Below are 112,929 nucleotides of genomic sequence, written 5' to 3' on the forward strand. Positions count from 1 at the left end.
ATCAATTCGTGGCTGTAATTAATCCCGATCGTGCCTGAAATAACGCCCATGCCGAAGAACACGCCGATCTTCTCGAACAAAGTCAGACCAGTGGCGCGGGTCGTGTACCAGATCAGCCCATAGAGCGTGAGGAATTGTACTGGCGCCCAGGCTTTGGTCAGCCAGATGTACCAGTCCAGCACTTCATCTGGCGTATCCGGGTTGGCGTTTTCCAGATTGAGGCCCGTCAGCCGGTCAAGCACAGCAAAGGCCCACCAGGTTGAGAGCGGCACAAGCAAGACCCACCAGCCACCAGCGGCAGAGGTCGCCCAGATCAACGGAATCAGCAGATATGAAATCCAGAAAGGAAAGGCGGATTGCCAGCGGGACAGGGTGTCAGATGCAATCATCTTGAGGCTCCGAAACGTTGGCCGCACCGTAGACTGTGCACCAGGCTTTGCACAGCGGTCTAATGGCCGCGCCAGAGGTCAAAAGCCTTGCGCATAACCGTAGGGAGGTCGCTGGGCTTAAACTGATGTTTGTCCATGACTATCAGATCATTGGGAGCAGACCCGCTGGGTAGTTCTGTCGCCCAGATTCGCAGGATCAAGTGAAAATGGGTGAAGGTGTGCCGCACTTCGCCCGGTATCTCCTGCCATTGGGCTGGAAATGGAGGGCATTCTGGCGGTGTGTCAGACCAGTCCGAACCCGGCCAGCCCAGCATTCCACCCAGCAGACCCTTGTCGGGGCGGCGTTCCAGCAGCATCGCACCATCATTTCGTTGTGCGATGTAGACATGGCCTAACCGAGTGGGTTTGGGCTTTTTGGTTACCTTTCTGGGCAATTCCGCCTGTGTGTCTGCCGCCCGTGCCGAACAGGAAGAGCAGAGAGGGCAAATACCGCAGGCCGGTGACTTTGGTGTGCAGATCGTTGCGCCCAGATCCATAACTGCCTGAGCATAATCTCCGGGTCGGCGCGCTGGGGTCAGTGCGGCCGCCTTCACCTTCAGAGTGGGTTTTGACCCCGGCAATGGCGCGTGAATGTCATAGAACCGGGCCATGACGCGTTCGACATTGCCATCCAACACGGTTTCTGGACGATCAAATGCAATGGCAGCGATGGCTGCGGCAGTGTAGGGGCCGATGCCCGGTAATTTCAGTAGCGCATCGTAATTGTCGGGGAACCGCCCGTCATGTTCGAATGCCACAACGCGCGCGCATTTCAGAAGGTTGCGGGCGCGGGCGTAATAGCCCAGGCCAGCCCATTCGCCCATGACCTGACCGTCTTCTGCGGCTGCTAGTGAATTGACGGTCGGCCACCGAGAGGTAAATCGCACGAAGTAATCGTGGACCGCGGCAACTGTGGTTTGTTGCAACATCACTTCGGACAGCCAGACGCGATAGGGGTCGGGCATCACGCCGGCCAAACGATCCACAGGGCCGATCCGCCATGGCATCTCGCGCGCGTGGCGGTCATACCACCCCAACAGCGTATCGCTTACGTCAAATTCAGTACTGTCACGCAAGTTTTATCTATCTCCCTGTCGGGTTTCACTGGCGCCCGGGTTTCAGCCTATTACAATAGCGCCGCAGGAGTTGGAAACCAGATGCAACGCAGACGTTCCTCGACCCGCGGGTTCAAACGCACCGCTACTTTGCTGAACGACCGCATCAGGCAGGCCGGGGAAAGCCGTGGCTTTGCCGTTTCGCGCCTGTTGACCCATTGGGCTGAGATCGTAGGCCAGGACATCGCGTCGATCGCTCGGCCGGTTAATGTTGGATACGCCAAGGGTGGGTTCGGGGCGACGCTGACGGTGCTGACCACTGGACCACAGGCGCCGATGCTGGAGATGCAGAAAGAGCAACTTCGCGACAAGGTGAACGCGGTCTATGGCTACAACGCGATCAATCGGGTTCGCATCACCCAGACCGCGCCGACCGGATTTGCTGAGGGGCAGGCCAGTTTCGATCACAAGCCGAAGCGGGCGAAACCGCCGATTGCACCCGAAGTCGCCGCCGAGGCCGACAAAGTGTCGCGTGCAGTTCATGATGAAGATTTGCGTTCAGCCCTTGAACGTTTGGGCCGTAACGTTTTATCCAGACAGAAACGCTAAGAAAGGGCTGAGGAATGAGCCGGATTGCAACCGTAATATGTGCGGCTGTCGCCGTAGCCGCTGGCGGCTATTGGTTAACACAGTCGAGCAATACCACCCCCGCCAACCCGCTGATCGGTACCGCCGAGGCACAGGAGGCTGATCTGGACACGTCGACCATCGTCGAGATGGTGCAAGGCGCCGAAGACGCGCCGGTCGAGATCATCGAATATGCCTCGTACACCTGTCCGCATTGTGCAAATTTCCATCAGGGCGCGTACAAGCAGCTCAAGAAGGACTTCATCGATACGGGCAAGGTCAAATTTACATACCGTGAAGTATACTTTGACCGCTACGGCCTGTGGGCCTCAATGGTGGCGCGCTGTGCGGGCCCCGAGAAGTTCTTTGGTATCACCGATCTGATCTATGAAGGTCAGTCTGAATGGACTCGCGCCGGAGGCCCCGCTGAAATCGTTGACGAGTTGCGCAAGATCGGTCGTCTTGCGGGTCTCGACAATGATCAGCTTGACGCCTGTTTGCAGGACGGAACCAGTGCGCAGACTCTGGTGGCCTGGTATCAGGAAAATGCCGAGCGTGACGGGATCCAGGCAACACCGTCGTTCATTGTGAACGGCAAACAGATTGAAAACCAGTCTTACGAAGACTTCAAGAAGCTGATCGAAGACGAATTGGGCAGCTAATCCCCGTGTGGCCAGCCTGTTCCGGGCTGGCCATCCGCTTAAGGTGAGGGTGCCACGCGGGTCAGCATTTCCCTGAGCTTTTCATCCTGATCGATCTGTAGCCGGACCGGCAGGGTCAGGACTTTGCTGCGGAAGGTGGCGGGCAGTCGAACCGCGTCTTTCTCGGTTGTAACCAGCTGCGCACGCAGCGCTTTGGCTTCGTTTTCCAATCGGCTCATCAGGGCAGAGGTCAACGGTTGATGGTCATCCAGCGCCTCAGCTCGCAGCAGTCTTGCGCCTTGTTGGCGCAGTGTTTCAAAAAACTTTTCCGGATAGCCGATCCCGGCAAAGGCCAGAACAGGCGTGTCGCTCCAGTCCATGCCGGTTTGAAGGGCGCGCACCGCACCCATGGCATGGGGCAGTGTCAGGGCGTGACCCCATCGTTTTGCAAACAGGGATTGCGCTTCGGCGTTCCCGAGCGATAGCACAAGATCCGCCCGTTTCAATCCGATAGCCACAGGTTCTCGAAGTGACCCGGCAGGCAGGCAGAGGCCATTCCCAAACCCCCGGGCTGCGTCCACGACGATGATCGAGAAATCCTTGGCGACCGCGGGGTTCTGGTAACCGTCATCCAAGACAATCGCAGTCGCCCCCGCTGCCACGGCTGCCTGCACACCTGCGGCGCGATCCTTGGCAACCCAGACATCGGCGAACGCGGCAAGCAACAGGGGTTCATCACCCACCTGAGCCGCGGTGTGCTTGCGGGGGTCAACCTGCACCGGGCCTTCCACCGAGCCGCCATGACCACGTGTGACGACATGCGGCCGGTGCCAGATGCCTCTCAGATAGTCCAGTACCCAGATTACAGTGGGTGTCTTGCCGGTACCGCCTGCGTTCAGGTTTCCGACACAAATTACGGGAACGCCGGGTGAAACCCCTTGCCCCTTTGCCATTCGACGGGCCGTAGCCAAGGCATAGAGACGGCCCAGCGGGGCCAGCAGCCGGGCTCGCAGGTCCAGCTGGTCAGGGTCCGAATTCCAGAAGTCAGGTGCGCGCATCTTGGGCTCTCCGCTGGTCCAGTGTGTCCTGCACCATTTCGATCAACTGGTCCGCCTGAGGTGCGCCTTCGGTGACAATCTGCCATCCGGCCAGCGCCATGTCGGCAGTGCGGTCAGGAGCCAGCAACTCGACAACACCATCGCCCAGCTCGGTTGCAGACTTTATTGTCAGCGCGGCTTTGGCCTGATCCAGCCGGTCATAAAGGCTGCGGTACTTGCTGACATGGGGGCCATGGATCACCGCTGATCCCAGAGCGACCGCAGTCAGTGGATCATGCCCCCCCGCGTCGCGTTCCAGTGAGCTGCCCATGAAGGTGACCGCTGACACCCGATGCCACAGGCCCAGATCCTCGGCCCCGGCTGACAGGATCACCTGCGTGGTGTCCTCGATCGGGTGGCCGTCATCCCAGTTGGCGCATCTCAGGTCCATTGCCTCGAGGCGTTTGTATAGTGGCGCTGCCTCGGACATATCCGCAACATGCAAGATCAGGGCGAGACGTGGCAGCATCCGCAACGCTTGCCGATGCGCGCTGAGGACCGAAATGAACTCTTTATCCTGCACCCATGCCGCTAGCCAAACCGGGCGCCCGGCCAGCGTATGGTTGGTCTCGATCAACTCATCCTCGGGCCAGGGGCTAGGATTGGGGCTGATGTGCAGCGGAGGCGTGACCGAAATTTTTGCCGAGTTGACCCCCAATCGCCGAATCTGGCGAGCGGTCTCGTTGTCGGGGGCAATAATCGCCTTAAAGCAATCCAGAGTATATCGGGTGATATCCGGTAGCCAGCGCCCACCCCGTGCGGTGTTCACATCAACCGCAGCTTCCAGCAAGATCAGCAGAATATCTCGTTCCTGTGCGCGGGTGATGATGTTCGGCATCAGCCCGCCGCCAAACCAAAGCCCCATATCGGGGCGCCAGTGGTCCAGAAAAGCGCGCGCCGATCCGGTGTGTTCGGCCGGCAACTTCAGGATTGGTGTGCCGCAGTCTCCCCATTCTGACAGATCTGCCTCGGGTGGAGCGGTCAGCAGCAGTGACAGGCCGGGACGAACGGACAGCAGGCGGTGGCAGCAATCATCGACCGCGCGCAGCCGGTCCGGAGCACTGACATGCACCCAAAGTACTTCGCCTTCGGGGCGTGCTGTGTCCGAATGGCCCGAGCTTTGCGGTACACCCCAGGACAAAACCCGGTAGGCCGCGAGGCTGAGAGATCGCGGTTTGCTCATGCCAAAATTCCGGCTCCGTTCGGGTCAAGCCGGGCGTGAAGGCCTGCGTGCACCTCAACGCCCGCCGCTACGACGCCATTCAGACGCGGATGGGGGTTATTGAACCGCAGAGGCTGCCCCAGACGATCTGTGCATATCCCGCCCGCCTCGCGCAGGATCAGATCACCGGCGGCGATATCCCACTCCCAACTCGGTCGTAGCGTCAGCATCCCGTCAAACCGCCCTTGGGCGACCAGCGCCATCCGATAGGCCAGCGACGGGCGATAGACACGGCGAAAGTCCGGAGCGACCCCGGACAGCCAGTGGCGCGGATCAAGATTGGGTTTTGCGGCCAGAATCTCGGCCTCAGACAAGTGCACCTGCCCCGAAACATGAATATCTGCGCCGTTCAGCGTTGCACCATGCCCCTTTGCGGCGGCGTACAGCAGATCGCGCTGGGGCAGGTAGATGGCGGCCGCGGTAACCTCACCGTGTTCGGCCACGGCCAGCGAATGAGCCCAGGTACGAGATCCTTCGGCGAAGCTGCGTGTACCATCGATCGGGTCGATAACGAACACCCGTTCGCGGCTCAGGCGGTCGGGGGAATCTTCGGTCTCTTCACTCAGCCAGCCATAGTTCGGGCGGGCGGCCTGCAGATCGCGTTCAAGCATCGCGTTGACGGCCAGATCGGCCTCGGTCACCGGGCCTGCGCCTTCGGGCTTTTCCCAGCGCTGGGCTTGGGGTCCCGAATATCGCGTGGCGATCTTTCCGGCCTCGCGCGCAGCGTCGATCAGCAGAGACAGGTCAGTTGCCGGCAAGTGTCATCCCTTCGATCAACAGCGACGGCACAACGCGCGAAAGGTAAGGCCGCGCATCGTTTGCTGGAATGACCCGCATCAGCATGTCGCGTAGATTACCCGCAATGGTGCATTCGTTGACAGGATGCGTGATCTCACCGTTTTCCACCCAAAAGCCCGAGGCACCACGGGAATAATCACCGGTGTTCGGATTGATGGTCGACCCGATCATCGAGGTGATCAAAAGCCCGGTTCCCATGTCGCGCATTAAATCAGTGCGGGTTTTATCGCCCTGAGTCAGGCTGAGATTCCAGTTGCTGGGCGATGGTGGTCCTGAAACACCGCGTGCGGCATTCCCAGTGGAACTCATCCCCAATTTGCGGGCGCTGGACAGATCCAGTGTCCACCCGGTGAGCACGCCATCTTCAATGATTGCCCTGCGCCGGGTTGCTAATCCTTCGGCATCAAATGGGCGAGAGCCGGAAATGCGCGGGCGAGCTGGGTCTTCGATCAGCGACAGATGCGACGGTAAAACCTGTTGTCCGAGGCTTTCCTTCAGCCACGACGCTCCGCGCGCAATCGCAGCGCCGTTGCTGGCCGCCAGAAGATGGCCAATCAGAGATGAGGAGATGCGTTCGTCGAACACGACCGGGAAACTGCCGGTCTGCGGCTTGCGGGCGCCGACGATCTGGATCGCGCGCTCGCCAGCTGTGCGGCCAATTTCGGTGGGGTTGCGCAGGTCGGACTGAAAGGTGCGGCTGTCACCATCATAGTCACGCTCCATTCCGGTGCCTTCGCCCGAAATAGCAACGCATGAGGTTGACCGGCTGCTGCGTAAATAGCCACCGGAAAAGCCATTTGTGGCTGCAAGATGGACCCGGTGGGTGCCATAAGCGGCCGCCGCATCGGAAACCTGGGATACTCCGGAGACGTCCAATGCTGCTGCTTCGGCGGCCAGCGCATCCTGCATCAAAGCTTCGGCACTAGGCTCAGGCGTCGGGTCAAACAGCTCAAGCGCGTCTACGTCCCAGTCAGAGATCAACTGGTCAGGAGCCGCCAAACCGGTAAACGGGTCTTCGGGGGCTTCACGCGCCATGGCAACCGCCCGTTCTGCCATCGCCATGAGGGTCTCGGCGCGGCTGTCAGAACTGGAAACGATCGCCTGCTGTTTGCCAAGAAACACCCGCAGTCCCAGATCCGTTGCTTCCGAGCGCTCGGCATGTTCCAACGCACCACCGCGTACCTCGACAGACACGGATGAGCCATCAATAACAATGGCATCGGCTGCTTCGGCGCCGGCCACGCGGGCGGCATCCAAAAGTTCTTCGCTGATGTTTTGAGGTGTTCGGGTCATGAGGCCTCCGGTCTGGTTGTACTGGACCTAGCCTCGGACTGTCCGTCCCGCAAGGCCTGCAGCCCAATAGCGATATGTGCCTCAGGCAGGAAGGGCCGCAGATGCGGCCTTTCCCAATTTGTGTATCACTTGATCCGCTGACCGTTGGCCAGGATCTGTCCGTCCTCGGTGAACTCGATTTTCGAGTTCAATGTGTCCGGTTCTTCGCCGGGAACAGCCATCAGACCCATCATCATACGGGCACCAAGCGCATCGTTTTCCGAGACAAGGCCCATGCCGATCAACTTGTCGAGCAGGGCATTGGCACCAACAAGTTTCAGATTGGCAACGCCTGATGGGGCGGGCAGGCCATCAAACTCTTCGGTATTCGAATTGTCGAACGCGAAGTCACCATCTCCGGTCAACTCGGCCCCAACCAGTGATACAAGCAATTCGTTGATCTTCAGCGAATGCAGCTCGCCCGGGGCCACATCAGATGTCTCAAGCTCTTCTACCGCTTCGGGATCCATGAAATCGACCAGAACCTTGGCTGTGCCGGTAGTGTCCAGCGCAATTGTCGCCGGATCGCGGGGCAGGGTGCCTGCGGGGTCAATCATGCTCCACAATATGTCGGACATGGTGAAATCGGTCAGGTTCATGCCGAATCCGAAGGGTTGGATTTCTTCAGAAGCCTGAACAGGGAACTCAAACTTCAGCCCAGCATTGGCCATCGCCATTTCGATCGGGAACGGTAGATCGGCGGTTGTGACCGCCAATTTTGTGCCGTTTTGCGCAAGATCGTAAACAAGCCGCTGTGCATCAATGCTGCCGGTGAAGCTGCCACCTTCGGAACTGCTGCTGAGCGAGAACGGCTCACCTTCCGAAGTACCCGCCATTTCGGTGCTGCCCGAGGCATAAGTAAAGGTGCCTGATGCGGCAAACCCGGCCTTGTAGATGTCTTGTACGTTGGACACGTCGATTCCGGGTGGAATGATCGTGTCGCCGTCAAATTTTAGGTCACCCAACTTGCCGCTGATCCGGCCCGTATCTTCGCTTTCGGGTTCGTTAAAGGCGACATCATAAGACAGGCTACTAGCGGTAAACTGCTGGGCGATATCGCGCTTTTCGCCGATCTCCATCTGGGATGAGCCCGCAATCTCATTCATCTGGACATTCAAGGCCAGCATGTCATCTGTCACGGTCTCACCGTCAAATTCCAGCGAATCCAGTGCCAGGTTCAGGCTGTTTGCGCTGTAATCGTAAGTCATGTTTTCGGGGGTGCCCGACACAACCATTTCCAGAGCATCGTGCGAGTAAATCAGATCTGCCGAGAATGTCTCATCCTCAGCCTCACCCGAAATGCTCATCGGAAAGCTGGCCGGGAAGCCGATATTAACCGTGCCATCGCCATTCTCGGTCAGCGTCATCTCGGGGATGACCATATCGAACGTGCCTTCGGTGTCAGGTATCGCCATGGCCATTGTCATGTTCGAGATGGTTGTGACACTGCCCGATACGTTCTGCTCACCGGTTACGTCATACCCCATGCCGCCCAGATAGGCCTGCCAATCGGCCCATACGTCATTGGCGGTGACATCTGCAAACACGCCTTGTGTGGCAACAGCATAAGCCAGGGCCGCACCGCAGCCACGGCGAAGGAAAACAGTCATAAGAGAACCCTTCTTGATCAATTTGCGCGCATCGTCGTGCCTGTGGCGGCCAGCGTCAAGGGGTAAGGGGTGGACCAATTCCCCATTTGCGGGGTACCAGTTAACACAATTTCAAGCGCAGGGATTCAAACGATGCATATGCAAGGGAAAACCGTACTGATCACAGGGGCCAGCCGGGGCATTGGGGCCGAAGCCGGGCGCGTTTTTGCCGCAGCCGGTGCCAATGTGGCATTGGTCGCACGTAGCCGTGATCAGATCGGCGCACTGGCCGCAGCGCTAGGTGACAATGCAATCGCGCTGGCCTGCGATGTCAGTGATTTCGCGCAGGTCGAACAGACGGTTGCCGATTGCATCGACCGATTTGGCGGTTTGGACGTGCTGATCGGAAATGCTGGCGTGATTGACCCGATCTTTCATTTGTCGAATGCAGACACTCAGGCCTGGAGCCAGGCAATCGACATCAATCTGAAAGGTATTTTTTATGGGATGCGCGCGGCCTTGCCCATCATGCGGGCCGCAGGCGGTGGGACGGTATTGACCGTCTCGTCTGGTGCAGCGTCGAATCCGGTCGAAGCCTGGAGCCACTATTGTGCATCCAAGGCTGGGGCAAAGATGTTAACAGAATGCGTTCATCTGGAAGAGGCGCATCACGGCATCCGCGCCATGGGCCTGTCGCCAGGTACCGTGGCCACCGACATGCAGCGGGTGATCAAGGCCAGCGGTATCAACCCTGTCAGCCAACTGGATTGGGACGATCACATTCCCGCAGATTGGCCCGCACGGGCGCTGATGTGGATGTGTTCAACGGATGCGGATGAGTTTCTGGGAACCGAGATATCACTGCGCAATGAAGACATCCGCAAACGGGTTGGTCTGACGTGATCGAGCTGACGCAAGATGATGGGTTGTGGACGGTCACGTTGAACAACCCAGAAAAAGCCAATGCGCTTACCTCAGCGATGCTGGGCGAACTGGTCCGCATCGCAGAAGCGGCAACCGAAGCACGCGCATTGATCCTGACCGGCGCGGGCCGGGTATTCAGCGCAGGTGCAGACCTTGAGGAAGCGCGAGCGGGTCTTGCGACCTCAAATCTGTGGGAACAACTCTCGAGTGCGATTGCCGCGTTGCCCTGCCTGACGGTGGCAGCGCTTAACGGCACATTGGCAGGTGGGGCCAACGGTATGGTTCTGGCGTGTGATTTGCGTATTGCAGTCCAGTCGGCCAAGTTCTTCTATCCGGTCATGAAGTTGGGTTTTCTGCCTCAGCCCTCTGATCCTAAGCGGATGGCTGCACTGATCGGCCCGTCCAGAACCAAGATGATCTTGATGGCCGGGCAAAAGATTTCGGCCGTAGAAGCGTACAGCTTTGGGTTGGTCGATCGGGTGGTTGAGCCTGACCAGTTGATGCCCACTGCACACGAGCTGGTGGCTGACAGCCTGTCCGCAGACCCATCGATTGCTGCAGGCATTGCCGGATTGTGCCCATGAGGATGGCTGCGCTGCAATTGCGTGTGTCGAACCCGGATGTTCTGGCGGCGTTCTATCGTGATGTGCTGGGCATGTCTGTCCGGATCGAAGGTGCCATTCGTCGTGTGGGATATCCTGGGGAGGATGCCGATCTTCTACTAGTGCCAGGTGGCGGTGGTTACCACCATGACCGCGGACAACGCTACTGGAAGATCGGTATCACGCTGCCGGATGTTGATCTTGCCGTCGAGGCCCTGCGCCAGAAGGGCACTCCGGTCAGTGATCCGGGCCAGTTTCTGGATATCGGTTATATGTGTCATCTTAACGATCCCGAAGGTTTCACGATTGAGCTTCTGCAGCATGATTTCGAAGACAATCGGGCTGACAACACTGCCAGCCCAGATGCCCCATTTGCCAAGGCCTGTATCGGCCAGATCACATTGCGCACCGGAGATATCGCCGCCGAGGATGCATTTTGCCGTTCGTTGGGCATGTCACTGCTGTCGCTGCAGGATGTCGAACCATACGGGTTTGATCTGCATTTCTATGCCTTCACACGGGATGAACCACCCAGTTCTGATCTCTGGGCCGTTGAGAATCGTGAGTGGCTTTGGAAGCGGCCCTATACCACACTGGAGTTTCAGCACATCCCCAATGCCCGGTTTGCGCCGGTACCCGATTACCTTGGCATCGAAATCGAGGGTCTGGCCGAGCCGCAAACGGATGCATTTGGCGATCCGTGGCGTCCGGCCTGATCAACGCACGCGCCGTTTGCCCGGCACTTTTGAGCGAAATCCGGGTGGGCGTTTGCGGACCCAGTTCAGGAAATTGTTAAGTCTCGGGTGGGCGCGTAACGCTTCAATGGTGTTGAAATTGCGCGCCAATTCCGCCTCGGTCAGAGTTGCGTGCACCTCTTTGTGGCAGATCTGGTGCAACAAAACGGTGGGTCCGCCCTTGCCTCCTTTGAGCTTTGGGATCAGATGGTGCAGGCTGCCAACGCCTTCGGGGATCGGGCGGTCGCAGAGCGGGCAGATCGGATCGGAATTTGCCACGAGCTAACTTCGCGCTGAAGTGTGCGCAGGGCAAGAGGAACGTAATGGCGCAAACCATGGTCATCGGGGCAGGGCCGGCGGGGCTGATGGCCGCCGAACAACTTGCTGCTGCAGGGCATGAGGTTCTTGTGGCCGAAGCCAAGTCTTCGGTCGCGCGCAAATTTTTGATGGCGGGGAAATCTGGTCTGAACCTGACCAAAGACGAATCTTTTGACACGTTTATGGGCGCTTATGGGGGTGCCGAGGATTGGTTGCACCCGATGGTCCGCGCGTTTGACGCACAGGCGGTCATGGCTTGGGCCAGTGACCTGGGGCAGGAGATGTTCACAGGCTCAACGGGTCGCGTGTTTCCGAAGGTGATGAAGGCCTCGCCCTTGTTGCGGGCCTGGCTGGCGCGGCTGGATCAGACTGGTGTTGAGATCAGGACACGATGGCGCTGGCAGGGATGGCAAGACGGGGCGCTGGTGTTTGACACCCCAGCTGGTGAGCGGCTTTTCACACCCGATGCAACGGTTCTGGCATTGGGCGGCGCCAGTTGGGCGCGGCTGGGGGCGGATGGTGCGTGGGCTCCATGGCTTGCGGATAAAGGCGTCACCTTATCCCCGTTTGAACCTGCAAATGCAGCTCTGTCGGTCGACTGGAGTCAATACATGCAACCTCATTTCGGCTCGGCTCTAAAGTCGGTGCGCTGGATGGCTGGCGCGTTGGACAGCCGAGGCGAAGCCACAATTTCCGCCAGGGGCTTAGAGGGTGGAGGTCTTTATTCACTTACTCCCGCCCTGCGTGGTGGCGATCCTCTCTTCGTGGATTTGCTGCCCGATCTGGGCGAGAAGGATTTGCTGGCGCGCCTTGCGTCGAAGAATCCCAAAACCACATTATCTCAGTGGTTAAAAAAGACGTTACACCTGCCGCCACAGAAAATTGCGCTGTTTCACGAAATGAAAAAGCGGTGCGGTTTACCTAAGTTGGATGAAGCTTGCGCAATCAAGCGGTTGCCTGTGCTCAACGCGGACCTTCGCCCGATGGATGAGGCAATCTCGACCGCTGGCGGTGTCGGGCGCGGTGCCTTGGACCGTGGCTTGATGCTGTCCGCGTTACCGGGCGTATTTTGCGCGGGTGAGATGTTGGATTGGGAAGCCCCAACAGGGGGCTATTTGTTAACTGCGTGTCTGGCAACCGGACGTTGGGCCGGGCAGTCGGCGGTCGCCTGGCTGGAACGCTAGGCTTCAACCCGACCGGGCCAGCATAGCCAGACGGATCATGGCCCGCTCTACAAGCGCCATGGCAGGTGCAGTTTGACCTGCCGAACGCAAAGACAGGTCCGTATCAGTCAACACCGTCAAAGCGGTTTGCAATTTCGGCGCCCCCCATCCTTGCGCCTGTCGCAATATCCGATCGCGTCGCTTGCCATAGACCGGGGGGCGTAGCTTACCGATTCCTTGCGCAGCGCCACCCGGATCAGAAGCGCAGGCATACAGCGTCCGGAAGTGCCGCGTGGCACCGATACACAGGCTCACCCCATTGGTGCCCTGTGCCTGCAGCCGCCGGATCAGCGGGCCGATTTCCGGCGCGCGGCCTTCGGCAATCACGTTCAGAACGTCATCCAGCGCTGCCTCGGTTGATCGTGGTGCGCAGGCCTCGATGTCTTCGATGGTCAGCTCAGCCGAGTCGCCCTGCTTGTAAAGTGACAGCTTCTCAACAGTTTGGGTAAAATCTCCGGGGCTTAGCCCCAAAGCAAGTTCGCTGAGGGCCGACATCGAATCGCGCGGGATATTCTGCAATCCGGCCTGTGTCAGGATGCGTTCAACCTCGGCGCGCGAAGGCGGGTCGTCATAAATGCCGACTGCATAGGCCGCCGGGTTCGTTTCGAAAGCCTTGCGGATTTTCGAACTGGGTTTGAGCTGCCCGGCTGTCACAATGATCTGCGCATCGCCATAGCCCCAGTCTTCGAGTGCCGCCAGGATCGCAGGCGCGGCCACATCGGTGGAGTCTTCGACAAATACCGCGCGTGGGCCGGGGAAAAAACCGACTGCCTTGACCGCATCAAGCAACAGGGCAGGATCGCTGCGCAGGTCCGCACCGGGAATGCGGGTCAGGCGCATTTCCTCTTCGGCGCCGGGACCCAGCAAAGCGGCCAATACCTGTTGACGTTTCAGGGCAACGCGCATCACGTCTGCCCCATAGATCAGCAACCCGGCCTTGTCGGTGTCCGGCTTGGCGAAGTATCCTTCGGCCTCACGCGGGCTTAACTTCATGCGGGCAGACCTGGTGTTGCGTAAAGGCGATTCACGATCTGGTCCGACAGAATGACCATCAGGCGCTCTGTTGCGTCGCGTTCGTCGGCCAGAGTCGACACGGTTGAACCTGCGGCAGAATAGCCGACGAAATCGCTGACCGACCCCGAGGCAATGATTTGCCCCGTTGCGTTCGATTTCAAGGCATAGGTGGCGCTGCCGTCTATGGTATAGCGGTTGGTCTCGTTGGCGGTGGTGATCGAGGTCCTGCGCGTGTTTGTCGAAACCTTCACATCCAGCTTATACGCATTGCCCGAGGTGGCGCTGCGGCCCAGCTGACGTTCCAGATTCTGGACGAGCAGAAAGCTCTCGACAGTATTCGGAGCCGAGACCTCAACCTTGCCATTCAGCGCCGAGCCCGATCCGCCGGGTGCATAAACGGGCTCGAACCCGCAGGCGGCAAGCGCCAGTGGCATCAACAACAGGGTTCTGCGATTAAACGACGACATTGACGATCCGTCCCGGAACAACGATCACTTTTTTAGGTGTGGCGCCAGCCAGCGCCTTTTGCACAGCTTCGGTGCTGAGCGCGATTTTTTCAACCTCTGCCTTGTCCAAATCCTTGGCAACGCTGATTTCCGCGCGGCGCTTGCCATTGATCTGGATCGGCAGGGTCACGGTGTCATCGACCAACATAGCTTCATCAGCGACTGGCCATGGTGCAGTCGCTACCAGACCTTCACCGCCCAGCATCTGCCAGAGTTCCTCAGACAAGTGCGGGGTCATGGGAGACATCAGCTGTGCCAAGGTTTTAACCGCTTCGCGCTTGGTGGCGCTGCCTGCGTTGGATTTCGCCAGTGTGTTGGTGAACGCATAGAGCTTTGCGATCGAGGCGTTGAAACCAAAGGATTCAACACCGCCGGACACGTCGTGGATCGCCTTGTGCATTTCGCGCAGCAGGCTTTCGTCTGCTGCGTTGTCCGGCACATTCGACCCGGCAATTTCGGAGGCGATACGGTGTACACGGCTTAGGTGCTTGAAAGCGGCTTCCGCGCCCGAGGCCGTCCATTCGACGTCCCGCTCGGGCGGCGAATCGGATAACACGAACCAGCGCGCTGTGTCTGCCCCAAAGGCCGAGATGATGCTGACCGGGTCCACAACGTTCTTTTTCGATTTCGACATCTTGGCCGAGGGAATGATTTCGACCTCAGTGCCGTCGGTCAGTTTGCCGTCGGTCACGTCCTCGGGCAGATGATAGACCGGTCGGCCATTGCCATCGCGTGTTTGGTAAATTTCGTGAGTCACCATGCCTTGGGTGAACAGTGCATCGAATGGTTCGATTGCCTTTATCGGCAGGTGACCAGTGATGTTCATCGCCCGCGCGAAGAAACGCGAATAGAGCAGGTGTAGAATCGCGTGCTCAATCCCGCCGATATACTGGTCGACATTCATCCAGTATTCGGCTTCGGCAAGATCGGTGGGTGTTTCGGCACGCGGCGCGGTGAAACGAGCGAAATACCAAGACGAATCGACGAATGTGTCCATCGTGTCAGTTTCGCGCTTGGCTGGTGCGCCGCAGGATGGGCATGGCGTGTCGCGCCAACTCAGGTGGCGATCCAGCGGGTTGCCGGGAATCGAGAAGTCGATGGGTCTGCCGGCGCCATCGTCATAGGGCAACTGAATCGGCAGCTTCTCTTTCTTCTCAGGCACCGTCCCGCATTTTTCGCAGTGAACCACGGGAATCGGGCAACCCCAATAACGCTGGCGGCTGAGACCCCAGTCGCGCAGGCGATACTTGGTGACCCCCTCGCCCCAGCCGGCCTTTTCAGCGAAATCGACTGTGGTATTGATAGCCTCATCACCTGTGGCTTCACTAAGGCCCGCGAAGTGATTCACCCAGCGGACCTTTTCGGTCTTCGGGGGAACGAACGCGATTTTGTCGACCGGGGTGTCATCATCCAGCGCAAAGAACGTGTCGACCACGGGCAGGCCGTATTTGCGGCAGAAGTCGAGGTCGCGCTGGTCATGTGCCGGGCAGGCGAAGATCGCGCCGGTGCCATAATCCATCAGGATGAAGTTGGCGATCCAGACCGGCAGTTCCCAATTCGGGTCCAGGGGATGCTTGACCCGAATGCCGGTATCATAGCCCAGCTTCTCGGCGGTGTCGATGGCTTCTTCGGTTGTCCCACCTTTGCGGCATTCTGCCACGAATTCAGCTACTTCTGGACTTTCGGCTTCCAGTTGTTTTGCAATCGGATGATCCGGCGAGATACCGACGAAAGACGCACCCAGCAGTGTGTCGGGGCGTGTCGTATAGACGGTGATCGGCTCTCCACCATCGGTACGTTCGAATCCGAATTGCAAACCGCGCGACTTGCCGATCCAGTTTTCCTGCATCAGCCGAACTTTGGCGGGCCAGTTGTCCAATGTGTCCAGCGCGTCGAGCAATTCTTCGGAATAATCCGAGATTTTGAAGAACCATTGAGTCAGTTCGCGTCGTTCGACCAGTGCACCCGAGCGCCAGCCCCGCCCGTTTTCCACCTGCTCATTGGCCAGAACAGTCATGTCGACCGGGTCCCAATTCACCACGGCGTTCTTGCGGTAAACCAGCCCGGCCTCGAGCATATCGAGGAACAAAGCCTGTTGCTGGCCGTAATACTCCGGGTCGCATGTTGCAAATTCACGCGACCAATCGATCGACAGCCCCAAGGGCTTCATCTGTCCGCGCATGTCAGCGATGTTGCCATAGGTCCAGTCTTTGGGGTGGCCACCAATGGCCATCGCGGCATTTTCCGCCGGCATACCGAATGCGTCCCAGCCCATCGGGTGCAGCACGTTGTGCCCCGTCGCCAGCTTGTGCCGTGCGATCACATCACCCATCGTATAGTTACGCACATGCCCCATGTGGATTCGCCCGGAAGGGTAGGGGAACATCTCAAGCACATAGTATTTCGGCTTGTCCGCCTTGTGGTTGGCAGTGAAGATTCCGGCCTTGTCCCAGGCCTCTTGCCATTTTGCTTCGATTTCGGTGGCCGAGTAGCGAGACATCGTGCGGTCCTTCGTAAATGAAAACGCCGGGTAGGAACCCGGCGTGGTCATAATGTGATTTTCGGCAGGTTGCTAGAACTTGTTGTCCGCAATGCGCAGCTGACGCGCTCTGGACAGGATCGCGTCCTCGACCGCACGTGTGGTTGCCGCGCTGACCGGAGACCCACCGCTGGTCTGAAGCGCAACAGAGAGCGAACGTGCCTCCAGCGCGGGATCACTGATATGTACCGTCGCCCGATAAGACCGCCCGCCACCCGGAGGTGTACCGTAACCCGTTATGATAACGCCGGTGAACGGATCAACCTCCTGTATGGGTAGGAAGTTGAGAACATCCAGCGAGGCAGACCACAAATAGCGATTCACCTGAGTGACCTGTTCCGAGCTGTTCGGACCGAACACATCCCAGATCGTCGAACGATTCGGGTCGCTCAGTTCGCGCTCTTCGGTGTTGCCCCTGACGAGATTGGGATTACTCGTCGTAGAAGTGCTCCGATTCTGCCCGCACGCAGAAAGTGTTGCGGTCAGTATGATCAAACCCAAAAACGTCGGCAGGCGCATTGTAAGCAGGTCCTGTTTCACTGGTTGTGCATCGTTGAGGCATACTCCTAGCCAAGGACCCTTTCTGCAACAACCCTATTCTTTTGAAATGTAGGTACCCTTTGCGTCAGGGGGGGCAGAAAGTGACTGTGGCATCCTTGCACCAATCTGATCCGAATGACGCCTTTTCATTTATGCCGAGCTTGCGCCGAGGGGGCAAAAAGAGCGAAACGATGACCGTGCTGAGACATATGCCTTGGTATGTGTCGAGTAGATAACTCTTTTTTTGAAACCGAGGGAAACAAGATGAAAAAAGTTCTCTTCGCAACGACGGCGCTGATCGCGACCGCAGGCGTTGCAGCCGAAGCAGCTGAAGTGAATTTCAGCGGTTACGGTCGTTTTGGTATTGGCTACGTTGAAGACCGCACCGGTGACGTTGACACCGTTGCAGTCGTCACCGACGCCGACGTTACTGCTGAAACCGCGGAAGGCGTCGACACCGACGACACCATCCTGGTTTCGCGTTTCCGTCTGAACATCGACGGCATCGTTGAAACCGACGGTGGCGTTCGCTTCGAAGGCCGTGTTCGTCTGCAGGCAGACGAAGATGCCGGCAACGGCGAAGCAAATTCAGCTGGTCTGAACGGCGCTCGCTTCTCTGTCATTTACGGTGGTCTGCGTGTAGACGCGGGCAACGTGGCGGGTGCGTTTGACAACGGCATCAACTACTACGGTACAGAAGTTGGTCTGGAACTGTTTGCTGGTCAGTACTCTGGTGTTGACTATAGCTTCCTGGGCTATTCCAGCACGGGTTCCGGTGCTAACGCCGTGTACGTAAACTACTCGGTTGGTGATTTCTCGTTCGGCGCGTCTTACGACCAGCGTACGTTCGCAGAAACCGCTGCTGACGGTTCGGATACCGTTGATGCAGACCGTTGGGATATCGGCGCTGCCTATACCTTCAACAACTTCTCTGCAGAAATCATCTACGGTCAGACCAAATCGGTTGGCGATCTGGACAAGCAGAGCCTGACCGTTCTGGCCCTGGGCGCAGAATTCGGTGACTTCTCGGGTACTCTGTTCGTAGCGGACGATGACGTTGCTGCAGAATCTCGCAACGGTACCGCATACGGTCTGTCGGCTGCGTACAACCTGGGTACAGCGACTACCCTGCAGTTCGTATACGGCGACGGTTCGGCTGACGATGACCTTCGTCAGATCGCTGTTGGCGCCATCTACGACCTGGGCGGCGGTGCATCGCTGCGCGGTGGTATCGGCACCAACAAGCGCGGCGACGGCGAGAGCGTCACCCAAGCTGACTTCGGTGCTCAGTTCAACTTCTAAGTTGATCTGAACCGCAAGGTTTAAGGGCAGGTCTTCGGGCCTGCCCTTTTCTTTTGTGCCAACATGGTGTTTTGCTGCGGCAAACGCAGAATGAGGGACCCCATGTCGCTGCAAGATATCACCGACCGTATCACCAAAGCTGAATCCGCAGCCGGACGAGCCGAAGGATCGGTGCAATTGATTGCGGTGTCCAAGGTGCAACCCAACGATCGGGTCGAGGCCGTGCTGGAGCAGGGCCACAGGTGTTTCGGGGAAAACCGGGTGCAGGAAGCCGCTGGAAAGTGGCCCACCTTCCGAGAGCGCTTTCCGGACGTAGCCCTGCATCTGATAGGTCCATTGCAAACCAACAAGGCCCGGCAGGCGATCGAACTTTGCGATGCCATCCATTCAGTCGACCGGCCAAAATTGGCCAAGTCACTGGCGAGATTAGCGCAAGAGATGGGCACCTGTCCCGAGTTGTTCATTCAGATTAATACCGGTGAAGAGGATCAGAAGGCTGGTGTTTTTCCGGCGGATGCAGACACGTTCATAGCCGAGTGTCGCGGCCTCGATCTGCCGGTCCGGGGTTTGATGTGCATACCTCCGGTCGATGAGGAACCCGCATTGCATTTTGCGCTTCTGGCAAGAATTGCTGAGCGGAACGGGTTGGACGGGCTGTCGATGGGAATGAGCGGCGATTTCGAATCTGCCATTACGTTGGGCGCGACCCACGTCCGCGTTGGTTCTGCCATTTTTGGGGCGCGTGTCAGACCGCAGGAATGATCAGCCGTGTACCCGGCACAGCCTGCTGGGCAATCCACCGCAGATGGTCGCGCCGGAAGGCTATGCAGCCTTCGGTCGGATAACGTGGCCGCCGCCATTGATGCAGGAAAATGGCCGACCCTCTGCCTGGGGTTGCGTCGGGATAATTCCAGTCGGTTATCAGTATCAGATCGTATAGCGGATCAGCGCGACGCAAACTTTCATGGCTGTACCTATGGGGCGCGCGAACCAGATGGTTGTAGGCAACGTCTTTAACGTCGTCCGACCAGAAATCACGCGGCCCGATCGGCCGTGCCCAAGGCGCCGGACATGGCATTCGATCAGCACGAAAAAGCAGTCCCACGATGGTATGCACACCCGCCGGCGTCGCCCCGTCGCCTTCCTTCTTGCTCAGACTCACCCCTCCCTTGCCTATGGAACAAGGAAACACATGCCCCTGAAACCGAACACCATGCGGCGTCAGAACCAGATCGTTTGGGGTCACAGCAAATGGCCTGATTTTGCTGCTTTGGTCGCCAGATATGCGCGGTTGAAGTCGGTCTCGCCCACCTTCAACGGAACGCGTTCAGAAACGGCGATACCAGCTCGTTCCATCATCGCGATCTTTGCAGGATTGTTAGTCAGCAGACGCACTGAACTGAATCCCAGAGATTTCAGGATGTCCGAGCCGAGCCGAAAATCCCGTTCATCATCTTCGAACCCAAGCCGGTGATTGGCCTCGACAGTGTCAAAACCCTGATCCTGCAGGAAATAGGCCCGCATCTTATTGGCCAGCCCGATCCCGCGTCCTTCCTGATTCAGATAGAGCAGAACACCTGCGCCCTCGGCCCCCATCTGGGTGAGGGCTCCGCGCAGCTGAGGGCCGCAGTCACATTTCAGACTGCCCATTAGGTCGCCGGTGAAACAGGCTGAATGCAGCCGGGCAAGCACGGGTTTGTCACGATCAGGGCGGCCGATTTCGACGGCATAGTGCTCCTCTCCGCCGTCTTCGGGGCGGAATACATGCAGCCGACCGGCCTCGGACACCTCCATCGGCAGGCGCGCGGCGACGACCGGGTGCAGGGTGCTGCGATCAGTCAGATGAGGTGCCGCACGCGTATGGTCGATACAGGTCAGGCCATGTGTCGCGGCGAACGCGCGACCGTTTTCGATGGGGATCACCACAGCCGCAGGCAGCAGATGTGCCGATTTGGCCAGAGCAATTGCGATCCGGTGCAGATTTGCGCTCCCTTGCCGCTGTGTCATCAGCGGCCCTTTCATGGGTGCGTTCAAGTCATCAGATGGATCAGCTACAGCCTGAACCCAGCTGAGCCCTGCATCGGCCGGAATTACAACCCGAGCCAGATCGCCATCATAGACGCGCGCTTTCAGCGTTTCGGCGCGTCGAACGGTGATGGCCACAACGGGTTCGCCGCCCAAGGCGCGCAGATCGGCCAATCTTTGCGGGCTGAGTGTTTCCGAAGCCAGGGCCAATACATTGAACCCCAGGTCATCCGTCAGAGCCACCGGGACGCCCATACGAAGATCAGCCCGCGCTCGCGCCAGCAATTCGGTGATGTCAGGAGTGAGACTCATGCATGTTACCCTGTAACGATCAGACCTTTTCCTACCCCGATCAGTGGGAAATGTGAAACAATTCCTATGCGTCAGACACGAGGGCGTGAGACCAGTGCAGTAAATCTTGCTGATTGCATTCTTCGTACGCAAGTGATGGAAAAGGCTTAGGAGGACCGGACATGGCTCAGCTCAAGAAAATCCTGCTGGTGGATGATGACGAAGACCTGCGCGAGGCGCTCAGTGAGCAACTTGTGATGACCGAAGACTTCGACGTGTTCGAAGCGTTCGACGGCGCATCCGCGATGGAGCGTGCGCGCGAGGCGATCTACGATCTGGTCATTCTGGACGTCGGCCTGCCCGACACGGACGGGCGCGAGCTGTGCCGCCTGATGCGCAAACAGGGTGTCAAAAGCCCGGTTCTGATGCTGACCGGACATGACAGCGATGCCGATACCATCTTGGGTCTGGATGCCGGTGCGAATGACTATGTTAGCAAGCCTTTCAAATTCCCTGTCCTTCTGGCCCGTATTCGGGCCCAGTTGCGCCAGCACGAGCAATCCGAGGATGCGGTATTTGTTCTGGGGCCCTACACGTTCAAGCCCGCGATGAAGATGCTGATGACTGAGGATGACCGCAAGATCCGCCTGACTGAGAAAGAAACGAACATTCTCAAGTTCCTCTATCGATCAACAGACGGAGTTGTTGCACGTGATGTCCTGTTGCACGAGGTCTGGGGCTACAATGCCGGTGTCACGACGCACACGCTTGAAACCCATATCTATCGCCTGCGCCAGAAGATCGAACCCGATCCCTCGAATGCGCGCCTTTTGGTCACAGAATCGGGCGGATATCGCCTTGTTGCTTGACTAATGGTGGATTGACTTGGATCAAAGTGATACTCTTGAGGTATCTTTAGACTACTCCCAACCCGCGCATGTCCGGGTTATGACATGCACCTCCCTGTTGGACTGCCGGGCCTGATGGCCCGGCTTTTTTTTTGAGGAACGATAGGTGATAGATGTCAGCTTTGAGCCCAGAGCGACAGATGCTGCACTAGGCATGAGCGACCGCGAAGCGCAGATTGCTGACATTGGCGTTGGTCAGGACGGTCCCTAGCTGCCATTTGACCACATCGTCGGTGCTGCAGTGCAACTTCGCCAACGCGGACATTGGACTTTCTGGCAAACAGTGTCGTGGATGTTCAGATAGGTGAGTTACCAGCCTTCTCGTTAACGATCTCGAGTATCCTGTTTCTTTGGATTTTCCCTGACGGCCCCTTAGGAAGATCAAGCAAGATATGGACTTCATCGGGCGATTTGAAACGACCTAATTGGGCTTCGCAAATCTTGGACAGCTCCATGGGCGTCAATTTCGAACCTTCGCGAATTTTTACCGCTGCCTCGACGGTTTCGCCGTAGCTGTGACAGGGGCGGGCAAATGCCGCTGCTTCCACAACATCGGGGTGAGAGTAAAGCGCCTCGTCGATCTCGCGCGGGGCGATGTTTTCGCCGCCTTTGATGATCAATTCTTTCAGCCGACCGGTGACATATACATAACCGTCCTCATCCATGCGGGCGAGATCACCGGTGCGCAACCAGCCATCGTCGGTAAACGTATCTGTCGTTGCTTCAGGGTTTTTTAGGTATTCCAACATGACGTTTGGTCCGCGTATTACCAATTCGCCTTCCGTTTCGCGTGATACCGGCTGACAATGTGCGTCGAAGATTGCCGCCTCGTTGCCGAAAGCAATACCCGGGGAGCCAATTTTGCGAATACCGGGTGGCAATGGGTTGGACAATATTTGTGCTGCGGTCTCCGTAAGCCCCATGGTCTCAATGATCGGGATTTGGAACCGGTCTTCGAACGCGCGTTGCACGTCGGGTGCCAGTGCAGAAGATGCAGAACGCCCGAAACGCACCCGCTGGCGGGTTTGGGCATCCGGCTTGGTGTCAGAGTGCAGCAGGTGAGAAATAATGGTGGGCACGACTGAAAACCAGGTCGCCTCGACTTTACTCAGATTGTTCCAGAATCGGCTGACCGAAAACCGGTCACACATGGCCAATGACCCGCCTGACACAAGTGTTCCCATGACTGTCACGCACAGCCCGTTGATGTGGTAGATCGGCAAAACGCAAAACCCGCGATCAGCCTCGGACAGCTTGTGCGCTATTGTAGTCGTCCAGCCCCCGGCCAACAGGCTGGAATGCGTGTGGACCACGCCCTTGGGGCGTCCGGTCGTGCCGGACGTATACATCAACAGCGCATGATTATCGGAAGAGATGCTATGCAAATTGCCGTCGATGTTGGTGGCATCTGCCGCATGCAGCGGTGTTATCCTGGCAGGATCGGCTGTTCGTTCGAATAATTCCGTTTGTCTGGGGTGTACAAAGCTATAGCGTGCACCACTGTGTTCCAGCGCGTAGGCTACGGCGTTGTCACCCGCGACAAGGTTAATCATCGTGGCCCGAAATCCTCCGTAGAGAACGCCGAAAAGGACCTCCAGCGCTTCACGGCAATTGGGGTAGAGGATGGCGACACTTTCGCCTTTTGCCACACCCAAATCCGTTAGCATGACTGCGATGCGGTGGGCTGTTTCGCGCAAGTCACCCCAGCTCAGGTCCGGTGCCCCGTCAGGGAAAACGAAACCGGTTCCTCCCTGACTTGCCCTTTGGTTCAGCCAGTCGCGGACGGTCCCTTTGGGCGGTTCCATCATTGCCCGGCCTCCGACCAGTAGCTGCCGAATACTTCGTCCAGCCCAGGTTCGCGCGGCGATGTTTCACGCACGATTTTGGTGGTTTGGACGAAATGCCGCCAATGCAGGTTGGTGTCGATGGAATTCCCCCCCCAGCTGCCGCAGCCCATCGACAGGGAAAAGGGCAATCCGTTGGTAAAGCTGCCGCCAGTGGCAAAAGTATGCGCCTGATTTACGATGACCCGGCAGGTGGGCAGGTCACGACCCAACCCAACCGCACGCGAGTCGTCTTCGGTATGTATGCCAACTGAATGCCCCGCCCCCTGATGCGCCAAAATACGGGCGGCGGTGGCCTTGGCGTCTTCGAAATCTGCAGCGCGAAAGAGTGCTAGAACTCGGCTGAGTTTTTCCCCGGACAAAGGATGATCCGGGCCTATTCCGTCCGTTTCCACGGCCAGAAACTTGGTGCCGTCGGGTACTTTACCCGCCATCCCCAAAGCTTCGAGCATCTTGTCGGCATCTTGCGCAATAACTGAACGGTTGAGGTGACCGTCGGGCCAGAGCCGCGCGATGATGTCACTTGCACCGGAAGACGGCACCAATGCACCGCCCTCTGTAGCCATCGCTGCGACAAAGGCGTCATAGACCGCGTCCAGCACAACCACCGAATTCTCAGAGGAGCACGAAGTTGCGTTGTCAAAGGATTTTGAGGCGGCGATCTTGGCAGCGGCCGCTTGCAGATCAGCGGTCTCATCCACAATCACCGTAACGTTGCCCGCACCAACGGCAACCGCAGGGGTGCCACAAGATTGCGCGCGGTGAACATTGTTTTGACTGCCAGTGCAGATCACCCGATCAACTGTTTCCATCAGCCGCTGTGTCTTGGCCTTTGAACCGGGGGCCGGGATCATCTGAACCAGATCGCGATACAAACCCAGTTTGTCGAATTCTGTGTGAATGAACCCAATCAGCATCTCGCAGGATGCCACGCCCTTGGGGGAGGGCGCCACCACGATGGCGTTGCCGCCCTTTAGCGCATTGATGATGTTGTTCGCGGGCGTTGCAGCCGGGTTGGTCGACGGCACAACCGCGCCGATCACGCCGATGGGACGCGCTATTTCTGAAATGCCGGTTAATGGGTCATCGCTGATGATGCCGTAGGTCTTCGCATCTGCGATATCGCGCAACAGGCCAAGGGTCTTGCGGTGGTTCTTGGTAATCTTGTCGGGCACGTTGCCCAGGCCGGTGGTCTCAACCGCCATTTCTGCCAGTGCCCGATTGCGCGCCGGTTCCATGATGGCCCATCCCGCTGCAAGTGCTGCTTTGTCATAAAGCGCCTGACTGCCATCAGCTTCGAAAGCCGCCTGAGCTTTACGCGCACGTGCTACGATACGATCTAATTCAGCAATTTCAGGGGAAACCCCATCTTGAGCGTTCATCTTGGTCCTCGATTGTTTGATTGGGGCGGGCTTTCCCCGCCCCGTAAGGAACGACCGGATCAGAGACCGGCAAGCAATTCGTTCAGAGTCTGCTGGCGTTGCGCCCACATCTCGATCACTTCGTCGCGTGTCATGATGTGCATGGGCGATCCACCTGCTTCCATCTTCTTGGAGACACGTGAATTTGCGAACATCTCGGGCACAGTGGCGGCCAGTTTCTCGATCACCTCAGGCGGCGTTCCCTTGGGCACCATCACACCCCGGAAGTTGACAGACGAGTTATCCACTTCCAGTCCCTGTTCCATCATCGTTGGCACGCCCGGCAGGAAAGCGCTGCGCTCCAAGTCTGCCACACCAAGGATTTTGACGTTGCCCGCCTCTTGTGCGCGGAACGCATCGGACAGATTGTTGATACCGCCCATGACTTCACCGGCGATCACCGCTTTCATGGCCGCCGCTCCGCCGCCTTTGGTCGGGATATATGCCATCTTTGTTCCCGCGGCCTTGTCGATCTGCAGGGCAGCGATGTGGTGGCCAACAAAAAGTCCGGCGCCGGATACGGTCAGCTTGCCGGGATTTTCCTTGGCATAGGCGACGACATCCTCCATCGAGTTGAATTCACTGTCGGCGCCAACCACAAACACAGCCGGATCTGCGCCCCAGTTTGCGATGGGCTCAAAGCTATCGGTCGAATACTCCACACCACCCTTGATCGATTGGGCGATGAAATGCGGGACATTATAGGCTGCCAGCGTATAGCCGTCTGGATCAGCCTGTGTGGCGAACCAGTTCCAGCCTACGCGCCCACCGGCACCAGGCTTGTTGATGATGGCGATGGGCATACCCAACGCATCCTCATTCCCGGCGGTCATGGTGACGATCCGCGCCTGAAAATCAGTCGCGCCACCCGCACCGTAGCTAACCATCATCATAAGCGGCCGTTCCGGATATTCCTCAGGCACAGCTGCGCCGGTCAGGCTCATAAGGGCTAATGCTGCCCCAGCAATCACTCGTTTCATTTGCGTTTCCTCCCAGATTAGGTTCCGCCACGTCACTCGCGTGGTCAGAACAGAATTTCCTTTGGTGTGTAGACGTTCAGCAGCATGGCAAAGAGCCCGTACATCACCGCCACAAAGATCACCGTTATGATTCCTCGTTTGATCCAGCTTTTAGCCTCGCTGTGCGGGGCGGGATCGTAGATCGACAGCAGGATGAAAAAGGCGACGGATGTCGCGGTGTAGAAACCCAGCGACTTGGCCGCCCAGAAAACATAGATCAAAGTGATGATCAGACCGGGCAGCATGTTCAAGAACATGGTGCGTGTCACGCCGTTTCCAACCTTGGACAATCCCATCACCGCTTTGCCAAATGTCCAGCCGGCCAAAACCACAAAAACGGATGCGATAAGTCGCGGGAAAAGGAACGCCTCTGCCGGTTGCTGGGTGTAGCTGACCCAGGTCACCCAGAGACCTACTGCAAAAACCAGACCCGACCCAAATATGTGCTGTGAGCGGTTCATGCCTGCGCCTCCTCTTTGGTGGTGTAGCGACGGTGGCGCAATTCCATCCAGACCGAGTAAGCGATCGAAGCCAACACCACCGCGATCAGCAGCAGGTTCAACCCACCGGTCATGAAGTACGACGCCTTGCCGACAGTGGCGTCAGCGATCATTCCGCCTTGGATAAAGTTCGCCTCGGCAATCGGCCCGAGGATCAGGCCCAGAACCAAGGGGGCCGCCGAAAAGCCGAAACGCTCCAGAAAGAACATGCCAATGCCGAGACACGCCATCACATAGACGTCACCCATCGAGCCCTGCACCGAATAGGCACCAAAGACTGACAAGGCCAAAACGATGGCGGCCATAACTGATTGCGGCACCTGGGCGACACGCGCCGCAAGTCCAGCCACGTAAAGACCGAAGATGCACATCAGCACCTGCCCGATCAGCATGGAGTTGATGAAAGTCCAGGCGACATCGGGATGGTTGTCGAATAGGTCCGAGCCCGGGAAAATCCCATGGATCAACAATCCACCCAATAGAACGGCGGCTGTTGGGCTGCCCGGGATCGAAAGCGTCAGTAAGGGCACCAAGGATGGGCCGACCATCGCGTTATTGGCGGATTCCGCGGCGATCACGCCTTCGGAATGGCCAGTGCCGAACTTTTCTTTTTCCGATGAGAACTTCTTGGATTGATCATAGGCAACCAGCCCGGCGATCTGCCCGCCCACACCCGGGATCAGGCCAATGATCGAGCCGGTCAGCGTACCAATGGTCAAAGCCCGTGTCCGGCTAAACAGTTCCCGAAATGCGGCAAGGATCGAATGGCGTTGAACTTCGATCACCTCAGCACCATCCGTTTGGCGGCCTTTGGCAAACATCGTCAGGACCTGCGGAATCGCGAACAGACCGATCAGCGCAGCGATGATGTTGATGCCGCCGCCCAAAGCGGGATGAAAGATGAACCGCTGCGCGCCCATGATGTCATCGAACCCGATGGTGGCCAGCCACAACCCGATACACCCCGACAGCAGCCCCTTGACGACCGAAGCGGAATCCAGCGTCCCGATCACCGTCACGCCCAGAATTGCCAGCCAGAACAAGTGCGAGGGGCCAAAGGCCAGCGCCCATTGTGCCAGAACCGGGGTCAGAAAGATCAGCAACAGCACACCAAAGATGCCGCCTACGGCAGATGCCAGAAACGACAGTTGCAACGCGCGGGCACCTTCGCCCTTTTTGGCCATGGTGTGACCGTCCAGCGTCGTGGCGATATTCGCTGGAGCGCCGGGTATCTTGAGCAGAATGGCGCTAACTGCACCACCGGCCACGGTCGAGGTGTATGCAGCACCCAGCAAGATCAGTCCCTGAGCCGCCTCCAATTGGAAAGTAAACGGTATGAGGAGCGCAACGGCCATTGTAGGCGACAGTCCCGGCGTCGCGCCCAGGATCAGCCCGCCAATCGTGCCGCCAAGCAGCAGCAGAAACGACAGCGGTGTGAACACATCTCCGAAGTAATAAATGAATTCCATTCAGGGCCTCCCAACCCGTTGGTTCACACTTTTACTTTTGTTGACAAATCAGGGTAGGCGATGAAAATAGTATTGCAAATGTTTTCATAAATTCGACCAAATGGGAGGATATTATGGCTAATTTTCAAAAGGGTAAGGTGGATATAGTAGCGGTCGCAAAGGCCGCAAAAGTTTCACCATCCACAGTTTCGCGCACCTTTAATCACCCGGATCTGGTGAACCCTGCGACTCGCAAAAAGATAAACAGGGCTATTCAAAGACTGGGCTACATCCGAAATCGCGCGGCGCAAACGATGCATGGTAAACGATCGGGAACAATCGGTCTTGTGGTGCCCACAATCAACCATGCCATTTTCGCCGAAGTCATTCAGGCCTTTTCGGATTCGATCGATAGAGATGGGTTCAGCCTGTTGTTGGCATCGCACGGGTATGATCTTGACCGGGAATACGCGATGGTTCGCAAGCTGTTGGAACATCGTGTGGACGGCGTGGCGCTGGTTGGATTGGAACATTCAGAGGCCACTGCCCGTTTGATTGAACAGCAAAAAACACCGGCACTTGCGATTTGGAATTACGCAGAGGATTCCACCCTTCCTTGTGTTGGGGCGGACAACCGGTTAGCCGGGCGCCTTGCGGCAGAGCATCTTCTGAACCTGGGGCATCGGAACATTGGGCTGATCTTTCCCAAAACCGATGGTAACGACCGCGCGCAGCATCGACTTTCGGCGGTACATGAAGCGCTGTCTAAAATGGGCGTTTCCGTGCCAGATGAGCATGAATCGGAAGCCCCCTACAGTGTCTCTCAGGCTAAGCAGGCAGCAATAACTCTTTTGACGAAACGATCTCGACCTACTGGATTGCTTTGCGGAAATGACGTTATCGCGCAGGGCGCATTGTTTGCGGCGCAAAATCTTGGTTTGAAAGTTCCTGACAACCTGTCGATTATCGGCATCGGAGATTTCAAAGGGTCATCAGACATAGAACCCGGCCTCACAACCGTTCGTATCCCGGCTGAAGCAATCGGGAAGCTAGCAGGTGAAAGATTCACCGACTACATTACTTCAGACGAACCAGCACCCTTCAGAATCTGTTGTGAGCTGGAGTGCGTCGTTAGAGGAACAACAAGCCCGGCTTCGAATTCTTAGGCAACTAAGACATGCCTATTCTTGCACACAATAGGGAAACCTTCGACGTCTGTATAAATGCAGAGGCTATTTGCTTTGGCGTAATAGAGTAACTGGGCCTTTAGTGTAATGACTGCCCGGATTTGTCACTTAAGCCAAGTCGTGTTGCACGTGCAACGAAGGACTGCTTTTCGCTGCTGTCGCGAAGAGCACAAAGCAGACCTTGGCTCGCCGATGCCGAACGGCTGCTATGTCCCGCACAGCGGTCATTGGTGCAAGTACAGCGAACGTCAGGAAGGTCCCGCTTAACCGCCGTTGTTAAAACTAAGCGTTTCGGCGATCTTTTCTCGTGGTACCCGATGCTTTGGCACGCTAACCTTCGCCAACCGCGACAGAGGAAACTTGTGCCATGCCCTTTACCCTTGCTACCTGGAACATCAACTCGGTCCGTCTGCGCGAGCCTATCGTGCTGAAATTGCTGCAAGAAGAAGCACCGGATGTGTTGTGTTTGCAGGAATGCAAATCTCCGGTCGACAAGATCCCGACCGAAGGGTTCGCCGAACTGGGCTACAAACATATGATCGCGCGGGGGCAGAAGGGCTATAACGGGGTCGCAATCCTGTCGCGCCTTCCGCTAGAGGACGTGGGTGACAAAGATTTTGCGGGTCTAGGCCACGCGCGCCACATCGCGGGGCGGTTGGAGAATGGTGTGACCATTCACAACTTTTATGTTCCGGCGGGGGGCGATGTGCCTGATCGTGAGGTGAATGAGAAATTTGGACAGAAACTTGATTACCTCACCGAAATGCGTGACTGGTTTCACGCGGATAAGCCGGGAAAGTCTATTTTAGTGGGCGATCTGAACATCGCGCCGCGCGAAGATGATGTCTGGTCGCACAAGCAACTGCTCAAGGTTGTTTCGCATACACCGATCGAGGTTGAGCATCTTGCGGAAACGCAAGATGCGGGGGGTTGGGTGGATATTACCCGGCAGGACATTCCCGAAGGACAGCTTTATAGTTGGTGGTCTTACCGGGCGCGTGACTGGGATGCGGCCGACAAAGGGCGCCGGCTGGATCATGTCTGGGCCACGCCCGATATCTCGAATGCGGGCCATTCCAGCCGCGTTCTGCGTGACGCGCGTGGATGGGAAAAACCAAGTGATCACGCTCCGGTCTTTGCCACATTCGATGTTTGATTGATACAGATTCGCCGAACTCACCCCTTGGTTTCTGCGACACGCAGCGGCATATAGGGCGCAAATTCGAACCAGAGAGTAAAAACCATGGACCTTCTGAACGGCGCAGACAGCCCCGAAGCGACTGATCTGATCAAAGACGGGACCGAGGCCACCTTTATGGCCGACGTGATCGAAGCCTCGCAGGAGGCGCCGATCATTGTCGATTTCTGGGCACCCTGGTGCGGTCCGTGCAAGACATTGGGCCCCGCATTGGAAGAGGCCGTGACCGCCGCGAACGGTGCGGTCAAGATGGTCAAGATCAACGTCGACGAGGCCCAGATGATCGCAGGGCAATTGCAGGTCCAGTCGATCCCGACTGTTTATGCCTTTCACAAGGGCCAGCCGGTTGATGGTTTCCAAGGTGCGCTGCCGGGTTCCGAGATCAAGGCTTTCATTGATCGCGTGATCGAAGCGACTGGGGGTGAAAGCCCGGGCGGGCAACTGGATGACGCGGTGCAGGCCGCAGAAGATATGCTGGCCGAAGGTGCCGCAGTGGATGCGGCGCAGACCTTTGCCGCGATTCTGGGCGAAGACTCCAATCACGCGGGGGCATATGGCGGGCTGGTGCGCGCGCATATCGCGCTGGGTGATCTGGATCAGGCCGAGGCGATCCTGAATGGTGCCCCGGCAGACATCTCGACCTCAGCCGAAATCGAGGCAGCCCACGCGCAACTCGAACTGGCCAAACAGGCGGCGGATGCTGGTCCGGTGGGTGAGCTGACCGCAACGGTCGAGGCTGAACCAGACAACCATCAGGCGCGGTTTGATCTGGCGCAGGCGCTACATGCGAATGGTGATGTTGAAGAAGCTGTGGCGCAGTTGCTGGAGCTGTTTCGACGTGACCGCGAATGGGATGACGGTGCGGCCAAGACACAGCTTTTTACGATCTTTGACGCGCTCAAACCCAATGATCCAATCGTTCTGAACGGGCGCCGCAAGCTCAGCTCGATGATATTTGCCTAATTCCCGATCAGAACTAAACTCGGGTACATGATGCATCCTGCCGATTTACCGGAAACGGTATCCGTATTCCCTCTGCCCGGGGCGTTGCTGTTGCCGCGCTCCCGCCTGCCACTTCATATATTCGAGCCGCGCTATCTACAGATGCTGGATGATGCACTGAAAACGCAGGAGCGATTGATCGGTATGGTTCAGCCGAACACCTGTCAGGGCGATGAAACTAAGCTGCATCAGATTGGTTGTGCGGGGCGGGTGACACAGTTCTCGGAAACCGAAGATGGCCGTTATCTTGTTACGCTGACGGGAATCTCACGGTTCCGGGTCAGATCGGAATTGGACAGCTTTACCCCTTATCGGCGGATTACTGTGTCGTGGGACGGGTTTGATCGCGATTTGGGCAAGGCCGAGATCGACGATGGCTTTAATCGAAACAGGTTCCTGCAGTTGTTGGAACGGTTCTTCTCGTCCCGCCAGTTGTCGACAGACTGGGATACGATGAAAGACGCCGACGATGAGCTTCTGGTCAATTCCCTGTCGATGATGCTGGATTTTGAGCCGGAAGATAAACAAGCGTTGCTTGAAGCCCCTTGCCTGCGCACCCGGCGAGAAACGCTGGTTACACTGATTGAATTCGCCATGCGCGGCGGATCGAACGAGGAAAAACTGCAATGAGCGATCCCGAACACGCCTTTGAACGCCACATGCTTGAGGCGCTGATCTGTCCGCAGACCCATACGACCCTGCAATATGACGCTGACCGGCAGGAACTGGTGTCCCAGGCCGCCGCTCTGGCGTTTCCCATCCGCAACGGAATCCCGGTGATGTTGGTGGATGAGGCGCGCGCGTTGGATTAAATCGGGCGGCCCTGCAGCAGTTTGGGCAGATCCCCGGTCAAACCGGCCGCTTCACGTACGAAACCGCGGCGTAGACCGGGCAGCGATCCGACGATGCCCATGCCAATATCCCGGCTCATTCGAAGCAGTGGGTTGTCATTTGAAAACAGCCTGTTGAACACATCCGTCGCCATCGCAAGCGAGGCTGTGTCAAAGCGGCGCCATTTCTGATAGCGTTCCAGCACGAGCGATGATCCGATATCCTCGCCGCGTCGCCCTGCGAGTGTCAGAACCTCGGCCAAAGCACCCACATCACGCAGGCCTGCGTTCAGGCCTTGCCCCGCAATCGGGTGCATACCGTGTGCTGCGTCTCCGACTAAGGCGAGCCGATCCGCGATGAAGGAATTGGCGATGGTCAGGTTCAGCGGGTAGGTGAATCGGTCACCCTGCAGACGGATATCGCCAAGAAAATCGCCAAAACGTGGGCGCAGAACCTGTAGGTAGTCTGCCTCGGGCAGAGCGTTGATCTGCTTTGCCGTCTCAGTGCGTTCACTCCACACGATGGAGCTGCGGTTGCTGGTCAGCGGCAGTATCGCCAGCGGGCCGGGCGGCATAAAGAACTGATGGGCGATACCGTGATGCGGCAGCTCATGTTCAATGGCGCAGACCAGCGCGGTCTGGCCATAATCCCAGCCGGTTCGCCTGATCCCGGCGCGCTCGGCGGTGCCGCTGCGGCGGCCGTCGCAGCCGACCAGAAGGCCGCCGGTCAGGGTAGATCCGTCGTCCAGCGCCAGCGTCGTTCCGAATGCTGAAATGCCTTGAGACACCACTGTTTTGCCGCTGATTTCGGTGATGCCAGTCTCATCGGCCATGGCTTCCAGAAAAGCCCGCCGCAGGTGGCGGTCTTCGACCATATAGCCCATCGGGCCTTCCTCAATCTCGGCGTGATCGAAATGCATGAAGAACGGGGAGGGGCCCGCACCCGCGTGGCCATCCGTGACCTTGATCTCTAGCATTGGCTGGGCGTGCTCTTCGACACGTTTCCATACGCCAACAGCATCCAGCAGACGTTGCGAGGCCAGCGCTAGAGCATAGGCGCGCCCGTCAAAGGCTGCATTCTTACGCACCTTTTCGGCGAGCGCATCAATAACGGTGACCGAATGCCCGGTCTGAGCCAGCGCCAGCGCAAGGGCAGGACCATTCAGGCCGCCGCCAACAATCAGGATGTCGGATCTGTGTTCCATGTGCTGCAATATGCGCGCCCTTTCGGGATTGTCCATGTGCGGTCCTGTCGCTACCGTCCGGTCACGGACATACTCGGGAGGGCACCGGATGCAAGACTGGCTGACCATGACGGCATGTGATTTGGGCCGTGGCATCGGAATGGGACAAATTGATCCGGTTGAATTAACCGAAACCTACCTGAGCGCGATTGACGCCCACCCGCACCGGGATCGGATCTATGCCCGCGTCACCCATGATCGCGCTCGTGCCGAGGCGCTCGCAGCGCAAGACCGGGCCAAACTTGGCCTGCGTCGCTCCTTATTGGATGGCGTTCCGATCAGTTGGAAAGACCTATTCGATACTGCAGGCACTGGAACCGAGGCCGGTTCGGCCTTGCTGAAGGGCCGTGTGCCCGAGGCCGATGCTCAGGTGTTGCGGAACGCAACTGCGATGGGCACGGTCTGTCTGGGCAAAACCCATATGAGCGAACTGGCGTTTTCGGGCCTCGGTCTTAATCCGGTGACGGCTACGCCGCCTTGCGTGAATGACGAAGATGCCGTGCCCGGAGGATCATCCTCTGGGGCAGGGGCCTCTGTGGCCTGGGGGCTGGCAGCAGGCGGTATCGGATCGGACACAGGAGGGTCTGTGCGGATTCCTTCAGCGTGGAATGATCTGGTCGGGCTCAAAACCACGGCAGGGCGCGTTAGCCTTGAGGGTGTTGTTCCACTTTGCCTGAAATTTGATACGGTCGGGCCCTTAGCGCGGTCTGTTGAGGACGCTGCACATATGCTGGCTGCGCTTGAGGGCACAGCCCCGGCTGATCTGCGCGGAGCCTCTTTGAAGGGCCGCCGATTTGCTGATTTGCAGAATGTGGCCAAAGACGATCTGCGCGAGGAACCGGCCAAGGCCTATGACGACGTACTGGTATGCCTGAAAGAAGCGGGGGCCGAGATTGTCCCCCTTGAGGTGCCGGAACTGAACGACGCGATGAGTCTGTCGGGCGTACTTTATACAACCGAAGCCTATGGCCTGTGGCGCGATGTGATCGAAGCGAATCCCGAAGCGATGTATCCCGAAATCCTCGAACGGTTCCGCACGGGCAAGGCATACACCGGCCCGGATTACGTGGCCGCATGGTCGAAACTGATCGCATGCCGACAGGCCTGGGACGCGGCGACAGCCGGGTTTGACGCAGTGCTTGCACCTACAGCGCCCATTCTCCCCCCTAATCTCGACCGGCTAATGAATGATCATGAATATTATGTCACTGAAAATCTATTGGCCTTACGCAACACGCGGATCGGCAATCTGATGGGGCTGGCGGCGCTGACATTGCCCACTGGGACACCCGGTTGCGGGTTGATGATGTTGGGCTATCCGGGGTCGGAAGAGGCACTGCTACGACTGGGATCCGCGGTCGAAACCGCATTGACCTGAATGCCACAATCCCCTGATTCGGAACCTCTTTGTCTGGACGAAGCTCGGGTCGATCTGTAATCTGCCAGAAAACGGGGCGTAAAATGACCCCGATATTGAGGCAGTATTATGAGTTTCCCCGAGCGGTTTTCGAACCTTCCGGAATATGCATTCCCGCGTCTGCGCGCCCTGTTGGATCATCATCAACCGGGCGGCGACGTTATTCATATGACGATTGGCGAGCCTAAGCACGATTTCCCGCCTTGGGTGACCGATGTGATCATGGAAAACGCCGCCGGGTTTCAGGGCTATCCCCCGAACGAAGGTTCGCCCGAATTGCGTGAGGCGATCGCCGACTGGGTTAATCGCCGCTATGGCGTGTCGATGGATGCAGATGCGAATGTGATGGCGCTGAATGGCACCCGAGAGGGGCTGTACAACGCCGCCATGGCGTTGTGCCCCGAGCAGAAGAACGGGCAGCGGCCGATCATCCTGTGCCCGAATCCGTTTTATCAGGTCTATATGGTTGCTTCGATTTCGGTCGGCGCAGAGCCATACTTTGTGCCTGCAACCGCTGGGACGGACCATTTGCCGGATTATGCGGGCCTGCCCGAAGAGGTGCTGAATCGCACTGCGGTTGCCTACATCTGTTCACCTGCGAACCCTCAGGGGGCGGTCGCTTCGCGTGAATACTGGGCCGAATTGATCCAATTGGCCGAGAAATACGAATTCCGCATCTTTGCAGATGAATGCTATTCCGAAATTTACCGCGACGTGGCCCCGGTTGGTGCGCTGAGCGTTGCGCAGGAACTGGGTGCCGATCCCGAGCGGGTTACGTTGTTCAACTCCCTTTCCAAGCGATCAAATCTGGCCGGGTTGCGGTCAGGGCTGATCGCAGGCGGGCCTGAGACTATCAAACGGGTCAAGCTGTTGCGCAGCTATGCCGGGGCGCCTCTGCCTTCCCCATTGCAGGCCGCTGCCGCCAGAGTTTGGGCGGATGAGGCGCATGTGCAGGAGAACCGCGCGCTGTATCAGGAAAAATATGCCGTCGCGGATGAGGTCTTTGCTGGCGTGCAAGGCTACATGCCTCCTGAGGCCGGATTCTTCCTGTGGCTGCCAGTCGAAAACGGCGAAGAAGCTGCATTGAATCTTTGGCAGGAAACCGGTGTTCGGGTTCTGCCGGGTGCATATCTTTCTCAAGGTGATCCGGGGCAAAACCCGGGCGAGCAATTTATCCGGGTCGCGATGGTGGCTCCAAAAACAGAGATGAAGCGCGGGCTGATTACGCTCCGCGACTGCATCTATTCGTGAGGTACGAGGGTAAAATGGCATCATATAACGCGCGCAATCGTGACCCGCTGCTGGACAGCACCACGCAAGCCGCCATCGAACGGCGCAGCAAAGAGCTGATCGGGATCGCTCTGATCCTGTTGGGGCTCGCAGCCGCCGCGATGGTTTGGTCCTATACGCCCGATGATCCGAACTGGATGGTGTCGACCGATGCGCCGGTGCAGAATTGGATGGGGCGCGTAGGGGCCTCAATCGCTGCGCCGTTGTTCATGATTGTTGGGTGGGGCAGCCTGGGTGTTGCGCTGGTGTTGGCCACTTGGGGCGTTCGGTTTGCTGGTCATTTGGGGGAAGATCGTGCCATCGCCCGTTTGATTTTTGCACCGATCTGGATCGCCGTGTTGGCAGTTTATGCTGCTACGCTGGTGCCGGGCGCCGAATGGCGGGCAACGCATAGCTATGGTTTGGGTGGTCTGTTTGGCGATACGGTAATGGGCGCGCTTTTGACGTTGTTGCCGATATCTTCGCATTTCCTGGTCAAGTTGATGTCGCTTGCGATGGCAGCTGGGTTGCTGGCGTTGGGCGTATTTGTGCTGGGTTTTACCAAAGCGGATGTGCGTCATGGCTTTCGTGCCTTCTTGCTGGGGCTGGTTATGGCTTACGATCTGCTGATGAATGCGTTGGGCCGTGGCGCGTCTGCGACTGCGCAGGCGGCGCGCGATCGAAAGGCGCAATGGGTCGATCGTAAAGCAGAACGCGCGGTGCCGGTGCAGGCGGATTTTGACGATGATCTGGCGTATGCTGACCCATTATTCGAAGACCTTGAGCCTGAAGTTCAGGAACCCCCGGCAAAGACTGGTCTTCTGGCGCGGATGCCATCGCTGATCCGCCGTCCCGAGCCAATGCCCGAGCCTGAGCTGGTTGAGACTGTGGCTGTCGAAGGGTACTACGACATGCCGGGCGAGGACCGTATCCGGTCCAAGATTTCCGCTGCCGTGCGCAATCGTAAAGTCGCGGCAGGAGAATTGACGCCCGAACCTGATCCCGACCTGCCATTGACGAAAGGGCGGGGTAGGGGCCCAGATCCGCTTATACTTGAATCCGGCGCGGCTGGTGAATTGCCGCCAGAACCTCCGGTGACCTCTGCGGGTTTGCCACCCGAACCGCCGATGACGGCTGGTTCTGAGGCTTCTTATCTGGATCAGTCTGACTATGTTGCTGAACCGGACTATGAAGACGAGGCAGTGTTCGAGGTTACCCCGGAACCTGCGCCTCAACCGCGACAGGCGGTAAAGATTCCGGTGGCTGAACCGCGCAAACCGGTTGTAGCTCAGCCAGTGCGCCGTGCCCCTCAGCCGTCGCGCAGGGCACAAGCTGAAGCGCAACCGACACTTTCATTCGAAGAGCGGCATTCCGATTTCGAGCTGCCACCGCTGGGATTGTTGTCCAACCCGGCCAGCATTCAGCGCCATCACCTGAGTGATGAGGCGCTGGAGGAAAACGCGCGGATGCTGGAGAACGTCCTGGATGACTATGGCGTCAAGGGCGAGATCGTAAGTGTTCGCCCCGGTCCGGTTGTCACCATGTACGAACTGGAGCCTGCACCGGGATTGAAAGCCAGCCGTGTGATCGGTCTGGCAGACGATATCGCGCGCTCGATGGCAGCGTTGTCGGCGCGGGTGTCGACCCTGCCGGGTCGTTCGGTGATTGGTATCGAACTGCCGAACGAAAACCGCGAGATGGTGGTGCTGCGTGAAATCTTGGCCAGCCGTGATTTCGGTGATGGCAACCACGCGTTGCCGCTTGCGCTAGGCAAGGATATCGGCGGTGAGTCCGTTGTGGCAAACCTTGCCAAGATGCCTCACCTGTTGATCGCTGGTACGACTGGTTCCGGTAAGTCGGTGGCGATCAACACGATGATCCTGTCGCTGCTTTACAAGCTGACGCCGGATGAATGCCGCCTGATCATGATCGATCCGAAAATGTTGGAACTGTCAGTTTATGACGGCATCCCGCATCTGCTGTCACCCGTTGTGACCGACCCGAAAAAGGCGGTCGTTGCCCTGAAATGGGTCGTCGGTGAGATGGAAGATCGTTATCGCAAAATGTCCAAGATGGGCGTGCGAAACATTGCGGGCTACAATGGCCGTGTGAAGGACGCGCTGGCCAAAGGCGAGTTGTTCAGCCGCACAGTCCAGACCGGATTCGATGACGAAACCGGTGAACCGATGTTCGAGACCGAGGAATTCGCACCCGAGGCGATGCCCTATATCGTTGTCATCGTCGATGAAATGGCCGACCTGATGATGGTCGCGGGCAAGGAGATCGAAGCCTGCATTCAGCGTCTGGCACAAATGGCACGGGCTTCGGGCATTCACCTGATCATGGCCACACAGCGCCCTTCGGTCGACGTGATTACCGGGACGATCAAGGCGAACTTCCCGACTCGGATTTCGTTCCAGGTGACCTCGAAAGTCGATAGCCGGACAATCCTTGGTGAAATGGGCGCAGAACAACTGCTGGGGCAGGGCGACATGCTCTATATGGCTGGTGGCGCCAAGATCACCCGTTGCCATGGCCCATTTGTCTCAGATGAAGAGGTCGAGGAAATCGTCAACCACCTGAAACAATTCGGTCCGCCGGAATATGTAGGTACCGTTCTGGACGGCCCGTCCGATGATAAGGCCGACAATATCGACGCTGTTCTGGGATTGAACACAGGTGGCAACACCAATGGAGAGGACGCGCTTTATGATCAGGCTGTGGCGATCGTGATCAAGGATCGCAAATGCTCGACCTCCTACATCCAGCGAAAACTTGCCATTGGCTACAACAAAGCTGCGCGGCTTGTTGAGCAGATGGAGGACGAAGGCGTTGTTTCCGGGGCAAATCACGTGGGTAAACGTGAAATCCTCGTCCCCGAGCAATAGGATATTTAATAACAAGGGCAGAGCGCTTATCTGGGTCTTATGAAACAGATTGCTTTTGCCCTTGCTCTGACACTGGCCGCACCCGCCGCTTGGGCCGCGGATAAGTTGCCACTGTCGCAGATTTCCAACTATCTGAACCAGTTGAAGACGGTTCAGACCACATTCACGCAGGTCAATGATGACGGCTCGCTGAGTACCGGTAAGCTGTGGCTACAGCGGCCCGGAAAAATGCGGTTCGAATATGATCCGCCAAACAGCGCCGTTGTTCTGGCGCGGTCCGGGACGGTACAGATCTTTGACCCAAAGTCCAATCAGCCGCCCGAGCAGTACCCGTTGAAACGTACTCCGCTATCTCTGGTATTGGCGCGGAATGTCAATCTTGGACAAGCCAATATGGTCGTGGGTCACAATTTTGACGGCACAGCTACGATTGTCACAGCCCAGGACCCCAAAAACCCGGAAAGCGGCCGGATTGAGCTGATGTTCACATCCAATCCGGTTGAGCTGCGTAAATGGGTGATCCACGACAATGCGGGCAGTCAGACGACCGTGCTACTGGGGCCACTGACCGAGGCCGGGCGCCTCGATTCCAGTGTGTTCTCCAGCAAAACCCGTCTCGGGTCAGACAATCGCTGACCCGATCGTTTCAGTAACGGCAGTTGGACAATTGTGCCTGATATAGCTGCGCGCGGGCGTCCACATCGCTGGCCACGTTCAGTAACCACGATTTGCTGTTATAGCTGCCGCGCGCGTAACCCGTATGCCCTTCGTGATAAGCCAGATACTGGTTGCGCGTATCGCTGGGATGGATTCCGTTGCGCTCGTAGCTTTTGTTCATGTACCAGCCGATGAAATCCGAAGCATCGCGGATACGATCCCGCTTGGCCCGGCGTTTGCCGGTTTCGCGCTGATATTGCTCCCAAGTGCCATCAAGAGCCTGGCCGTATCCGTAGGCGCTGCTTTGGCGTCCCATTGGAATAACACCCAGCACATATTTGTGTGGCGTGCGCGCATCGTGGCGGTACCGGCTTTCCTGATAGATCGTTGCCATCTGGACATGTATGGGAACGCCCCATTTGCGCTCGGTGCTCTTGAAGGCCTTGATATAATCGGGTTTTTCACGCGCAATGCTGCACGCGTCATTCAGTCTGCTCGGTGGTTGCTTGGACCCACCACCACAGGATGCCAAAAGCAGCACCCCGAAGAGTACGAAAAGAATTCTGCTCATGTGCCTCGTGCCTTTTTTCTTTATTCTAACGCAGATTGAGCTCTGAGGAAATCACAATCGTTACAGAATAATAGCGAGAATTATCGGCAATGTGACGACCGACAGCACGGTCGAGACCATGACCATGCCCGCAACCGCGTCAGAATCCGCGTCGAACCGTTCTGCCAGCAGGTACGAGGTGACGGCGACAGGGGTGCACATCTGCAAAACCAATACCCCGAATGCCACTGGGCCCAGCCCGAACCCGAGGGCGAGAACCCAGCCCAATCCAAAACAAACAACCAGTTTCAGAAAGGACAGCCATATCGCCTGTTGCAATTTCTGCGTGGTTAGCCGTGCAATCGCTACACCCAGGGTGATCAGCATCATCGGGATCGCCATCTGGCCCAGCAATTCCAGTGTGTTGGTCAGAAACAGAGGCGTCTTCCACCCGCGCCACAGAAATAACGCTCCAAGCAGCGTCGCCCAGACCATTGGCTCTCGTAAAACCTTGCCAAAAGCGCCTTTCCCTGCAACCAGATAGATCCCGTAGGTAAAGGAAAACAGGGCGGTCACAGCCAGAAAGATCACTGCATAGCCCAGCCCGACCTGCCCAAAGGCAAAGATGCATAACGGCAGGCCCAGATTGCCGGTATTGCCAAATATCAGCGGCGCCAGATAGGTCCGCTGCTCCATCCCGGTGACGCGAACGAAGACCCAGAACCCAACTGCAAGCGCGACTTGCGACGCGATTGCAGCGAAGGTGAACCGCGTCAGATCGCCTCCCGGAATGTTGGTTTGCATCAGAGCGACAAAGATCAGACTTGGTACAGCTATCGTCACTGCTAGGCGGGTGACAAATTGCAGCCGATACTCGAATCCGAGCTTGACCCAGGCAAATCCGATGCCTGCCAACAGGAATACCGGGGCCACAATTTCGAACACTGTCAGTAGTAAGTTCACAGACTGTTTCCCAGAATTTCAGCTCAATGATTGGCATTTCTGCCCAAAAAGATGTAGTAAGTTCTTTGGGGGCCGAAACAATGTTAAAGACACAAGCCAAGTACCGCCTGGGACAGGTGGTTCGACATAAAAGACACCCTTTTCGAGGGGTGATTTTTGATGTCGATCCGGAATTTTCGAATTCTGAAGAATGGTATCAGGCGATCCCCGAAGACAGCCGCCCGCTGAAAGATCAGCCGTTCTATCATCTGCTGGCCGAGAATGATCAGTCCTTCTATGTTGCTTATGTTTCAGAACAAAATCTAGTTGCGGACCAATCGGGTGAGCCCGTTGATCACCCTGATATCCCCAATATGTTTGGCCCATTTCAGGACGGCTCCTACCCGCTGCATTTCCAGTTGAACTGAGTACCTCTGCTGCGCCAGCGCGTATCAGTACCCCAGGGCGCAACCGTCTTTGCGAGGATCGCTAGCACCTTCCAGAACACCTGTTTCGCAGATTCGAATAGCCTGCGCTCCACCGAGGGGCGTTTCTGAGTGTTGGATAGTATGACCCATTTCGGTCAATTGTTGTCGTATATCAGCAGAATAGCCGCGCTCGAGTTTCAGGATGCCTCCATCCGAAAACGCACGCGGAGCATCCACCGCTTCTTGCAATTCGAGACCAAAATCCGTCAGATTCGACACCAGCCGGGCATGGCCGGTTGGTTGATAGGCACCTCCCATCACACCGAATGGCATCATGATCCGCCCATTGCTGCGCAACATGCCGGGAATGATTGTGTGCATCGGTCGTTTCCCGCCTGCCAGCTCATTCGGGTGGCCGGGTTCAAGGTTGAAGCCTGCGCCACGGTTCTGCAGCAAAATACCGAACTTTTCCGAAGCGATGCCCGAACCAAAGCCGTGGTAAATTGAGTAAATCAGCGACACAGCCATGCGGTCCCTGTCGACCACTGTGATGTAAACGGTGTCCTTGTGAACCGTTTCGGTCAGCGGACCTGCGGCAGGCATGGCACGAGAGGGGTCGATAAGCGCGGCCAGACCGGCCGCCGTTTCTGGGGCAAGAAAATGCGTCATCCGCGTGCTGTAATCCGGATCGGCGATGAAACGGTTGCGTGCATCATAGGCCAGTTTGCTGGCTTCCGCTTCGATATGCACCCGCTCGGCGCCCCTCGGATCCATTGCGGCCAGATCGAAATGCTTCAGGATATTCAGTAAAAGGATCGCAGTTGCGCCCTGGCCATTTGGCGGGTGTTCGACCAGCTCGATGCCGCCGTAATCTCCGCCGACGGGTAGCGTTTCATTACTCTGCGTGGTCTCAAAATCTCGGGCTGTTTGCACCCCTCCCAGCTGCGACAAGGCTGCAAGCATGTCTTCGGCGATCTCACCGGTATAAAACGCCTCCGGCCCGTATTGCGCCACACGGCGCAGGGCCTCCGCCTGACCTGGCGCGCGAAAAATCTGGCCGGTTTGCAAAGGTTTGCCATCGATAAGGTAGTGATCTCGGGCTGCACCCTTCAAAGTTGTAGCACTGTTTTTCCAGTCAAAGGCGACACGTGGTGCTACCGGAACGCCCGCCTCTGCATAGTGGATGGCGGGTTGCAGAATTGTCTCGAGACCCAGCCGTCCTTCGGTTTTGGCCAGTCGGCAAAACGCTTCTACTGCGCCGGGGATTGTCACGGCGTCGGGGCTGGTCAAGGGAACAGTCGTTAAGCCGCGATCTCTTAGAACCTGTGCATTGGCAACCGCTGCTGCGCGCCCTGAACCATTCAGCGCGCGGACGGTCTGTTCTCCGGCGCGGTTGTATAGAGCAAAACAATCGCCGCCCAAGCCGGTCATCTGGGGTTCGCAAATGCCAAGAAGCACCGCGCCTGCAATCGCCGCGTCCATGGCGTTGCCGCCCCGTTGCAGAATGTCCAGCGCAACCTTGGCCGCCAACGGATGGGACGTCGCGCACATTCCCCCGGTCGCCAGAACTTCAGAGCGGCCAGCCTTGTGAAAATCGCGCATAGTCCATTCCTTCTGCAAACATGCAGACACTAAGCCTATGCCGAAAATTGTCCAATGCCATCTGGGGAGGGAGATCCTCGGCGCCGCTCATTGGGTGGGGGCTGTGACGCTAAGCGCCGAGGGAAGCTATCTGAGCTACCCCTTTTTTATGGGCTTTGTTTGCGGCGCGACAATGTTTCGATCTGGGCGTTATTGTGGCCATTTGATGCCTCTTAGGGTGCCTCATCAAAGTCGAATCGCAGGCAAAGCCGGTTCCCCCCATCTCTTCGTTCATACTGTATGTTGCTGGTTAGCTGACGAATCAAGTGCCATCCAAAACCACCCTCGGGAAGGTCCTGCAGAGGTGCATCCACAGGTGCCGGAGGACCGTCAGGCAACCGCAGGTTGGGCATTGGCTTGCCAGTGTCGGTGATTTGGATCACCAACTTGTCTTTGCACAGACAGCAATCAATCTGAATGTCAGCGGGGGCAATGCCAGCATACGCATGTTTGACCACATTGTTGATCGCCTCGGCGAGCGCAATTTTGACATCGTCAGCCTTGCTGACCGGCAGACCATAAGCGGCCAGTCGGGCGCTTAGTGTGACGATGCCAGCACTGGCCTGGGCTTGGGTGGCGGGAAAGCTCAGATCCAGACAGTCTTGTTTGCATTTGGAACACACGGCGATCCACTCCTGCCGGTCGTTAATCCGCGCCAGCGTTCATCGCGTCATCCAGCGATGCGAACAACCGGAATACCGTGTCCATACGCGTGAGACGGAACACTTTCTCAACGATCGGGCGCAACCCGGCCAGATCCAACCGGCGCCCGCCCTCCAGCTGTTTCATTGAGGCGACAATGGCCCCCAGGCCACTGGAATCAATGAACTCCACCGCCGACAGATCCAGAACAACCCGTTTTGCAGGGGTTTGAGTTTCTGCACGCATGTCGTCTTTGAATTGAATCGCCATCGCGGCATCAATTCGGTCGCAATGAACAGATATGATCTGCGTCTCGCCGGTCATGTCGCTGCTAAGCCCCATGTTTGACCGCCCTTCACATAGCAATTTGATGGTAGAAATACGCTAGACGGTAATTCTTACCATTCGGTATCCATGTTCGGGAAAGCACAAGGAGAATTCGGATGACTGAGGTTGTGATCGCAGGTGCCGCGCGCACACCAATGGGTGGGTTTCAAGGGATGTTCGGCGGCGTCGCCGCAGCAGAACTGGGCGGTGCTGCTATTAGGGCTGCGCTAAAGGGTGCAGGCGCTGATACCGTTGATGAGGTTCTGATGGGCTGTGTCCTCCCTGCCGGTCAGGGACAAGCCCCCGCGCGGCAGGCTGGATTTGCTGCCGGTTTGGGAGAGGACGTGCCCGCCACAACGCTCAACAAAATGTGCGGTTCCGGCATGAAGGCTGCGATGATTTCGTTTGATCAGATCGCGTTGGGCCATACCCAGATCATGGTTGCCGGTGGGATGGAGAGTATGACCAACGCACCCTACCTTCTGCCCAAGATGCGCGGTGGTGCCCGGATCGGTCACGGGCAGGTCGTCGATCACATGTTTCTGGACGGGCTTGAGGATGCATATGACAAAGGCCGGCTTATGGGCACATTCGCCGAAGACTGTGCTGAATCCTACCAGTTCACGCGTGAGGCTCAGGATGAATACGCACTGCAATCGCTTTCGAATGCTCTGTCCGCGCAGGAAAGTGAGGCCTTTGATCATGAGATTGCCCCGGTCACGATCCAAACCCGCAAGGGAGAGCTCGTGCTGGATGCAGATGAGCAGCCAAAATCTGCACGACCCGACAAAATACCCACGCTGAAGCCAGCCTTTCGCAAGGGCGGGACAGTAACAGCGGCCAATTCATCTTCGATCTCGGATGGTGCCGCTGCATTGGTTCTGGCTTCGGCGGAAACCGCCAAACAGCAAAACCTGAAAGTGCGTGCACAAATTCTTGGTCATGCCAGCCACGCACAAGCGCCCGGATTGTTCACCACTGCTCCGGTTCCGGCCGCGCAGAAATTGTTGGATCGCATCGGTTGGAAAAAAGAGGATGTCGATCTGTGGGAGGTCAACGAAGCCTTCGCAGTTGTGCCGATGGCTTTCATGCACGAAATGGGCTTGTCGCGCGACATCGTGAACGTGAATGGCGGGGCATGTGCTTTGGGTCACCCGATTGGCGCCTCTGGTGCCCGGATCATGGTCACGCTGCTGAACGCGCTGGAAAAACGCAACCTCAAGCGCGGCATCGCAGCGATCTGCATCGGAGGCGGAGAGGGGACGGCCATCGCAATAGAACGCGTTTGACGCTTCACCTATTTGCACATATTTCGGGTTGAGCGGGGGTGACCCCGCTTCCCTTAAAAGCAAAGCCCCGCGACATGACAGCCGACTACGATACACTCGCCAAAACCATTGCGGCCCTGACCGAAGGTGAAACCGACCAGATTGCGCTGATGGCCACCGTCGCGTGCGAAGTGCATCATTCCGATGATCGGTTCAACTGGACAGGGTTCTACCGCGTGACGGACCCCGGATTGCTGAAAATCGGGCCCTACCAAGGCGGACATGGCTGCCTCGTGATCCCCTTTGAACGCGGCGTCTGTGGTGCTGCGGCCCGGACTGGTCAGGTGCAATTGGTTGCAGATGTCGATGCGTTCCCCGGTCATATCGCCTGTGCATCTTCGACCCGATCCGAGTTGGTTCTGCCTGTCCGAGATGCGCATGGAAACGTAGTCGCAGTGTTTGACATCGACAGCGATCAGCCGGATGCCTTTGCCAAGGAAGATGCAGTTGCTCTTGACGCCATCCTTGTGGATGTGTTCGCGCGTTAGGGGGCTGGCGCTAATTGCAATAGTGCCCCGAGATCGCGCGAGATGATCAGATAGCAAATCCCTGCCTGACACGCAGTGATTGTATAAAGCCACGCCGAAAATCCGCGCTTGCGTGTCTTATGTCCAAAGATCCAGCGCCCCAGCAGCGCGGCCAGACTGCCGCCTAATGCTGCCAGCCATAATAAACGCCGTTCAGGAACGCGCCGCTTTCTGCGACGTGCGCGCAGCTTGTCCCAACCAAAGATCAGCAATGTCAGAGCGTTGATGGCCCAGAGATAAATAACCGCAATCCACATGCGCCGTGCATAACCAACATGAGTAGCACACCCAAGTGAAAAAATGCTTGGAAATTTCATCAATTTAGGGCACCGTGAAAAAGTAACGTATATTTTCACGTCGACTCGGAGTACAGTTTGAACTCTCAGGCCCCTCACAGCGCATCACTCGGTGCCGACCTGCGCGCGCTGCGCAAGGCGCGCGGGCTGACGCTGACCGAAATCGCCAATCGATTGGATCGGTCCGTTGGCTGGCTCAGCCAGGTTGAGCGGGACATGTCCGAGCCGTCGATTTCGGATCTACGCCAGATTGCTGAGTGTCTGGGCGTACCGATGTCGATGCTGTTTGCCCATTCTGCCGCACCGGCGGAAGAACAGGGATATGTCGTGCGGGCCGGATCACGTCGCCCGATGGGCTCTGGCGAGGAAGGCTTGATTGAAGAATTGCTTTCACCCGACCTGACCGACGATTTTGAGATGGTGCATTCGACATTCGAACCGCACTCGCAGATGCAAACATCGGCAAACCGACCAACACAGGAAGTTGGCTATATGGTTTCAGGCCGCCTGGAACTGACGATCGGCACGCGCAGCTTTCAGGTCGGCCCAGGCGACAGTTTTCGGATCAAGCACGAACCCTACAGATGGGCCAATCCCTTTGATGAGCCCGCCGTGGCCATCTGGGTCATCGCCCCGCCGGTGTACTGATGAGTTTTGAGGCCTGGACCATATTCGCGCTGTTCTGGGTGGTGTTCGTGACCACCCCGGGACCGAATGCGGTCAACTGCATCTCAAACGGGATGAGCTTGCCGTTCCCCAAGGCCATGCTGGGTGTGCTGGCCATTCTGACACAGGCAAGTGCGTTCCTGATCCTCTCGGCCGTGGGGATCACGACGCTGATTGCCGCTTCGCCAACAGCTTTCTTTATCGCCAAGCTTATTGGGGCCGGGTTTCTGATCTGGATGGGCATTCGCGGTTGGATGAACGCAGCGAAACCAGCACCGGCGTCAGAGCGCCCGGCGCGGCACGTTTATTTCCACGCGCTGGCCGTCGCCACGATCAACCCCAAAAGCGTCGCCGGATACCTTGCGGCGTTTTCGCAGTTTGTGCAGCCGGATGTACCCATCTGGCAGCAGATGGCCGTGATCATGCCGACGGCTCTGGTCATCACGACGCTCAGCTACACGGGGTTCACGATGCTGGGTGCGCTGATGGGCAAGGCCGCACTGGGGGCAGTGTTCAATATCTGGGTACGCCGCGTGATGGCGACCTGTTTCATCATCTATGGCGTTTTGCTGGGGGTCAGCTCTACGCCTACAGCGAGAGGATAAAGACATGCATACCGGTTCCTGCCTCTGCGGCGCGGTCGCATTTATTGTAGACGGAGACCTCACGCCACCAAGTGCCTGCCATTGCGGGCAGTGTCGCAAGCAGTCGGGTCACCTGTGGGCCTCGACCGTCACACATCAGGACAATCTCAGCTTTACCAGCAGCGAAACGCTGGAATGGTATCGCGCCTCAGACATCGCCAAGCGCGGATTTTGCCGCGCCTGTGGCTCGTTCCTTTTCTGGCAGCACAATGATGAGGACACGATCGCGATTTCCGTGGGCTCATTGGATGAGCCGACCGGGTTGAAACTCGCCCAACACATATTTGTCGCCGACAAGGGCGACTATTACGACATCAAAGACGATCTGCCCCAGCGGGCACACTAACAGGGAACCAAACACATGAGTGATTTTCCAACCAAGGCCCGTGTGGTCATCATCGGCGGTGGCGTTGTCGGCTGCTCGTCGCTTTATCATCTGGCCAAGAAGGGCTGGACGGATTGTGTTCTGCTGGAAAAGAACGAACTGACCGCAGGCTCGACATGGCACGCTGCTGGTAACGTTCCGACCTTCTCGAATTCATGGGCGATCATGAACATGCAGCGCTATTCGACCGAGCTGTATTCGCGTTTGGCCGATGAAGTCGACTATCCAATGAACTACCATGTTTCAGGCTCGATCCGTCTTGCGCACAGCAAAGAACGGATGCAGGAGTTTGAGCACGCCATGTCCATGGGTCGCTATCAAGGCATCCCGATGGAGATGTGGACCCCAGAAGAAGCCAAAGAACGCTATCCCTTCCTTGAGACCCATGATCTAGAAGGTGTTCTATATGATCCGACCGATGGTGATATTGACCCCTCACAGCTGACACAGGCTCTGGCCAAGGGCGCGCGTGATCTGGGCCAGAAGATTATCCGGTTTTGTCCGGCAACCAAAGTAACTCAGCATGATGACGGCACTTGGACGGTGCATACCGAAAAGGGTGATATCGCTTGTGACTATGTGGTCAATGCCGCCGGATACTATGCCCAGCGCGTAGGGGAATGGTTCAAACCTTTTGGCGGACGTACTGTGCCGGCGATGGTGATGAGCCACCAGTACCTGTTGACCGATGAAATCCCTGAGATCGAGGCCTGGTCGAAAGAAAGCGGCGGTAAGCTGCCACTGCTGCGCGATGTCGATATCTCATACTATCTGCGGCAGGAGAAAAACGGCTTCAATCTCGGCCCCTATGAGCCCAACTGCAAGGGGCACTGGATGACCGAAGAGGACCCGATGCCCGAGGATTTCAGCTTCCAGCTTTGGAACGACGATCTGGATCGCATCGAGGATATCGTCACCGACGCGATGGAGCGGGTGCCGCTGATGGCAACTTCGGGTGTTGGTCGCGTCATCAACGGCCCGATCCCTTACGCGCCGGATGGTCTGCCGTTGATTGGCCCGATGCCGGGTGTGATAAACGCTTTCGAGGCCCACACTTTCACCTTCGGCATCGCCCAAGGTGGCGGCGCAGGCAAAGTGCTGGCCGAATGGATCGTGGATGGTCACACCGAATGGGATATGTGGGCGGTCGATCCACGTCGTTACACCGATTACACCGATCAGGATTACTGCAACCAGAAGGGGATGGAGGTCTATGGCAACGAATATGCCATGCACTTCCCCCATCATGAATGGCCCGCCGCACGTGACAAGAAGGTCTCGCCCGTGCACGCCAAGGTCAAGGAGCTGGGCGGCGTCATGGGGGCCTATAATGGCTGGGAACGCGCCAATTGGTTCGCGCAACCCGGTGACGATACCTCACCGGAAGCCACCCATACCTGGGGGCGTTCGGGTCCATGGGAACAAAGGGTCAAAGAAGAATGCGAAAACGTGCGTGATCACTGCGGCGTGCTGAATCTGCCGGGTTTCTCACGGTTCTGGATTCAAGGTGACGGCGCGGATGACTGGCTGCGCGGGTTCTGCACCGGAGGCATTCCCAAAGCCGGACGCATGAACCTGATCTATGTTTCGGATGAAAGAGGGCGCATTCTGACCGAGCTGTCCTGTATCCGCTTGGCCGAAAACAACTTCGTGCTCATCACGGCGGCCACTGCGCAATGGCATGACGGCGATCTGATCCGTAATTCAGTGCCTCAGGGCGTAACCATTCGTGAAACTACAACCGAGCGTGACACGCTGATCGTGACCGGGCCAATGTCGCGCAATGTGCTGTCCGGCATCACGGATGCAGATTTGCAGCAAGGCTGGCTGACACATCAGTTCGCCACCGTCGCCGGGCAGGATGCCTTCCTGATCCGTGTATCTTTTGCGGGTGAACTGGGCTGGGAAATCCATGCCGAAAATGATGCGATGCCTGCCATCTATGATGCGGTGTTGGCCGCCGGGGCGAAACCCTTTGGCATGTATGCGCTGAACTCACTGCGGATCGAGAAAGGCTATCGCGCTTGGAAGGGCGATCTGAGCACGGATTATTCTCTGCTCGAAGGTGGTCTGGGGCGCTTTGTCAAACTTGATAAGCCGCAGGATTTTGTCGGCAAAGCGGCCATTCAGAATGAAAAGCAACAAGGTGTGAAAAAGTCCTTTGTCACTTTGATCGTGGACGCGGGCGAAGTTGATGCGCCTTACATGTCCTGCATCTGGAACGGTGATGTGATTGTAGGTGAAACCACCTCGGGTGCGTGGGGGTATCGCATCGGTGCCTCGGTTGCATTGGGCATGGTGCGTGCAGATCTGGCTGCGCCGGGAACCGAGCTAGAGGTTGAAATCTACGGCCAGAAATGCCGTGCTGTTGTACAGGAGGATCAACCGCTCTGGGATCCTGCGAATGAGCGGCTCAGGGCCTGACGACCGGTGAAGAAAGGCACGTAGATGACCCGGCAGATGCAAGGCGTATATCTGACCTGCCATGGAGGGCCCGAGGCGTTGGAATGGCGTGAAGACATCCCCGTTCCAACCCCCGGTGCGGGGCAGGTTCTGGTACGCGTCGCCGCTGCTGGGGTAAACAATACCGACATCAATACACGGATCGGCTGGTATTCGTCGGATGTTACCGAGGCGACTGATGCGGTGGATCAGCAGGTCGAAGCTGGTGGATGGGGAGGTGCGCTGCACTTTCCCCGCATACAGGGCGGCGATCTTTGTGGAATTGTTGAAACGGTTGGCCGGGGCGTGTCGTTCAAGCCTGGTCAACGGGTGACTTGCCCGATCAACCTGCCGCGCCCGGGTCCCGGCAACCCACAGGGTTTTGTTGCACTGGGTTCAGAAACTGACGGGGCCTTTGCCCAGTTTTGTCTGATCGAAAGTAATGATCTGTATGACGTGACTGACTCGCCTCTGTCCGACGTCGAAATTGCCGCCATTCCCTGCGCGTTTGGGACGGCTGAAAACCTGCTGACCCGTGCCGGTGTATCGGCGGGACATAAAGTGCTTATCACCGGGGCTTCGGGCGGCGTCGGCCTTGCGGCAGTCCAGCTTGCCACGCTGCGAAGCGCCGAGGTCTGGGGCGTGACCAGCGCCGCCAAGGCGGATGTCGTCAAGGCACAAGGCGCGATCGGGACGTTTGACCGCGACGCGGCATTGCCGGAAGATACGTTCGATGTCGTTATTGATGTGGTCGGGGGTCCGGCCTGGTCAGGCCTGATACTCGCAATAAAACCCGGAGGCGACTATGCCGTATCCGGCGCTATCGCGGGGCCCATCATCAGCGCGGATTTGCGGGACATTTATCTGCGAGACATCACTATCCATGGATGCACATACCAGTCTCCGGACGTTTTTGGCCGTCTTGTCGCAATGATGAATGCAGGGCGGATCAAACCTCTGGTCTCAAAAACTTACCCATTGCGCGACATTGTTCAGGCGCAAGAGGATTTTCTTTCCAAGACTTTGCCCGGAAAGTTGGTTCTGGTGCCGTGAAAGGGAAAATGTATGGCTGATATTACGCTTTTGGATGGTTCGATCGGGCAGGAACTGGTGAAACTGAGTGGTGACACGCCGACACCGCTTTGGTCAACACGCGTGATGATCGACAAACCCGAACTGGTGGCTGAGGTACACGCGGCCTATTTTTGCAGCGGTGCGACTGTCGCCACCACCAACACCTATGCCATTCACCGCTCGCGACTGGTCCGCGAGGGGATCGAAGATCAGATGCCTGTTTTGGTCGATGCTGCCCTCACTCAAGCCGAGCGGGCCTGTAGGGGCACGCATAGGCGTATTGCCGGTTCCCTCGGGCCGCTGCTGGCGTCCTATCGGCCCGACCTGAACCCTGACCCGGTTGAAGCGGCAGAGAAATTCGCCGAGCTGGTTCAGATGATGGTGGGCCGGGTAGATCTGTTCCTGATCGAAACGGTGTCTTCGGTACAGGAAGCCGAAGGCGCACTGCGCGGGACCCAGAACTGTGGTAAACCCGTCTGGCTCGCCCTGTCGGTCATGGACGATGACGGCACCCGCCTGCGTTCGGGCGAAGCGCTGGAAAACATTGCTCCGCTTGTTGCGCATTATGCGCCCGATGCGGTGCTGATCAATTGCTCACGCCCCGAAGCGATCCCGGCGGCCTTGGATATCATCGCGACGTTGGAACGCCCGTTCGGGGCCTATGCCAACGGATTTACAGGCATCAAAGACGGCTTTCTGAAGGACGCCCCAACAGTTGATGCCTTAGAAAGCCGCCATGATCTGAACCCTGATGCTTATGCGCGGTACGCGATGGGTTGGGTGGCGCAAGGGGCCACAATCGTTGGTGGTTGCTGCGAAGTCGGACCGGATCACATCAAAACCCTCGCTGACAGTTTATATGCGGCCGGGTACAAAATCGTCTGAGAGGGCCCCAGATGCCTGCCCGGATCAAATCTGAACAGCAACAGGATCGCAGCCAGCACCAATTTGATGTTCTGGTTGCTCCGGGTTTCGTATTGCTTGAACTGGCCTCGCTGGTTGAGGTGTTGCGCCTGGCGAACCGTGTGTGCGCGCACCCTCCGTTCACATTCACATATCGGTCTCGCAAAGGGGGGCCGGTAGAAAGCAGCAGCGGCGCGACAGTTTCAACCGAAGCCATACCGGCGCAACCAAATGCGGATTATCTGTTTGTGATCGGAAACTCTGACCCGGATCAGCCAGAGCTTTCTCTGGGGCGTGTCGTTTCGGATTATACGTTTCGGGGTGCACAGGTCTTTTTGCTGGCGGAAGCGGCCAGTAGATACATTGATGAAAACGGCGCCAACCATTTGGCAACCCATTGGGAAAACGCATCATTCTTACGCGAACGCGGTGCTCGGTTTGAGGCTAGGCTTTCGATAGCAACCGAACAGGGTTCGGTCGTGACCTGTGCGGGAATGGGGGCAACGACAGATGTCGCGCTGGCTGTGATCGGGAGGCACATCTCAGGCGCGGCCAAGATGACGGTTGCCGACATCATGTTGCATGAGAACATACGGGATTTCTCATCCATGCAGCCCTTTTCCGGTGCCCGAACCACAGCGACAGGGGATGAGAAACTGGATCAGTGTATCAAGTTGATGCAGGCAAACATCGAGGACCCTTTGCCGATCAATAAAATCGTCGAATTGCTGCACGTTTCGAACCGTTCGCTCGAACGGAAATTCAAGGCAATTTTCGGAACCACGCCGAATGGGTTTTACCGGGAAATGCGACTGGCCAAAGCCAACAACCTGCTGCTGAACACGACGATGAGTGTGCGTGAAATCGGCTTAGTTTGCGGATTTCCGAATGGATTCTCGTCCGTCTACAAAAGCTTTTTTGGTATCACTCCATTTGTTCTGCGGCGAAAAAAACGCGGTGTTCAAAATAGATGATTTTCATCATTGAGTTGACGCTTTTGACGCTTTTTTTGTCGATCTTTCATGGCATTTTGCAACAAACCTGAGACAGCGGAGACATCAGGATGGTTGATCTTCCCACCAAGGCCCGTGTGGTCATTATCGGCGGCGGCGTCATCGGATGCTCGGTCGCGTATCATCTGACCAAGAAAGGTTGGGCCGATGTTGTCCTGTTGGAACGCAAACAACTGACCAGCGGTACCACATGGCACGCAGCGGGGCTGATCGCGCAGCTACGAGCGACCGCGAACATGACCAAACTGGCCAAGTACAGCCAAGAGCTTTATGGCGCGCTTGAGGAAGAGACCGGCGTTGCAACGGGGTTCAAGCGCTGCGGGTCGATCACTGTGGCACTGACCGAAGAGCGCAAGGAAGAGATTTATCGCCAGGCAGCTATGGCGCGTGCCTTTGGTGTTGAGGTTGAAGAAATCGACAATGACCGGGTTCAGGCGCTGTACCCCCATTTGAACCTCGATGGGGTTAAGGGTGCGGTGTACCTGCCGCTTGACGGGCAGGGTGATCCTGCAAACATCGCGCTGGCTTTGGCCAAAGGTGCGCGCCAACGCGGAGGCATCGTCAAAGAGCGGGTCAAGGTCACCGATATCGTCAAACAGGGCCGCAAGGTTACCGGTGTGGACTGGATTTCCGATGATGGCAGCAACTCGGGCCATATCGAATGCGATATGGTGGTGAATTGCGCCGGGATGTGGGGGCATGAGGTTGGCAGAATGGCGGGCGTGAACGTGCCGCTTCATGCCTGCGAGCATTTTTACATTGTGACCGAAGGGATCGATGGTCTGACACAATTACCGGTCCTGCGTGTCCCGGATGAATGTGCCTATTACAAGGAAGACGCGGGTAAGATCTTGTTGGGTGCGTTCGAACCTAATGCCAAACCCTGGGCAATGAACGGCATTCCGGACAGTTTTGAATTTGATCAGCTGCCTGAAGATTTCGATCATTTCGAACCGATCCTCGAAGCAGCCTGCAACCGGATGCCAATGTTGGCAGAGGCCGGGATTCACACGTTCTTCAATGGGCCTGAATCCTTTACACCGGATGACGCCTATCATCTGGGCCTCGCGCCGGAGATGGACAATGTGTGGGTCGCGGCAGGGTTCAACTCGATCGGCATCCAGTCGGCGGGTGGTGCTGGCATGGCGCTTGCAGAGTGGATGGATACGGGCGAGAAACCATTCGATCTAGGCGATGTTGATGTCAGCCGGATGCAGCCGTTCCAGGGCAACAAACAGTACCTGTTCGAACGCTCGAAAGAGACGCTGGGCCTGCTGTATGCCGACCACTACCCCTATCGTCAGAAGGCCACCGCGCGTGGCGTCCGCCGGACGCCGTTCCATCATCACCTGCTGGAAAAAGGTGCAGTCATGGGCGAGCTGGCCGGATGGGAACGTGCCAATTGGTTCGCGGCTGAGGGGCAGGAGCGCGAATACCAATACAGCTGGAAGCGGCAGAACTGGTTTGAAAACTCGGCCGCTGAACACCGTGCTGTACGCGATAACGTGGGCATGTACGACATGTCGTCCTTCGGCAAGATTCGTGTCGAAGGGCCGGATGCCGAGGCGTTCATGAACTACGTTGGCGGTGGAGATTACTCGGTTCCCAATGGCAAGATCGTCTATACCCAGTTCCTGAACCGCGCTGGTGGGATCGAGGCTGATGTCACTGTCACGCGCCTGTCCGAGACCGCTTATCTGGTTGTCACGCCAGCCGCCACGCGTTTGGCTGATCAGACCTGGATGCGGCGCAATACGGGCGACTTCCGCGTCGTGATCACCGACGTGACCGCCGGAGAAGGCGTGCTGGCTGTCATGGGCCCAAATTCCCGCGCGCTGCTGGAAAAGGTTTCTCCCAACAATTTTTCAAATACGACAAACCCGTTCGGCACAGCACAAGAGATCGAGATCGGAATGGGCCTCGCCCGTGCCCACCGCGTGACCTACGTGGGTGAACTTGGGTGGGAGATCTATGTGTCCTCGGACATGGCGGATCATGTGTTTGAGACATTGCATGATGCTGGTCAGGATATGGGCCTGAAGCTCTGCGGTATGCACATGATGGACAGTTGTCGGATCGAAAAGGGCTTTCGCCATTTCGGTCACGATATCACCTGCGAAGATCACGTGGTCGATGCCGGGCTGGGCTTTGCGGTCAAAGTCGATAAGGGCTGCGACTTCATTGGGCGCGAGGCGGTGATTGCACGTAAAGCAAGCGGGCCTAAGAACCGTCTGGTGCAGTTCAAGCTGACCGATCCCGAACCGCTGCTGTTCCATAATGAGCCGATTGTGCGCGATGGGGAATATGTGGGTTATCTGAGCTCGGGCAGCTATGGTCACACGCTGGGCGGTGCTATCGGTTTGGGTTATGTGCCCTGCGAAGGTGAAAGAGCCGCAGATGTGCTGGCTTCGACCTACGAGATCGACGTTTGCGGCGTGAAGGTGAAAGCCGAAGCATCGCTGAAGCCGATGTACGATCCGAAGTCCGAGCGCGTCAAAGTATAATCAAATTGACGGGGCGCTGCGGCGCCCCGGCTCATTTCTTTGGTCTGTCTGGAACTGATGCGACCTATCAAAAATTCTGATGACCAGCTTCACAGTTTTAGCGGTTCCCAAGCCTGTCTGATTTGCCGTAGAGAAATACAGTATCAGTCGGAGACCTGCCGTGGCAGACACCCCATTACCGCCCAATACCACGGATACCCCCAAAGGGCTGGCGCTGGCCGTCACAGCCTATGTCCTGTGGGGTTTTCTGCCGCTTTACATGAAAGCAATTGCCCATATGGGCCCTGTCGAGGTCGTTGCACATCGGGTCATCTGGTCGGTGCCGGTGGCCGGACTGCTGCTGATTGTGCTTGGTAGGACCGGTGATCTGAAGTCCGCACTGCAAAATCCCAAAATGCTGGGTATGGCTGCGCTGACCGCCGCGCTGATTTCGGTGAACTGGGCGATTTACGTCTGGGCGATCTCGTCCGGTCATGCGCTGGATGCGGCGTTGGGGTATTACATCAATCCACTGTTTAGTATTGCGCTGGGCGCGATATTGCTGCGCGAACCCCTAACGCGGACACAACTGGTTGCAGTCGGACTGGCCGCGCTGGGCGTGTTTGTGCTGGTGTATCAGGCTGGAAGCCTGCCCTGGGCTGCATTGGGCCTGATGGTTAGCTGGGGATTTTATGCTTTCTTCAAACGCTCACTTCCGATCGGGCCCAATCAGGGTTTTTTGCTTGAAGTTCTGATCCTGCTGATTCCGGCTTTGACCTATGTAACCTGGCTCGGAGCGAACGGAACCGGGCATTTTGGAGGGGTCGCATCGGACACGCTGATGCTTGCGGGTGCCGGTATAGTAACCGCTGTGCCATTGCTGATTTACGCCAATGGGGCCAAGCTGGTGCGTCTGTCCACCATGGGCATCCTGCAATACATTGCGCCCACGATGATCTTTGTCACTGCAATCACCCTGTTTGGTGAGCGCATTGATCAGGCCAGAATGATTGCATTCCCGCTGATCTGGGCCGGCTTGGTGGTGTATTCGATTCCCATGATCCGGAAGATGAGGTCTCAGGCCTGATGAATAAGCTGGGCGAGTTTTTTCGCCCAGATTTCATAGGCCTTTGGGCTCGGGTGATATCCGTCCGGGGCGGCTAGGGCCGGATCATCGGGAAAATCCAACGACAGATGCCTTGCCTGCGGGAATCCCGCGATAGCATTTTTCAGGCCCTGATCCAGACGGGCGGCCTGTTGCCCAAGTACCCAGGCCAATGGTTGCGGCAGTGCAGGGAATCGCTCCATTTGCGGAACCCCTGTCACGATCACTTTCTTCGCCCTTATCGGGCCGGTCAGCAGGGTCAGCAACTCTTTCTGCTGGTATTCGAAACGAGACCGGTTCACGGCGCGGGTTACGTCGTTTACGCCGAGTGCCGTTACCACCACATCAAACTGTTCTTGCAACGCGTGCAGCCGATGGATCGTATCTTTAGTGGTATGCCCGGTGGTCGCCTCCAGCCGCCATTCAACGGTGTAGTGCTTTGCCAGCTGGCTGACCAACTGACCCGCCAGAGCTTGGTTTTGTGTCCCGGCGCCCACACCTGCGGCCGAGCTGTCTCCGGCAATCAGCAACCGCAGACGCGGGCCGCGCCCGTCGCGACCGACACGGGGTCCAGCTGGCTCTGGCAGGAGTTGCGCGTTGCGTCGAACCACGAGCCCTTGCAGGACGAGTATGGGCAAGAGAGGAATTCTCAGAATCTGATCCGTACCGATCAGAGAAGGCATCGTCATCTCAACGCGTCTTTGAATTTTAGAAAACGGGCATCTTTCATGACCCTTGCCATCATTGCCTCGCGCAATGCTCCGACCGTTTTGTAGGGGCGCATGACCACCTCGAACTCCTGGATCAGCCCGTCTGGGTTCAGAGTGATCAGATCGACGCCAACCGCGTCCAGCTCACCGACTTTGCATTGAAACTCCAATGCCCAGTCGTTGCCGTCGCCCATAATCCGGCGATACCGAAAATCTGAGAATACCTGACCCACATGCCCCAGAACGGCGGCAACCGGATCACGCCCGGTCCAGGTGCTGTAATAGGTGGGTGGTGAAAACCGCACATCCTCGGCCAGCAATTCAAGGATCAGGTTTTCATCGCCCTTTGCGACAACTTCCTGCATTCGTTTGATTGTTGGGTGCATTCTTTATTCCTTCTCGTGGCCAAAGAGTTGCTGAACCCTTTCGTTCAGGCAAGGACGACGTTGCGGGAGGTCACACGCTGAGATAGGCAGGCCCGCATGAGCGAGACCTATGATCCCCCCAAAACGCCTCTGGACGTTCTGTACGAAGACACGCAATTGATTGTGGTGAACAAGCCCGCTGGTCTGCTGTCGGTACCGGGGCGGGGCGCGCATCTGGCTGATTGCCTTTTGGTCCGCGTACAAGCTGCGTTTCCACAGGCTCTGCTGGTGCATCGGCTGGATCGGGATACGTCCGGTGTGATGGTTTTCGCGCAAACGCCACATTCGCAGCGGCATCTGGGTTTGCAGTTCGAGAATCGACAAACCCGCAAAACCTATGTTGCCCGCGTCTGGGGAAGGGTTGAGCCGAAGACAGGAACGGTCGATCTGCCGCTGATCGTCGACTGGCCCAATCGTCCGCGCCAGATGGTCTGCCACGAAACCGGCAAACCTGCGGTCACCGACTGGCGCGTCGTCAAGAATGAGGGCAAGACCACACGTGTACGTCTGTTTCCCAAGACCGGGCGATCGCATCAGCTGCGCGTTCATATGCTGGCGCTGGGGCATCCGATTCTAGGCGATCCGTTTTATGCGGACGGCGCTGCGCGGGATTTCCCACGATTGATGCTGCATTCCGAGGAACTGCGGCTGAAGAACCCCGAGGGCGGCGTTTCGATGAAATTCCGCGCCTCAGCCGAGTTCTGAGTTTAGGCGTTACTGATCCAGAGCATTTTCAAGTTGCCCAAAGAAAACCGCCTGGTCCGTTTGACGTGGCGTCTGGTTTGCCCTTCACGTGCGGCAGCAAGCTCGCGTTCGATCTCGAACCCGCGCAATGCGTGATCTTGGGACCAGCGATCCAGTTTCAGGGTCATCATGACGTGATTGTCGAGATAAGGCATGAGCAGTCTCCTTGCGTGGAATTGCCCCATCATCGCCCAATACTCCTGACACCACCCTGTCAGGGGGGTGTGCTAAGCTGACAGCAGACCGCAAGGAGATCCTAATGCGTCGCTCGACCCGATTGTTCGAAATCATTCAGATTTTGCGTGCCTCAGAGACACCCGTTACAGCGGAAATGCTGGCTGCCAAGCTCGAGGTTTCGGTGCGAACCGTCTATCGCGATATCGCTGCATTGCAGGCCCAGCGTACACCGATCGAAGGCGAAGCGGGGGTCGGGTATCTGATGCGACGCGGGTATGATTTGCCGCCGTTGAATTTCGATGCTGAAGAGGTCGAGGCCCTGTGGGTTGGCCTTTCCATGCTCGCCCGCACAGGTGACAGCACGCTACAGCAGGCGGCCGATCGGGTATGTCGGAAAATCGAGGCCCTGCGTGCGCCAGCCGATTGGCTACAGGTTGCGCCATGGGGGGCTCCGATGGATGACCCAGAGAAAGGCTGTGTGCCGGTCGTAAACTATCGCAAAGCCATCCGCGCCGAACGCAAGATACGTATCACTTACGTGAATTCGAAGGGTGAGCGCACCGAGCGAACGGTGCGGCCCGTCGCCCTGATCTATCACATAGAATGCACAATGCTGGCCGCATGGTGTGAGTTAAGAAACGGGTTTCGCCACTTCCGTACAGATAGGATATGGGCCTGCGAACTGACGGAGGATCACTTTTGCGGGCAAGGGGAGCCGCTGCGCGCAATCTGGCAGGAGCAGAATTCTTGGGATAACTCTGCTGGGACGGCCTGAATGGCGGGTATTTGCCTATTTCACTCAATTGTTGCTTGAGGCCCTTTGTTCTCACCATGTTATACTAAGCAGAACGAAGCAAACCCGGTGAACGGGTACGTGAGCAGAAGGTGATTCCATGACGATTTCCAAATGTGTACTGACAGTCGGAATGTGTTCGGCCCTGGTTTTGGGTGCGTGTACCGATCCAGGGACCCTAACGGTGCAGAATGATCCCAATCAGAACGCCAAGCAAGGTGCGTTGCTGGGTGGTTTGATCGGCGCTGGTGTGGGTGCGATTGCAAATGATTCAGATCCGCTTTTGGGCGCACTGGCCGGTGGTGCCATTGGGGCTGCAGGCGGTGGTGTGATCGGTAACCAGCTTGATCGACAGGCGGCTGAGTTGCGGCAACAACTGGCAAATGACGGTATCACGATCGTCAATGCGGGTGATCGTCTGATCGTCACGGTTCCGAATGACATTACCTTTGACACCGACAGTTCTACCGTACGTCCGGCCTTGCGTACTGATCTGGTGAAGGTGGGGCAGAACCTGGTCAACTACCCAAACTCGAACGTCCAGATCATCGGCCACACCGATAGTGATGGCGAGGCGTCTTACAACCTCGGTCTGTCAGAGCGCCGTGCGAATGCGGTGGCCGATATTCTACAGGCCAACGGCGTCAGCTATGCGCGCATCACCACCGTCGGGCAGGGTGAGAACAACCCCATCGCGTCAAACCTGACACCGGAAGGAAAAGCTCAGAACCGGCGGGTCGAGATCGTGGTCGTTCCCAGTGGTAACGCCTGATCACGCGTTTCGCGCACATTGACTGCGCGTCACCGGGGCTTTGGTTCGGAACATTCCCGGGCTATTCAAGGGGAAGCACCATAGCGGAGTTTCCCCATGTCCGAACCGATCCTTCTTGGTATTTCTGGCTCACTCCGGCGAGAAGCGACCAATCGCAAACTGCTGCGTGAGGCCGCCCGCCTGTTCGAACCCGAAACGTTCATCGAGGCCGATTTGAACCTCCCCCTCTATGACGGTGATCTTGAGACCGGTGCGGGCATTCCCGATGCGGTGCAGCTTCTGGCGGATCAAATCGCACAGGCTGATGCGATTATCATCTCGACCCCGGAATACAACAAAGGGCCGTCGGGGGTTCTGAAAAACGCTTTGGATTGGGTCAGCCGGACCACCGGCCATCCGTGGATGGACAAGCCGGTTGCCGTCATGTCCGCCACCGGAGGACGCGCCGGCGGCGAGCGGGCGCAGATGATCCTGCGCTCTTTCATGGTCCCCTTTCAGCCGCGCATCCTGCAAGGCCCCGAGATTCACCTGGCCGATAGTTCGAATGAATTCGATGCAGATGGCAGGCTGTCCAGTGACCGTTACGAAAACACGTTGCGCCGTCTGATGCAGAAGCTGCGGGCCGAGGCAGGGTCCTAGACGGGTCGTCGGGCACCGGCCATGTCGCGATCAGAGTGAGGCTTCGGGCAGGAAATCCTGAGGAATACTATTCTGCCCCTCCAGCATCAGATCTGCCATGACCTCGGCCACTTTTGGCGCCATGCCAAATCCGATCTTGAAACCGCCGTTTGCGATGAACTGTCCTTTGTGCAGAGGATGCGCGCCCAGCATCGGTGCGCGGCTTTTGCTGCGGGGGCGGACACCGGCCCAGCGTTCAATGACCTCGGCCCCGTGCAACACCGGCACAGCGCGCATGGCCCGCTCCAGCACATCGTCCAGCGTGGCATCCGTGCTGGACGGGTCCTCATATTCGCGTTCCGAGGTCGAGCCGATCGCCAGCGTTCCATCCGCGTGCGGCACAATGTGGATGGAGTCGGCGAACAATTGCGGGACATTACCCGCATCAAAGCGCAGCAACGCGGCTTGACCCTTCACGCCATTGCCGACAGTCTTGCCAAGCGCCGCGCTGAGCTCTTGCAGGCCAGCAAGCCCGGTGGCGTGAACGACGCGTCCTTTGTCAGGCGCTTCGGTCACAACCTCAACCCCCATCACCGCAAGCGCAGCAACCAGCGCGGCGCAGGCGCGTCTCGGGGTCATTCGAGCGCTCAGCGTATCGTGAATGACAAACCCTGTGGGGCTGGGCGGGCACCACGCGCCGATCTCTTCCACGGCTCTGACGCTCCAGTCAGCGTGTCTTTGCCAGAGTTCTTCGGCGGTCCGTTCGCGTGCTCTGGCCAGTTCCAGAGCTCGGGCGTCTGCAATGGGTTGCAGCCGCCCGAGCCGCGCGTAACCGGGTGACACCCCACCTGTCGCCTCGACCTGCGCCCAGAATGGTTTAGCCATGATCAGGCTTTCGAATTGAAACGCTTTCTTGGTGTTCCAGTTTTCTGGCACATGCGGAGCCAGCGCACCGACGAGACCACCGCTGGAGCCTGCGCCGGGGCCAAAGGGGTCGACGATCTGAACCTTAGCGCCGCGTCTTGCGCAGGTCCAAGCGATTGACAGGCCGAAAATCCCTGCGCCGCGCACCGTTACATCGACCATTGCCAAACCTCATATCCTTGTTCAGTGTCGCGCCGCTTAGCTACAGGATTCTCCGATGGCAGACCAGCGCGCCGAACTCACGTGGACCGCGGACCAGATCCCGGTCTCGGACCGGTTTGATGATCCGTATTACTCGTTGCAAAACGGGTTGGAAGAAACACGGCATGTGTTTCTTACCGGGAATGATCTTCCTGTGCGCTTTGTACCGGGATTTCATATTGCTGAGCTTGGCTTTGGCACCGGTCTGAACCTGTTGACCGTCTGGTCGGCCTGGGAGTCGTCAGGGCAGGCAACCCCGCTGCGCTTCACTAGTTTTGAGGCCTATCCGATGGCGCCCGACGATATGGCACGCGCTTTGGCGGCTTTCCCGGAACTGTCGGCTTGGGCGGTTCGATTTTTGAATGCCTGGACCGGTCAGAAATGCGTGTTGGACACGTTGCATCTTGAGGTCATTACCGGAGATGCCCGCCAGACCTTGCCCGCCTGGGATGGCGCGGCAGATGCCTGGTTTCTGGATGGTTTCTCACCCGCTAAAAACCCCGAGTTGTGGGGTGCGGATCTAATGCAGCAGGTTGCCGATCACACAGTCCAAGGTGGCACTGCGGCAACTTACACCGCCGCCGGTTTCGTGCGTCGCGGGATGTCCGATGCAGGGTTTGACGTGACGCGTGGCCCCGGCTTTGGCCACAAACGGCATATGACACGGGCGGTGAAGACATGAGCCAGAAGAACAACGTCAACGCTGGCATTGCACTGATGGTCGGGGCGACGATCGTGTTCGCGTTGCAGGACGGAATATCACGCCATCTGGCGGGCACTTACAACACCTACATGGTTGTGATGATCCGGTACTGGTTCTTTGCCGCCTTCGTGATTGCTGTGGCGGCGAGATCAACTGGAGGGGTGCGAGCAGCGGCGCAGACCAACCAGCTTGGGCTGCAGATCTTTCGCGGTCTTTTGCTGGCTGCTGAAATCTGTGTTGCTGTCTTCAGCTTCACCATCCTTGGCCTGATTGAAAGTCAGGCAGTGTTCATCTGTTATCCCCTGCTGATCGCCGCCCTCAGCGGGCCGGTTCTGGGTGAGAAGGTCGGCTGGCGCCGCTGGGCCGCCATCGGGGTCGGCTGCATCGGCGTACTGATCATCCTTCAACCCGGTGCCGGCGTGTTTAACCCTTGGGCCGTGATCCCGCTGATCTCGGCATTTATGTTCGCCGTTTATGGCCTGTTAACCCGATACGCGGCCCGACGTGACAGCACCGCGACCAGCTTTTTCTGGACCGGTGTGGCCGGTGCGGTCGCGATGACTTGTGTTGGCGTGTGGTTCTGGGAACCTATGGCCAGTGCCGACTGGCTTTGGATGGGGTTACTTTGCATCACAGGCGCGTTGGGGCATTGGCTGCTGATCAAATGCTATGAGATGGCCGAGGCCAGCGCAGTGCAGCCCTTCGCCTATTTCCACCTGATGTGGAGCGCAATTCTGGGTATTACAATCTTCCACGAAACACTGCGCCCAGCGGTCATTCTGGGTGCAGCTATTGTTATTGCCGCAGGCCTGTTCACCCTATGGCGCGAAAGACGCAAGGGTTGAGCCGGTCAATTCCTGCGAAAATGGCACCGGCAGCGCTGGCTGGCCTAACCGAGCGCGATAGACTGGCAGGCTTTCGGCGACACGCATCACATAATTGCGCGTTTCCTTGAACGGGATAGTCTCGATCCAGTCGATCACGTCCACTTGGCCCTGACGCGGGTCGCCATAACGTTCCATCCACGAAATCGGACGCCGTGGCCCTGCGTTGTATCCCGCTGCCATCATCACGACGTTTCCGTTGAAGTCTTCGGCCAGCGTCGCAAGATAATTTGCTCCCAGCTTTGCATTATACTGCCAGTCTGATGTCAATCGTGTGGTTTTGTGGCCGCCCAGGATGCCAAGATCCTGTGCCACCAGCTTGGCGGTGGCCGGCATCACTTGCATCAATCCGCGCGCACCGGCACCGCTGATAACTACCGGATCAAATTCGCTTTCCCGCCGGGCGATCGCCAATGTCATCTCTTTCGCCATAGGCAGACCCATATCGGCAACCGGATGCACTGGATAATAAGCAGCGGGCAGAACGGTGCCGGTGGTAGCCGCGCGTTTGGCAATCATCACCGCCAGATGCGGTTCATTGAGTTCAAGGACCAGATCACCCAACTGCGCGGCCTGAGTCTGATCGAGACCTTCGACCAGATGGGTCAGGAACCGTTCCGACAGATTGCCTTCACCCGCCCGCAGCAACAACAAACCGGCATCCAGCACGCTGGAGTCAGCAAAGGCAGCCTGTTTCCAGTGTGGCGCGCGGCGTGGTTTGGCCAGTTCACCATCAAAAGGGCGCCCGATCTGTTCTGCCGCCAGCAATCCATAGAACGAGGTCTGATGGTTCGCCCCTTCCGCATAGGCCTCATGCGCCTTGTCCGCATTACCTTGCGCCGCATGGGCACGGCCCAACCAATACCCTCCGCGTCCTTTCGAGATCGGTGACTGCACAGCCTCCGAGAAGTTCTGGAAATGCCGCACTGCTGTGGCCGGATCATTCAGTTTGCGCAGGGCCAGAAAACCAGAAAGCCATTCCAGATCGGCATACCCATATCCCATCTCAGGGGTCATGTGATGATTGGCAGCAATCGCATAGGCGCGTTCTGCGTCACCGGCACGCATCTCAAGCCGCGCCAGCCTGCGCCGGCCTTCCGCCCATTTGTCAGGTTCACCCAGCGAATTTGGACCAATTGAACGTGCCAGCATCAGATCAATGGCGCTGTCGTCCAGTTCTTTACGGTCCCGCCACACGAAACGGTCAAAGGCAAGACCAGGATCCTTAGCCAACGGCTTGGGTACGGCGGCGACCTTGCCGTCCACACCGTTCTCGCGTTTTTGCAGCGCAATACGAGCCTCGGCCAGTTTGCGATGGTCCGGATCGACAAGGGGCAGCATCTGTCCCGCGCTGACCAGATGCCCGTCCCACAGCATCCGGTCCAACCGGGCCTCGTGATGCGGTTTCAGTTGTTTGCCAAAATTCTCCAGGTAATCCTTTTGCAGGCCCGACCCCATTGGCATTGTCCGCCACGCGGTTACGATGTCTGCTTCGGCTTCTCCATTGCGGCCTTGGCTTTTCAGGGCCGTGGCATAATTCAACGCGCCTTCGGCAGTTTGCGGAGGCATCCCCTTGTAGAATTTCAGAACCCGGCTTGGGTCGGCCCCGGTGAACGATGGTTCACTCTTTCGGCGCAGCCAGGCCAGGCCAGGCCAATCCGGGCGCCGCTCCAGAAAAACAAGCACGTCTCCCGAGCTGCCAAATCCTTCGCGCAGCCAGTGCCAGACGATGATGTCCCGCGCCACCGATCCGCGCTGACCGGCCACGCGCAGCGCCGCGTTCCAGTCCCCTTTGCGCATTTCATAAAGCCCTGCGCGCAAATCTTGCGCCGCATTCGCCCGTGCGACTTGCGGCTGTAGCACCAATGCCAGAATCATCGCGATTCCAAGCGACAGAATTCGTCTCATCCCTTGCATTCCCCAACAAACCAAGGATACAGCCATGCAGGATAAACCTTGCGCCGCCGGGATCAACTCACAAACCCTCAATCGTGACGGACCGGTGCGTAAAAAACACCTAAGGAGCGTTCCATGTTCAAAGGCTCGATGCCAGCCCTGGTCACCCCGTTCAGTAACGGCGCGTTGGACCTGGAGACGCTCAAACACCTGGTGGAATGGCAAATTCAGCAAGGCTCAACCGGTCTGGTTCCGGTGGGCACGACTGGCGAAAGCCCGACACTCAGCCATAATGAGCATGAGACGGTCATTGCCGAAGTGGTGAAAGCTGCTGCGGGCCGTGTGCCGGTGATTGCCGGGGCTGGTTCCAACAACACGGTCGAGGCTATCCGATTCGTGCAGTTCGCGCAGGAAATTGGTGCGGATGCAGCGCTGGTCGTGACGCCCTACTACAACAAGCCAACCCAGAAAGGCTTGCTGACGCATTTCCAAACACTGCATGACTGCGCCGATATCCCGATCATCATCTATAACATCCCCGGCCGCTCGATCATCGACATGACGCCAGCAACGATGGGCGAACTGGCGAAGCTGCCGCGAATCGTAGGCGTCAAGGACGCGACCGGAGATCTGGCGCGCGTCAGTCAACAGCGAGCAAGCTGCGGTGCAGATTTCTGCCAGATGTCCGGTGAAGATGCGACCGCGCTGGGCTTCAACGCGCATGGGGGTGTCGGCTGTATTTCGGTCACGGCGAACGTCGCACCGAAACTCTGCGCTGAGTTCCAGCAGGCAACGCTGGCTGGCGATTACGCAAAAGCCCTGGACTATCAGGATCGTCTGATGCCTCTGCACGAGGCGATCTTTATCGAACCCGGACTGGTTGGCGCAAAATATGCACTCAGCAAACTCGGCTTGTGCAGCACTGAAGTGCGCTCGCCGCTGACCGAGCTGGAAGACAGCACCAAAGCAGCCATCGATGCGGCTATGGCTCATGCGGGACTGATCTGAATCTAGCTCAAGCATCCCAAGAAGGGCGGCCTCGATCTATAAGCGCCGCCCTTTTGCATTGGAACCCAGGCTTTACTTGGCCAGAAGGTATTCTGTGGGGAGGGCCTGCCGCGGTGGGGGCAGGGCCCCTTCACCGCTTCCCGTAATACAGCCCCACCACGTGTTCGGCCTGTGCGAAGAACAACCAGCGCGAGGTTGCAATACCTGCCAGATGCGACAGCACGGCCATCAGGGCAAAGAAATGGCTGAACGGGATCAGCAACAGGACAACGGGCAGGAAGAATGCCAGCACAAACGAGATCACCCGAAGCTTTTCGGCGTGCTTGCGGCCAACCACGTGGACGAATTCGCGCAGCAGATAGTTTGTTCCTGTGTGTGGCGGCTCGAATGCCCGCACAGATCCGCGTGCACCCAAACCCGTAGCTGTGCCAAGATCGGTGCCCGAGGCCGCAAAAGCCCGATCTCCCTGCCGCCAGTACAAAATCTGCACCAGCGCCGCGATCAGCAACAACGGTAACGCAACGCGCGTCTGACCTGCCAGCAGGGCACCGCCTGCTAGACTGAAGCTGAGAAACATGGCGGGCGTCAGTTTCATGTTCCAGCGCGGGATCGTTTTAAGCTGCGTGTAGATCATTGATGTCGTGAACACAGTTGCAAGTGAGAGCAGTGATCCGAGAACACCCAGGATTTCCCACCGCTGCCCGAGAAAGATGATGCCAATCGCGTAGAGTCCCATAGCGATCAGCGCAAGAACGGCGCACCAGCCTTCACGGCTGAGCCAGCTTGATCTCCATTGGGTGAATGCCTTGAGGGCGCGCTCGGGGTGGCCAAGGTGGAATGTCGATGCCATTAGCCCACCTACAGACAGACCATACGCTATCGCGAAGAACACAAACGCGACCCATCCTGAAACGTCGGGCAACCCGAGACCAAGGAAGAATAGCAGACCAAAACCGAGGCCGGACAGGGTGGTAAAGACGATAACGGAAGGGGCTGGGTGCATCAGAGCTTCTCCAGGGTTTTGTCGAGCCAGCCGAGAAAACCCTTGGGTTCTTCGGCGACCGGGGTCAACAGAGGGGCCAGAATGTCGATCTGCTCCTCAATTTGATCCTTGGGTCGGGGCGGCAGGTATTTGTTCACGGGTTTGGTGCCCATTTCCGGCATCAGGTCCATACCGTCGCGTTCGGCAACCAGCTTGCTGACATGGCTGTCCGGATCGCCCAGATCGCCAAAATGGCGCGCACCAGCGGGGCAAGTGCGGACGCAGGATGGAACGCGATCCACCTCGGGCAGGTTCTCATTGTAAATGCGATCGACGCAAAGCGTGCATTTTTTCATCACGCCTTCGGCCTGATCCAACTCGCGTGCGCCATAGGGGCAGGACCACGCGCACAACCCGCAACCGATACAGTCACTTTCGTTGACCAGGACAATGCCGTCCTCAACCCGCTTGTAGCTGGCACCGGTCGGGCAGACGGTGACGCAGGGCGCATCCTCGCAATGCAGGCAGGATTTGGGGAAGTGGATCAGTTGCGCGTGGCCTTCGGCAGGCTGTACCTCATAGGAATGCACCCGGTTCAGGAAGGTCCCCGATGGGTTGGCACCGTATGCATCCTGATCCGACAGCGGGGCACCGTAGTTTTCGGTGTTCCAGCCTTTGCACGAGATCACACAGGCATGGCAGCCGACACAGGTGTCCAGGTCGATGACCAGGCCCATCTTGCGGTCAGTGGATTGGGGAAGTTGGGTCATGACTGCCTTGCCTCGGTTTTGTTGCTGTGGGCGGGCTGGGGCTCTGCCCCAGACCCCGAGGTATTTCGGGCCAGATGAAGAATGGATCGCGTCATTTGCCCACCTTCCATGCCAAGTCCTTTGGGCCGGTGCCGACAGGAGATTTGATCGGAGCGAACTCGGGTTGGCTCTCGGCGTCGTCTGGGGGGGCGGCTTTTTCAATCTTTACCTTCAGATCGAACCATGCGGCCTGACCGGTGATCGGGTCAGAGTTGGCCCACCGAAGGCCGTCGCCCTTTGGCGGCAGCAATTCGTGGATCAGGTGGTTCAGCAGGAAGCCTTTGGTCGCCTCGGGCGCGTCGTCTTGCAGCGCCCATGCGCCTTTGCGCTTACCGATGGCGTTCCAGGTCCAGACCGTGTTTTCGTTTAACGCAGCCATTTCCATGACCGGCACCGTGATCTCACCATGCGGAGAGGTGACCTTGGCCCAATCGCCGTCTTCCAGCCCATGTTCGCGCATCAGCTTTGTCGGGACATAGAGCGGGTTGCGCCCATGCAGCTGGCGCAGCCACGCATTCTGGGTGCCCCAGCTGTGATACATTGCCATCGGGCGTTGCGTCAGGGCATTGACGGTGAAGCCTTCGTTGCCGGTTTGATCAGTTTCATACCAGATGGGCAGTGGGTCCATCGTGTCTTTGATGCGCTGGCGCAGATGTTCAGGCGGTTGCCGCTCGCCATGGCCTTCGGCGGCCAGTTGGAACTTCCGCATCGGCTCAGAGTAAAGCTGGAACAGATAAGGCTGCGGACTGTCATAGATCCCCATGCCCACCGCCCAGTCCTGATAGGCGGTGTTCCAGGGTTTGTAGTAATCCGCGCCTTCGGGAATATGGGCCACGTAGAAGCCGCCGTTTTCGATGTAGCGGTTCAACTGGTCAGGATTGACCTCGCCACGGCCTTCCTTGTCGCCATTTTCGCCGCGGAACCCGGCGAGGGGTCCGATACCAGGCTTGCGCTCGTGGTTGACAATGTAGTCAGCGTAATCTGTCCACTTGGCGCTGCCGTCTTCATTGGTAAAGCCGGGCAGGCCCATGCGATTGGCCAGATCAACCAGCACCGACTGGAACCCGCGCACGTCGCGGTCAGGTTCGATCACAGGCCAGCGAATTGCGTCTGCCGCCGCATCCGCCTCGCAGATCGGGCGATCCAGCAGCGAGATGCAATCGTGACGCTCCAGATAGGTGGTGTCGGGCAGGATCAGGTCGGCATAAGCCACCATTTCCGAGCTATAGGCGTCGGAATAGATGATATGCGGGATCACATACTCGCCGTTCTCATCCTTGTCCGTCAGCATCTCCATGACACCTTTGGTGTTCATGGATGAGTTCCAGGACATGTTGGCCATGTACATGAACAGCGTGTCGATTTTGTAGGGATCACCGGCGTGGGCGTTCGAGATCACCATATGCATCAACCCGTGGCTGGACATCGGGTTTTCCCAGGTGAACGCCTTGTCGATCCTCGCTGGGCTGCCATCTTCCTTGAGTGCCAGATGCTCGGGGCCGCGCACAAAACCCAGATGAGGTCCATCCAGCGGTGTGTTGGGCGTTACCTTGCAGTGTGGGGCTGGATGAGCCTCGACCGGTTTTGGATAGGGCGGTTTGAAGCGGAAGCCACCGGGCACTTCGACCGTACCCAGGATGATCTGCAGCACGTGAAGCGCCCGGCAGGTCTGGAAGCCGTTGGCATGGGCCGACACACCGCGCATCGAGTGCATCGCGACCGGGCGACCGATCATCTTGCTGTGCTTTTCGCCGCGGAAATCGGTCCATTCGTGATCTAGCTCGAATGCCTCATCAAAGGCCACGCGGGCAATTTCGGCGGCAATCGCCCGGATACGCTTGGCCGGGATGCCGCATTTGTCGGCAATGGCCTCGGGCGCGTATTCATCGCCCAGATACCGCTCGGCCATCTGGTGGAAGACGGGGCGATGGGTAATGCCATCTTTCTCATAGGTTGCAGATAGATCAGGGCGGACGCCCGGTTTGTCAAACGCGGTCAGCTTGCCGGTCTTGCGGTCAATGACCAAAGGCTTACCATCACCGTCTTTCAGAAACAGACCTTTTTCCGGGCCTTCTGAGGCGTTGATCAGTACTGGCGCGTTGGTATAGCGGCTGAGATAATCCAGATCAATTTTGCCAGCCTTCATCAGCACGTGGATCAGCGACAAGATGAACAGTCCATCGGTGCCGGGGGTGATTCCGACCCAATCGTCAGCGACGGCGTTGTAACCGCTGCGGATGGGGTTGATCCCGATCACTCGGGCGCCGCGTGCCTTGATTTTTCCGATGCCCATCTTGATCGGGTTCGAGTCATGATCTTCTGCCACGCCGAACAGCATGAAAAGCTTGGTGTGATCCCAATCGGGCTGGCCAAATTCCCAGAACGCGCCGCCCATCGTATAGATGCCACCCGCCGCCATGTTGACCGAACAGAACCCGCCATGTGCGGCGTAATTGCAGGTGCCGAAATTTTGTGCCCAGAAGCTGGTGAAGCTCTGGCTTTGGTCGCGGCCGGTAAAGAAAGCCAGTTTCTCGGGGTTGTCTTCGCGGATGGGTTTAAGCCAGCCGACGGCGATCTCCAGTGCTTCATCCCAGCTGATCTCTTCGAATTCTCCCGACCCACGGGGGCCAACTCGTTTGAGTGGTGCGCGCAGTCGTGACGGGGCATTCACCTGCATAATCCCTGCGCTGCCCTTGGCGCAAAGAACTCCCTTGTTCACTGGATGGTCCCTGTTGCCCTCGATATAGGCGACCTTTCCATCCTTCATGTGCACGTTGATACCGCACCGACACGCGCACATGTAGCACGTGGTTCGGCGAACTTCGTCTGACACGGGTGGGGATAGGTTGAGGTTCGGTTGTTGGTTCACGCTGTCTCTCCCTGCGGCGCAATGCCTTGGTACCTGTACGTGTTGAACACACTGGGGCGTAAAACCGCCGGGCTCAACCATTCAGGGGAAGAGAGCGCAACCGCCCCCTTCCTCTGTTTTGGAATGCGAGGATCGGTTGAATCCGGTCCGTCTTATGTTTGTGGCAGCAATCAAACCTGCTGCGGACGCATGTCGTTGGCGTCGATACCTGCAACCGCGACCGGCTTTTTCATCGCGTCGCGACGGAAAGGCTCACCCAGTTCCTGATTGATCAATGCTTCGATCAGAGTGGTGATGCCGTTCTTTTGGTCTTCAACCGCCTGGCTCAGCGCCGCGGTCAGCTCGTCCATGGTCCGAGCCACAACGCCTTTCAGGCCGCAGGCCTGCGCGATACCGGCATAAGAGACCTTGGTGTCCAGCTCGGTGCCGACGAAGTTGTCATCGAACCACAGGGTCGAGTTGCGCTTTTCCGCGCCCCACTGATAGTTGCGGAAGACAACCTGAGTGACGGCAGGCCATTCTTCGCGACCAATGGCGGTCAGTTCGGTGACCGCGATGCCAAAGGCACCGTCGCCCGAGAAACCAACAACCGGAACATCCGGGCAACCGATTTTAGCTCCGATTACCGACGGCAGGCCGTAACCACAGGGACCGAACAGACCGGGCGCCAGATATTTGCGGCCTTCTTCGAACGACGGATAGGCGTTGCCGATGGCACAGTTGTTGCCGATGTCGGAAGAGATGATCGCTTCTTTCGGCAGAGCGGACTGGATGGCGCGCCATGCTTTGCGCGGGCTCAGCCAGTCGGGCTTGTCGGCACGGGCGCGTTCGTTCCAGGAGGTGCCCGGATCGTCCTGCTCGTGATCCATCGAGGTCAGTTCCTGCGCCCAACGCGACTTGGTTTCCGCGATTTTCGCTTTGCGCGCGTCGCGGCCTTCGTCGCCAGCCGTACCAGAAAGCTGTTCCAGAATGTTTGTGGCAACAGTGGCTGCATCACCGACGATACCAACAGATACTTTCTTGGTCAGACCGATGCGGTCGGGATTGATATCGACTTGAATGATCTTTGCATCTGCAGGCCAGTACTCCATACCGTAACCCGGCAGGGTCGAGAAGGGGTTCAGGCGGGTGCCGAGACACAGAACGACGTCCGCTTCCTGGATCAGCTGCATACCGGCTTTCGAGCCGTTATAGCCCAGCGGGCCAGCGAACAGCGGATGCGAGCCGGGGAAGGCGTCGTTGTGCTGGTAGCCAACGCAAACCGGAGCGTCCAGACGCTCGGCCAGTGCTTTAGACGCTTCGATGCCGCCTTTGGACAGAACCGTGCCAGCACCGTTCAGGATAACGGGGTTCTTTGCGCTCGAAAGCAGAGCGGCAGCCTCGGCCACGGCCGATGCGCCACCCGAAGGCAGTTCGAACTCAACGACTGCAGGCAGGTCAATGTCGATCACCTGAGTGAAGAAATCGCGCGGGACGTTGATCTGTGCAGGAGCGGATGCACGCTTGGCGTTCATGATCACGCGGCTCAGAACCTCGGCCATACGGCTGGGGTCGCGCACTTCTTCCTGATAGCAAACGCAGTCCGCGAACATGCGCATCTGCTCCATCTCCTGGAAGCCACCCTGACCCATGGTCTTGTTGGCGGCCTGCGGGGTGACCAGCAGCAGCGGCGTGTGGTTCCAGTAAGCGGTTTTGACTGCGGTGACAAAGTTGGTGATGCCGGGGCCATTCTGGGCGATCATCATCGACATTTTGCCGGTTGCGCGGGTGTAGCCATCGGCCATCATTCCGCCCGAACCTTCGTGCGCGCAATCCCAAAAATTGATACCGGCTTTCTCAAAAATATCAGAGATAGGCATCATGGCCGAGCCGATGATTCCGAACGCATGTTCGATGCCATGCATCTGCAGGGTTTTTACAAAGGCTTCTTCGGTGGTCATCTTCATCTGCGTAATCTCCGGTCATAGATGGATGGAACGGGTTTTTGCACCCGGTTTTCTGCTCGGTTTTGGCGCACGGGTGTCCGCGGCGTTAGGGCCAGAACGGGTAGCGGTTTAGGTCCAGTGCGCGTCAGGACCGGCGGATCGCTTCAGCAATCTGTTGGATTCCCGGTCCAATCCGCTCGGACGAGATCGAAGAGTATCCCAGCCGGTAATAGTTTTGCGGCCGGTTCCGACCTGAAAAGAAAAGCTCGCCGGGTTCGATATGGACGCTTTGGTGACGCAGATCTAGGGCAAGCTTCGTCGTCTTGATGCGAGGGGGGGCCTGCATCCAGATCGATGATCCGCCAAGCATACCGCGCCCCGCCACTGCCAGCCCATGTTGACCGATCGCCTCTTCGATTGCTTCGCGGCGGCGCTGCAGCGTTTTGGACATACGCCTGATCTGAGCATCGTAGTGGCCCAGAGACAGAAAGTAGGCTGCCGTACGTTGCATGTGCCCGGGTGGATGGCGCAGCACCAGCGACCGCAATGCCCGCGCCTCGCGGATGAAAGGCGCGGATCCGACCATGTAGCCCAGCCGCAGACCCGGAAACAGTGATTTTGAGAAACTGCCCACATAGATCACGCGCCCGTCCCGATCCATTGACCTCAGCGCCGGCGACGGAGCGCCCAGAAAGGACATCTCGAACTCATAATCATCCTCGACGATCATGGCGTCCAACTCCCGGGCACGGCGCAACAGGGCATGACGGCGATCGACCGGCATGGTTGCCGTGGTCGGTGACTGATGGCTGGGGGTGGTGAAAATCACGTCGGTGTCGTCTGGGATCGCATCAGGAGGCAACCCGTCCCTGTCGACTTTCATATAGGACAGCTTGCATTCGGAATGGATCAGAAGATCACGCAAAGCGTAATAGCAGGGGTCTTCGATTGCAGCCCTCCGGTTTCGGTTCAGCAAGATGCGCGAGGCCAGCCAAAGCGCGTTCTGAGCGCCCAGAGTGATCAGGATTTCCTCTGGTCGGGCCACGATACCGCGGCGAGGAAGAGTGTGGCGGGCGATGAACTCGACCAGCAGCGGGTCGTCCTGATCGACATAATCTCCGGTCAGAGAATCGAAATCCTTGTGCCCAAGAGCCCGGACCGCACAGAGGCGCCAGTTTGCGTGGTCGAACAATTTCCTGTCGACCTGTCCATAGATGAACGGATAGCGGAACTCGCGCCAGTTGCTGGGTTTCACCAACATGTCACCGTCTGAGAACCGGCGCGCGCAGGCACGATTCCAATCGACAATCTCCGTATCGCGGCGAACCGGTGTGTATGTGGGCGGCACCGGAGCGTTTTCGGAAACATAATACCCCGACCGACCCTTGGCCGTGAGGTAATCGTTTGCCAACAGCTCGGTATAGGCAAGGGTGACGGTTATTCGGCTGACCCCCAAATGGGCAGCAAGTTTGCGGGATGAGGGCAGTTTTTCACCCACATGGAAGCGCCCGGACAGGATGCCTTCGGCGATCAGCTGTTGAAGCTGCGCCTGCAACGTGCCCTGCCCATTTCGTTCCAGAAAGAACGTGTCGACCGAAATACTCATGGCATCGTTATAGGTTGGACCTAAGGCCGAGGCAATCTGGACTTATGGTGCGCCGGGCGTGAGTTGAATCATCACATGCGTGCTTGACGAGGGAAGAGGAATAAACTAAATAACCAGAAATCTAGTTTAATGGAGATTAAAAATGTGGGAAGAAGCCGCTGCTGGCTTTTCAGCCATGGGGTCCGAGGCCCGGCTGAAAGTCCTTAAGACGCTGGTTCGCGCTGGCGAAGCGGGGCTCACCGTCGGCGAAGTTCAGTCCCGAACGGGCATCGCGCCCTCAACGCTGGCACATCACCTGCGGTTTCTGGCTGCCGGTGGTGTCGTCGAGCAAGAAAAAATCGGGCGCAGCACGATCAACCGGGCCTGTTTTGACGAATTGAGAAATCTGGCGCAGTTCATCCTCAGTGAATGCTGTGCAGACGAAGTAGGAAAGGCCGCAAACGATGGCTGAGCTGACACAGAACCCCAAACCCCTGGTCAGAAACCTGCGCGACCTGATCGTGACGCCCTGGGCTCTGATCGTGGCCATTCTGACCCTAGTCGCGATTCTCGACCCCGGCAACTGGACCGAAATCGTGACATTTGCGGGCAAAGCGCTTGCACATACGGGACAATACATCCTGTTCGCGGTGCTGCTGCTGTCCTACCTCAAGGCCACCGGGGCCGAAGTGATGGTCGCCCGCGCGTTTGAAGGGCGCGAGACGCGGATGATCCTTCTGGCCGCATTGTTTGGCGGGCTGGCACCGTTCTGTTCTTGCGAAGTCATTCCGTTCATTGCGGGCTTACTTGCGCTGGGGGCTCCTTTATCGGCGGTAATGGCGTTTTGGCTCAGTTCTCCGCTGATTGATCCGCCGACATTGCTGATCACAGCTGGCGCGTTGGGCTGGCCATTCGCCATCGGGAAAGCGGTGGCTGCCGTTGCTCTGGGACTGTTCGGAGGGTTCGCTGTACGTGCCCTAATGCGGGGCGGTGCCTTCGTGCAGCCGTTGTGTGAATACAAACCTGCCGGGTGCTGTGGAAACGAACCAAAGAAAGACGAAACGCCCGTCTGGCAATTCTGGAAGGAATCGGAACGCCGCACCCGTTTTCGCACCGAGTTTGTGCACAACGGCTTGTTTCTGCTGAAATGGCTGGCTTTCGCATACGTGCTCGAAGCGCTGCTGGTCAGCTATGTCCCGGCGGACCTGATCGCCAGAGTCGTTGGTGGTGAAGGCGTCGTGCCCATCGTTGTGGCCGCTTTGGTTGGAATGCCTGCCTATCTGAACTCATACGTCGCACCGCCGCTGCTTGCGGGTCTGATGGAACAGGGCATGAGCGCAGGGGCCGCAATGTCGTTCATGGTGGCGGGTGCCGTCAGTTCGATCCCGGCGATGGCGGCCGTATGGTCGCTGGTCAAGCCGCAGGTCTTTGCAACCTATCTGGGATTGGGCATCAGTGGCGCCATCTTTGCGGGCATCGTGTTCCAGATGATCTAAATGATAACCGCCTGGTGCCTTCACTGGGCGGTTTTTCACGTTAGCCAGCACCGCAGTTTCGCGGCAGCTTAAAGCGATATCGGGGTTCTCCGCTTTCGACGAAGACCCGCTTTTCAACACAGGCTTCGGTGCCAACAGTCCGTGCGATCGGGCCTTCCGTTGTCGTAATCGACACCGCCGAGCCGTCCGGCAAGCGCACCGACGCGACGACGCCGTGTTTAAGATCGCCATTGATCGGCGTCGCTGACAGGACCGCCACGGTCAAAAACGAATGATGTTCATGCGTGCCATCGTCGTTCAGCAGCAGCAACCCGGCGAAGACTGCAATCAAGGTCACGACACCGGTGATGAGCAGCCACCAGGATTTCAGAAACACGTAGATCGATACGGCGCGGTGTGGTTCGAAAAATGTGGACAGAATGCTAAGCATCAGGTTCCCCGAAAAATGGGGCCCCGGCTATTTGAGGCCGGGGCCATCGGCGTCTCAGGGGCGCAGATCGTCTTCGTCTTCTTCGGTGCCGCCATCTTTGGGCAGGTTGAAGAAGCTATCAGCATCGACGATGGGTTCGTCATCTTCTTTCTCGCTACCGTCATCGGACAACGAGAACGTCTCCAGACCTTCAATCGCGGTCGGGATCTTCGGCGCCGAGTCCATTTCGAGCGACTGTTCGGTCGACACCAGTTTGCGGCGCTCGTCATCGCTCATCACGCCACCTTCGGCGGCTTTCTTGGCCGCGGCCTTCTGCACGATGGTATCCAGTTCAGACTGCTTGCACAGACCCAGCGCCACCGGATCGATCGGCTGCATGTTGGAAATGTTCCAGTGGGTACGCTCACGAATCGACTGGATGGTCGGCTTGGTTGTGCCGACCAGTTTGGCGATCTGACCATCGCTGAGTTCGGGGTGAAACTTCACCAGCCACAGGATCGAATTGGGACGGTCCTGCCGCTTGGACAGCGGGGTATAACGCGGACCACGGCGTTTCTCTTCGCCCGACGCGGCCGGGTTGAATTTTAGCTTCAGCTTGTGCAGGGGATTGCCCTGCGCCGCGTCAATCTCTTCCTGGGTCAGCTGGTTGTTGGCAATCGGGTCAAAGCCTTTCACGCCGGCGGCCACATCGCCATCTGCGATGCCCTGCACTTCAAGCTCGTGCATACCTACGAAATCCGCGATCTGCTTGAAGCTGATCGTGGTGTTGTCCACCAACCATACAGCGGTTGCTTTGGCCATAAGCGGTTTTGCCATCAGCCCGTCTCCTATAAATACATCTGTCCCGTCGCCGGAATGCGGCGGCCCCGAGGCTTTGGGGCAGGTTTCCGTTGTCGGGGAACTTGGGGTGTATATAGTCGCGCAAAGGCAAGAAGGGAAGAGGCGAATGCGCTGGGTGGTATTGTGGATTTTCAGCGCGATGACGGCGTTGGCTGATGGCGAGCAGGCGGGAGAATTCGACTATTACGTCCTGTCGCTCAGCTGGTCACCCAACTGGTGCGCCCGCGAGGGGGATGCCCGTGAATCGGACCAATGCCACACCCGTCATGATCATGGTTGGATATTGCATGGGCTGTGGCCGCAATATCATAAAGGCTGGCCCTCCTACTGTCGTACGTCCGAGGCCCAGCCATCACGCCGTATGACGCGGGAAATGGAGGATATTCAGGGGTCATCCGGCCTGGCCTGGCATCAATGGAAAAAGCACGGAACCTGTTCGGGCCTCAGTGCGCCAGAGTATTATGCGCTATCGCGGAAGGCCTATGAAGATGTCACACGACCTGAGGTCTTTCGCAAGCTGGACGCATCGGTCAAGTTGCCTGCCTCAGTGGTGGAAGAGGCCTTTCTCAAGGCCAACCCCACACTTGAACCAGATATGATCACAATCACCTGCAAACAGGGCTATATCGAAGAGGTCCGCCTGTGCCTGTCCCGCGACCTTGATCCCGTTCCCTGCGGCCGTGATGTGATCCGTGACTGTGTTGCCAAAGACGCGCTGTTCGATCCGATTCGTTAGAGCGTTTTGTTCTGGCATTCGCGCGCATATTCCAGCGCTTTGGCGGTGCCCTTCAGATCAATCGCCATGACGGTTTGACCTTCCGGGTTGAATACCGTCATTGTCTTGTTCTGAGCAATTGAAGTGACAAAATTTCGGTCGGTAAAGAACACGGTCGCACCCGGCACCCGATCCTGTTTGAACCCGATGGCGGTGGCATCAAAACTCTTACCATCCAGTTCAAACCGGATCTGATAGCTTTGCCCTGGCTTAATGTCTCCCCAGGCCTTGTTGTAGACGGTGAAATATCCGCGATTATCCAATGCATCATAGCCCAGTCGCACAACCGTGAGGTCCTGATACACCGTCTGGATCAGGCATCCGTTGCCGAGAGCAGGGTCCATCATGATGTTCCAACCCTCGACAAAACCTTTGTCGATGAGTTCCTGCGAAAAGGCAGCGGTGGCGGTGAAGGCGGCGAAGGTTAGGGCGAGAAGGCGGGTCATGTGTAAGTTCTTTTACAAGTGTTCAGCAATGTATCAATCTTACGATTTGCATGGCTGATAATGAGAAGTATTCGAGCATGCCGCAAGTTTGGCAAAGCCTTGACAAGCTATTAATCTAAAAAATACTTTAATACAAATTTACACCTAAAGTTGGCCCAACTTTCAATTTAATCTTGGGCATAGCCTGATGAGTAACGCAGGCAATTTGAATGTAAGTAAGCAAGCGGATCATAGTGTGATGTAAGTGATCTGTACCGGTTAGGGTAATGAATGTTGGATTTTAGTTTCGAGAGTTTTCTTCTGATTTGCGAGTTTAATTGGCCAGCTAGTAAGCTTTCCAACGCCAGAATTTTGAGTCAGGCTTAAACGTGCAGGGTCGTAGAATATACCAGTGCGGCGCGATTTTGATCCTGTTGGCGGGCTTGGGGTACCTACTCCAATCGGTGTTCTCTCTGACCGGCGGATTGCTGGTCTACACACTCGATGATCCGTACATACACCTCGCGGTGGCAGAAGAAATCCTTCGGGGGAACTTTGGCGTCAATCCCAATGAGCCAGCTTCGCCGTCCTCATCCATCCTTTATCCGGTTCTGCTGTCGGCTCTTATGGCGATTGGGTTCGGGGACATGGCGCCACTACTGCTCAATATTATTGGGGCCTGCGTTACGGCATGGATTGTTGCTGGCGTGTTTTGGTCAACCACTGTTGTCCCTAAGTCAAGACTTCAGGTTGCCTTTGCGATTTTTTTGTTGCCGCTATTGCTGCTGGCCCTGAACTTAATCGCATTGCCCATGGTGGGTATGGAGCATACGCTACATGTGTTGGCCAGCGTGTGTGTCGTGCTGGCCATGTATCAACTGGACCGGGGGCAATCACCCTCAGCATTGCTTTTGTCGTGTATTTTGTGGGCGCCATTGCTCAGGTTCGAGGGGTTGGCAATTGCGTTGCCTGCACTTGTGGCACTCCTCATCGCTCGTCGCTTTGGTGCATTCACTGTTCTGACCTTCGCCCTGATTGCTGCCTTTTCTGCTTATGTTCTTATTATGCAGAGTTTCGGACTTCCGGCACTCCCCAGTTCTGTTCTCGTAAAATCCTCAATAAGTGAAGCTGCATATGATCGCGGTAGCTTTGAAGCCATCTCACGACTTGTGTACTCGACTCTGGACAGCCTGAGAAATCCGCGCGGTGTTCAGATTGGCCTTGCTCTGGGACTTTTGATCATGTCGCTGTCTTATCAGCGCCCTGCAAACGGTGGGCATTGGTTGACCGTTGGCGTCGCTTCGACCGCAATCGCGGGCCACATCGTTATGGGTCAATATGGCTGGTTTTCGCGTTATGAAGTATACGTGCTTGCCATATCTATAGTGGCACTGCTTCTTGTATGGGGCGAAGCGTTACTGTCAGTCCGGAAACGCTCATTTTTCAAGTTTGCGAGTATAGCGGTTTTCCTAGCGGTCATCGCAGGACCGTACGCATTTACAACACTTCGTACGCCTCATGCATCCGAGAATATCTTCGCTCAGCAGTATCAGATGCATAGATTTGCGACGGACTATTTTCCGAGGCCAGTGGCTGTTAACGATCTGGGCTATGTGTCATATGAAAATGACGTTCACGTTTTGGATTTGTGGGGGCTTGGTTCGGAAGTAGCGAGGAAGATGAATGCCGGTGGTGAGCGCAGCGCCGACGCCTTGATAGCCCTGACAACGGAAGAAGGTTCGGTCTACGCAATGATCTATGGCGATTGGTTCGCTGGTGATATCCCCAACACATGGTGCCAGATGGCGACGCTTCATACCCCGCAGGTCACTGCAGCGCTTGGAGAGGTCGATTTCTATTTGATCGACAGCGAATATGAACCTGAATTTCTACAGGCCTTGCAGTCATTCGCGGAATCGTTGCCAAAGGTATCTTCGCTTTCGATTCAATCGTGCGAAGGCACAGTGGATTTGAATTCGGATTGACCAGTTTTTTGTTCAAACGACGAGATTTAATCTGGTGTTAAATGAAGTGTATTCTCCGACCAGGAAAATCCCCAGTCGCCACGAGGATACGACCTCATTGTGATCATGAAAACTTTTTACAATTCCTTCCGCGCTCTCAGCGCCGCCGTAATCGTCCCGTCGTCGAGATAATCCAGTTCTCCGCCAATCGGTACGCCCTGCGCCAGCGAGGTCAGGCGGACCTGCCCCTCCAACTGATCGGCGATGTAATGCGCGGTGGTCTGGCCATCGACGGTGGCGTTCAGCGCCAGAATGACTTCTGTGATCTCCTCGGCCACCACACGATCCTTGAGGCGGGGAATGCGCAACTCATCCGGACCAACACCATCCAACGCCGACAAAGTTCCGCCCAGAACGTGATAGCGGCCTTTGAAGACCCCGGCGCGTTCCATCGCCCAGAGGTCGGCGACGTCCTCGACCACGCAGAGTTCTCCGATCGCACGGACCTCATCATTGCAGATGTCGCAGATATCGGTGGTGCCCACGTTGCCGCAGTTCAGGCATTCACGGGCGGTGATAGCGACCTGCTGCATGGTGTCTGAAAGCGGTGTCAGCAGCAGGGCACGTTTACGGATCAGGTGCAACACCGCACGGCGCGCCGAGCGAGGGCCGAGGCCCGGCAGCTTGGCCATCAGGTCGATCAGATTATCGATATCGCTGTTCGAACTCACCACGCGGCTCCTGCAAATGAGCCGGGCAATCACGCCCGGCCGTTGATCCGTCAGGAGGGTGTATCAGAACGGCAGCTTGATGTCTGCGGGCAGGCCCATGCTTTCGGTCAGTTTAGCCATTTCCGACTGCGAACGTTCCTGCGCCTTGGTCTGCGCGTCCTTGATCGCGGCGAGGATGAGATCTTCGACCACTTCCTTGTCGTCACCATTGAAGATCGAAGGGTCGATATCAAGACCTTTCAACTCACCTTTGGCGGTCGCGGTGGCCTTTACCAGTCCGGCACCGGATTCACCCACAACCATCAGGTTGTTCAGCTCTTCCTGCATCTCGGTCATCTTGGCCTGCAAATCCTGCGCGGATTTCATCATCTTGGCCATATCGCCCAGACCGCCTAGTCCTTTGAGCATCGGTAATCTCCTGTCACTTGTGTTGAGGTCTAAATACGGAGGGCAGCCGCGCTGCACAAGAGGTCAGAGGTCTTCCGCCCATCGTCAAGGCTGCTTGGGAACCTCGGCGTCTGCCGAGTGCCTGTGGCGGGCGCGGAAGAAATTAGTTGATTTGCGACTAGGCCCGCAGGATCACTCCTCCTCGAACGGATCCCATTCGTCATCGACTTCGGGGAGGGCTTCGGTTTCGACCTGCGCAGCGCGCTGTTCAGCTGTTTCGATACTCTTGATCCGAGCCTTCGGGAAATGGCTTAGAACCGCTTGCACCAGTGGATGCTTTTCTGCCTCGGCCTTTAGTGCCAGATCAGCAGCATCCCGAATTTCCGCAATTGTCGGGGTATCCCCTTCGGAGACAATCGATACAGCCCACCGATTACCCGTCCATCTCTGCAGCGACGCACCCAGTCGCTGTGACAGATCGGTCGGTGCATTGTCGGTCGGGGTAAACTCAATTCGGCCCGGCTGATAGGATACGAGGCGTACGCCGTTTTCCACCTCGACTAACAGTTTTACATCGCGGTTGGTTCTGATCAGTTCAACCACATGTTCAAATGTCGGATATCGCGCGAGCGCTGCCTGCACGTCCTGAGCCAGTGCGGCACTCGGCCCGCCCGCGTTTCCACCGATGGTCGAAGAGGCATATGTGGGTCGGCCCGCAGCCTGTGGAGCGGGGCTTGCCTGACCCGTCACTCCGGTCCCCGGGCCCGGCCCGCCATTGGGAGGCAGAGGTAGATCCTGCAGGCGCTTGATCAATTCCTCAGGGCTGGGCAAATCGGCCACATGGGTCAGGCGGATCACGGCCATTTCAGCAGCCATCATGGCGTTGGGCGCGGCAGAGACCTCTTCCAGCGCTTTCAGCAGCATTTGCCACATACGTGTCAGAACACGCATGGGCAGCGCATCGGCCATCTGTTGGCCTCGGGCGCGCTCGTCTGGTGAAACGGTGGGATCTTCGGCAGCATCGGGGGTGATTTTAACCACCGAAACCCAATGGGTGATCTCAGCCAGATCGCGGAGAACTGCCAGAGGATCAGCGCCCTCTGCATATTGCCCACTAAGCTCGGTCAAGGCACCGGCGGCATCACCGCGCAGGATCAAATCCATCAGGTCCAACACCCGGCCCCGATCGGCTAATCCAAGCATGGCGCGCACCTGATCAGCGCTGGTTTCGCCCGCACCGTGCGAAATGGCCTGATCCAGCAGCGAGGTTGCATCGCGCGCAGAGCCTTCGGCGGCGCGGGTGATCAGCGCCAGTGCGTCATCAGCGATTTGCGCATTCTCGGACCCTGCGATTTTGCGCAATAGGCCGATCATATCCTCGGGTTCGATTCTGCGCAGATCAAACCGCTGGCAGCGCGACAGGACGGTCACCGGGACCTTACGAATCTCGGTGGTCGCGAAGATGAATTTTACATGTTCGGGCGGTTCCTCAAGTGTCTTGAGCAGCGCGTTGAAGGCGCTGGTCGAGAGCATGTGAACCTCGTCGATGATGTAGATTTTATAGCGAGCCGAGGCCGCACGGTAGCGCACCGAGTCTATGATTTCACGGATATCGTTCACGCCAGTACGGCTGGCGGCGTCCATTTCCATCACGTCGACATGACGGCCTTCCATGATAGCCGTGCAGTGTTCGCATTGTCCGCAGGGTTCAGTTGTTGGGCTGCCGTTGCCATCGGGACCAATGCAGTTCATTCCTTTGGCAATGATCCGGGCGGTTGTCGTCTTTCCGGTTCCACGGATACCGGTCATGATAAAGGCCTGCGCGATCCGATCCGCCTCGAACGCGTTTTTCAGCGTGCGCACCATCGCGTCCTGACCGACCAGATCGGCAAAGGTTTCGGGGCGGTATTTGCGGGCAAGAACCTGGTAGGCGGGGCTGGGCGTATCGGTCATGTCTGCTCTATCGGATTCGGATTATGCCGCAGCGTAGAGGCCCCCGTTGCCCGCGTCCACCGCAAGCCGGGACGATTTTCATTTTGGAAAGTGCGGATATGCGGTTAAAATCCCCATATTCTATTTTTAGGACCGGTTTCTTGTTGGTTGATGATTGGCGGGGGGATTATGTCGCAACTGGTGATTTACGCGTTACAGGTTGGCGGGGGCACTCTGGCCCTGTCCTCGATGCCGGGACGAGGCGGTGCTTATGCAGAAGACCTGGATCTGATCGCGGAATGGAAACCCGGTATCGTGATCTCGATGACGACAGAGGTTGAGATGATTCAGGATGGTGCGCGGAATTTTGGTGCTGACATACAGGGCCGTGCCAGCCGATGGGTGCATCTGCCAATCGAGGATTTTGGTGTGCCTCAAACAGAGGCATTGGATGTTTGGACTGATGTAAGTGCAACCGCGCGTCAGGCGCTTTCCGGGGGTGGTCGTGTGTTGGCGCATTGCCGTGGCGGCTGTGGCCGCTCGGGTATGGTGGTGCTGCGCCTGATGGTGGAATGCGGCGAAAGGCCAGAGGATGCCTTGAAGCGGTTGCGCGCCCTTCGCCCCTGCGCGGTTGAAACCGATGCCCAGATGTCATGGGCGGTTGAACCGGCACGTATTCAGGTTACCTAATACCCTATATGCAGGCCTGCGGCGAAAGCCTTACGTCGCTGTGTTGCGTAAGCACAGATGCCTCAAGCATCGCGCAGGGCGGTGTTGCCAGCACGCTCGAGGGCAGACTGACGGGTTCGGTGCCGAACATCATGTTGGCGTAGTCATCCAGCAGATCGGCCGCGATTTCTGGGTCGGTGCCGCAGAATACACGTATCTGATTGGATTGGGCCCGAAAGCGGGCGACGCAGCCTTCGGGGCAATGGGACAGCTCGCTGCTGCCTTCGACCTGAAACCCGGACGTTGTTACCCGCCCTGCGGTCGATATGGCCTGCGTCAGTGCCCGTGCCATCTGCGCCAGTGCTGGGCAGGGCGCGCCGGTGCGCTGGCATACGGTTGCAGTGAACTCGTGCGTATTTGACTTCCAGATCATATTGCGCCCTCCGCGCGATGGGCCGGGGGTGTGGCACAGGCAGGTCGGAACAGCGCATTTGCACGGTCAGAGCCTTCCCGGACACCCCGCCCGAGTTTCAGTTTTGCATCCGATGGCAGGTCTCCTGACTTGCGGGTCATCGCTTTGCCGACCTTCCCAGCCTTCAAGGCCAGTGGTATCTCGACATCGCTCACCGCTTACAGTTGCGGGGGCAGTCTCGGACTAGGGTCTTTCCGGTTTCAACCGGACAGAACCGCACCGTGTTCCCTTTTCATCCCGGCCCGGTTGGGCGCGGAAACCATCTTGCTTTCGCTAGCGGTTGCACAGCGCCTGAGTCAAGCAGATTGAGCGGGGCGGGTTACGTTTGGTCCAGCCACGTCAACCTTGACTTGGCGCAACGCGAGTGAACTGATTGGTTCAGATAGTTTCGGAGAACCAAATGTTGGACACGCATCGCGCGGTAGTGACCGAAGATTTCCGGTTTCCTTCCGGACCCGCGCAGCTGTCGGCGCGGCTCTATCTTCCAGTGGCAGATCCGGAAACGGTTGTGGTGATGAACAGCGCGACCGGGGTACCAAAGGACTACTACCAGCATTTTGCGCGGTGGCTTGCAGAAGAACATGGTTTGGCCTGTTTGACCTATGATTACAGGGATTTCGGCTGCTCACTGACGGGTTCACAGAAACGGTCCAATGCCACCATGGCCGAATGGGCGTTAATCGATATTCCTGCCGCCCGGGCCGAGATAAGACGGCGGTTTCCGAAGGCAAAGCTCTGGAGTATTGGCCATTCGCTGGGCGGTATGTTTGGTCCGGTGCAGCCCGATATTGAACAGATCGACCGGATGATCTGTGTCTGTTCCGGGTTGGTGACGTTAAGGGATCATCCCTGGCCATATCGCGCTTTGGCCGCGCTGTTCTGGTATGGTCATGCGCCTTTGGCGGTACAAGCGCTTGGGTATCTGCCCGGAAAGGTGGTGGGTTTTGGGTCCGACCTGCCCGCTCAGGTCTATTGGCAATGGCGCAATTGGTGCACTGCTCCTGAAAGCTATGTGCCCGATATCGGGATCAGTCTGCCCGAGAACCGATGGGCTGGCACTGGCAAACAGGTTGATCTGTTTGCTTTCGAGGATGACCAGATGGTGCCTGCAAATGCGGTCTGGCGGCTTGCTGATCTCTATGGTTCCGGCGCTCGGCGGCATCTGCTTGCACCGAGTGAGTTCGGGTTGTCCGACATCGGCCATATTGGCGCCTTTGCACGTAGGAATGCCGCTGTCTGGCCCCGGTTGATCGCCTGAAATGACGTGGCACCGACCGACGGTGCCACGCCGGGTTACAGTCCCTTGCGGGTCTTTTTTTCATGCATCACGTTGCGCACCATTTTCCCGAATGCCTTGTCGCGTGCGCGTGCCTGCGCCACCGATGCCGAGTTGCGCTGGTCCTCGCGTCGCAGCTTGCGCCAGCGCTCCAGCCGGGCTGGATCAAGTGCGCCAATACCGATTGCCGCCTGTACCGCGCATCCAGGCTCAGTGTCGTGCTGACAATCCGAAAAGCGGCAATTCTGGCTGAGTTCTGAGATGTCCGAAAACACCTCGTCCACCCCTTCTTGCGCGTCCAGCAGGCGCAAAGCCCGCATTCCCGGAGTGTCGATCAGCCAGCCGCCGTTTCGCATGTGATGCAAAGCGCGCGCTGTTGTCGTGTGCCTGCCGCGCGCGTCATCTTCCCGAATGCCTGCGGTGGCCTGATCCCGTCCGGTCATCCCGTTGGCCAGTGTCGTTTTGCCCACGCCAGACGATCCGACCAGTGCGCTGGTCTGACCCTTGGGGCACCACGAAAGAACCTGTTCGACATCTGTGTGATCCATCGCGTTCACGGCCAGAACCGTTAGGAACGGGGCAAGCGACTGTGCCGTGTCGACATAGGAGCCCGTGTCGTCGCAGGCGTCCGCCTTGGTTAGAATGATGACGGGGTAACAGCCCGCCTGATGGGCCAGCGCAAGATAGCGCTCAAGCCGGGGCGGATTGAAATCTGCATTACAGGAGCTGACGATGTACAGCACGTCGACATTTGCCGCGATCAGTTGCGCCGTGGCGCCTGTGCCCGCAGCCCGACGCTGCAGCAGGCTGCGTCGATCCAGCACGCGGCATATGTGTTTGGTGTCATCGGTCAGGACCCAATCTCCGACGGCAAAGGTGCCGGTCGATTGATCGGGGCTCAGCAGTGGGACTTCGCCATCAGGACCAAACCCGATCAGCCGATCCCGATGAACTGCTGCGATGCGAAACGGTAAACATGATGGATCAGCCGCGTGTTGAGCGGCAAAGTGAGGGGACCATCCTAGGTCCGATAAGGAAAGAAACATTTGTCTGCCTGAGATTTGAAACAGCAATACCGTCGGATGGCGATCGCGCATCCGTTGGTGATGTGTTCAGGCAATCAGGTGATCTGAGAGGATCAGAACCGATCTGCCCGAAGGGTCATTGCTACAATCATAAACGCCCTCCAGCGGTTGATGGGTTCAAAGTGAGAGGTTGGACATCGACCCAAGCGGGGCTCGTTGTGGCTGCTTCCTTCCGGATCTGACCAGGTTGGCGAGGCGCTCGCCCGCGCCAACCTCTCGCCGCTGATATAGGCGTGGCAGATGAAAATGGCAACCCGTCACAGAGTCAGTTGGACGCGCAGGAACCCATCGGAGTTTGGGGGCAGCAGGCGCGGATGGTATTCCGCCAGTTCCTCAAGATACTTTTGCGCTCCGGGTCCTGTGGTCAGGATCGCGTTGACCCCCTGTGTTCGGGAGAAAGAAAAGGGTCGCGGAGCATGTTCCAGCGGATCGACAGGTAAAGCGCCTGCCACATAATCATGCAGTATGTCGAGAATGCGCAATGGCGGCAGCGCGATCAGCTCAGGCTGCTGTGAAATCGGAAAGTGACCTCCGCCGCTGATGCGGTAGTTGTTGAGCGTGACCACAAACCTCTGGTCAGGTGTGACCGGTCGCCCGTTGAAATTCAGGTCACGAATGCGGGAATACGACGGGTCGTTCAACCGCCCGGCGGGATCGAAACGTGGCGGTTGCGACAGATCAATCCGACAGGTCACGCCGTGCAGGACGTCGAAATTGTGCCCGGTGCGCAGCGGGTTAGCAAGGGCGACGGGTCCGTGCGACGAAAGCTGGTTGAACAGCCCGGCGGACATTTCAAGCCAGTCCAAAAGTTGCGACCCGGTGGCCGGCACGGCACGCAACTCGTTGGGAAAGACGCTCAGGTCGGCGATATGGCGCACCGAGATCTCTCCTGCTGGTATGTTGGTATAGTAGTTGTTTCCAGCACGGCCGCCGAATTTCGCCGGGGCCGCAGCTGACAGGATAGGCAAATCCGCCCAGATCGTACCGGCAAGATGCGGTCGCAGCGCCGCAGCCTGAGCTGCCGCGATCAGAGCCAGCCCCCGGTCCGGCGCGCAATACGAGAAATAGCTATGCAGCGGGCGCGTGATCGAACCAACTGGTCGGGCGATCTGGGCTCGTGTTGCAGTGTGAGCACGGGCGAAAACGCGTTTCATTGCCGGGCATTCGGGCGTTGCCGGTTCTGCATTCCGGATTGCGCGTGCCTCGACATGGCTTGCGGCCACACGCCACCGGTCTTCGGGGGTCTGCTCCAGGGTCAGATCTATGATCCCCAGGTGAGAACCAGCCCAGCCCTGCATGACCACGGGTGTGCCGTGAACCAGCCCCCGATCACTGTCAACAAACTGCAAACCGTCATGCGCCCTGTCGGGCAGAGTCAGATGGGTGTGGCCGGCAACGATTGCGTCGATCTCTGTCATCTGTGCAAGAGGGATGATCGCGTTCTCCATCCCCGGTTCAGCTTCTGACGGACCCAGCCCTGTATGTGCAAGCGCCACAATCAGGTCGCAACCTTGTCGACGCAACTCGCTCGCGGTGCTCCGCGCTGCGGTCAGGATGTCGGTTACCACGACCCTGTTCTGTAACATATGCGCCTCCCACCGGGTGGTTTGGGGCGGCAAAACCGAAAAAATACCGATGCGGATCGGGATTTGGTGACCATTTACTGAGACCGTCCGCTGCAGGATTGCATGGGACACCCATCCCTGATTGGCCTCGGTGCTTTGCATATTGCTGCAAATCATCGGGCAGGTGGTCTGATGCGCGATGCGATTTACCAAGTCCAACCCAAATCCGAAATCGTGATTGCCCAACCCAATCGCATCGTAGTTCAACGCATTGAAAGCTTGGGGCAGGGGATGGTCGTCGGGCACTGTTTCGGCCGCCCAGCTGCCAAGCGGCGTACCCTGCAGGCTGTCACCATTGTCGAACAGCAAAACAAGTGATCCGTCGCGCGTGGCTTGTTTCCGCGCGTCATGGATCAGACTGGCCGTGCGGGTAAAGCCCACTGTGGGTTCAGGGCGATCCGAATAGTAGTCATATGACGTCAGATGCATATGCAGGTCGGATGTCGCCAGGATCCGAACCTGTGTGCCGAGCCTGCGATCATGCTTTTTGGGCGAAAATTCCTTGGGTATCAATACATCAACTTTTGGCTGTTTAATTAACAGTGGTTTCACCATGGGGTGGATTTAGTGCAATTTCTGGGGCATCGCTGCGGTTATTCCACGGCAGGACAAAAAAATGTTTGGCGAATACCCGTTGCACCGTCTGTAAAGACGTGGCAGCCCTTGCCCAGTACTCAGGATCGGCAGGCATGAAACGCGCAGAACAGGTGACATTTGGTGGCTCGGGGTTGGATCGGGCGGGTTTGCTGCGCAGCGATGCTGACAAGTTGGCACAGGCTTATCGTGATCCTTCGGCGCTCTGCGCGCTGCTATGGCGCGGTAAGCTGCTGGTTCGGGGCGAGGCGTTGGATCGGCTTGCCCTGCTTCCCATGAACAACAAGGTTCTCGAACAAGGCCCGGGTGGCGTGGTCGAGACGCCAGTTTTTCTTGGCAAGACGGATGAGGGCGCGCCGCTTTTTGCTATGGATATCTCGGACTGGTCGGCTGAAGGGCTGGATATGTCTGGCGTCGGGGATTTTGTAGACCGTAGTGAGCAACAGCATCCCGACCTGCCCGAAGGTTATGTCTTTGCCGAGCTGCGCCGGATCATGACGCGGCTCAGCCCGCGAGATGCAGAACTGGCCGCGTCAGCCAAGGCGGTGATTGGCTGGCACGAAACGCACCGCTTTTGCGCCCGCTGCGGCGCGCGCAGTGAGATGTCTCAGGGCGGATGGCAACGCAGTTGCCCTGCGTGCGGTGGGCAGCACTTCCCGCGTACAGATCCGGTAGTCATCATGCTGATAACGCATGGAAACTCTGTTCTGATGGGGCGATCCCCCGGCTGGCCCGAGGGGATGTATTCGCTGCTGGCCGGCTTTGTCGAACCCGGCGAGACGCTTGAAGCGGCGGTTCGGCGTGAGGTGATGGAAGAGGCGGGTGTGCCCGTGGGTGAGGTGCGCTACCTCGCCAGTCAACCATGGCCCTTTCCCGCATCACTGATGTTCGGGTGCGCAGGCGAGGCGTTGTCACGCGATATCCACATCGATCCGGTCGAGATCGAAGATGCGATGTGGATCACCCGAACCGAGATGATGCAGGCTTTTGCCGGAGAACACCCCAAGTTATTGCCAGCCCGAAAAGGTGCGATTGCGCATTTTTTGTTGCAGCATTGGCTTGCAGACACATTGGACTGACTAGAAACTGGACCCAATCAAGGGCAGAGAAAAGCGATCATGCAGTTTTCAGCGCAGGAAGATATCGAAGTTCCAATCGCCACGGTTTTCACCATGGTCTCGGATTTCGAACGCTTTGAACGCATGGCAATGCGACGTGGAATTGACGTAAGGCGCGCTTCAGGCTCGGCTTTACCGCAGGCGGGCATCACCTGGGAGACCGAATTCAGGATACGTGGCAAGCCACGCCAGATCACCATCGAGATGATCGAGTTCGACCAACCTTTACTGATGCGGTTTCAATCCAGCAGCAAGGGTATGAACGGCGAAACGGTAGTCGAGTTTCTGGCGCTTTCGCAACGCCGGACACGTCTGCGAATTGAGACGTCTCTGGGTGCGAAAACGCTGCCTGCGCGCCTTTTGCTTCAATCTCTGAAATTGGGACAATCCCGGTTCCGGCGGCAATTCCAAACACGCCTGAGCGAATTCGCGCGAGAGCTGGAAGAACGGCATCTTCATGGCGTCTGAGGTCAGTAAATAATATGGATAAGCCAATCATACGAGCGGCCGTCGAAGCGGATGCCGAAGGCATTGCCGGTGTGCTGAAAGCACTTGTAGCCGCTGGAAAGCGGCACAAACCCAGCGATGCCTTGTTTGCTCTGTCACACTACATCAGTGATCCCGAGCGTATCCGGTGCAGTATTGCATTGGCGCCTGATGGTGAAGTTCTGGGTTTTCAATCGTTGAAGCTTGCAACCGAAAACAACCCGTATGAGGTTGCAGTCGGGTGGGGCATCATCGGGACGCATATTAAGCCGACTGCTGCGCGACACGGTGTGGCGCGCGCACTGTTTGAATCGACGCTTGCTGCTGCTCAGCAAAAGGGATTGCCTGCCATTGACGCGACGATAGGGGCCAACAATCCTGAAGGGCTTGGGTATTACGAGGCCATGGGGTTTCGAGAATACCGGCGGATGGAAGGTGCGGTATGCAAGGTCTTTCGTGTCTCCGAAGACTGAAATCGCCCGGTAGGCTGCGCATGATTGGACTGTCTTTCTGAATGTCACAGATCATCATTCTCCACGGACCGTCCAGCAGTGGCAAAACCACTCTGGCCCGCGCTCTTCAAAAGAAAGCCGAGGTGCCGTTCTGGCACATCTCAATCGATCATCTGCGGGATTCAGGCGTGTTGCCGATGCAGCGCTTCCAGAGCGGGGATTTCGAATGGATGGTCGAGCGGACTAGGGTCTTTGATGGGCTCCACGCCTCTCTTGCGGCATATGCAAACGCGGGCAACAACCTGATCGTTGAGCACATTCTTGATACGCCGGGATGGCTCGAAACACTGAAGCGTGATCTGGTGAACCACGATGTCTTGTTTGTCGCGGTGCATTGCCCGACCAATCTGCTGATCCAGAGAGAGCGTGCGCGCGGCGATCGCCCGCCCGGAAGTGCTGTGAAGGATCAGCAGACAATTCACCAGGGCAGAATGTATGATCTCGAGGTCAGCTCGCCGGCTGGCGTTGAAATCAATGCCGATCTCATTCTCGACGCATGGCGCAGTGGTGTGCGCCGATCAGATTTCGCGCGCCGGGGCTAGCTGATCCTGACCGTTACCCACGGGGTTGCGCGGCCGGATAGACGCCAAGCACCTCAACATTGGTGGTGAAGTGTTCGAGTTCTTCCATCGCCAGTTGCACGTTGCGGTCCTCCGGGTGACCAACGATATCGGCATAGAACTGGGTCGCGGTGAATGAGCCGTCCACCATATAGCTTTCAAGCTTGGTCATGTTGATGCCGTTGGTGGCAAACCCGCCCATCGCCTTATACAGCGCCGCCGGAATGTTGCGGACCTGAAAGACGAAACTGGTGATCATGCCGTGATCACCGCGCTGCGATTCGTCGGCCTCTCGCGACATCACCAGAAAGCGAGTGGTGTTGTCACCTTGATCCTCAACGTGGCGGGCCAGGACCTTGAGGCCATAGATCTCGCCCGCTAATTCACTGGCCAGCGCAGCCGAGTGTTTGTCACCGACCTCAGCAACCTCGCGCGCGGCGCGGGCGTTATCGGGGCTGACCCGGCCGCGAATTTCATGTTGCTTCAGAAAGTTTGCGCATTGCGGCAGAAGGACGAGGTGGGAATGCGCCTCGGTGATATCTTCCAGGCTGGCACCGGGTACGCCCAGCAAATTAATATGCACACGCACAAAAGCTTCTTCGATGATATGCAACCCGCTATGCGGCAACAGGCGGTGGATATCTGCAACGCGGCCATAAGTGGTGTTCTCAACCGGCAGCATTGCCAGATCAGCCTCGCCCGAGCGTACCGATTCGATCACATCTTCGAATGTCCGGCAGGGCAAGGCGTCCATATCGGGGCGCGCGTTGCGGCAGGCCTCGTGACTGTAGGCGCCAGGTTCTCCCTGAAATGCGATGCGATTGCTCATTTGGTCGTTTCCGTGCAACAAGTTCTTGAATTGGGCGTTTAGTCGCGGTGTCTATACCTTGCCTCTTCTCAGGGGAAGCCTTAGACACCCCGAAGACAGCTAAAGTGGACTCGCGATCAAAATGTTCGACACGATGACAGTTACCAAGGCCGCAGCCGGCCTGTTTGGAACCTTTCTTGTGCTTCTTCTGGCCAAATGGGGGGCGGATGTCCTCTATAGCTCAGACAGCCATCATGCCGAAGCCGCTTACATCATCGAAACCGAAAGCTCGGGCGAAAGCGCTGACGGCGAAGAAGTGGTCTTCGAAGACATGCTGGCAGCAGCCGACCCGGAAAAGGGCGCAAAAGTATTCCGCAAATGCACCGCTTGCCACAAACTGGAAGATGGCGCGAATGGCACGGGTCCGTACCTGTATGGTGTCGTGGATCGCCCGGTTGCGTCGGCAAATGGCTTCACCGGCTATTCGGCTTCGATGCAGGCCCATGGCGGCAACTGGACGCCCGAAGCGTTGGATGCGTTCCTGACCAAGCCTGGCAGCTATATCTCGGGCACTTCGATGAGCTTTGCCGGATTGAAAAAGCCGCAGGACCGCGCCGATTTGATTGCGTATCTGCAGACCATCGGCAATTGATCTTTTGATCATCCCGTATGAATTCAAAGCCGCTGCGTCATGCAGCGGCTTTTTTTGTCTTGGAAGAACTTCACAAAGCGTTCACGCATTCTAAACTTGCAACTGACAGTGCTGGACCTTTAGCTGGCGCGCACGAGAATGAAGATGACAGAGATTCAGAGGACGAGCCTAATGAAACCCCTTCTGCCGCCGATGCGCTTAACCGGAATTCACTCTTGGGCAGTGGCATTGGGAATTTCGGCAGTGATTGTTATGGGCTGTGGTGATGCGGCCAACGCCTCTGACGAAGGTGTCACGCGCAGTCACGGGTATTCCTATTTCGGAAATCTGGACTACCCTGCTGATTATTCTCACCTGAGCTACGTCAACCCGGATGCGCCAAAGGGCGGGGAACTATCGTTGGCGGGATCGGGTACGTTTGATTCGCTGAACCCCTACTCACGCAAGGGGCGGGCGGGGGCATTGACCACGCTTCAATATGACCCGCTGATCGAAAGTACCTCGGACAGTGTGGGGCAATATTATGGGGTTGTTGCGGAAAGCATGGAGTACGACGAAGGTCGGAACTATGTGATATTCCATCTGCGTCCCGAGGCGATGTTCTGGGATGGAACCCCGGTCACTGCCGAAGATGTGATCTATAGCCACCGCCTGTTTATCGAACAGGGGTTGCCATCTTATGCGCAAGCCGTCGGACGCATGGTCACCGGGGCCGAAGCACTGGATGACCACACTGTCAAGTTTACCTTCAGCCCGGATGTCACGCGGCGCGGGTTAATCGAAACCGTGGGATCAACTCCGGTGTTCTCAAAAGCCTGGTTCGAAGCGGACGAAAGCCGCCGTCTTGACGAACCCCGGCTCGAAGTTGCTGTTGGTTCTGGCCCATATAAATTGGACAGCTACGACATCAACCGCCGCATCGTTTACAAGCGCCGCGACGACTATTGGGGCAAGGATTTGCCGATCAATGTGGGACGCAACAACTATGACACCATTCGGATCGAATATTTCGCGGATCAGACCGCCGCGTTCGAAGGATTCAAGGCCGGTGAATATACAATGCGGATTGAAAGCGACCCAAAGCTGTGGGCCTCAAACTACGATTTTCCGAAACTCAGTGATGGGTTTGTCGTGCGCGATGAGATCGTTGATGGCAGTCCTCCGACACCATCCGGTTTTGTCTTCAATCTGGGCAAGCCGCAGTTTGCCGACAAGAATGTACGCCAGGCGCTGGCGCTGGCGTTCAACTTTGAATGGGCAAATGAATCGTTGATGTTCGGCCTGAACGCGCCGCGCAGTTCCTTTGTGCAAGGTACCCATCTTGAGGCGAAAGGTGCGCCGGAAGGCGCAGAGCTGGCGTTTCTGGAGGCATTGGGAGATGTCGTGCCGGCCGAAGTGTTTAGTAACCCTGCGCTTGTTGTGCACGAATCCAATCCGGCCCGGTTGAACGACCGCCGCAATCTACGAAAGGCATCAAAGCTACTGGATGACGCCGGATGGCCAGTGGGCGATGGCAACGTGCGCCGTAATTCTGAAGGGCAGACATTGAAGGTCAACATCCCCTACGCATCCAGTATGCCAACCTCGACCGCCACGATGATCGAGACCTATGTGCAAAACCTGCAGTCGATTGGCGTGGATGCATCGGCTGAGAAAGTGGACCCTTCCCAGTTCACGCTGCGGCGGCGCGAGCGTGACTACGACATGGTATATTCGAACCGGTACGGCTCGTTCCTGTCGACCGGCGGCGGGCTAAGCCAGATGTATGGCTCGGAAGAGGCTGCGTTCAGCCTGTTCAATCCCGCAGGTCTTGCCAGCCCTCTGGTGGATGCGGTGATCGAGGCCTCGTTCGATACCGAGAATCAGGCCGAACAGGACGCTGCGCTGATGGCGCTTGACCGTGTGTTGCGCTATGAGTTTTTTATCGTTCCCGATGGGTATGTCGCAGACTATTGGACGGCGTATTACGACATGTATGAATATCCCGAAAACCTGCCCCCGTTCACGCTTGGGTATCTGGACCTGTGGTGGGTCAACCCCGAAAAAGAGGCTGAACTGAAAGCCAAAGGCGCGCTGCGGTAACATGGGCGCCTATATTCTAAGACGCCTGTTGCTGGTCATACCGACCCTTCTGGGCATCATGATTGTCAACTTCACGCTGGTGCAATTTGTACCCGGTGGTCCAGTCGAACAAATCATCGCGCAGATCGAAGGTCAGGGTGATGTCTTCGCCGGGTTTGCCGGTGGCGGTGATGCTGGCGCAGGGGCCGAACCTGCAGGCGGGGGTTTTGATGACAAATATGTAGGCGCACGTGGCTTGCCGCCTGAATTCATTGCTGAGCTAGAGAAAGAGTTTGGCTTCGACAAACCGCCGCTCGAACGCTTTCTGGGCATGCTGGGCAACTATCTGACGCTGGATTTTGGTGAAAGCTATTTCCGATCGATCAGCGTGATCGATCTGGTGCTCGAGAAGATGCCAGTGTCGATCTCGCTCGGCCTGTGGTCGACCCTGATCGCGTATCTGGTTTCGATCCCGCTGGGAATTCGAAAGGCGATCAAAGACGGGTCGAGTTTCGATACTTGGACCAGCGGCGCGATCATCGTGGCCTACGCGATCCCCGGTTTCCTATTCGCCATTCTGCTGCTGGTGCTGTTCGCGGGTGGGTCCTATTGGCAGGTTTTCCCGCTGCGTGGGCTTACGTCTGACAATTGGGACAGCCTCAGCCTTGTCGGCAAGATCGTGGATTATTTCTGGCACATTGCCCTGCCGATCATCGCGCTGACGATCTCGGCCTTTGCGACGCTGACCCTGCTGACCAAGAACTCGTTTCTGGATGAGATCAAAAAGCAATATGTCATGACCGCTCGTGCTAAGGGGCTGAGTGAGCAAAAGGTGCTCTACGGCCATGTCTTCCGCAACGCGATGCTGATTGTGATCGCGGGCTTTCCGGCGGTGTTCATTGGCGTGTTTTTCGGAGGCTCGATCATTATCGAGACGATCTTCTCGCTGGATGGTCTGGGCAGATTGGGCTTTGAGGCAGCCGTAGCACGCGACTATCCGGTGATCTTTGGCACGCTGTTCATCTTTGGCTTGATGGGGCTGGTCGTCGGCATCATTAGTGACCTGATGTATGTGCTGGTTGACCCACGCATCGATTTTGAAAAGCGGGAGGGGTAAATGGCACTTTCCCCTCTCAACCAGCGCCGTTGGCGCAATTTCCGACGCAATGGTCGAGCGTTCTGGTCGCTGATCGTATTTTCGATCCTGTTTGGTCTGTCGCTGTTCGCCGAATTCATCGCCAACGACAAACCGATCCTGGTGAATTACCGGGGTGAATTCTATACACCCGTGTTCAATTTCTATGCCGAAACGGAGTTCGGCGGCGATTTCCAAACCGAGGCGATCTATCGCGACCCCGAGGTCAAGTGTCTGATCGACAGTGGCGGGCTGGAAGAGTGTTTCGACGACCCCGAAGGCATCATCGATGAGATCAGGGCAGGCACTTTCGAGGCCGAAGGCTTTGAACGAGGCTGGGCTGTCTGGCCTCTAATCCCTTATTCATTCAATACCAGCGTGGATCGGCCCGGCGCGGCGCCCCTGCCGCCCAATGGCCAGAATCTGCTCGGTACTGATGACACCAAGCGCGATGTGCTGGCTCGGGTAATTTACGGATTCCGTCTGTCGATCCTGTTCACGTTGATTGTGACTGGCGCCGCCAGTCTGATCGGCATTTTCGCCGGCGCTATTCAGGGCTTTTTCGGCGGCTGGCTGGATCTGATTTTTCAACGCATCATCGAGATCTGGTCGTCTACCCCCTCGCTCTATGTGATCATCATCATGTTCGCCATTTTGGGTCGAAGTTTCTGGCTATTGGTCATCCTGATGATCCTGTTCAGTTGGACCGGGTTGGTGGGCGTCGTGCGCGCCGAATTCCTGCGGGCGCGCAACTTGGAATATGTTCGTGCCGCGCGGGCGCTGGGCGTGGGTAATATGACGATCATGTTCCGCCACATGTTGCCCAACGCGATGGTCGCTACGCTGACTTTTATGCCGTTCATCGTGACTGGCACTATTGGTGGACTGGCGTCGCTGGACTTCCTTGGCTTTGGTCTGCCGTCCTCGGCCCCCTCGCTCGGAGAGCTGACTTTGCAGGCAAAACAGAACTTGCAAGCGCCTTGGCTGGCCTTCACCGCCTTCTTCACTTTTGCCATCATGTTGTCGCTGCTGGTCTTCATTTTCGAAGGCGTGCGGGATGCGTTTGATCCCAGAAAGACCTTCTCATGAGCCTTTTGGATGTGAACAACCTCAAGGTCTCGTTTCGGCAGGACGGGCAGGTTTCTGCCGCAGTAAAGGGCGTGTCCTTTACCGTGGATCGGGGTGAAACGGTGGCTCTGGTCGGAGAATCAGGTTCAGGCAAATCTGTGACGGCGCTTAGCACCGTGTCGCTGTTGGGCGATAGCGCAATTGTCGAGGGCTCGGTCACTTATGACGGGCAAGAGATGATCGATGCGACCGAAGACAGGCTGATGGACGTGCGTGGCAACGATATCAGCTTTATCTTTCAAGAGCCGATGACCTCGCTCAACCCGCTGCACACCATCCAGAAACAGTTGGCGGAGTCTCTGGCACTTCATCAGGGTGTGAGTGGCGACATTGCCCGAGACAGGATTGTGGAACTGCTGACCAAGGTCGGCATCCGCGACCCCGAGGAACGTCTGGATAGCTATCCGCACCAGTTGTCGGGCGGGCAGCGTCAGCGCGTGATGATTGCCATGGCGCTGGCCAACAAGCCGGACATCCTGATCGCGGATGAACCCACAACTGCGCTGGACGTCACGATACAAGCTCAGATTCTGGAGCTGCTGGCCGAGTTGCAAAAAGCTGAGAACATGGGGATGCTGTTCATCACTCATGACCTTGGAATTGTGCGGCGCATCGCCGATCGGGTTTGCGTGATGAAGGATGGTGAGATCGTTGAAACCGGAGCGACATCCGAGATTTTTGACAACCCGCAGCACCCCTATACGCGCAAACTGCTGGCGGCAGAGCCTTCCGGGCAACCCGGCGCGGTGGCCGCGGACGCCGAAGAGGTTGCGCGCACCGATCACCTGAAGGTCTGGTTCCCGATCCAACGTGGCTTTCTCAAACGAACCGTTGGGTATGTGAAGGCTGTCAATGACGCGACGCTCAGCGTCCGCGCGGGCGAAACGCTTGGGATCGTCGGCGAGAGTGGCTCGGGCAAGACGACGCTGGCGCTGGCCATCATGCGGCTGATCGCGTCCGAGGGTGGGATTACCTTTCGGGATCAGGACGTGCGACGCTGGTCCACGCGCGAGTTGCGGCGGCTGCGTAAGGACATGCAGATCGTGTTTCAGGACCCGTTTGGCAGCCTCAGCCCTCGTTTGACCTGTATGCAGATCATCGCCGAAGGGCTAGCCATCCACAATGTCGACCCGCATCGCGCCCCGCGCGAGTTGGTGGCCGAAGTGATGACCGAAGTTGGGCTGGATCCTGCCGCGATGGATCGCTACCCGCACGAGTTTTCGGGCGGGCAGCGCCAGCGGATCGCCATCGCGCGCGCCATGGTGTTGCGGCCAAAGCTGCTGGTGCTGGACGAGCCGACAAGCGCGTTGGATATGACGGTGCAGGTGCAGATCGTTGACCTGCTGCGTGATCTGCAACGGAAATACGGGTTGGCCTATCTGTTCATCAGCCACGACCTGAAAGTCGTGCGCGCGATGTCCCATAACGTCATCGTCATGCGCAACGGTGATGTGGTCGAGATGGGTACTGCTGAAGATTTATTCGAACACGCCCAAACCGATTACACACGTGAATTGATCGCGGCAGCGGGCTGACAGGCAGCCCGCGCCTTCGGCCTCAGGCCATTTCCTTGTTTTTGGCTGATGCGGGGACGGGGCCGCGCAACTCTTCATAATGATCGAACTTCAGCTTGACCCAGCCAGTACCACGGGTGGCGCTGGCGAGGGTTCGATGCAACTCGTCCTCAGCTACGGCCGGAAGCTGAGCGTTGAAGATTTCCCAACCTGAGGCGTTCGGGTTGCCTTCGAAACCCAAAACTTGACCCTGCAGCGAACTGATCGTCGGGACCAGATCGCCGACAAAAGTCGACGGCAGGTGAATCTCGGCGTTCAGGATCGGTTGCAGGACGACCGGTTTCGCCTCGGATAGCGCTTCGCGCACTGCGTTTTTGCCAGCCATGCGGAAGGCATAGTCAGAGCTGTCCACATTATGATGCTTGCCGTCGCTGAGCGTCACTTTGACGTCCACCACAGGGAAACCTTCGGGGCCTTCGATCAGAGCGTCCTTTGCCCCGTGTTCCACCGAAGGAATGTAGTTTCGAGGCACCGCGCCACCCTTGACAACTTCTTCGAACTGAAACCCTGATCCACGTGGCAGAGGCGCAATCGTAAGAACCACATCGGCAAATTGACCCGCACCGCCGGATTGTTTGCGATGGCGGTGGCGATACTCAACCTTCGAACGGATGGTTTCGCGATAAGCGGTTCCAGCGGTTTCCGCCTCAATCTCGATCCCGAAATCTTCGTCGAGTTTGGCCGTCACGCGGCGCATGTGCTGCGGGCCTTGTGAGCTTAGGATGGAATGACCGCTCAAATCGTCCTGTACCAGATGCAGACCGGGGTCGATTTCAACCAACCGGGTCAGCGCGTTCGATAGGCGCACATCGTCGCGTTCATGCGCAGGTGAGACGACTTGACGATGCGCGGCAGGATGTGAAGAGGCCCATTCTGGCAGCGCCGTTGCTGCAGCGCTGTCATAGATGAAACCGGGGTTGAGGTGATCTGATTTGACTGCCAGGCCAATCTGCCCGGCCTCCAGCGCGCCGATCTGGGTCTTGGCGTCCAGTGTGGTCAGATTTCCGACGGTTTCGCCGCCCAATGTTTCGTGCGCTTTGACCCCATCGCCCAGACCGCGCAATACAGTAATCTTGCCGATATGCTTTTTCACATCGGCAAAGCCTGCAATTGCGCGCGCCGAGCCTTCGGCCTCATCCCGATCGGCTGCGATGTTGAATTCCGGCGCTTCATGGCGCAGGGCTTTCATCAACCGGGTCAAACCGTTGCCATGGCTGGCTGCACCCAGACAGGCCGGGATCAGCTGGTGGTTTTGCAGAACCTGCGCGGCCAGCTCATAGACCTCTTCGCTGGGTGGCTGCTTATCCTCGATCAACTGCTCCAAAAGATTGTCATCAAAATCTGACAGGGTCTCCAACAGCTCGGTTCGGGCTTCCTGTTCGCGGTCCTCGACCGATTGCGGCAATTCGATCAGGGCCGAAGGTTGACCCTCCTGATACTTCCACGCGCGTTCCGAGATCAGGTCGACAGCACCGACGATGGCATCCCCCTCGCGGATCGGAACCTGACGCAAGGCGATGTGGTAAGTGCAATAGGTCTGAAGCGCGGCAACGATATCGCGTATGCGGCCATTCGGGCTGTCCATACGGTTGATGAAGAGAAAACTGGGAATGCCTGCCTCTTCTACCAGTCTCAGATAAGGGGCACACAGGACAGCGGCGTCCGGATCGGGGGGGACCACGATCACCGCCGCGTCCGAGATCGCCATAGCCGGGCCGACATAGGCCAGCGCATCGCCGCCTCCGTCCACGTCCACCGCGCACCAAGGCTCGTCCAAATAAGAAAAACCGTGCAGATGCACGGTTCCGGCGACATCGAATGTGGTCGGCCGCCCGTCGAGGCGGCTGATCGTTTCGACCAAGGTGGATTTGCCCGATTGGCTGGGGCCGAGGACGGTGAAAACGCGCATAGGTGTTGTCCCTCTTTCAGTTGCAACTTGGCTGCACGAAATGGGCTGTCGAACGCGAAAGCGTCGGCACGGTCTATCTGGTACTCGGCCTGCCTCAGGCGGCGGAGAGATACGGCTCCCCACCCCTTAAGTGTGGAGAAAACCAGAGGCGGGCGTCAAGCCCCTCATGCAGGTTCGAATCTGACCGTCCGGTGGGCCGGCCTGTCCGAAGGGATCATATCGCCGAACTGTGCCCGGCTTTGCTCAGGTCATATGCGTCAAAGTTGCGAGCGATCATGCGGGTCAGTGCTCGCGCTTCGGGCGGTATGAATAAACCGTTTTCGTCCACGCGCAGTAACCCGTCGAAGGTCGCGTTCGCCGATGCATACATCTGCTGCAGTTCGGTGGCAGTAATGTCGAAGTCGCGCAGAATTTCGTTCGAATTGATCTGGAAATCGCACATCAAAGCTTCGATGAGGCGGGAGCGCAGAATGTCCTGACCTTTGAACAAATGCCCACGCGTTGTAGAAAAACGCCCATCGCGGATAGCCTTGGTGTGGGCTGAAGTTGCCGGAGCATTTTGCGCGTAACCTTGAGGGAAACGCGAGATTGAACTAGCGCCCAGTCCGATCAGGATCGGGGCTTGATCGTCCGTATAGCCCTGAAAATTCCGTTTCAGCTGACCGGCGCGCAACGCGTGGGTCAGTCCGTCGTCCTGAGTCGCGAAATGATCGATCCCGATTTCTGCGTAGTTGTCCCACAGGAACAGACGCCGGGCGGTTTCGAAAAGCTCGAGACGTTGTTCCGGCGTGGGCAGCGCATCAGATGGGATCAACTGCTGGCGCTTGGCCATCCATGGCACATGCGCGTATCCATACAGTGCAACCCGATCCGGGTTCAGAGAAAGCAGCTTTTGCACGCTTTCGGTCATGCGGGCCTTGGACTGATGCGGCAGGCCATAGAGGATATCCGCGTTCAGGCTCGTAATCCCGCGTGCGCGAATCATCTCGGCGGCTTCGAGGGTGGTATCATAGCTTTGGATACGACCGATGGTCTTTTGAATCTCATCGTCGAAATCCTGCACACCGATTGACGCGCGGTTCATGCCTGCCTCGGCCAGCGCATCCAGCCGGGCTTCGTCAATCTCATTCGGGTCAATTTCGACCGAGAATTCGGCGTCTGGGCCCAGTGGGACAATCTCGAGGATTCGCCCGGCCAGCTCGCGCATCAGGTCTGCGTTCAACAAGGTCGGCGTGCCGCCACCCCAGTGTAACCGGGACAATGTAACACCTTCGGGTAGACGCGCGGCCAGCAGGTCCAGTTCGGCCTTCAGAACGTCCACATAGGCAATGACCGGGTTATCTGTCTGGGTGCCTTGTGTCCGGCAGGCGCAGAACCAGCACAGCCGGCGACAGAACGGTACATGGATGTAAAGCGAGATCGAACTGCCGGGGGCAATCCCGGAAATCCAGTCGCCAAACAGGTCAGCCCCTACGTCATTGTTGAAGTGGGGTGCGGTGGGATAGCTGGTGTAACGCGGTACTTTCGCGTCAAATAGTCCAAGCCGTGCCAGTTGAGGTTTCAGTGTCATAAAGATATGACTATAGCGGGAGGGCCCAGGGTACTTTGACCGAAATCAAATGGAAACGCGAATGACACTCAAGGCCCAATTCGACCACACCAATTGCGGCGAATGTCCGATTCGGCATCGTGCGGTGTGCGCGCATTGCGAACGAGACGAGCTGAAAGAGCTCGAGAACATCAAGTACTATCGCAGCTTTGAGGCAGGGCAGACGATCATCTGGTCCGGCGATCCGATGAATTTTGTCGGCTCGGTCGTGTCGGGCATCGCGTCTCTGACCCAGACGATGGAAGATGGGCGCACGCAGATGGTGGGCCTGTTGCTGCCCAGTGATTTTGTTGGCCGCCCCGGGCGTGAGACCGCGCCGTATGACGTGGTTGCGACCACTGATCTGGTGATGTGCTGCTTTCGCAAACACCCATTCGAAGACATGATGGTTAAAACGCCGCATATCGCGCAGCGCCTGTTGCAGATGACACTGGACGAGCTGGATGCGGCGCGCGAATGGATGCTGGTGCTAGGACGCAAAACCGCGCGGGAAAAGATTGCCAGTCTACTCTCGATCATCGCGCGAAGAGATGCGTCGCTACATCACTCCGGTATGGCTGGTCCGATCGTGTTTGACTTGCCTCTGACGCGCGAAGCGATGGCCGACTATCTTGGATTGACGCTGGAAACCGTCAGCCGGCAGATTTCCGCATTGAAGAAAGATCAGGTCATTACGCTTGAAAGCAAGCGCCATGTGACGATTCCCGATATGGGGCGCCTCATGGAAGAGGCAGGTGATGATACGGATGGCGGGTTTCTGGTCTGACGACTGAGTGTTCCGGCGTCGGTCCCAATTTATCAGGAGTTTACAATGGGTTTCAGCAGTGTTTTGGCCATGGTTTTCATCGGCGCGATTGCTGGGTGGCTGTCCGGAAAGATCATGGAAGGGCGCGGGTTTGGCCTGATAGGCAACATTATCGTCGGGGTCGTCGGTGCATTCTTGGCAGGCACGATCTTTCCTGCCTTGGGCTTTGCTGTTGGCGGCGGGTTGTTCTCTTCGATCTTCTTCGCGACAATAGGTGCGGTAATCCTGTTGTTCCTGATCGGACTGATCCGCAAGGCTTGAGGGAAAACCGCCCCTTTCTGGGGGCGGTTTTCGGATTTATAGGTTTGTCAGTGAGCCAGAAACACCGGTACTTCGGATTGTTCCAGCATATTCCGGGTCGCACCGCCCAAAATGGCTTCGCGGAAACGCGAATGACCATAGGCGCCCATGACAATCATGTCGGCTTCGGTGTCAGCTGCATGGCGGTTGAGGATATCCGAAACACGCGTCATCGTCTTGCTGAGCACGTCGATTTCGCATTTCACCCCATGCCGCGCCAGCAACTGAGACAGCAGCCCGCCTGGGTCCGAGCGATCCGGCCCATGACGTGGCGGGTCAATCACGACGATCCGCACAAGTTCGGCGCGCTTCAGAAATGGCAACGCACAGCGAATGGCTCGCATCGCCTCGACGCTTTCATTCCAGCCCACTATCACGGTTTTAGGAGAAGATACCGGTTTGGCGTTGTCAGGCATCAAAAGAACAGGGGCGTGGCCCTCGAACATGGCGGCCTCGACGATCGGTTCGGCTTCGGCGTCTCGGTCTTTGCCATAGGGTCGCGGCAAAATCACGAGATCCGAGAAGCGCGCCCGACGCGCCACGTGCCGCCCGATATCAGCGATCTGGGCCACGCCGTTTTCCGCCGACCACCGCACACCCGACTTGCCAAAATAGGTCTGGGCATAGGCAAGGATCTCATCGGATTCGGCATTGGCACGGCTCAGGGTTTCCTGCAGGATCAATGCGTTGGCGCCGGCATAATAGTATCCGGTCTGACTGCGATCAACGCCAAGACACAGTGCTTCAGCATGGGCATCCTGTGCTTCCGCCAGCGCCACGATCTGCGCCAAGGCCGTTTGAGAAAGCTCGGTTTCCGTCATGACTGTAAGAAGGGATTTATATGCCATGTAGCCCTCGTATTTCTGGTTCCGCCTCGTGCGGATCGCGCACTTGATTTCTGAAAAATACCTGTCACAGAAATCAGGGGCTTGTCTTGACACAGATCAAAGCAGCAAAATTGACCTCACTGCATTACGACAAGCAGTCAAATTGGTTTCGCGCGGCATGAAGAATCGCGCGGGGCATGGCAAAGGGACGCAATATGTCAAATTACATCAAGCTGATCGTGCTTGGGCTGGTGGTGCTGTTCGCAGCCATCGGGTCCAATTATGCACGGGATTTGGCGTATCAGGTGCACGCAATACTGGTGATGATTATCGCCGCCGGGTTGTTCATCTGGACGCTTAGAAACACAGATGAGCCAGATATTCTTGTAGATCGCTCGGCGGAGTACATGGACGACGTGATCCGCTACGGCGTGATTGCGACCGCGCTTTGGGGTGTGGTAGGGTTCTTGGCGGGAACCTTCATTGCGTTCCAGCTGGCCTTTCCGGTACTGAACTTCGAGTGGGCGCAGGGCTATGCCAATTTTGGCCGCTTACGGCCATTGCATACATCTGCGGTCATCTTTGCCTTTGGAGGTAACGCGCTGATCGCGACCTCGTTCTACGTGGTGCAGCGCACAAGTGCGGCGCGCCTTTGGGGCGGTAATCTGGCATGGTTCGTCTTCTGGGGCTATCAGCTGTTCATCGTTCTGGCCGCCACTGGCTATCTGCTGGGCGGAACCCAGTCGAAAGAATATGCCGAGCCTGAATGGTATGTCGACCTGTGGCTGACCATTGTCTGGGTGGCTTATCTGGCGGTCTTTCTGGGTACGATCGTAAAACGGAAAGAACCCCACATTTATGTGGCCAACTGGTTCTATCTGGCCTTCATCGTCACCGTTGCCATGCTGCATCTGGTCAACAACATGACCATTCCGGTCAGCATCTGGGGATCGAAATCGGTCATCGTCTGGTCGGGCGTGCAAGACGCCATGATCCAGTGGTGGTATGGCCACAACGCCGTGGGCTTCTTCCTGACTGCCGGCTTCTTGGGCATGATGTACTACTTCATTCCGAAACAGGCCGAGCGTCCGGTCTTTAGCTACAAGCTGTCGATCATTCACTTCTGGGCGATTATCTTCCTGTATATCTGGGCCGGTCCGCACCACCTGCACTATACTGCGTTACCTGACTGGGCCTCGACGCTGGGCATGGTATTCTCGATCGTGCTGTGGATGCCGTCCTGGGGTGGTATGATCAACGGTTTGATGACCCTATCGGGTGCATGGGACAAGCTGCGCACAGACCCGGTGATCCGTATGATGGTGATCGCTGTCGGCTTCTACGGCATGTCGACCTTCGAGGGTCCGATGATGTCAATCCGCGCCGTGAACAGCCTTTCCCACTACACCGACTGGACCATCGGTCACGTGCACTCGGGCGCACTGGGCTGGAACGGCATGATCACCTTTGGTGCTCTGTACTTCCTGGTTCCTGTCCTGTGGAAGCGTGAGCGTCTTTATTCGCTGCAAATGGTCAGCTGGCACTTCTGGCTCGCCACCATCGGTATCGTTCTGTACGCCGCGTCGATGTGGGTCACCGGTATCATGGAAGGCCTGATGTGGCGTGAGGTGGACGCCAACGGCTTCCTGGTGAACTCGTTCGCTGACACCGTTGCCGCCAAGTTCCCGATGTATGTGGTGCGCGGTCTGGGTGGGGTCATGTTCCTAGCTGGCGCCGTGATCATGTGCTACAACCTGTGGATGACTGTACGGAAAGCGCCGGCCAAAGAGGCCAGCCTGACCGTCGCAGTCCCGGCTGAATAGAGGGAGGGCCGGAGCAATGGCAATTCTCGACAAACATAAGATCCTCGAGACCAACGCGACCCTCCTGCTGATCTTCAGCTTTCTGGTCGTGACCATCGGTGGCCTGGTGCAGATCACCCCGCTGTTCTACCTAGAGAACACCATCGAGAAGGTGGAGGGTATGCGTCCCTACACCCCCTTGGAGATGGCAGGGCGTGACATCTACATTCGTGAAGGTTGCTATACCTGTCACAGCCAGATGATCCGCCCGATGCGGGATGAGGTCGAACGCTATGGCCACTACTCGCTGGCGGCAGAATCGATGTATGACCACCCCCACCAATGGGGTTCCAAGCGTACCGGGCCCGACCTGGCCCGCGTGGGAGGTCGCTATTCGGATCAGTGGCAGGTGGATCACCTGCGCAATCCGCAGTCGGTTGTGCCGGAATCGGTGATGCCAAAATACGGCTTCCTTGAGCACCGTAAGATTGATGGCAAATACATCGGTGATGTTATGGCTGCGAATGCGCTGGTCGGTACACCCTATACCGACGAGATGCTGGAGAACGCGCAAGCCGACTTCCGCGCTCAGGCCGACCCGGACAGCGACTATGATGGGCTGCTGGAGCGCTATGGTGAAAAGGTGAACGTGCGCAACTTTGATGGTCAGCCAGAACTGACCGAGGCTGATGCGTTGGTCGCTTATCTGCAGATGCTGGGCACGTTGGTCGATTTCTCGACCTTCACCCCAGACGCAAGCCGCTAAGGAGGGTTGTGATGGAAGAGTACACACTCCTCAGGCAGTTCGCGGATAGCTGGATGTTGCTGCTGTTGTTCGCCTTCTTCGTTGGCATCGTGATCTGGGTTTTCCGCCCAGGTGCCAGCAAGGAATACAAAGACACCGCCAGTATCCCCTTCCGGCATCAAGACAAACCCGCCGAATCCAAGGAGGCGAGGAAATGAGCAAGACACCTGATAAACAGCCGGGTGATCCGAATACAACGGGTCATAGCTGGGACGGTATCGAGGAATTCGACAATCCAATGCCGCGCTGGTGGCTGTGGACCTTCTACGCCACCATCATCTGGGCGGTGATCTATACGATCCTGTACCCGGCATGGCCGCTGGTTCACTCGGCGACGGCAGGTGTGTTGGGCTGGTCCTCGCGTGAGCTGGTTCAGCAAGACATGATTGCCTTTGAAGAGGCGAACGCGCCCTTGAACGCCAAGTTGGTGGAAACTTCGCTGGATGACGTCGCCAAGGATGCCGAGCTGCAGCAATACGCCGTCAACGCAGGGGGCGCTGTATTCCGAACCTGGTGCGCGCAGTGCCATGGCTCGGGTGCGCAGGGTGCGCCAGGCTTCCCGAACCTGCTGGATGACGCATGGCTGTGGGGCGGTACTCTGGAGGATATCGAGTACACCATTGCCCACGGTATCCGTAACGAGGAAAGCGACGATGCGCGCTATTCCGAGATGCCGGCCTTTGGTGAAATCCTCGAACATGACGAGATCACTCAGGTGGTTCAATATGTCATGTCTCTGACCAATGCGCAGACCGACGATGCGGCGGCGCAGGCGGGTAAGGTTGTGTTTGAGGATAACTGTTCTTCGTGCCATGGCGAAGATGGCAAAGGTGATGTCACACAAGGCGCGCCAAACCTGACCGATGCGATCTGGCTTTTTGGTGGTAGCGAAGAGGCGTTGACTGAAACAGTCACCAACAGCCGCTTTGGCGTCATGCCCGCGTGGGAAACCCGCCTGACTGACGCGCAGGTCCGCGCTGTGTCAGCTTATGTCCACCAGTTGGGTGGCGGTCAGTAAGGATCAAAAGAACACCTCCGGGCGGTTTTCCGCCCGAAGGCTGAGGCACCGGCTGTTCAATCTGTTCGCGCGTTTCCAGAACAGCCGGTGCCGATTTTCAAACAATAGGGCTGTGCCTCGCCGCGGTCCAGATACAGCTTCAATCAGTATCAAAGATCGTTCAGGTCCACCGCGCGCGGATGTTTTATCCACCAATGATTTTCGGGCAGCCAGCGCCGCTTGTGGTGACCGGGTTTTGGCGCGTCGCGTATATGAGGGGCGTCAATACGGGTCGCGGTCATGAAGGATCTGGCAAAAACGGTCAGCATGGGTTTTCTCCTGTCCAAGATTGGCTCTGATCACAAGGATTGACCTTCGGCGCGCTGAATGCGACTCAATTACTGTTTCGTTGTGTAAGTGTGGATTACATATGGATTGGCTTTCCCTACCCCCGATGGCCGCGCTCAGGGCTTTTGCGGCCTTTGCCGAGAAACGTAATGTCATCGAAGCTGGTGCCGCGTTGAACGTCAGTCATGCGGCCATCAGCCAGCAGCTGCGCGTGCTTGAGACACATCTGGGTGCGGCCTTGCTGGATCGCAGCGGCAAGGCGCTGACCCTGACTGCGGACGGAGAGCATCTGGCGCGAGCTCTGCTTCTGGGATTCGGTGCGATGGAGGCCGCCGTGGGTGATCTGGCGAGATCAGGTCAGGATCGGCCGGTGCATGTGTCACTGACGTCATCCTTTGCGGCCTCGTGGTTGATGCCGCGCCTTCCGGCCTTTCGCAAAACCCACCCCGAAGTGAACCTGATCCTCGATCCATCTGCTGAAGTGGTCGATCTGCGCCCGGGTGGTATTGATATCGCCATTCGTTATGGACCCGGCGGTTGGGCCAGTGTCCAGTCGGAAATGTTGCTGCAGTCGCCGGTGGTCATCGTTGCTGCCCCCAAGCTGTTGGGTGGCAAGTCGTCTCTGACACCGACCGAACTTGCCCAATTGCCCTGGCTGGAAGAAATTGGCACCACCGAGGCAACGACATGGCTTGCAGAACATGGCGTCGGACCGGCACGGGGCGCAGGCCGGACTGAACTGCCGGGCAATCTGGTGCTGGATGGTTTGCGCGCCGGGCAAGGGGTGACCGTCACCGTGCGACATTTCGTCGAGCAGGATATTCAGGCCGGTCGAATCGTCGAGCTCTACGCCGAGCCAGATACACGCGGTTACCATATTGTGACGGCAAATACGGCACTTAGGCCTGCGGTCAAAACTTTTGTCTCGTGGTTAAGACGCCAGGCGCGCGAAACGTGATAAAAGGTGTCTGTACGATGCGCGTTTTGACCCATGTCAAAGTTCCTATGCTTGTGATCTGGAAGAACACACACTCAGAAGAGCCAGTCCCGGAGCCAGCCTGTGAGCGATTCCAACCCGACCCCCAGCCTTTACGCCGCCAGAGAACCGATTTACCCAAGACGAGTCTCAGGCCCGTTCAGAAACCTCAAGTGGATCATCATGGCGGTGACACTGGGCATCTACTATGTAACGCCGTGGTTCAGGTGGGATCGGGGGCCTAGCCTCCCGGATCAGGCGGTCCTGCTGGATCTGGCGAACCGGCGCTTTTACTTCTTCTGGATCGAAATCTGGCCGCACGAGTTCTATTTCGTCGCTGGGCTTTTGATCATGGCGGGGCTGGGATTGTTCCTGTTCACCTCGGCGCTTGGTCGCGTTTGGTGCGGGTATGCGTGCCCGCAGACCGTATGGACTGACCTGTATATTCTCGTTGAACGCTGGATCGAGGGGGATCGTAATGCGCGTTTGCGGTTGCATCGTCAGAAAAAACTGGATTTCCGCAAGGCGCGTCTGCGGCTGACCAAATGGGTTGTCTGGTTCTTCATCGGGCTGGCGACCGGCGGTGCGTGGGTCTTTTACTTTGCTGACGCGCCGACATTAGCGCGTGATCTGGTGACTGGAAATGCGCATCCGGTAGCTTACACCACGATGTTGATCTTGACAGCGACGACCTTCTTTTTTGGCGGCTTCGCGCGTGAACAGATTTGTATCTATGCCTGCCCATGGCCGCGCATTCAGGCTGCGATGATGGACGAGGATACTCTGGTCGTCGGCTATCGCGAATGGCGAGGTGAGCCGCGTGGCAAGGGAAAACGTACAGAGGATAGCGAACTGGGCGATTGCATTGATTGTATGGCCTGCGTGAATGTCTGCCCGGTCGGGATCGACATCCGCGATGGGCAGCAGTTGGAATGCATCACCTGTGCGCTTTGCATTGACGCCTGTGACGACATGATGGCCAAGATCGGCAAGCCACGTGGTCTGATCGACTATATGGCGCTAAGCGATGAGACGCGCGAACGCGAAGGTCATCCGCCAAAGAATGTGTGGAAACACGTCCTGCGTCCGCGCACGATCCTGTATACCACTTTGTGGTCGCTGGTCGGATTTGCCCTGCTCTTTGCCCTGTTCATCCGGTCGGATATCGACCTGACCGTGGCCCCGGTGCGGAACCCGACTTTCGTGACCCTTTCGGACGGCACGATCCGCAACACCTATGACGTTCGACTGCGCAACAAGCATGGTGAAGATCAACCCTTCAAACTGACGATTGCGGGTGATCCGTCGATGCAGATCGAAATCGAAGGCGTCGAAGGTGACACTGTAAATGTCACAGCAGATACGGCACAATTGACACGCGTCTACATCACGGCCTTGAAAGACACTGGTCCTGCGGCGGCTGACAGCACATCGGTTCGTATCTGGGTCGAGGATCTGGAAAGTGGCGAACGGGCCTATAAAGACACCACGTTCAACGGACGAGGAAACTGAGGATGGCAGAACGTCAATTCACTGGGAAACACGCACTTGCGGTATTTGTCGTGGCCTTTGGTGTGATCATAGCGGTGAACCTCATCCTGGCTTATAGCGCGATCAAGACGTTCCCAGGGCTGGAAGTAAAGAACTCATACGTCGCCAGCCAGGAATTCAACGAACGTTTGCGGGAACATCAGGCGCTGGGCTGGGAAATCAAGGCTGAGCTGACCGGGGGGCTGTTGGTTGTGCACATCACCGACCAGACCGGTTCACCTGTTGAAGTTGCTGAGTTGCAGGCCGTCGTCGGACGCGCAACCCATGTGAAAGATGACTTTTCACCTGACTTTACTTTTGATGGCGTCACCTACGCTGCTCCGGCCGCGCTGGGCAAAGGTAACTGGAATATTCGCCTTGTGGCCAAGGCAAAAGACGGCGCCGAGTTTGCACAGCGTGTGCCGCTGTATGTGAAGGGCTAGAGGGATGACAGTACAAGCCACTCCGGCCTCGGCGGCTTGTCCCGGTTGCATCGCGGCCCCGGCAGAACCGGTTCGGCCAATTCCCGAGGATGTGCAGATTGCCTTGTCTCTGCCGGGCATCCATTGTTCGGCCTGTATCTCTACTGTTGAGCGTGAGTTAAATGCCCATCCCGGTGTCGAGGATGCGCGGGTCAATCTGACGCTCAAACGCGCGATGGTCAAAGCGGCTCCGGATACTCGTGCAGTCGATCTGATTCCGGTGCTGGAGCGCGCCGGTTTTGAAGCGCACGAACTGGACCCGGGTGCGCTGTCGGCCACGCAATCCGACAAGGCCGGGCGCGATCTGCTGATGCGGCTCGCGGTGGCGGGCTTTGCCTCAATGAATGTGATGCTGTTATCGGTTTCGGTCTGGTCTGGTGCCACCGACGCGACGCGCGACATGTTCCACTGGATTTCGGCAGCGATTGCGCTGCCCGCAATTGCGTTTTCGGCCCAACCCTTCTTTACCAATGCCTGGAGCGCGCTGCGCGTGCGCCGGTTGAACATGGATGTGCCGATAGTTCTGGCGATCCTTTTGGCGCTGGTAACGTCGATTTGGGAAACGGCACTTAGCGGTGAACACGCCTATTTTGATGCCGCCCTGACATTGACCTTCTTTTTGTTGGCGGGCCGGTATCTCGATTATCGCACCCGTGCCGCTGCGCGTTCCGCAGCCGAAGAACTGACAGCGCTCGAGGTCCCTCGGGCGATTCGTCTGGTGGATGGGACCGAGGAGGAGGTCGC

General features: G+C 57.6%; 112 protein-coding genes, 1 other RNA gene and 1 riboswitch (2 of these 114 only partly in view). Of the genes, 62 read left to right on the forward strand and 51 right to left on the reverse strand.

What is annotated here, in order from left to right:
- A protein-coding gene (locus tag BLU89_RS14985) for an alkane 1-monooxygenase (protein ID WP_074737659.1) crosses the window boundary here: on the reverse strand, positions 1-389 show its beginning. 748 nt of this gene lie to the left of the window's left edge; the window shows 389 of its 1,137 coding nt (coding positions 1-389); it begins with the start codon at positions 387-389; its stop codon lies off the left edge, out of view.
- A 59-nt stretch (positions 390-448) separates the two neighbouring features.
- Positions 449-1,504 (reverse strand): A/G-specific adenine glycosylase, encoded by a 1,056-nt coding sequence (gene mutY / locus BLU89_RS14990; RefSeq protein WP_074737660.1) that lies wholly within the window; start codon positions 1,502-1,504, stop codon positions 449-451.
- An 81-nt stretch (positions 1,505-1,585) separates the two neighbouring features.
- Between mutY and BLU89_RS14995 the strand changes: the two genes are divergently transcribed.
- A complete protein-coding gene (locus tag BLU89_RS14995; protein WP_074737661.1) occupies positions 1,586-2,092 on the forward strand; it encodes a DUF721 domain-containing protein in 507 nt (168 codons plus the stop codon).
- Positions 2,093-2,106: 14 nt separating this feature from the next.
- Positions 2,107-2,772 carry a DsbA family protein gene (locus tag BLU89_RS15000; RefSeq protein ID WP_074737662.1) on the forward strand — a complete coding sequence of 222 codons (666 nt, stop codon included), beginning with the start codon at positions 2,107-2,109 and terminating at the stop codon, positions 2,770-2,772.
- A gap of 38 nt (positions 2,773-2,810) precedes the next feature.
- On the opposite strand, the gene lpxK is transcribed toward BLU89_RS15000, so the two are convergent.
- The 5 genes from lpxK to BLU89_RS15025 form a co-directional block, all read right to left on the reverse strand.
- Positions 2,811-3,809, reverse strand: a complete 999-nt coding sequence (gene lpxK / locus BLU89_RS15005) for a tetraacyldisaccharide 4'-kinase (protein ID WP_074737663.1) — start codon at positions 3,807-3,809, stop codon at positions 2,811-2,813.
- Positions 3,796-5,031, reverse strand: coding sequence for a 3-deoxy-D-manno-octulosonic acid transferase (locus tag BLU89_RS15010; protein WP_074737664.1), 1,236 nt, complete (start codon positions 5,029-5,031; stop codon positions 3,796-3,798). Before BLU89_RS15010 ends, lpxK begins: the two co-directional genes overlap by 14 nt.
- Positions 5,028-5,828 (reverse strand): 3'(2'),5'-bisphosphate nucleotidase CysQ, encoded by an 801-nt coding sequence (locus tag BLU89_RS15015; RefSeq protein WP_074737665.1) that lies wholly within the window; start codon positions 5,826-5,828, stop codon positions 5,028-5,030. Before BLU89_RS15015 ends, BLU89_RS15010 begins: the two co-directional genes overlap by 4 nt.
- The gene (locus BLU89_RS15020) at positions 5,815-7,161 is read right to left on the reverse strand and encodes a TldD/PmbA family protein (RefSeq protein ID WP_074737666.1); all 1,347 of its coding nucleotides are present in this window, start codon (positions 7,159-7,161) and stop codon (positions 5,815-5,817) included. Before BLU89_RS15020 ends, BLU89_RS15015 begins: the two co-directional genes overlap by 14 nt.
- Positions 7,162-7,286: 125 nt before the next feature.
- On the reverse strand, positions 7,287-8,810 hold the full coding sequence (locus BLU89_RS15025) for a DUF2125 domain-containing protein (protein WP_074737667.1): 1,524 nt from the start codon (positions 8,808-8,810) through the stop codon (positions 7,287-7,289).
- Positions 8,811-8,942: 132 nt separating this feature from the next.
- On the opposite strand from BLU89_RS15025, the gene BLU89_RS15030 reads away from it, so the two are divergent.
- From BLU89_RS15030 to BLU89_RS15040, 3 genes are read left to right on the forward strand one after another with little or no spacing between them, the layout of a single operon-like run.
- Complete coding sequence (locus BLU89_RS15030; protein WP_074737668.1) at positions 8,943-9,692, forward strand: SDR family oxidoreductase; 750 nt, start codon at positions 8,943-8,945, stop codon at positions 9,690-9,692.
- Positions 9,689-10,297 (forward strand): enoyl-CoA hydratase/isomerase family protein, encoded by a 609-nt coding sequence (locus BLU89_RS15035; protein ID WP_074737669.1) that lies wholly within the window; start codon positions 9,689-9,691, stop codon positions 10,295-10,297. Before BLU89_RS15030 ends, BLU89_RS15035 begins: the two co-directional genes overlap by 4 nt.
- Positions 10,294-11,031, forward strand: a complete 738-nt coding sequence (locus BLU89_RS15040) for a VOC family protein (RefSeq protein ID WP_074737670.1) — start codon at positions 10,294-10,296, stop codon at positions 11,029-11,031. Before BLU89_RS15035 ends, BLU89_RS15040 begins: the two co-directional genes overlap by 4 nt.
- Here BLU89_RS15040 and BLU89_RS15045 read toward each other — a convergent pair whose 3' ends face one another.
- A complete protein-coding gene (locus BLU89_RS15045; RefSeq protein ID WP_074737671.1) occupies positions 11,032-11,328 on the reverse strand; it encodes an HNH endonuclease in 297 nt (98 codons plus the stop codon).
- Between the two features lie 44 nt (positions 11,329-11,372).
- On the opposite strand from BLU89_RS15045, the gene BLU89_RS15050 reads away from it, so the two are divergent.
- Entirely contained in the window at positions 11,373-12,551 is a 1,179-nt protein-coding gene (locus tag BLU89_RS15050; protein WP_074737672.1) for a TIGR03862 family flavoprotein, read from the forward strand.
- A gap of 3 nt (positions 12,552-12,554) precedes the next feature.
- Here BLU89_RS15050 and holA read toward each other — a convergent pair whose 3' ends face one another.
- The 4 genes from holA to BLU89_RS15070 form a co-directional block, all read right to left on the reverse strand.
- Positions 12,555-13,583, reverse strand: a complete 1,029-nt coding sequence (gene holA, locus BLU89_RS15055; RefSeq protein ID WP_074737673.1) for a DNA polymerase III subunit delta — start codon at positions 13,581-13,583, stop codon at positions 12,555-12,557.
- The gene (gene lptE, locus BLU89_RS15060) at positions 13,580-14,071 is read right to left on the reverse strand and encodes an LPS assembly lipoprotein LptE (RefSeq protein ID WP_074737674.1); all 492 of its coding nucleotides are present in this window, start codon (positions 14,069-14,071) and stop codon (positions 13,580-13,582) included. Before lptE ends, holA begins: the two co-directional genes overlap by 4 nt.
- On the reverse strand, positions 14,058-16,610 hold the full coding sequence (gene leuS, locus BLU89_RS15065) for a leucine--tRNA ligase (protein ID WP_074737780.1): 2,553 nt from the start codon (positions 16,608-16,610) through the stop codon (positions 14,058-14,060). The genes lptE and leuS overlap by 14 nt, the downstream gene beginning before the upstream one ends.
- Before the next feature lie 72 nt (positions 16,611-16,682).
- A complete protein-coding gene (locus BLU89_RS15070; protein WP_074737675.1) occupies positions 16,683-17,168 on the reverse strand; it encodes a DUF3576 domain-containing protein in 486 nt (161 codons plus the stop codon).
- Between the two features lie 285 nt (positions 17,169-17,453).
- Between BLU89_RS15070 and BLU89_RS15075 the strand changes: the two genes are divergently transcribed.
- Positions 17,454-18,491 (forward strand): porin, encoded by a 1,038-nt coding sequence (locus BLU89_RS15075; protein ID WP_074737676.1) that lies wholly within the window; start codon positions 17,454-17,456, stop codon positions 18,489-18,491.
- Between the two features lie 102 nt (positions 18,492-18,593).
- Entirely contained in the window at positions 18,594-19,253 is a 660-nt protein-coding gene (locus BLU89_RS15080) for a YggS family pyridoxal phosphate-dependent enzyme (protein WP_074737677.1), read from the forward strand.
- Here the strand turns inward: BLU89_RS15080 and BLU89_RS15085 are convergent.
- Positions 19,237-19,737, reverse strand: coding sequence for a L,D-transpeptidase family protein (locus BLU89_RS15085; protein WP_074737678.1), 501 nt, complete (start codon positions 19,735-19,737; stop codon positions 19,237-19,239). The two genes, BLU89_RS15080 and BLU89_RS15085, sit on opposite strands and share 17 nt — an antisense overlap.
- Positions 19,734-20,828 (reverse strand): GTP cyclohydrolase II, encoded by a 1,095-nt coding sequence (gene ribA / locus BLU89_RS15090; protein ID WP_074737679.1) that lies wholly within the window; start codon positions 20,826-20,828, stop codon positions 19,734-19,736. Before ribA ends, BLU89_RS15085 begins: the two co-directional genes overlap by 4 nt.
- Before the next feature lie 161 nt (positions 20,829-20,989).
- Here ribA and BLU89_RS15095 point away from each other — a divergent pair, with 161 nt between their 5' ends.
- Positions 20,990-21,676, forward strand: coding sequence for a response regulator transcription factor (locus tag BLU89_RS15095; RefSeq protein WP_074737680.1), 687 nt, complete (start codon positions 20,990-20,992; stop codon positions 21,674-21,676).
- Between the two features lie 335 nt (positions 21,677-22,011).
- Here BLU89_RS15095 and BLU89_RS15100 read toward each other — a convergent pair whose 3' ends face one another.
- Genes BLU89_RS15100 through BLU89_RS15120 form a run of 5 tightly spaced genes read right to left on the reverse strand, consistent with a single transcriptional unit; the run spans position 22,012 to position 27,968 of the window.
- Positions 22,012-23,523, reverse strand: coding sequence for an AMP-binding protein (locus tag BLU89_RS15100; protein ID WP_074737681.1), 1,512 nt, complete (start codon positions 23,521-23,523; stop codon positions 22,012-22,014).
- On the reverse strand, positions 23,520-24,941 hold the full coding sequence (gene sauS, locus BLU89_RS15105) for an acylating sulfoacetaldehyde dehydrogenase (RefSeq protein ID WP_074737682.1): 1,422 nt from the start codon (positions 24,939-24,941) through the stop codon (positions 23,520-23,522). Before sauS ends, BLU89_RS15100 begins: the two co-directional genes overlap by 4 nt.
- Positions 24,942-25,000: 59 nt before the next feature.
- Positions 25,001-25,960, reverse strand: coding sequence for a tripartite tricarboxylate transporter substrate binding protein (locus BLU89_RS15110; protein ID WP_074737683.1), 960 nt, complete (start codon positions 25,958-25,960; stop codon positions 25,001-25,003).
- A gap of 44 nt (positions 25,961-26,004) precedes the next feature.
- Entirely contained in the window at positions 26,005-26,460 is a 456-nt protein-coding gene (locus BLU89_RS15115) for a tripartite tricarboxylate transporter TctB family protein (protein WP_074737684.1), read from the reverse strand.
- Entirely contained in the window at positions 26,457-27,968 is a 1,512-nt protein-coding gene (locus BLU89_RS15120) for a tripartite tricarboxylate transporter permease (RefSeq protein WP_074737685.1), read from the reverse strand. The genes BLU89_RS15115 and BLU89_RS15120 overlap by 4 nt, the downstream gene beginning before the upstream one ends.
- Before the next feature lie 113 nt (positions 27,969-28,081).
- Between BLU89_RS15120 and BLU89_RS15125 the strand changes: the two genes are divergently transcribed.
- The 5 genes from BLU89_RS15125 to BLU89_RS15145 all read left to right on the forward strand — a co-directional run bounded on the left by BLU89_RS15125 (position 28,082) and on the right by BLU89_RS15145 (position 32,146).
- Positions 28,082-29,113, forward strand: a complete 1,032-nt coding sequence (locus tag BLU89_RS15125) for a LacI family DNA-binding transcriptional regulator (RefSeq protein ID WP_074737686.1) — start codon at positions 28,082-28,084, stop codon at positions 29,111-29,113.
- A 388-nt stretch (positions 29,114-29,501) separates the two neighbouring features.
- Positions 29,502-30,290, forward strand: a complete 789-nt coding sequence (locus BLU89_RS15130) for an exodeoxyribonuclease III (protein ID WP_074737687.1) — start codon at positions 29,502-29,504, stop codon at positions 30,288-30,290.
- An 87-nt stretch (positions 30,291-30,377) separates the two neighbouring features.
- On the forward strand, positions 30,378-31,295 hold the full coding sequence (trxA, locus tag BLU89_RS15135; RefSeq protein ID WP_074737688.1) for a thioredoxin: 918 nt from the start codon (positions 30,378-30,380) through the stop codon (positions 31,293-31,295).
- 27 nt (positions 31,296-31,322) lie between these two features.
- Positions 31,323-31,964, forward strand: coding sequence for an LON peptidase substrate-binding domain-containing protein (locus BLU89_RS15140; RefSeq protein ID WP_074737689.1), 642 nt, complete (start codon positions 31,323-31,325; stop codon positions 31,962-31,964).
- Positions 31,961-32,146, forward strand: a complete 186-nt coding sequence (locus BLU89_RS15145; RefSeq protein ID WP_074737690.1) for a Trm112 family protein — start codon at positions 31,961-31,963, stop codon at positions 32,144-32,146. The genes BLU89_RS15140 and BLU89_RS15145 overlap by 4 nt, the downstream gene beginning before the upstream one ends.
- Here BLU89_RS15145 and BLU89_RS15150 read toward each other — a convergent pair.
- The gene (locus BLU89_RS15150; protein WP_245709765.1) at positions 32,143-33,405 is read right to left on the reverse strand and encodes an FAD-dependent monooxygenase; all 1,263 of its coding nucleotides are present in this window, start codon (positions 33,403-33,405) and stop codon (positions 32,143-32,145) included. The two genes, BLU89_RS15145 and BLU89_RS15150, sit on opposite strands and share 4 nt — an antisense overlap.
- A 52-nt stretch (positions 33,406-33,457) precedes the next feature.
- Between BLU89_RS15150 and BLU89_RS15155 the strand changes: the two genes are divergently transcribed.
- The 4 genes from BLU89_RS15155 to BLU89_RS15170 all read left to right on the forward strand — a co-directional run bounded on the left by BLU89_RS15155 (position 33,458) and on the right by BLU89_RS15170 (position 39,618).
- Positions 33,458-34,786 carry an amidase gene (locus BLU89_RS15155; RefSeq protein ID WP_074737692.1) on the forward strand — a complete coding sequence of 443 codons (1,329 nt, stop codon included), beginning with the start codon at positions 33,458-33,460 and terminating at the stop codon, positions 34,784-34,786.
- A gap of 108 nt (positions 34,787-34,894) precedes the next feature.
- Entirely contained in the window at positions 34,895-36,076 is a 1,182-nt protein-coding gene (locus BLU89_RS15160) for an aminotransferase class I/II-fold pyridoxal phosphate-dependent enzyme (RefSeq protein WP_074737693.1), read from the forward strand.
- A gap of 14 nt (positions 36,077-36,090) precedes the next feature.
- Entirely contained in the window at positions 36,091-38,982 is a 2,892-nt protein-coding gene (locus BLU89_RS15165) for a DNA translocase FtsK (protein ID WP_074737694.1), read from the forward strand.
- Between the two features lie 39 nt (positions 38,983-39,021).
- Positions 39,022-39,618, forward strand: a complete 597-nt coding sequence (locus BLU89_RS15170) for a LolA family protein (protein WP_074737695.1) — start codon at positions 39,022-39,024, stop codon at positions 39,616-39,618.
- Between the two features lie 10 nt (positions 39,619-39,628).
- On the opposite strand, the gene BLU89_RS15175 is transcribed toward BLU89_RS15170, so the two are convergent.
- The gene (locus tag BLU89_RS15175; RefSeq protein WP_074737696.1) at positions 39,629-40,210 is read right to left on the reverse strand and encodes a transglycosylase SLT domain-containing protein; all 582 of its coding nucleotides are present in this window, start codon (positions 40,208-40,210) and stop codon (positions 39,629-39,631) included.
- A gap of 60 nt (positions 40,211-40,270) precedes the next feature.
- Entirely contained in the window at positions 40,271-41,152 is an 882-nt protein-coding gene (locus BLU89_RS15180) for an AEC family transporter (protein ID WP_074737697.1), read from the reverse strand.
- An 80-nt stretch (positions 41,153-41,232) separates the two neighbouring features.
- On the opposite strand from BLU89_RS15180, the gene hspQ reads away from it, so the two are divergent.
- Positions 41,233-41,559: a heat shock protein HspQ gene (hspQ, locus tag BLU89_RS15185; RefSeq protein ID WP_074737781.1), complete on the forward strand. Its 327-nt coding sequence runs from the start codon at positions 41,233-41,235 to the stop codon at positions 41,557-41,559.
- Between the two features lie 24 nt (positions 41,560-41,583).
- On the opposite strand, the gene BLU89_RS15190 is transcribed toward hspQ, so the two are convergent.
- From BLU89_RS15190 to BLU89_RS15200, 3 genes are all read right to left on the reverse strand, one after another.
- On the reverse strand, positions 41,584-43,161 hold the full coding sequence (locus BLU89_RS15190) for a gamma-glutamyltransferase family protein (protein WP_074737698.1): 1,578 nt from the start codon (positions 43,159-43,161) through the stop codon (positions 41,584-41,586).
- 212 nt (positions 43,162-43,373) lie between these two features.
- Positions 43,374-43,823, reverse strand: a complete 450-nt coding sequence (locus BLU89_RS15195) for an ATP-binding protein (protein WP_083347771.1) — start codon at positions 43,821-43,823, stop codon at positions 43,374-43,376.
- A gap of 22 nt (positions 43,824-43,845) precedes the next feature.
- On the reverse strand, positions 43,846-44,184 hold the full coding sequence (locus tag BLU89_RS15200) for an STAS domain-containing protein (protein ID WP_074737699.1): 339 nt from the start codon (positions 44,182-44,184) through the stop codon (positions 43,846-43,848).
- A 101-nt stretch (positions 44,185-44,285) separates the two neighbouring features.
- On the opposite strand from BLU89_RS15200, the gene BLU89_RS15205 reads away from it, so the two are divergent.
- Entirely contained in the window at positions 44,286-45,458 is a 1,173-nt protein-coding gene (locus BLU89_RS15205) for an acetyl-CoA C-acyltransferase (protein ID WP_074737700.1), read from the forward strand.
- Between the two features lie 74 nt (positions 45,459-45,532).
- Positions 45,533-45,985: a GAF domain-containing protein gene (locus BLU89_RS15210; RefSeq protein WP_074737701.1), complete on the forward strand. Its 453-nt coding sequence runs from the start codon at positions 45,533-45,535 to the stop codon at positions 45,983-45,985.
- Here the strand turns inward: BLU89_RS15210 and BLU89_RS15215 are convergent.
- On the reverse strand, positions 45,982-46,341 hold the full coding sequence (locus BLU89_RS15215) for a DUF1294 domain-containing protein (protein WP_245709766.1): 360 nt from the start codon (positions 46,339-46,341) through the stop codon (positions 45,982-45,984). The genes BLU89_RS15210 and BLU89_RS15215 overlap by 4 nt on opposite strands.
- Before the next feature lie 57 nt (positions 46,342-46,398).
- On the opposite strand from BLU89_RS15215, the gene BLU89_RS15220 reads away from it, so the two are divergent.
- The 9 genes from BLU89_RS15220 to rarD all read left to right on the forward strand — a co-directional run bounded on the left by BLU89_RS15220 (position 46,399) and on the right by rarD (position 57,017).
- On the forward strand, positions 46,399-46,968 hold the full coding sequence (locus BLU89_RS15220) for a helix-turn-helix domain-containing protein (RefSeq protein WP_074737702.1): 570 nt from the start codon (positions 46,399-46,401) through the stop codon (positions 46,966-46,968).
- Entirely contained in the window at positions 46,968-47,591 is a 624-nt protein-coding gene (locus tag BLU89_RS15225) for a LysE family translocator (protein ID WP_074737703.1), read from the forward strand. Before BLU89_RS15220 ends, BLU89_RS15225 begins: the two co-directional genes overlap by 1 nt.
- Positions 47,592-47,595: 4 nt before the next feature.
- Positions 47,596-47,976 (forward strand): GFA family protein, encoded by a 381-nt coding sequence (locus tag BLU89_RS15230; protein ID WP_074737704.1) that lies wholly within the window; start codon positions 47,596-47,598, stop codon positions 47,974-47,976.
- Between the two features lie 15 nt (positions 47,977-47,991).
- Entirely contained in the window at positions 47,992-50,439 is a 2,448-nt protein-coding gene (locus BLU89_RS15235) for a GcvT family protein (RefSeq protein WP_074737705.1), read from the forward strand.
- Between the two features lie 24 nt (positions 50,440-50,463).
- Positions 50,464-51,510, forward strand: a complete 1,047-nt coding sequence (locus BLU89_RS15240) for an alcohol dehydrogenase catalytic domain-containing protein (protein WP_074737706.1) — start codon at positions 50,464-50,466, stop codon at positions 51,508-51,510.
- Between the two features lie 12 nt (positions 51,511-51,522).
- On the forward strand, positions 51,523-52,416 hold the full coding sequence (locus BLU89_RS15245; protein ID WP_074737707.1) for a homocysteine S-methyltransferase family protein: 894 nt from the start codon (positions 51,523-51,525) through the stop codon (positions 52,414-52,416).
- An 11-nt stretch (positions 52,417-52,427) separates the two neighbouring features.
- The gene (locus tag BLU89_RS15250; RefSeq protein ID WP_143030590.1) at positions 52,428-53,408 is read left to right on the forward strand and encodes a GlxA family transcriptional regulator; all 981 of its coding nucleotides are present in this window, start codon (positions 52,428-52,430) and stop codon (positions 53,406-53,408) included.
- Between the two features lie 89 nt (positions 53,409-53,497).
- Positions 53,498-55,951 carry a GcvT family protein gene (locus BLU89_RS15255; RefSeq protein WP_074737708.1) on the forward strand — a complete coding sequence of 818 codons (2,454 nt, stop codon included), beginning with the start codon at positions 53,498-53,500 and terminating at the stop codon, positions 55,949-55,951.
- Between the two features lie 160 nt (positions 55,952-56,111).
- Positions 56,112-57,017: an EamA family transporter RarD gene (rarD, locus tag BLU89_RS15260; protein WP_074737709.1), complete on the forward strand. Its 906-nt coding sequence runs from the start codon at positions 56,112-56,114 to the stop codon at positions 57,015-57,017.
- Here the strand turns inward: rarD and BLU89_RS15265 are convergent.
- Both BLU89_RS15265 and BLU89_RS15270 read right to left on the reverse strand, forming a co-directional pair.
- On the reverse strand, positions 57,008-57,724 hold the full coding sequence (locus BLU89_RS15265; RefSeq protein ID WP_245709767.1) for an SGNH/GDSL hydrolase family protein: 717 nt from the start codon (positions 57,722-57,724) through the stop codon (positions 57,008-57,010). The two genes, rarD and BLU89_RS15265, sit on opposite strands and share 10 nt — an antisense overlap.
- A complete protein-coding gene (locus BLU89_RS15270; RefSeq protein WP_074737711.1) occupies positions 57,721-58,131 on the reverse strand; it encodes a nuclear transport factor 2 family protein in 411 nt (136 codons plus the stop codon). The genes BLU89_RS15265 and BLU89_RS15270 overlap by 4 nt, the downstream gene beginning before the upstream one ends.
- Before the next feature lie 96 nt (positions 58,132-58,227).
- Here BLU89_RS15270 and BLU89_RS15275 point away from each other — a divergent pair, with 96 nt between their 5' ends.
- Positions 58,228-58,875 (forward strand): RluA family pseudouridine synthase, encoded by a 648-nt coding sequence (locus BLU89_RS15275; RefSeq protein WP_074737712.1) that lies wholly within the window; start codon positions 58,228-58,230, stop codon positions 58,873-58,875.
- Between the two features lie 2 nt (positions 58,876-58,877).
- On the opposite strand, the gene BLU89_RS15280 is transcribed toward BLU89_RS15275, so the two are convergent.
- Entirely contained in the window at positions 58,878-59,069 is a 192-nt protein-coding gene (locus BLU89_RS15280) for a hypothetical protein (protein ID WP_074737713.1), read from the reverse strand.
- A gap of 104 nt (positions 59,070-59,173) precedes the next feature.
- Here BLU89_RS15280 and BLU89_RS15285 point away from each other — a divergent pair, with 104 nt between their 5' ends.
- The 3 genes from BLU89_RS15285 (at position 59,174) to BLU89_RS15295 (ending at position 61,295) form a co-directional block, all read left to right on the forward strand.
- Positions 59,174-59,866: a helix-turn-helix transcriptional regulator gene (locus BLU89_RS15285; RefSeq protein WP_074737714.1), complete on the forward strand. Its 693-nt coding sequence runs from the start codon at positions 59,174-59,176 to the stop codon at positions 59,864-59,866.
- Between the two features lie 118 nt (positions 59,867-59,984).
- On the forward strand, positions 59,985-60,656 hold the full coding sequence (locus BLU89_RS15290) for a YiaD family glycine zipper/OmpA-like lipoprotein (RefSeq protein ID WP_074737715.1): 672 nt from the start codon (positions 59,985-59,987) through the stop codon (positions 60,654-60,656).
- 96 nt (positions 60,657-60,752) lie between these two features.
- Complete coding sequence (locus BLU89_RS15295; protein WP_074737716.1) at positions 60,753-61,295, forward strand: NADPH-dependent FMN reductase; 543 nt, start codon at positions 60,753-60,755, stop codon at positions 61,293-61,295.
- A gap of 30 nt (positions 61,296-61,325) precedes the next feature.
- Here the strand turns inward: BLU89_RS15295 and BLU89_RS15300 are convergent, their stop codons facing one another.
- Positions 61,326-62,360, reverse strand: a complete 1,035-nt coding sequence (locus tag BLU89_RS15300; protein ID WP_083347772.1) for an NAD(P)/FAD-dependent oxidoreductase — start codon at positions 62,358-62,360, stop codon at positions 61,326-61,328.
- Between the two features lie 55 nt (positions 62,361-62,415).
- On the opposite strand from BLU89_RS15300, the gene mnmC2 reads away from it, so the two are divergent.
- Entirely contained in the window at positions 62,416-63,081 is a 666-nt protein-coding gene (mnmC2, locus tag BLU89_RS15305; RefSeq protein WP_074737718.1) for a tRNA (5-methylaminomethyl-2-thiouridine)(34)-methyltransferase MnmC2, read from the forward strand.
- A complete protein-coding gene (locus tag BLU89_RS15310; protein WP_074737719.1) occupies positions 63,078-63,947 on the forward strand; it encodes a DMT family transporter in 870 nt (289 codons plus the stop codon). The genes mnmC2 and BLU89_RS15310 overlap by 4 nt, the downstream gene beginning before the upstream one ends.
- Here the strand turns inward: BLU89_RS15310 and BLU89_RS15315 are convergent.
- Positions 63,921-65,894 carry a lytic transglycosylase domain-containing protein gene (locus tag BLU89_RS15315; RefSeq protein ID WP_074737720.1) on the reverse strand — a complete coding sequence of 658 codons (1,974 nt, stop codon included), beginning with the start codon at positions 65,892-65,894 and terminating at the stop codon, positions 63,921-63,923. The genes BLU89_RS15310 and BLU89_RS15315 overlap by 27 nt on opposite strands.
- 123 nt (positions 65,895-66,017) lie before the next feature.
- Here BLU89_RS15315 and dapA point away from each other — a divergent pair, with 123 nt between their 5' ends.
- Complete coding sequence (gene dapA, locus BLU89_RS15320; RefSeq protein ID WP_074737721.1) at positions 66,018-66,890, forward strand: 4-hydroxy-tetrahydrodipicolinate synthase; 873 nt, start codon at positions 66,018-66,020, stop codon at positions 66,888-66,890.
- Between the two features lie 130 nt (positions 66,891-67,020).
- On the opposite strand, the gene BLU89_RS15325 is transcribed toward dapA, so the two are convergent.
- The 5 genes from BLU89_RS15325 to pdxR form a co-directional block, all read right to left on the reverse strand.
- Positions 67,021-67,893, reverse strand: a complete 873-nt coding sequence (locus BLU89_RS15325; protein ID WP_074737722.1) for a dimethyl sulfoxide reductase anchor subunit family protein — start codon at positions 67,891-67,893, stop codon at positions 67,021-67,023.
- The gene (locus tag BLU89_RS15330; protein ID WP_074737723.1) at positions 67,893-68,642 is read right to left on the reverse strand and encodes a 4Fe-4S dicluster domain-containing protein; all 750 of its coding nucleotides are present in this window, start codon (positions 68,640-68,642) and stop codon (positions 67,893-67,895) included. The genes BLU89_RS15325 and BLU89_RS15330 overlap by 1 nt, the downstream gene beginning before the upstream one ends.
- Positions 68,643-68,733: 91 nt before the next feature.
- The gene (locus tag BLU89_RS15335; RefSeq protein WP_074737724.1) at positions 68,734-71,550 is read right to left on the reverse strand and encodes a molybdopterin oxidoreductase family protein; all 2,817 of its coding nucleotides are present in this window, start codon (positions 71,548-71,550) and stop codon (positions 68,734-68,736) included.
- 170 nt (positions 71,551-71,720) lie between these two features.
- Positions 71,721-73,496, reverse strand: coding sequence for a sulfoacetaldehyde acetyltransferase (gene xsc / locus BLU89_RS15340; protein WP_074737725.1), 1,776 nt, complete (start codon positions 73,494-73,496; stop codon positions 71,721-71,723).
- Between the two features lie 124 nt (positions 73,497-73,620).
- Complete coding sequence (gene pdxR, locus BLU89_RS15345) at positions 73,621-75,081, reverse strand: MocR-like pyridoxine biosynthesis transcription factor PdxR (protein ID WP_074737726.1); 1,461 nt, start codon at positions 75,079-75,081, stop codon at positions 73,621-73,623.
- Between the two features lie 142 nt (positions 75,082-75,223).
- Between pdxR and BLU89_RS15350 the strand changes: the two genes are divergently transcribed.
- Both BLU89_RS15350 and BLU89_RS15355 read left to right on the forward strand, forming a co-directional pair.
- Positions 75,224-75,532 carry an ArsR/SmtB family transcription factor gene (locus tag BLU89_RS15350; RefSeq protein WP_074737727.1) on the forward strand — a complete coding sequence of 103 codons (309 nt, stop codon included), beginning with the start codon at positions 75,224-75,226 and terminating at the stop codon, positions 75,530-75,532.
- Complete coding sequence (locus tag BLU89_RS15355) at positions 75,525-76,556, forward strand: permease (protein ID WP_074737728.1); 1,032 nt, start codon at positions 75,525-75,527, stop codon at positions 76,554-76,556. The genes BLU89_RS15350 and BLU89_RS15355 overlap by 8 nt, the downstream gene beginning before the upstream one ends.
- Positions 76,557-76,596: 40 nt before the next feature.
- Here BLU89_RS15355 and BLU89_RS15360 read toward each other — a convergent pair whose 3' ends face one another.
- Positions 76,597-76,986: a hypothetical protein gene (locus BLU89_RS15360; RefSeq protein ID WP_074737729.1), complete on the reverse strand. Its 390-nt coding sequence runs from the start codon at positions 76,984-76,986 to the stop codon at positions 76,597-76,599.
- A 54-nt stretch (positions 76,987-77,040) separates the two neighbouring features.
- Positions 77,041-77,802: a DUF1013 domain-containing protein gene (locus BLU89_RS15365; protein ID WP_074737730.1), complete on the reverse strand. Its 762-nt coding sequence runs from the start codon at positions 77,800-77,802 to the stop codon at positions 77,041-77,043.
- 130 nt (positions 77,803-77,932) lie between these two features.
- Here BLU89_RS15365 and BLU89_RS15370 point away from each other — a divergent pair, with 130 nt between their 5' ends.
- Entirely contained in the window at positions 77,933-78,562 is a 630-nt protein-coding gene (locus BLU89_RS15370) for a ribonuclease T2 family protein (protein ID WP_074737731.1), read from the forward strand.
- On the opposite strand, the gene BLU89_RS15375 is transcribed toward BLU89_RS15370, so the two are convergent.
- The gene (locus BLU89_RS15375) at positions 78,559-79,047 is read right to left on the reverse strand and encodes a hypothetical protein (protein ID WP_074737732.1); all 489 of its coding nucleotides are present in this window, start codon (positions 79,045-79,047) and stop codon (positions 78,559-78,561) included. The genes BLU89_RS15370 and BLU89_RS15375 overlap by 4 nt on opposite strands.
- Before the next feature lie 464 nt (positions 79,048-79,511).
- On the opposite strand from BLU89_RS15375, the gene BLU89_RS15380 reads away from it, so the two are divergent.
- Positions 79,512-81,011, forward strand: coding sequence for a hypothetical protein (locus tag BLU89_RS15380; protein WP_143030591.1), 1,500 nt, complete (start codon positions 79,512-79,514; stop codon positions 81,009-81,011).
- Positions 81,012-81,127: 116 nt separating this feature from the next.
- Here the strand turns inward: BLU89_RS15380 and recR are convergent, their stop codons facing one another.
- The 3 genes from recR to BLU89_RS15395 all read right to left on the reverse strand — a co-directional run bounded on the left by recR (position 81,128) and on the right by BLU89_RS15395 (position 84,061).
- Complete coding sequence (recR, locus tag BLU89_RS15385) at positions 81,128-81,721, reverse strand: recombination mediator RecR (RefSeq protein WP_074737784.1); 594 nt, start codon at positions 81,719-81,721, stop codon at positions 81,128-81,130.
- Positions 81,722-81,784: 63 nt separating this feature from the next.
- The gene (locus BLU89_RS15390) at positions 81,785-82,129 is read right to left on the reverse strand and encodes a YbaB/EbfC family nucleoid-associated protein (RefSeq protein WP_074737734.1); all 345 of its coding nucleotides are present in this window, start codon (positions 82,127-82,129) and stop codon (positions 81,785-81,787) included.
- A gap of 171 nt (positions 82,130-82,300) precedes the next feature.
- On the reverse strand, positions 82,301-84,061 hold the full coding sequence (locus tag BLU89_RS15395) for a DNA polymerase III subunit gamma/tau (RefSeq protein ID WP_074737735.1): 1,761 nt from the start codon (positions 84,059-84,061) through the stop codon (positions 82,301-82,303).
- A 168-nt stretch (positions 84,062-84,229) separates the two neighbouring features.
- Here BLU89_RS15395 and BLU89_RS15400 point away from each other — a divergent pair, with 168 nt between their 5' ends.
- A complete protein-coding gene (locus BLU89_RS15400; protein ID WP_074737736.1) occupies positions 84,230-84,730 on the forward strand; it encodes a protein-tyrosine phosphatase family protein in 501 nt (166 codons plus the stop codon).
- A 4-nt stretch (positions 84,731-84,734) separates the two neighbouring features.
- Here BLU89_RS15400 and BLU89_RS15405 read toward each other — a convergent pair whose 3' ends face one another.
- A complete protein-coding gene (locus BLU89_RS15405) occupies positions 84,735-85,142 on the reverse strand; it encodes a hypothetical protein (protein WP_074737737.1) in 408 nt (135 codons plus the stop codon).
- A 97-nt stretch (positions 85,143-85,239) separates the two neighbouring features.
- Positions 85,240-85,458, reverse strand: a riboswitch (cobalamin riboswitch).
- A 123-nt stretch (positions 85,459-85,581) separates the two neighbouring features.
- Here BLU89_RS15405 and BLU89_RS15410 point away from each other — a divergent pair.
- Positions 85,582-86,439 carry an alpha/beta hydrolase family protein gene (locus BLU89_RS15410; RefSeq protein WP_074737738.1) on the forward strand — a complete coding sequence of 286 codons (858 nt, stop codon included), beginning with the start codon at positions 85,582-85,584 and terminating at the stop codon, positions 86,437-86,439.
- Positions 86,440-86,474: 35 nt separating this feature from the next.
- On the opposite strand, the gene rsgA is transcribed toward BLU89_RS15410, so the two are convergent.
- The 3 genes from rsgA to BLU89_RS15425 all read right to left on the reverse strand — a co-directional run bounded on the left by rsgA (position 86,475) and on the right by BLU89_RS15425 (position 89,680).
- Positions 86,475-87,503, reverse strand: a complete 1,029-nt coding sequence (gene rsgA / locus BLU89_RS15415; protein ID WP_074737785.1) for a ribosome small subunit-dependent GTPase A — start codon at positions 87,501-87,503, stop codon at positions 86,475-86,477.
- 159 nt (positions 87,504-87,662) lie between these two features.
- An RNA gene (ffs, locus tag BLU89_RS15420) (signal recognition particle sRNA small type) lies at positions 87,663-87,761 on the reverse strand.
- Between the two features lie 38 nt (positions 87,762-87,799).
- Positions 87,800-89,680: a bifunctional 2',3'-cyclic-nucleotide 2'-phosphodiesterase/3'-nucleotidase gene (locus tag BLU89_RS15425; RefSeq protein WP_281241186.1), complete on the reverse strand. Its 1,881-nt coding sequence runs from the start codon at positions 89,678-89,680 to the stop codon at positions 87,800-87,802.
- A gap of 176 nt (positions 89,681-89,856) precedes the next feature.
- On the opposite strand from BLU89_RS15425, the gene nudC reads away from it, so the two are divergent.
- The 4 genes from nudC to BLU89_RS15445 are packed head-to-tail and all read left to right on the forward strand — an operon-like array spanning position 89,857 to position 92,419.
- Positions 89,857-90,840, forward strand: a complete 984-nt coding sequence (nudC, locus tag BLU89_RS15430) for an NAD(+) diphosphatase (protein ID WP_074737740.1) — start codon at positions 89,857-89,859, stop codon at positions 90,838-90,840.
- Positions 90,841-90,879: 39 nt separating this feature from the next.
- A complete protein-coding gene (locus tag BLU89_RS15435) occupies positions 90,880-91,347 on the forward strand; it encodes an SRPBCC family protein (protein ID WP_074737741.1) in 468 nt (155 codons plus the stop codon).
- A gap of 14 nt (positions 91,348-91,361) precedes the next feature.
- Positions 91,362-91,838, forward strand: a complete 477-nt coding sequence (locus tag BLU89_RS15440; RefSeq protein WP_074737742.1) for a GNAT family N-acetyltransferase — start codon at positions 91,362-91,364, stop codon at positions 91,836-91,838.
- A gap of 41 nt (positions 91,839-91,879) precedes the next feature.
- A complete protein-coding gene (locus BLU89_RS15445) occupies positions 91,880-92,419 on the forward strand; it encodes a chloramphenicol phosphotransferase CPT family protein (RefSeq protein ID WP_074737743.1) in 540 nt (179 codons plus the stop codon).
- 13 nt (positions 92,420-92,432) lie between these two features.
- Here BLU89_RS15445 and BLU89_RS15450 read toward each other — a convergent pair whose 3' ends face one another.
- On the reverse strand, positions 92,433-93,266 hold the full coding sequence (locus BLU89_RS15450) for a prephenate dehydratase (RefSeq protein WP_074737744.1): 834 nt from the start codon (positions 93,264-93,266) through the stop codon (positions 92,433-92,435).
- A 121-nt stretch (positions 93,267-93,387) separates the two neighbouring features.
- Between BLU89_RS15450 and BLU89_RS15455 the strand changes: the two genes are divergently transcribed.
- The 5 genes from BLU89_RS15455 (at position 93,388) to BLU89_RS15475 (ending at position 99,756) form a co-directional block, all read left to right on the forward strand.
- Positions 93,388-93,897, forward strand: a complete 510-nt coding sequence (locus BLU89_RS15455; protein WP_074737745.1) for a c-type cytochrome — start codon at positions 93,388-93,390, stop codon at positions 93,895-93,897.
- Between the two features lie 171 nt (positions 93,898-94,068).
- Positions 94,069-95,979: an extracellular solute-binding protein gene (locus tag BLU89_RS15460; RefSeq protein ID WP_074737746.1), complete on the forward strand. Its 1,911-nt coding sequence runs from the start codon at positions 94,069-94,071 to the stop codon at positions 95,977-95,979.
- A gap of 1 nt (position 95,980) precedes the next feature.
- Entirely contained in the window at positions 95,981-97,075 is a 1,095-nt protein-coding gene (locus tag BLU89_RS15465) for a microcin C ABC transporter permease YejB (protein WP_074737747.1), read from the forward strand.
- On the forward strand, positions 97,076-98,182 hold the full coding sequence (locus tag BLU89_RS15470; RefSeq protein WP_074737748.1) for an ABC transporter permease: 1,107 nt from the start codon (positions 97,076-97,078) through the stop codon (positions 98,180-98,182). It begins immediately after the preceding gene.
- A complete protein-coding gene (locus tag BLU89_RS15475; RefSeq protein WP_074737749.1) occupies positions 98,179-99,756 on the forward strand; it encodes an ABC transporter ATP-binding protein in 1,578 nt (525 codons plus the stop codon). The genes BLU89_RS15470 and BLU89_RS15475 overlap by 4 nt, the downstream gene beginning before the upstream one ends.
- A 22-nt stretch (positions 99,757-99,778) precedes the next feature.
- Here the strand turns inward: BLU89_RS15475 and BLU89_RS15480 are convergent, their stop codons facing one another.
- Together BLU89_RS15480 and hemN are read right to left on the reverse strand one after the other, a co-directional pair.
- Positions 99,779-101,704: an elongation factor G gene (locus BLU89_RS15480; RefSeq protein ID WP_074737750.1), complete on the reverse strand. Its 1,926-nt coding sequence runs from the start codon at positions 101,702-101,704 to the stop codon at positions 99,779-99,781.
- Between the two features lie 214 nt (positions 101,705-101,918).
- On the reverse strand, positions 101,919-103,274 hold the full coding sequence (gene hemN, locus BLU89_RS15485) for an oxygen-independent coproporphyrinogen III oxidase (RefSeq protein ID WP_074737751.1): 1,356 nt from the start codon (positions 103,272-103,274) through the stop codon (positions 101,919-101,921).
- Positions 103,275-103,335: 61 nt separating this feature from the next.
- Between hemN and fnrL the strand changes: the two genes are divergently transcribed.
- Together fnrL and BLU89_RS15495 are read left to right on the forward strand one after the other, a co-directional pair.
- Complete coding sequence (gene fnrL / locus BLU89_RS15490) at positions 103,336-104,079, forward strand: transcriptional regulator FnrL (RefSeq protein ID WP_074737752.1); 744 nt, start codon at positions 103,336-103,338, stop codon at positions 104,077-104,079.
- Between the two features lie 45 nt (positions 104,080-104,124).
- Complete coding sequence (locus tag BLU89_RS15495; RefSeq protein ID WP_074737753.1) at positions 104,125-104,379, forward strand: GlsB/YeaQ/YmgE family stress response membrane protein; 255 nt, start codon at positions 104,125-104,127, stop codon at positions 104,377-104,379.
- A 47-nt stretch (positions 104,380-104,426) separates the two neighbouring features.
- Here BLU89_RS15495 and BLU89_RS15500 read toward each other — a convergent pair whose 3' ends face one another.
- Positions 104,427-105,266, reverse strand: coding sequence for a universal stress protein (locus tag BLU89_RS15500; RefSeq protein WP_074737754.1), 840 nt, complete (start codon positions 105,264-105,266; stop codon positions 104,427-104,429).
- Between the two features lie 194 nt (positions 105,267-105,460).
- Here BLU89_RS15500 and ccoN point away from each other — a divergent pair, with 194 nt between their 5' ends.
- From ccoN to ccoP, 4 genes are read left to right on the forward strand one after another with little or no spacing between them, the layout of a single operon-like run.
- Positions 105,461-107,068, forward strand: a complete 1,608-nt coding sequence (ccoN, locus tag BLU89_RS15505) for a cytochrome-c oxidase, cbb3-type subunit I (protein ID WP_074737786.1) — start codon at positions 105,461-105,463, stop codon at positions 107,066-107,068.
- A 16-nt stretch (positions 107,069-107,084) separates the two neighbouring features.
- Positions 107,085-107,813, forward strand: a complete 729-nt coding sequence (gene ccoO, locus BLU89_RS15510; protein ID WP_074737755.1) for a cytochrome-c oxidase, cbb3-type subunit II — start codon at positions 107,085-107,087, stop codon at positions 107,811-107,813.
- 11 nt (positions 107,814-107,824) lie between these two features.
- On the forward strand, positions 107,825-108,010 hold the full coding sequence (locus BLU89_RS15515; protein ID WP_074737756.1) for a CcoQ/FixQ family Cbb3-type cytochrome c oxidase assembly chaperone: 186 nt from the start codon (positions 107,825-107,827) through the stop codon (positions 108,008-108,010).
- Complete coding sequence (gene ccoP / locus BLU89_RS15520; RefSeq protein WP_074737757.1) at positions 108,007-108,870, forward strand: cytochrome-c oxidase, cbb3-type subunit III; 864 nt, start codon at positions 108,007-108,009, stop codon at positions 108,868-108,870. Before BLU89_RS15515 ends, ccoP begins: the two co-directional genes overlap by 4 nt.
- A gap of 149 nt (positions 108,871-109,019) precedes the next feature.
- Here ccoP and BLU89_RS21580 read toward each other — a convergent pair whose 3' ends face one another.
- Positions 109,020-109,178, reverse strand: a complete 159-nt coding sequence (locus tag BLU89_RS21580; RefSeq protein ID WP_176797714.1) for a hypothetical protein — start codon at positions 109,176-109,178, stop codon at positions 109,020-109,022.
- Positions 109,179-109,279: 101 nt separating this feature from the next.
- Here BLU89_RS21580 and BLU89_RS15525 point away from each other — a divergent pair, with 101 nt between their 5' ends.
- The 4 genes from BLU89_RS15525 to BLU89_RS15540 form a co-directional block, all read left to right on the forward strand.
- Positions 109,280-110,155: a LysR family transcriptional regulator gene (locus BLU89_RS15525; protein WP_074737758.1), complete on the forward strand. Its 876-nt coding sequence runs from the start codon at positions 109,280-109,282 to the stop codon at positions 110,153-110,155.
- A gap of 102 nt (positions 110,156-110,257) precedes the next feature.
- A complete protein-coding gene (gene ccoG / locus BLU89_RS15530) occupies positions 110,258-111,685 on the forward strand; it encodes a cytochrome c oxidase accessory protein CcoG (protein WP_074737759.1) in 1,428 nt (475 codons plus the stop codon).
- Positions 111,686-111,687: 2 nt separating this feature from the next.
- Positions 111,688-112,146: a FixH family protein gene (locus BLU89_RS15535; protein ID WP_074737760.1), complete on the forward strand. Its 459-nt coding sequence runs from the start codon at positions 111,688-111,690 to the stop codon at positions 112,144-112,146.
- A 4-nt stretch (positions 112,147-112,150) separates the two neighbouring features.
- Positions 112,151-112,929, forward strand: partial view of a heavy metal translocating P-type ATPase gene (locus BLU89_RS15540; protein WP_074737761.1) — the start only. 1,399 nt of this gene lie beyond the right edge of the window; 779 of the gene's 2,178 nt are visible here — the first part of the coding sequence; the start codon lies at positions 112,151-112,153; its stop codon lies off the right edge, out of view.

This window comes from Ruegeria halocynthiae, from assembly GCF_900106805.1.
Lineage (GTDB): Bacteria > Pseudomonadota > Alphaproteobacteria > Rhodobacterales > Rhodobacteraceae > Ruegeria > Ruegeria halocynthiae.

Excerpts from the sequence above, each read along its gene's own strand:
- BLU89_RS14995 (WP_074737661.1), top strand. The coding sequence starts at position 1,586 with ATGCAACGCAGACGTTCCTCGACCCGCGGGTTCAAACGCACCGCTACT.
- BLU89_RS15000 (WP_074737662.1), top strand. The coding sequence starts at position 2,107 with ATGAGCCGGATTGCAACCGTAATATGTGCGGCTGTCGCCGTAGCCGCT.
- lpxK (WP_074737663.1), bottom strand. The coding sequence starts at position 3,809 with ATGCGCGCACCTGACTTCTGGAATTCGGACCCTGACCAGCTGGACCTG.
- BLU89_RS15010 (WP_074737664.1), bottom strand. The coding sequence starts at position 5,031 with ATGAGCAAACCGCGATCTCTCAGCCTCGCGGCCTACCGGGTTTTGTCC.
- BLU89_RS15020 (WP_074737666.1), bottom strand. The coding sequence starts at position 7,161 with ATGACCCGAACACCTCAAAACATCAGCGAAGAACTTTTGGATGCCGCC.
- BLU89_RS15025 (WP_074737667.1), bottom strand. The coding sequence starts at position 8,810 with ATGACTGTTTTCCTTCGCCGTGGCTGCGGTGCGGCCCTGGCTTATGCT.
- BLU89_RS15030 (WP_074737668.1), top strand. The coding sequence starts at position 8,943 with ATGCATATGCAAGGGAAAACCGTACTGATCACAGGGGCCAGCCGGGGC.
- BLU89_RS15040 (WP_074737670.1), top strand. The coding sequence starts at position 10,294 with ATGAGGATGGCTGCGCTGCAATTGCGTGTGTCGAACCCGGATGTTCTG.
- BLU89_RS15050 (WP_074737672.1), top strand. The coding sequence starts at position 11,373 with ATGGCGCAAACCATGGTCATCGGGGCAGGGCCGGCGGGGCTGATGGCC.
- holA (WP_074737673.1), bottom strand. The coding sequence starts at position 13,583 with ATGAAGTTAAGCCCGCGTGAGGCCGAAGGATACTTCGCCAAGCCGGAC.
- lptE (WP_074737674.1), bottom strand. The coding sequence starts at position 14,071 with ATGTCGTCGTTTAATCGCAGAACCCTGTTGTTGATGCCACTGGCGCTT.
- leuS (WP_074737780.1), bottom strand. The coding sequence starts at position 16,610 with ATGTCTCGCTACTCGGCCACCGAAATCGAAGCAAAATGGCAAGAGGCC.
- BLU89_RS15070 (WP_074737675.1), bottom strand. The coding sequence starts at position 17,168 with ATGCGCCTGCCGACGTTTTTGGGTTTGATCATACTGACCGCAACACTT.
- BLU89_RS15075 (WP_074737676.1), top strand. The coding sequence starts at position 17,454 with ATGAAAAAAGTTCTCTTCGCAACGACGGCGCTGATCGCGACCGCAGGC.
- BLU89_RS15080 (WP_074737677.1), top strand. The coding sequence starts at position 18,594 with ATGTCGCTGCAAGATATCACCGACCGTATCACCAAAGCTGAATCCGCA.
- ribA (WP_074737679.1), bottom strand. The coding sequence starts at position 20,828 with ATGAGTCTCACTCCTGACATCACCGAATTGCTGGCGCGAGCGCGGGCT.
- BLU89_RS15095 (WP_074737680.1), top strand. The coding sequence starts at position 20,990 with ATGGCTCAGCTCAAGAAAATCCTGCTGGTGGATGATGACGAAGACCTG.
- BLU89_RS15100 (WP_074737681.1), bottom strand. The coding sequence starts at position 23,523 with ATGATGGAACCGCCCAAAGGGACCGTCCGCGACTGGCTGAACCAAAGG.
- sauS (WP_074737682.1), bottom strand. The coding sequence starts at position 24,941 with ATGAACGCTCAAGATGGGGTTTCCCCTGAAATTGCTGAATTAGATCGT.
- BLU89_RS15110 (WP_074737683.1), bottom strand. The coding sequence starts at position 25,960 with ATGAAACGAGTGATTGCTGGGGCAGCATTAGCCCTTATGAGCCTGACC.
- BLU89_RS15115 (WP_074737684.1), bottom strand. The coding sequence starts at position 26,460 with ATGAACCGCTCACAGCACATATTTGGGTCGGGTCTGGTTTTTGCAGTA.
- BLU89_RS15120 (WP_074737685.1), bottom strand. The coding sequence starts at position 27,968 with ATGGAATTCATTTATTACTTCGGAGATGTGTTCACACCGCTGTCGTTT.
- BLU89_RS15125 (WP_074737686.1), top strand. The coding sequence starts at position 28,082 with ATGGCTAATTTTCAAAAGGGTAAGGTGGATATAGTAGCGGTCGCAAAG.
- BLU89_RS15130 (WP_074737687.1), top strand. The coding sequence starts at position 29,502 with ATGCCCTTTACCCTTGCTACCTGGAACATCAACTCGGTCCGTCTGCGC.
- trxA (WP_074737688.1), top strand. The coding sequence starts at position 30,378 with ATGGACCTTCTGAACGGCGCAGACAGCCCCGAAGCGACTGATCTGATC.
- BLU89_RS15140 (WP_074737689.1), top strand. The coding sequence starts at position 31,323 with ATGATGCATCCTGCCGATTTACCGGAAACGGTATCCGTATTCCCTCTG.
- BLU89_RS15145 (WP_074737690.1), top strand. The coding sequence starts at position 31,961 with ATGAGCGATCCCGAACACGCCTTTGAACGCCACATGCTTGAGGCGCTG.
- BLU89_RS15150 (WP_245709765.1), bottom strand. The coding sequence starts at position 33,405 with ATGGACAATCCCGAAAGGGCGCGCATATTGCAGCACATGGAACACAGA.
- BLU89_RS15155 (WP_074737692.1), top strand. The coding sequence starts at position 33,458 with ATGCAAGACTGGCTGACCATGACGGCATGTGATTTGGGCCGTGGCATC.
- BLU89_RS15160 (WP_074737693.1), top strand. The coding sequence starts at position 34,895 with ATGAGTTTCCCCGAGCGGTTTTCGAACCTTCCGGAATATGCATTCCCG.
- BLU89_RS15165 (WP_074737694.1), top strand. The coding sequence starts at position 36,091 with ATGGCATCATATAACGCGCGCAATCGTGACCCGCTGCTGGACAGCACC.
- BLU89_RS15170 (WP_074737695.1), top strand. The coding sequence starts at position 39,022 with ATGAAACAGATTGCTTTTGCCCTTGCTCTGACACTGGCCGCACCCGCC.
- BLU89_RS15175 (WP_074737696.1), bottom strand. The coding sequence starts at position 40,210 with ATGAGCAGAATTCTTTTCGTACTCTTCGGGGTGCTGCTTTTGGCATCC.
- hspQ (WP_074737781.1), top strand. The coding sequence starts at position 41,233 with ATGTTAAAGACACAAGCCAAGTACCGCCTGGGACAGGTGGTTCGACAT.
- BLU89_RS15190 (WP_074737698.1), bottom strand. The coding sequence starts at position 43,161 with ATGCGCGATTTTCACAAGGCTGGCCGCTCTGAAGTTCTGGCGACCGGG.
- BLU89_RS15200 (WP_074737699.1), bottom strand. The coding sequence starts at position 44,184 with ATGGGGCTTAGCAGCGACATGACCGGCGAGACGCAGATCATATCTGTT.
- BLU89_RS15205 (WP_074737700.1), top strand. The coding sequence starts at position 44,286 with ATGACTGAGGTTGTGATCGCAGGTGCCGCGCGCACACCAATGGGTGGG.
- BLU89_RS15210 (WP_074737701.1), top strand. The coding sequence starts at position 45,533 with ATGACAGCCGACTACGATACACTCGCCAAAACCATTGCGGCCCTGACC.
- BLU89_RS15215 (WP_245709766.1), bottom strand. The coding sequence starts at position 46,341 with ATGAAATTTCCAAGCATTTTTTCACTTGGGTGTGCTACTCATGTTGGT.
- BLU89_RS15225 (WP_074737703.1), top strand. The coding sequence starts at position 46,968 with ATGAGTTTTGAGGCCTGGACCATATTCGCGCTGTTCTGGGTGGTGTTC.
- BLU89_RS15230 (WP_074737704.1), top strand. The coding sequence starts at position 47,596 with ATGCATACCGGTTCCTGCCTCTGCGGCGCGGTCGCATTTATTGTAGAC.
- BLU89_RS15235 (WP_074737705.1), top strand. The coding sequence starts at position 47,992 with ATGAGTGATTTTCCAACCAAGGCCCGTGTGGTCATCATCGGCGGTGGC.
- BLU89_RS15240 (WP_074737706.1), top strand. The coding sequence starts at position 50,464 with ATGACCCGGCAGATGCAAGGCGTATATCTGACCTGCCATGGAGGGCCC.
- BLU89_RS15245 (WP_074737707.1), top strand. The coding sequence starts at position 51,523 with ATGGCTGATATTACGCTTTTGGATGGTTCGATCGGGCAGGAACTGGTG.
- BLU89_RS15250 (WP_143030590.1), top strand. The coding sequence starts at position 52,428 with ATGCCTGCCCGGATCAAATCTGAACAGCAACAGGATCGCAGCCAGCAC.
- BLU89_RS15255 (WP_074737708.1), top strand. The coding sequence starts at position 53,498 with ATGGTTGATCTTCCCACCAAGGCCCGTGTGGTCATTATCGGCGGCGGC.
- BLU89_RS15265 (WP_245709767.1), bottom strand. The coding sequence starts at position 57,724 with ATGACGATGCCTTCTCTGATCGGTACGGATCAGATTCTGAGAATTCCT.
- BLU89_RS15270 (WP_074737711.1), bottom strand. The coding sequence starts at position 58,131 with ATGCACCCAACAATCAAACGAATGCAGGAAGTTGTCGCAAAGGGCGAT.
- BLU89_RS15275 (WP_074737712.1), top strand. The coding sequence starts at position 58,228 with ATGAGCGAGACCTATGATCCCCCCAAAACGCCTCTGGACGTTCTGTAC.
- BLU89_RS15280 (WP_074737713.1), bottom strand. The coding sequence starts at position 59,069 with ATGCCTTATCTCGACAATCACGTCATGATGACCCTGAAACTGGATCGC.
- BLU89_RS15285 (WP_074737714.1), top strand. The coding sequence starts at position 59,174 with ATGCGTCGCTCGACCCGATTGTTCGAAATCATTCAGATTTTGCGTGCC.
- BLU89_RS15290 (WP_074737715.1), top strand. The coding sequence starts at position 59,985 with ATGACGATTTCCAAATGTGTACTGACAGTCGGAATGTGTTCGGCCCTG.
- BLU89_RS15295 (WP_074737716.1), top strand. The coding sequence starts at position 60,753 with ATGTCCGAACCGATCCTTCTTGGTATTTCTGGCTCACTCCGGCGAGAA.
- BLU89_RS15300 (WP_083347772.1), bottom strand. The coding sequence starts at position 62,360 with ATGGTCGATGTAACGGTGCGCGGCGCAGGGATTTTCGGCCTGTCAATC.
- mnmC2 (WP_074737718.1), top strand. The coding sequence starts at position 62,416 with ATGGCAGACCAGCGCGCCGAACTCACGTGGACCGCGGACCAGATCCCG.
- BLU89_RS15310 (WP_074737719.1), top strand. The coding sequence starts at position 63,078 with ATGAGCCAGAAGAACAACGTCAACGCTGGCATTGCACTGATGGTCGGG.
- BLU89_RS15315 (WP_074737720.1), bottom strand. The coding sequence starts at position 65,894 with ATGAGACGAATTCTGTCGCTTGGAATCGCGATGATTCTGGCATTGGTG.
- dapA (WP_074737721.1), top strand. The coding sequence starts at position 66,018 with ATGTTCAAAGGCTCGATGCCAGCCCTGGTCACCCCGTTCAGTAACGGC.
- BLU89_RS15325 (WP_074737722.1), bottom strand. The coding sequence starts at position 67,893 with ATGCACCCAGCCCCTTCCGTTATCGTCTTTACCACCCTGTCCGGCCTC.
- BLU89_RS15330 (WP_074737723.1), bottom strand. The coding sequence starts at position 68,642 with ATGACCCAACTTCCCCAATCCACTGACCGCAAGATGGGCCTGGTCATC.
- xsc (WP_074737725.1), bottom strand. The coding sequence starts at position 73,496 with ATGAAGATGACCACCGAAGAAGCCTTTGTAAAAACCCTGCAGATGCAT.
- pdxR (WP_074737726.1), bottom strand. The coding sequence starts at position 75,081 with ATGAGTATTTCGGTCGACACGTTCTTTCTGGAACGAAATGGGCAGGGC.
- BLU89_RS15350 (WP_074737727.1), top strand. The coding sequence starts at position 75,224 with ATGTGGGAAGAAGCCGCTGCTGGCTTTTCAGCCATGGGGTCCGAGGCC.
- BLU89_RS15355 (WP_074737728.1), top strand. The coding sequence starts at position 75,525 with ATGGCTGAGCTGACACAGAACCCCAAACCCCTGGTCAGAAACCTGCGC.
- BLU89_RS15360 (WP_074737729.1), bottom strand. The coding sequence starts at position 76,986 with ATGCTTAGCATTCTGTCCACATTTTTCGAACCACACCGCGCCGTATCG.
- BLU89_RS15365 (WP_074737730.1), bottom strand. The coding sequence starts at position 77,802 with ATGGCAAAACCGCTTATGGCCAAAGCAACCGCTGTATGGTTGGTGGAC.
- BLU89_RS15370 (WP_074737731.1), top strand. The coding sequence starts at position 77,933 with ATGCGCTGGGTGGTATTGTGGATTTTCAGCGCGATGACGGCGTTGGCT.
- BLU89_RS15375 (WP_074737732.1), bottom strand. The coding sequence starts at position 79,047 with ATGACCCGCCTTCTCGCCCTAACCTTCGCCGCCTTCACCGCCACCGCT.
- BLU89_RS15390 (WP_074737734.1), bottom strand. The coding sequence starts at position 82,129 with ATGCTCAAAGGACTAGGCGGTCTGGGCGATATGGCCAAGATGATGAAA.
- BLU89_RS15395 (WP_074737735.1), bottom strand. The coding sequence starts at position 84,061 with ATGACCGATACGCCCAGCCCCGCCTACCAGGTTCTTGCCCGCAAATAC.
- BLU89_RS15400 (WP_074737736.1), top strand. The coding sequence starts at position 84,230 with ATGTCGCAACTGGTGATTTACGCGTTACAGGTTGGCGGGGGCACTCTG.
- BLU89_RS15405 (WP_074737737.1), bottom strand. The coding sequence starts at position 85,142 with ATGATCTGGAAGTCAAATACGCACGAGTTCACTGCAACCGTATGCCAG.
- BLU89_RS15410 (WP_074737738.1), top strand. The coding sequence starts at position 85,582 with ATGTTGGACACGCATCGCGCGGTAGTGACCGAAGATTTCCGGTTTCCT.
- rsgA (WP_074737785.1), bottom strand. The coding sequence starts at position 87,503 with ATGTTTCTTTCCTTATCGGACCTAGGATGGTCCCCTCACTTTGCCGCT.
- nudC (WP_074737740.1), top strand. The coding sequence starts at position 89,857 with ATGAAACGCGCAGAACAGGTGACATTTGGTGGCTCGGGGTTGGATCGG.
- BLU89_RS15435 (WP_074737741.1), top strand. The coding sequence starts at position 90,880 with ATGCAGTTTTCAGCGCAGGAAGATATCGAAGTTCCAATCGCCACGGTT.
- BLU89_RS15440 (WP_074737742.1), top strand. The coding sequence starts at position 91,362 with ATGGATAAGCCAATCATACGAGCGGCCGTCGAAGCGGATGCCGAAGGC.
- BLU89_RS15445 (WP_074737743.1), top strand. The coding sequence starts at position 91,880 with ATGTCACAGATCATCATTCTCCACGGACCGTCCAGCAGTGGCAAAACC.
- BLU89_RS15450 (WP_074737744.1), bottom strand. The coding sequence starts at position 93,266 with ATGAGCAATCGCATCGCATTTCAGGGAGAACCTGGCGCCTACAGTCAC.
- BLU89_RS15455 (WP_074737745.1), top strand. The coding sequence starts at position 93,388 with ATGTTCGACACGATGACAGTTACCAAGGCCGCAGCCGGCCTGTTTGGA.
- BLU89_RS15460 (WP_074737746.1), top strand. The coding sequence starts at position 94,069 with ATGAAACCCCTTCTGCCGCCGATGCGCTTAACCGGAATTCACTCTTGG.
- BLU89_RS15465 (WP_074737747.1), top strand. The coding sequence starts at position 95,981 with ATGGGCGCCTATATTCTAAGACGCCTGTTGCTGGTCATACCGACCCTT.
- BLU89_RS15470 (WP_074737748.1), top strand. The coding sequence starts at position 97,076 with ATGGCACTTTCCCCTCTCAACCAGCGCCGTTGGCGCAATTTCCGACGC.
- BLU89_RS15475 (WP_074737749.1), top strand. The coding sequence starts at position 98,179 with ATGAGCCTTTTGGATGTGAACAACCTCAAGGTCTCGTTTCGGCAGGAC.
- BLU89_RS15480 (WP_074737750.1), bottom strand. The coding sequence starts at position 101,704 with ATGCGCGTTTTCACCGTCCTCGGCCCCAGCCAATCGGGCAAATCCACC.
- hemN (WP_074737751.1), bottom strand. The coding sequence starts at position 103,274 with ATGACACTGAAACCTCAACTGGCACGGCTTGGACTATTTGACGCGAAA.
- fnrL (WP_074737752.1), top strand. The coding sequence starts at position 103,336 with ATGACACTCAAGGCCCAATTCGACCACACCAATTGCGGCGAATGTCCG.
- BLU89_RS15495 (WP_074737753.1), top strand. The coding sequence starts at position 104,125 with ATGGGTTTCAGCAGTGTTTTGGCCATGGTTTTCATCGGCGCGATTGCT.
- BLU89_RS15500 (WP_074737754.1), bottom strand. The coding sequence starts at position 105,266 with ATGGCATATAAATCCCTTCTTACAGTCATGACGGAAACCGAGCTTTCT.
- ccoN (WP_074737786.1), top strand. The coding sequence starts at position 105,461 with ATGTCAAATTACATCAAGCTGATCGTGCTTGGGCTGGTGGTGCTGTTC.
- ccoO (WP_074737755.1), top strand. The coding sequence starts at position 107,085 with ATGGCAATTCTCGACAAACATAAGATCCTCGAGACCAACGCGACCCTC.
- BLU89_RS15515 (WP_074737756.1), top strand. The coding sequence starts at position 107,825 with ATGGAAGAGTACACACTCCTCAGGCAGTTCGCGGATAGCTGGATGTTG.
- ccoP (WP_074737757.1), top strand. The coding sequence starts at position 108,007 with ATGAGCAAGACACCTGATAAACAGCCGGGTGATCCGAATACAACGGGT.
- BLU89_RS21580 (WP_176797714.1), bottom strand. The coding sequence starts at position 109,178 with ATGCTGACCGTTTTTGCCAGATCCTTCATGACCGCGACCCGTATTGAC.
- BLU89_RS15525 (WP_074737758.1), top strand. The coding sequence starts at position 109,280 with ATGGATTGGCTTTCCCTACCCCCGATGGCCGCGCTCAGGGCTTTTGCG.
- BLU89_RS15535 (WP_074737760.1), top strand. The coding sequence starts at position 111,688 with ATGGCAGAACGTCAATTCACTGGGAAACACGCACTTGCGGTATTTGTC.